Here is a 115,343-nt window from a genome sequence, read left to right on the forward strand (position 1 = left end):
GGCCAAATTTCCGCCGCTTCCCCGATTCCCCCCCGGGCCCCCCCACCCCCCCCGGGTGGGGGCGCCCGGGGGGAGCGTTCTCCCCAGTGCAGCCGCACGTGCGCTTCATGCGCAACTCGGAGAGGCCCTTGCGCCGGCTGTCGAGAGGGCTGTGCAACGGTCCATCCAGAAAAGCCCGCGCACGCTGACGGATATATTATACCCGGTGTTTCTGCCGGCTATTCGCAAGTCGATCGGCGAAAAGATCGACCAAACCTTTCAGTCGCTGAATGAAACTTTAAGACATATATTTACTTGGCATGGGCTCAAGTGGAGATTTGAAGCTTGGAGAACGGGGGCAAGCTTCTCAGAAGTTGTTCTCAGGCATTCTCTTGTCTATCGTGTAGAACACGCCTTTCTCATTCACCGCAATTCCGGGCTTTTGATCAAGCATGTAACTGCCGAAAACGCAACCAGCGAAGATCCTCAACTGATCTCTTCGATGCTTAGTGCAATTCAGGATTTTGTAAAAGACTCATTTAACGAGAAAGAACAGAGCGGCCTGGACACTATTCGTTTCGGGGAGCTTCGTCTCTGGTCGGAAGTTGGACCGTTTGCGACCCTGGTTGCGGTGATCCGGGGAAATCCGCCGGAGGAATTACATGAAATAATTCGCGATGTATTGCTTCGCATCCATGATGAATACTCACAGGCTCTAGAGCAGTTTGACGGCGACAGTTCGCAGTTGGCCGGCGTAGAGACGCAGTTGCAGACCTGCGTTGAACTGAAGCAGGAGGAATCAAACCAGGGATTTCCGTGGCTGGTAGTGGCTGCAGTCCTGCTGGTTTTGATTCCCGCAGGCGGTTGGTTCTTTCTTTCCTGGCAATCCGGGCAACGCTGGCAGGCGTATGTGTCGCGCCTGGGGACCCAGCCGGGCATCATCGTTGCCGAACAAAAGGTGCGCGATGGCCAATTCTATATTGCCGGCCTGAGAGACCCGCTTGCCGCCGACCCGCAGTCGCTGTTGGCCGGAACGCAGGTCGATCCAACCCGCGTTCATTCACGCTGGCAATTCTATCAGAGTCTTGATCCGGAGTTCGTGTTGAAGCGGCTAACGGCGTCGCTGGTTCCGCCGGATTCAGTACGACTTTCGATCGTCGATCATCGCATCGTTGCCGAGGGTGAGGCTCCCGACACCTGGATAGATCGCGCACGCGCAGCGGCCCGACAGCTTTCGGCAGGCGGACCGGAATTCGACATCTCCAGAGTTCGTGATGTGAGCCCCGAAGCACGCGCGGCGGAGCACTGGCAGACTTATGTGTCGCGACTGGAGGCCCAACCGGGAATCATCGTCGTCCAACAAACGGCGAGGGGCGGACATTTCTATATTTCCGGCCTGAGAGACCCGCTTGCCGCCGACCCGCAGGCTCTGCTGTCCGGAACGGAGGTCGATCCCGCCCGCGTTCATTCGCAGTGGCAATTCTATCAGAGCCTTGATCCGAAGTTCGTCCTGAAGCGGCTGATGGTGTCGCTGACCCCGCCGAAATCAGTTCGGCTTTCGATCGTCGAGGACCGCATCGTTGCCGAGGGTGAGGCTCCCGACACCTGGATAGATCGGGCGCGCGCAGCGGCCCGACAGCTTTCGGCAGGCGGACCGGAATTCGACATCTCCAAGGTTCGTGATGTGAGCCCCGAAGCACGCGCGGCGGAGCACTGGCAGACTTATGTGTCGCGACTGGAGGCCCAAGCGGGAATCATCGTCGCCCAACAAACGGCGAGGGGCGGACATTTCTATATTTCCGGCCTGAGAGACCCGCAGGCCGCCAACCCGCAGGCTCTGCTGTCCGGAACAGGGGTCGATCCTGCTCGCGTTCATTCACAGTGGCAATTCTATCAAAGCCTTGATCCGAAGTTCGTGCTGAAGCGGCTGATGGCGTCGCTGGCTCCGCCGAAATCGGTTCGGCTTATGATCATCAAGGATCGCATTGTTGCCCAGGGTGAGGCTCCTGCCGCATGGATAGATCGGGCGCGGGTCGCCGCCCAACAGCTGTCCGCGGACGGACTCTCTCTAGAAATCTCCGAGCTGCGTGAGTTGACCCCTCCGCAACTCACTCATTCGAGGGAGGCTATTCAAGCGGTCAACATTTTCTTCGATTCTGGCAAGGCTGTACCGGGACCAGAGCAACTGCCGGTTCTCGACAATTTGGCGAATCAGTTGAAGCAATTGGCCAAGGACGCCCGCAACGCAGGCGTGACAGCACAGTTCATGTTGACCGGCCATTCGGACGAGACGGGCCGTGAAACGGCCAAATTGTCGATCAGCGCCGCGCGCGCGGAAACAGTTCGTGCGCTTCTCAAGAAGCGCGGCGTCGATCCGGAGTTGCTCTTGGTTCGCGGCGCGGGCACCTTTGAGCCAGCGGAGATTGAAAATAGCCGAACGGGGAACTCCGCCAACCGCAGAGTTTCGGTTACGGTAAACTTCCACTAGGGCGGAGCCCAGGAAATTGCAAAAGAAGATCTGCATGTTGGGCGGGTTCGCTGTCGGAAAGACGAGTCTGGTTCGCAGGTTTGTGCAAAGCATCTTTTCAGAAACCTACTTGACCACGGTGGGAGTGAAAATCGACAAGAAGAGTGTCGCATTCCCGGACAAAACCGTGGATCTGATTTTGTGGGATTTGGCCGGCGAAGACGATATCGGCTCATTCCGCGTCAGCTATGTGCGAGGTGCGAGCGGGCTCGTGCTTGTCGTCGATGGAACCCGCGCCGCCACTCTCGCCGTGGCGCTCACGTTGCGCGAGCGGGCCGAGGCTGAATTCGGCGCTATGCCGTTTGTATTGCTGCTCAACAAATCCGATCTGGCCGATCGGTGGGCAATATCGGATAGTGAAATTAACGAACTGAGGCAACTTGGATGGCAAATCTATCTAACAAGTGCGCTTTCGGGTGAACATGTTGATGATGCGTTTCGTCAGCTTGCTTCGATGGTCGCAAAATAGACCATGCATGAATTGCCAAGAGAAGTCAGAAGCTGGATTTACGATTTCTTCTACAACGAGCGCTCCGTCGCATATCTGAAAATCGACGCCCAGCTTTGCATAGCTGCGAAGGGCGGCAACGTTAAACATTACGGACTCTCATCAGTTCGCATAGGTAAGCCTGTTGCCGAGCAGCTTGAATTCATGGAAGGTTTGCTGCCCTGCCCGGAGCTTCCATATCATATGGCCATGGTCGAACTGCCCAGCGGGCGTGTCGCGGACCTCCATCTTTTTGCTGACAATGCCTGCGTGTGGCTGCTCTTTCTTGACGCCACTGCCGAACGCGACAATAGGCAGCGACTTCAACAGAAGGCTTATGAAATGACGCTCCTGCAAGAGAGGGAGCGTCAACTCAACGAGAAATTACAATCGATGAACGAGGCGTTGAGGGCGAGCCAAGAGGGATTGTCGCGTGAATACCAGCGCGCCGAAGCCCTGCTCCTCAACATTCTTCCGGCGTCTATCGCGGAGCGGCTAAAAGCGCACGAAGAAATTGCAGACAACTACGCAGAGGTGAGTGTGCTTTTTGCCGACATCGTCGGTTTTACGGAAAGGGCGCGGAACGTCGGAGCCGTGACGACGCTCGCTATTTTAAATTACTTCTTCAAGGCGGCGGATCTGCTCTCGGAGCGATACGGCTGCGAAAAGATCAAGACAATCGGCGATTGTGTGATGGTGGTCGCTGGCCTGCCCGCCGCGCGATCCGATCATGCGGAAGCCCTTACGCACTATGCACTTGAACTGCGGAAGGCGGTTAAGCTCGAACGCTTCGCAGGAGAACCGATAAGACTCAGAATTGGAATTCACTCAGGACCAATCGTGGCGGGCGTTATAGGCAAAAGGCGGTTTGCCTATGACCTATGGGGCGACACCGTTAATCTCGCCGCACGTATCCAAACGTCCGCGGAGCCCGATGAAATCCGTATTTCGGATGCAACTCATCAACTGCTTGGACCAAATTTTGCTTGCGACCCACTCGCGGAAACGGAATTGCGTGGTACAGGTCGTGTGCGAATGTGGCGGCTCCCGGGGGAAATCGGATCCTGATATCTGACGTCGCCATCGTTCTTCCCTGCACGGTCATGCGCCCAGTTTCCATCACATAGCCTCGGTCGGCGATGCCCACCGCGGCATACGCGTTCTGGCCTGGGGGATCCTGGTGCCGGGTCTTTTACGCCCAGCATCACGGATGCGCAGTTCATATAACGGCTGGAGGCTGGGCCTAGGTCGGAATGCCCTCCCCCGGCGGCTAAGTAGACACCGCGAAGTACCCGGCGTAACGGTCTGGGTCGAAACGATGACGTCTTGCACCGCAACATCGGTTTCTTCAAGGTAGGGCAACAACGGACATAGATGTCGTTGCTAGCCGATCTGACCGGAAGGTTAACAGCACGATGCCACGCATCACTCGACGATTGGGGGCCAGGAACCTGGCGCGCCTGGCACGGCGTCTCGGAGACCTGACTGCGATGTTTGCCCTGATTGCCAGGCCGCTCGTCTTTGGGATCGCCCTTTTGTTGACAGGTCAGGCACAGGCGCAGGCGCCGGCGACCGCCCCGCCTGAAAGGGTCAAACAGCTGCTCGAGCTTCTCGACGATCCATCAGTGAAGGCCTGGGTGGCCGAACAGCGAAATCAGGACGCCGGGTCAACGGGAGCGCCTGCCGAGACAGGAGCTTCGCCGACCGACGCATCGTCCGGCGCCGTGGCCGCACCCGGCCAGATGAATACGATGGCATCCTCGACGCTTGATGGGATCAGGCATCATATCGAAAGAATCGTGCGAACTTTGCCCTTGCTGCCAGGCCAGTTCGCGCGCGTTCGGGCAGAGACGATGGAGGATATGTCCAGCAAGGGGTCAGCCGCCGTATTTGTGCTGATTGCGATGTTCATCGCTGCCGGCCTGGCACTCACTTGGGCAACGTTCAAGTTCACCCGTCCATTTCGTCTTTGGATTATCGCGCAACCGAAGGATACGCCGATTGGGCGAGCCAAGAAGATTGGTGGTCGCATGCTTTATTCCAGCATGCTGATCGTCTCTTTCGCACTGGGCAGCGCCGGCGCGTTCATGTTGTTCGACTGGCCAATGCTTATCCGCGAGATTGTACTGACATTTCTGATGGCGGCAGTCGTTACATGGGGTGTGCGCATGTACGTCATGGCCATGCTCGTCCCTTCCTTCATGAACGTCGAGAACGCCGTCGAGGTTCGTGCTTTGCCGATCACCAACGAAGCGGCTGACCATTGGTCCTATTGGCTACCCCGGATCGTCGGCGTCTTCGCTTTCTTCGGCGCCGCGTTTATCCTCTTGCCAGGTCTCGGCATCGATCAGGACGGAATGATGGTCCTGTCACTGGGCGCCGACTTCGTGCTGCTGGTGCTCCTGCTGCTCGCGATTTGGCGTCGGCCAAGAACGCAGCGAGACGGTGCGCGCCACATCGGTCACACGGAAGCGACATGGCTATTGACTGCTTATTTCGTCGTCCTGTTCCTGCAGCGCATCGCCGGCCTTTATACATACTTCTGGTTTACCTTCGCCGCATTCTTCCTGCCTTTTGCAATCGTGATGACGCAGCGCGGGGTTAAATTTCGTTCTGCGACCAGGTTCGGAAGATGTCGGCCGGCCTACGATCCCGGCGGTGACGATCGCTGTCATCGATCGCGCAATCCGAATGATTTTCATCTTGGCGGCGGCTTACTTTCTCGCACGTGTCTGGGGTCTGGACATGCAATCCATGCGGGACAGCGATACGACGACGACGTTCATATTGCGCGGCTTGGTCAATGTCGTGGTCATTGCCCTAGCAGCCGATTTCGGCTGGTCGATCATCAAAGCTTTGATCGAACGAAAGCTGGGCATCGAAACACCGCACCCTGTGATCAGCGACGAGGATGTCCCGGTCCTCGATCCGCAGCAGGCGCGGCTGCACACGCTCTTGCCGATCCTCCAGAACATTCTGCTCGCATCGATCATCGTGATGGCGGTGCTTATGATGCTCGCCTCGCTGGGTATCCAGATCGGCCCGCTGATCGCCGGCGCTGGCGTCGTCGGCGTCGCCGTGGGCTTTGGGGCACAAACCATCGTCAAGGACGTCATTTCAGGCGTGTTTTTCCTGCTCGATGATGCGTTCCGTGTCGGCGAATACATTTCATCGGGCAATTACAAGGGTACTGTGGAAAGCTTTTCGCTGCGCTCGGTGAAGCTGCGCCACCATCGTGGTCCGCTGTTCACGATACCTTTCGGTGAACTCGGGGCAGTCCAGAACCAGAGTCGTGACTGGGTTATCGACAAATTCAACATCACCGTTGGTTATGACACCGATATCGACTTCGCTCGCAAGCTGATCAAGCGGATCGGCCTCGAACTGGCGGAAGATCCCGAGTTCAAACACTGGGTGCTCGACCCGATCAAGATGCAGGGCGTACAGGAGTTCGGCGAATACGGCATCGTATTGAGGGTCAAGGCCACAACCAAACCGGGAGGCGCCTTCGGTATGAAACGCAAATTCTATGTACGCCTCCGCCAAGTCTTCAAAGAGCAGGGCATCGAACTCCCATTTCCGACCGTCCAGGTCCAGGGGCTACAGAACCCACATGGGGCAGAGAATGCGCCGTTGGAGATCACACCCGAGTTGAAAATGGCCGTTGCTCAGTCGCACACTATTCGGCGCAGAAAAAAAGCCAGCACACCGGAGTAGGAAAGCTGTGACACCTGCCGGTCACAGCGTCGCTTTCCGCGCATCGCCCGTGGCAGGGATACTCTTCTATCTTCAACCGTTAAGACGAAAAAGACGGTCTCGAGGCAGTCTACAACCAGAGTCCGTCCCGAGATTTACATCGGGCTGCGTAAGTTGATACAGCGGTACGCTCGAGACAGCGCCATCGGCTACCTGCCGCGCGTCAGTCACGCGATAAGGACCGTCCCGCGAGAAGCGGCGCGTACGCGGCGAGCCTGCGGGATACGAACTCGGTGAAGAGCCGCACGCGCTTTGTCTTGCGTGTCTCCCCCTGTGTGAGAAGCCAGAGCGTTCCGTACATGTGCAGGTCGGTGCCCGGCACCCTCACCAGTAGGGGGTCGGCATCTCCGACGAAGCACGGCAGTGTCGTCATCCCGAGCCCTTGCCGTACTGCAACGATCTGCGCCTCGCCGTCCGTGGTCCTGAACGGAACCCCCGTGGTACGAACCTCACCCTCGCTGGCCCAATCCGGGATGCCATGAATGCTTATGACGATCCACCGGATGGGATCAGGCGCGCCCGCACGCCACGCGGCTAGTCGATCGCGAGACATGTAGACGCCGCCGAACAGCTCCGGTCCCTTCAGGCCGTGAAGATTGAGCGGCAGGGTTTTGCGGTCGTAGACGACGCGGATCGCGACGTCGGCCTCTCGGTTGGTCAGATTTGCCAGCTCGCCGGACGACAAGATTTCCATCTCGATGTCCGGATGCAGACGCGCGAAATCGGCGAAGTCCGGCATGAGCAGGTGTGTCGCGAGGGGCGGTGCCAGCGTCACCCGCAGAAGCCCGCGCACGCTCTGGTCGCGCCCGAAGACGCGCGTCTCCAGCAGGTGCGACGACACTTCCATCTGGTCCGCGAACTCGAGGACCTCCTCGCCCGCAGCCGTCAGGCGGTAGCCCGAAGGCAGCTTTTCGAACATGTGCACCCCGAGGCGTTCCTCGAGCTGGGCGACGCGTCGCAGCACGGTCGAGTGGTTCACACCGAGGCGCTCGGCGGCAGCCCGCACGGAGCCTCCGCGCGCGACGGCAAGAAAGTAGCGAACGTCATCCCAGTCGATCATGGTGCAATCCGGCACCGCGCGGTGCGCCTTCCAAAGCCCGTATCTAACACATCGAACAGCAGTACGGGCGGTCATCATAGCTTATGTCGACGAGCGCGGCCCAATTTCGAACGGCGGACGCCGATCGTCGCGGCTGGCCTCAGTCGTCCAGCCGGATCGATTTCGCACCACCGATGTGCGCGCTTCCGCACTCAACACCTGACGCCGGCGGACCCATTTCGAGGTTCTCGGAGGCAGATGCTGTCCCGACACCACGAAAGGAGAAGTCATGGGAAAGCTTGAGGGTAAGGTTGCAGTCATCACGGGTGGATCGAGCGGCATGGCGCTGGCGAGCGCCAAGCGGTTCGTTGAAGAAGGCGCCTATGTTTTCATCACGGGCCGGAGACAGGAGGCGCTGGACGAGGCCGTCAAGCTGATCGGCCGGAACGTGACCGGCGTGCGCGGCGATGCGGCCAATCTCGACGACCTCGACCGCCTGTTCGATACAGTCAAGCGGGAAAAGGGCAAGATCGACGTCCTGTATGCGAGCGCCGGCACGGGCGAAGCCGTCCCACTGGGCGAGATTACCGAGCAGCATTTCGATGCGACCTTCGGCCTGAATACGCGCGGCACGCTGTTCACGGTGCAAAAGGCATTGCCGCTGTTCAACGATGGCGGATCGATCTTCATGACCGGATCAGTTGCTTCGGTGAAAGGTTTTCCTGGTTACAGCGTGTATGCGGCGAGCAAGGCGGCGTTGCACGCATTCGCACGCGGGTGGCTCAACGAGCTGAAGGGCAGGAATATCCGGGTGAACGTGCTGCACCCGGGGCCGATCGCCACACCGATGCAGGACCAAGTTCTCGACGAGGAGGGGAAGCGGATGTTCGAATCCCTGATCCCGCGGGGAAAGATGGGGCGTCCTGAGGAAATTGCGACGGCCGCGCTGTTTCTTGCTTCAGACGATTCGAGCTTCGTGAATGGGCTGGAGTTGTCTGTCGACGGAGGCTTCTCGGCCATCTGAAATCGCGGCGGATCGCGGGAAGCGGCTGACCGGCGGGAACTAGCGTGTCCATGATGGAACGCCGGGACGTCTGCGCAAAGGACGCCACACAGTAGAACGGATAACCCAGCGCCGTTGAGGGCCGGGGAATCAAGACCAACACGGATCGGAGAAGTATTATGAGCTACGCTATTGTAGGATTCGGTAAGATAGGCCAGGCCCTCGCCCACGCCTTCGCCCGTAAAAACATCGACGTGACCGTCGCGAGCCGCCGGCCGCCCGAGGCGCTGGCGCCGCAGGCTCGGGCGATTGGACCCACGGTCGTCGCCAAGTCGCTGCGGGATGCACTCGAGGCCGACACAATCATCTTGGCGGTGCCGTTCGGGGAGCATCGCGAGGTTGCGAAGGTCCTGCCGAGTTGGAAAGGCAAGACTGTCATCGACGCGATGAACGCGTTTCCAGTCCCTGAAGAGCTGGACGGTCTCCCGTCCTCCGCCTTCGTCGCGAAGGCGTTCACCGGCGCCAAATTCGTGAAAGGGTTCAATCACCTGATTGCGGCCACCCTGGCTGCCGATCCGATCGTCGAGGGCGTGCACCGGGTCGTCTTTCTGTCGAGCGACGACGAGGACGCGACCGCTCCGGTGGCGGCCTTGGCCAAACAACTCGGGTTCGCACCCGTCAAGCTGGGAAAGCTCAACGAGGGTGGCGCGCTGGTGCACGCACGCGGCCGCACTTGGGGCCAGCTCATCTTCCAGGATTTGTTCAAGAAGGAGCAGTAATCGATGTGTGATTTGGCCCGAGCGATATGGTCCGAAAACGTCGGCCATCTACGCACTCAACGACATTGACGTGAAGGCGCCGGCTGAAGTGGTCTGGAAGCTGCTCGTCGATGCCGAGAATTGGTCGAGCTACTTTCCCGCCGAAGATCAGGTCAAGATCTTGACCGGCAAGCCGGAACTGGCGCTTCAAACCAGATACAGCCGGGTGACGGTTGGCTTTCCGATGAGTCTGGTCGTGACGGAGTGTGAACCCTTCCGCAGGCTCGCGTGGGCGACGACGGTCGATGGCGACGAGACCGGCTCGAGCGCGTACCACGGCTGGGTCATCACTCCTACGGTCGATGGCTGCCATGTGCTGACCGAAGAAACGCAGCAGGGCCCTTGGTTCCTTGAGGAACTCGGGCGCAAGCATCCCGGTGCACTCTACCGCTATCACCAGGAATGGGTCGAAAGCCTCGCCCGCGCTGCGGAGGCGGAAGTGGCAAGCAGGGCAAGTTGAATGGGCTTGTCTTGAGGCCTGGCCGGTTGCTTGGGCCGCAACGCTTTCGACCGAACAGTACTGGGCCTGCCTTCGTCCCGAATATTGTCGGTACTCAACAGACGACGGGCGCTTCCAGCCTGGATCGGCGGATGATCACCCACCTACCATTGGAGATAAATGACATGAATATTGAACTCATGGGCCGCAAGGCGATTGTCACCGGATCCACCGCCGGAATCGGCCGCGCGACGGCGGAGGGGTTTGCCCGTGCCGGTGCATCGGTCGTCGTCAACGGCCGTGGGAATACCCGGGTCGACGAGGCGGTGAGGCAGATGCGGCAGGCCTTTCCCGGAAGCGACATCTCGGGCATCGCCGCCGATCTTGCGACAGCGGAGGGTGCCCAGGCCTTGATCGCGCAGGCGCCGGACGCCGATATCCTTGTGAACAATGTTGGTACGGCTCACATCCGGAGCTACAGTGGCGTCGAGGACATCGCGAAGATCCCCGACGAGGACTGGCTTGGCCTCTTCCAGTTGAACGTAATGAGTGGCGTGCGCGTGACCCGTCATTATCTGCCGCGGATGGTGGCGAAAGGCTGGGGCCGCGTCGTGTTTGTAAGTAGCGAGTCCGCAGTCAACATCCCTAAGGAAATGCTCGACTACGGCATGACCAAGACCGCTCAACTCGCGGTGTCGCGCGGGCTCGCCGAGGCGGTCGCGGGCACGGGTGTCACAATCAACGCCGTCCTGCCGGGACCTACCCGCTCTGAGATCCTGGGCGACTTCATGGCGAAGCAGGCTGACGCAAACGGAATCACGCAGCAGGAGGCCGAACAGGGCTTCTTGAAGGCGATGCGTCCGACCACCCTCATCCAACGCTTCGCGACCACCGATGAGGTGGCCAACATGATCATCTACGCATGCTCGGAGCAGGCTTCGGCGACAACCGGCGCGGCTTTGCGGGTGGATGGCGGCGTAGTCCGCTTCGTCGCGTAGCTGCCGAGACGGTTATGGCGCTAATGGCGCCGACCAGCGGACGGTCGACACCTGCGGCTGAGTTTCCCCTGCCCGGTGTCTTCAGGCCAAATGCTGGCCGTGACCTTCACCTGTTTCTCGACACACCCTGCAACAGGTCGAGGAAGGCGCGCACAGCGGGATTGGCGCGCCGGCTTTCCGGCCAGACCGCCGTGATATTGTGCCGCTCGACCGCATGGTTGGAAAGCACCGGCTCCGAAGCATCGACCAGGATAAGCGGCAGATTATAGTGCTGGCGAAACATCTCCACGAACTGATCGCGCGCTAACTTCTTCGAGCAGCGCGCGACCGAAGATTTGAAGGCCACAAAGTCGCGAAGGTTGGGGTAGGCCCGACGGGGTATGGGCGCCGTTCGAAGAGCGGGGAGACGCCCGACAGAGCGGCAGATCTGTCGGTCGCCTAGAATCTATCGACTGCTATCGATGGCCTAGGATTCGCTCGAGTGTCCTCTGCTATCCGATATTACTCCACAGCACTCCCCTCCGTTCGCGCAGCCAGAGTGGGCGTTTGTGTTCACTCCATCGCTTTCGTTCGCCGACATAGAGCTGCCCGCTTCCGCAGCGTCAGAGCCGATTCTCTACATGTAAAAGCTGTACCTTGGAGCGATCTCCTGCCCGTCTCGGAGGTACTTCAGCACCTGCCCCACCTGTCTTGCCGTCGCAATAGTAATCGGCATTCCGTTGTCGAACTGAGTGTTGTTCCAATTCATCTTGGTCAAAGCCAGGGTCTCGTACGCGATATGCTGCAGTGGTTGACCGAGGACCTGACATCGCAGTATCAGCGGCCGCGGCACATACATTCCGGGATATGTGCGGAAGAAGTCGACGCTGCCGCGCGTGTAAAGGTGCGGAAATCGACGCCTCAGTTCGACTTTCTTCTGACCGCTTACAATCTTGGTAGCGTACTCTGGCTTGACGCTCAGAACGAAGTCGTGGCGGAAAGGTCAAGGTTGTTCATTCAGTGACGATCGCAAAATTTCCCACGATCGGGCATTATCCTACGCGAAACAAATTGTGAACCGCTGATTGATCCAAATCGGCGACGGAGGTCACCGAGCGATCTGCTTCCGATATTGCGGTTCGCAAGCCCGCAGGAAACGCCGAAGCAACAGGCGTCACACTCGCCTGTCTGTAACCCAAAGGCCGTAGTGTGGCAGAGCAATGGCTCTTGGGATCATCACAAAAGAAAGGACGCTTGGCTGCCGCTGTTGCAGTTGTGGGAACAACCGCTTTCAAGTCGAGGCAGAGTTTGGGTTAACGACTGAGATGAGGCGCAAAGCAGCCATGCCGCCGTCGCGTGTGAGACTCTGCTTCGGGTCACAAGCAAAACAGCAGCCCTATGGCTCGTCCCTCACATCGCGCAAATTAGACACAACCCGGCGGTTCTGCGACCTGCAGGCGTTGTCGGGGCACTCGCGGACGAGCCTGTCCTTGCCGTAGCCCTTGGCCCACATGCGGTTGCGGTCTATGCCGCCGGCGGCGAGGTAGTCCATCACCGCATCGGCGCGCTGCTGCGACAGCGCCGTTTCACTTGCGCCGGGATCGTCGGCGAAACCCTGCAGCTTGAGCAGCCAGCGCGGATGCTTTGCTAACCAGGCGATCTGGGTGTCGAGGGTGGCCTTGGCGACAGAATCGAGCGCGGCCGAACCTTGCGTGAAATAGGTGCGGCGGCCGACATTGAGGATAAAATCCTCCTCGCTGCCCGGCTGCACGTTCTGGAAGCCGGCAACCTCGGTGTTGGTGACGTCGGGCGTGGAAGGGGCCAGCGTGTTGCTGGTCGAGCAGGATGCGACCAGCACCAGCAGGCCGGCGGCGAGCAGCCGGCGCGTGTTTTCAATCGTGCGGTTCATGAGGCGCCAATCATTCGACAGTGGTGGAAGCGGGCGCCTGGTCGGCGATGTGCGGCAGGACCTGCACCGCGGTGCCGATCGGGCAGCGCTGGTAGAGGTCGATGATGTCTTCCGGGAACATACGGATGCAGCCGCTGGAAGCGTCGGTGCCGATGCTCCATGGCTCCAGCGTGCCATGCAGGCGGTAGCCGGTGTCGGCGCCGTCGCGGTGCAAATAGAGCGCGCGCGGCCCGAGCGGATTGTTGGACGCGCCGCCTGCGACCATGGGTGGTAGGTCCGGCTTGCGCTTACGCATTTCGGGGGGCGGGACCCATTGCGGCCACAGCGCGCGGCGGTCGATCGTCGCGCGGCCGTACCATTTGAAGCCGTCCTTGCCGACGCCGACGCCGTAGCGGATGGCGGTCTTGTTTTCCATGATGACGTAGAGGAAGTGGTGGCGGGTATCGACCACGACGGTGCCGACCGGCTCGCTGCTGAAATACTTGACGATCTGGCGATGCCATCTCTTGTCGATCTTGGCGAAGTTGGTCTTGCGATAGACAAAATTGTTGTCGCTGGCGGTACCGGCGAAAAAGGATTTTGCCGCCGCGGCTTGAGCAATATTGCTGGTTGCACCCACCGCGACCAGCGCCAGGCCACCGAGCACGACACCCCTGCGTGATAAAACCATCGGCAATATTCCCCCATGCCTAAAGCCTGGCGGACCATAGTTGAGAATTATTTCGCCTCAAAGTGGAAAATGCTGCGTTGCTTAAGTCGGCCGTGTCCGGACATTCGGCAATTTGGCGGCGAGTGACCGAATTGTGACTATCTTGCCGAGGACGAACGTCTAACCTAAACCCCCTCCAGGACCTTACCAAATTGGCGCGACTGTTTGGGACCGGGCGTAGTTGCGACATTTGCCCTATCCGGAAGTGTGAGCGATGCCGTGGGCATGATGCATGCTTTTCGTTCGGTTGCTGCGATGATCGTGATGTCCGGCGTGGCAGGTTGCACCAGCATTTCCTACTACGCACAATCCTTGAAGGGTCACGTGGAGATCATGGCGGCGCGCCAGGATGTCGGAGAGCTGATCGACAATCCTTCGACCCCTGGGACATTGCGCGCTCGAATGGCATCGGCGAGCGCCATCCGACAGTTTGCGATAGATGAACTAGCGCTGCCGGACAACAACAGCTACCGCAGCTATGTTGACGTTGGTCGAGACGCGGTGACATGGGCCATCTTTGCAGCGCCGGAATTCTCGCTGACGCCACGAACATGGTGCTTTCCGGTGTTCGGATGCGTACCGTACCGAGGGTACTTCTCCAAAAGGTCTGCGATTGAAACCGCTGTCGAACTTCAGAGACAGGGCCTGGACATCTATGTGACGGGCATCACTGCATATTCCACGCTCGGCTGGTCAAGTGACCCGCTGCTAAGCACCATGCTCAGCCAAGATGAAACGTATCTTGCAGGGCTGGTATTCCACGAACTCGCTCACCAGCGCGTCTACGTGCATGACGATTCCTCGTTCAACGAAGCGTTCGCTGTCGCTGTTGAAACAACGGGTGTGAGAAAATGGCTGCGCGCGACCGGCGATACTGCCGGATTGCGCCGTTACGAAGCAGACCGGAGGCGCAGAGCTGAATTTCTTGTGCTGGTGTCGCAGACCCGGGACGAGCTAAGGCAAGTCTATGACGACGATGTTACTTCTGAGCAGAAGTGGGCCGCGAAGAAGGCCGCGATCGAACGGCTGAGGACGCGATACCGACAGATGCGCGACAGGCGCTGGGGTGGATACCGTGGATATGACGCCTGGTTCGATGCTCCGATCAACAACGCAAAGCTCGCCGCGACTTCCGTCTACAGCGATCGGGTGACTGCGTTTCTCCGCTTATTCGATTTGTGTTCGGGCGACTATCCACGGTTCTTCGCGTCGGTTCGACGGATAGGAGCGTTAGACAAATCTGACCGCGCCGAAGCGCTCGAGGCGGCAGATACATGCGATTGGGCCGGTCAAATCCGAAGGCCAGAAGCGGCGAATCGGTCGCTGATGTACTCGGCAGCCAGCGCAGGTGATTGAATTGACCATTTGTCGGCCGATTTCCTAGGTACTTTGACGTCGGCGGGGCCAGAAGACGCATGTCGGCCTACAGAAGCCAAAAGCGGACTTGCCTGAACTCCCCGAGGGGTCCTGGACCACAATGATTGCCGGCGGGCTGTGGCGCCTCAGTGTGCGCCCCTACGAGGCCGAAAACCTCACGCTCACGCCGCGCTGCCGAAAATAAGCCTGCATCAGCTTGCGGCCCGAACGGTTGTTCTGTGCCAGCCTTGCCGGATCGAACACCGCCTGTTCTATCCCCTCTCGCGTCAGCGCTGCTTTGAGCGCCGCGATATGTGCGTCGATGTCGGCATTGTTCGCCCGGAGCGATGCATAGATGCTGTCGGTCGCCTCGGCCACGGTCGGCTCGCTCACGGGTGTACTCCTTTGGCTATTCGGGCGGCGGCTTAGCACAGATCAGCGGCTTCGCCGATACCGATAAGACGGCTAGATGGGCGGCAACAGTGTTCCTTGGGGTCGGTTGTGAGTCATAGGTTCCGCCTGAGTCGGAGATCGCAAGCCATGTCGACATGAACGAGTGAGGAGGATTGGACGCACACGTTCGAGTATCCGGGCTTGCCTGCCGCGCGGCTGACCGTCCGGCCGCGCGGAAGTCGTTCACGGCAGCACGTCTACGCGTCAATTCAGGAATTCGAACCGATGACGCGCATCGCTTGGGGTGGCAGTCCGAAGATCTCGCGAAGGTCGCCATGCAGCGAAACGGATAACCCAGCGCCGTTGAGGGCCGGGGAATCAAGACCAACACGGATCGGAGAAGTATTATGAGCTATGCGATTGTAGGATTCGGTGCGGTAGGCCAGGCCCTCGCCCACGCCTTCGCCCGTAAAAACATCGACGTGACCGTCGCGAGCCGCCGGCCGCTCGAGGCGCTGGCGCCGCAGGCTCGGGCGATTGGACCCACGGTCGTCGCCAAGTCGCTGCGGGATGCACTCGAGGCCGACACAATCATCTTGGCGGTCCCGTTCGGGGAGCATCGCGAGGTTGCGAAGGTCCTGCCGAGTTGGAAAGGCAAGACGGTCATCGACGCGATGAACGCGTTTCCAGTCCCTGAAGAGCTGGACGGTCTCCCGTCCTCCGCCTTCGTCGCGAAGGCGTTCACCGGCGCCAAATTCGTGAAAGGGTTCAATCACCTGATTGCGGCCACCCTGGCTGCCGATCCGATCGTCGAGGGCGTGCACCGGGTCGTCTTTCTGTCGAGCGACGACGAGGACGCGACCGCTCCGGTGGCGGCCTTGGCCAAACAACTCGGGTTCGCACCCGTCAAGCTGGGAAAGCTCAGCGAGGGTGGCGCGCTGGTTCACGCACGCGGCCGCACGTGGGGCCAGCTCATCTTCCAGGACCTGTTCAAGAAGGAGCAGTAATCGATCTACGACCGTGTGGTCGACGCCGAGAACTGGTCGCGCGCTAACTTCTTCGAGCAGCGCGCGACCGAATATTTGAAGGCCACAAAGTCGCGAAGGTTGGGGTGGGCCCGACGGGGTATGGGCGCCGTTCGAAGAGCGGGGAGACGCCCGACACAGCGGCAGATCTGCCGGTCGCCTAGAACCTATCGGCTGCTATCGATGGCCTAGGATTCGCTCGAGTGTCCTCTGCTATCCGATCCTACTCCACCGCACTCCCTCCTCACTCCCACTCGATCGTGCCTGGCGGTTTGCTCGTCACGTCGTAGACGACGCGGTTAATGCCGCGCACCTCGTTGATGATGCGGGTGGCGGCGGCGCCCAGGAATGCCATGTCGTAGTGGTAGAAATCCGCAGTCATGCCATCTACCGAGGTGACGGCGCGCAGCGCGCAGACGAATTCGTAGGTGCGGCCGTCACCCATCACGCCGACGGTCTGCACCGGCAGCAGCACGGCGAAGGCCTGCCAGATGGCGTCGTAGAGGCCGGCCTTGCGGATCTCATCCAGATAGATGGCATCGGCCTCACGCAGGATCTCCAGCTTTTCGCGGGTGATGCCGCCCGGGCAGCGGATGGCGAGACCGGGGCCGGGGAACGGATGCCGGCCGATGAAGCTGTCGGGCAGGCTGAGCTCCTTGCCGAGCGCCCTCACCTCGTCCTTGAACAATTCGCGCAGCGGCTCGACCAGCTGCATGTTCATGCGCGCGGGTAGGCCTCCGACATTGTGGTGCGACTTGATCGTCACCGACGGTCCGCCGGTGAAAGAGACGCTTTCGATGACGTCGGGATAGAGCGTGCCTTGCGCCAGGAAGTCGGCGCCGCCGAGCTTCTCGGCCTCCTCCTCGAACACTTCAATGAACAGCCGGCCGATGGTCTTGCGCTTCTTCTCCGGATCCGACTCGCCCTCGAGCGCGCCGATAAAACGGTCCGAAGCATCGACCAGGATCAGCGGCAGATTGTAGTGCTGGCGAAACATCTCCACCACGCCGGCCGCCTCGTCCTTGCGCATCAGCCCGTGGTCGACGAGGATGCAGGTCAGCTGATCGCCGACCGCCTCGTGGATCAGCAGGGCCGCGACCGAGGAATCGACGCCGCCCGAAAGCGCGCAGATCACCTTGCCCTTGCCGACCTGCTTGCGGATCGTCTCGACCGCGTGCTCACGGTAGGCCCGCATCGTCCAGTCGCCTTCGATGCCGGCGATGTTGTGGACGAAGTTTTGGAGCAGCCTGGCGCCGTCCGGCGTGTGCACCACTTCGGGGTGGAACATGAGGCCGTACATCTTGCGCTCGACATTGCCGAAGATGGCGAAGGGCGAGCCCTCCGATTTTCCGAGCACCTCGAATCCCTTCGGCAGGGAGATGACACGGTCGCCATGGCTCATCCACACCTGGTGGCGCTGGCCGGGCGCCCACAGGCCCTCGAACAACGGGCTGTCCTTGGCGATCTCGACGAAGGCGCGGCCGAACTCGCGATGGTCGGAGCTTTCGGCGACGCCGCCCATCTGCACGCACATCGCCATCTGGCCATAGCAGATGCCGAGCACCGGCACGCCGGCGTCGAAGACGATCTGTGGCGCGCGCGGACTGCCGATGTCGCTGGTCGAGGCCGGACCGCCGGACAGGATCACCGCCTTTGGATTGATGCGCTTGAACGCCGCCTCAGCCGACTGGAAGGGCACGATCTCGGAAAAGACGCCGGCCTCGCGAATGCGGCGGGCAATCAGCTGAGTGAACTGGCTGCCGAAATCGACAATCAGGACGGTGTCGGGATGATTGGCTGTTTTCATGGCGAGCGTTTAAAGAAAGAAACGAGTCGGCGCAATGGGTTGCGGGCCGTCTCTCTCACTCCGAATCCGCATCTTCATGCGACAGGTCAAAACTGCAGCGTGTCAGACGCGATCGCCTGTTCCAGCAGTTGCACCGCCCCGGCCAGCTTCTCGTCGATGACATGCAGGTATTCCGTCCAGTCGCCGACGTGCCTCAGATCGGCCGCCCCGTCGGAAATGCCGCGCAGGCCGATAAGCGGCACGTCGAACAGCTGACAGGCGCGCAGGCAGGCGAAGGTCTCCATGTCGACCATATCAGCGGCGACCGCGTCGTAGGCGGCGCCGGAGACGATTGCCGCGCCGGTGGACAGCGTCGCCGGCCTGATGCCCGGTATCCTGAACGGTAGCGGCACACCGACAGGCAGGTCGAGAAACGGCGTGGCGCCCTTCTCGAAACCCAAGGGCGAAGCGTCCATGTCGCGGTAGGCGACCGAAACGGCCTGGTAGATTTCCGTCTGCTCCAGCATCCGGCTGCCCGCCGAACCGAGCGACACGACCAGATCCGGCAGCGCCTTCCCGGCGTGCAGCCGGGACAGTTCGGCGCTGAGCCCGACGCCGGCCTCGACCGGCCCGACGCCGGTCATCAGCGGCGTGAACAGTCGCTGCAAGTGTGGGCCGTATTCGGCTTCGGCCGCCATGACGAAGAGAACGGACTTGCCGGAAATCAGGGTGAGCTCACCAGGTGTCTTGCCGGCCATGATCGTCTGTCCTCCCCTGCCCGTTCCTCAGCCCTCGATATCGTCGCGGCCGAGCACCGTCATCATCGTTCCGGTCATCGTGGCGATCAACTTGGCCTCGCCGTCGGTGGCGAACGCATAGGCCTGGCCATCGGCGACGATAATGGTGCGACCGGGCTTGGTCACCGAGCCGCGGAACAGGAAGCGCTCGCCCCGGCCGGGCGCCAGCAGATTGACCTTGAACTCGATGGTCAGCACGCCGGAATTTTCCGGCATCAGCGAGAATGCCGCATAGCCACAGGCCGAATCGAGAGCCGTCGAAATGACGCCGGCATGAAGAAAGCCGTGCTGCTGGGTCAGTGCCGACGAATAGGGCATTTCGATCTCGATGATACCGGGCGTCACCAGCGTCAGCTCGGCGCCAATCGTCATCATCGCGTTCTGGCGCGCGAAGGACGTCCTGACGCGGTCCTCATAATCGGGAGCAGGAACGATCTTTGCTGCCATGGCCGTCGCCCTTCGTTTCTCGACAGATCTTATTGCAGAGGCATTTATCGCAGAGGGGTGGGCGGCAGGCAATCGCAAATGCTGCACTGCAGCAATTGGCTAAACCTGCTGATAAGAAGCGAGATCTGAGACATCCGGCAACCGTTCAGCCAGCCCGCCGCAGCGCGCAGAAATAGAAGCCGTCGGTGCCGCTCAGCAACGGCGACAGCGAAATGCCGCCCGCGGCGCCAATACGCACTGCCGCTTCGTGGCCCGCAAAACGGCTGTCCCAAAGCTGGCGGTGATCGACCGGGACAAAGCCGGGATGGCGGTCCCGGAAGGCCGAAACCTGGTCGCCATTCTCCTCGTCGAACACCGAACAGGTGATGTAGACCAGCAGGCCGCCGGGTTTGACGAAGTCCTTGGCGGCATCGAGTATCGTCTCCTGCTCGCCCTTGCGGGCGTCGAGCTGCCTTTGCGTCAGCCGCCATTTGGCATCCGGCCGGCGCCGCCACGTGCCGCTGCCGGTGCAGGGCGCATCGATCAGGACGATATCCATGTGCTTGCCGAGCGGCGCAAGCTCGGCCGGCTTGGTGACGATCTGCACATTGCGGTTTTCCGAGCGGCGGATGCGGTCGAATATCGGCGCCAGCCTTGCCTTCTCGGCATCGTGGGCGAAGATCTGGCCGCGATTGTCCATTGCCGCGGACAGCGCCAGCGTCTTGCCGCCGGCGCCGGCACAAAAGTCGAGCACCTGCATGCCAGGCTCGGCGCCGGCCAGTTCGGCTGCAATCTGCGAACCTTCGTCCTGAACCTCGAACCAGCCTTTCTGGAAGGCCGGTTCGGCCTGCACGTTCGGGTGCCTGCCGTCGCCGTCGATCGGCGGGATGCGGATGCCGTGCGGCGCGATCCGCGCAGGCTTGGCGCCGGTCTCCGCCAATTCCGCCAGCACCTTGCCACGATCGGCCTTGAGCGTGTTGACCCTGAGGTCGAGCGACGGGCGAGTGCCAAGCGCGGCACCCTCTTCCACCCAGGCCGTGCCGAACGCCCGCTCGAACAGCGGCATGCACCAGTCGGGGATGTCTGCCCTGACAGCCGGCGGCGCGTCGGTGAGCCGGCGAGCGGCGAGGGTTTTCAATTCGTCGGCGCTCAGCAGCGGCGGCGCGAACTTGTCGCCCTCGAGCGCCTCGTTCAGCGACTGCGCCGTCTGGCCCCATTCGAGCAGCAGCGCGCCGAAGCCGATGGCGCGCGGCGTCTCCTCGCCGAGCAGCCAGCCGGCGGAGCGTTTGCGGCGCAGCGCGTCGTAGACGATGTTGCCGATCGCGGCGCGGTCGCCGCCACCGGCGAAGCGGTGCGACAGGCCCCAGTCCTTCAGCGCATCGGCCACCGGCCGGTGGCGCCGGCCAATGTCGTCAAGCACTTCGATGGCTGCCGCCAGCCGCCCGCCCAGTCTCATTGTCGTCTTCCATTACTCAGCAAAATAAAATCCGGCCCTGCTCTTAGAGCTTTTCGTGTCCTGATTGAAACAGTTCTGTTTCCCCGACGGCGAGACAATCCATGCAAGGCGGGTGACGAATGTGGGTTCGTGCATCGCGAGCCGCCGCCACCAAGCGGGCGTCGGCATGCGGAACCAAATAATTCGATCAATATATTACAAGCTTCTAATGTTCTTGTCTGGTGGGCGCAAGCACGCCGGCTGGTGCAACTGCTCTGCTTTGCAACTTTTGCGGTTGCGAATACTCTTTGCGCGGTGATTCGCGTCGCAGAAAAAGGCGGAGCCGCGGGTCGACACGAGGAGAGGGCAATGAAAGCTTATCTGGCGGAAGTTCTAGGCACGTTTCTATTGGTGTTCATCGGCACGGCTTCGGTGGTGACGGGCGGCTTCGGCGGCGCGCTGCCGCTTGGCCAGGAAGGTATCGGTCTGGCATTCGGCATCGGCCTGATTGCGGCGGCCTATGCGATCGGCCCGATTTCCGGCGCGCACCTCAATCCGGCGGTGACGCTCGGTGTGTTCCTCGCCGGGCGGATGCCGGCCAGGGACGTCATTCCCTACTGGATCGCGCAGGTCATCGGCGCCATCATCGCATCGCTGGCACTGTGGATCATCGTCTCCGGACAGGTCGGCGGCCACACCGGCGGCTTCGGCGCCAATGGCTGGGACGTGACGAAATGGGGCGTCAGCTCGGCCTTCCTGTGGGAGCTGATCGGAACCTTCACCTTCGTCACGGTGATCCTCGGCGTCACCAACGCCAAGCACACCACGGCCTTCGCCGGCCTCGTAATCGGCCTGACGCTGGCCGGCCTGCATTTCGCCATCATCCCGGTGACCGGCACATCGCTCAACCCGGCCCGTTCGATCGGACCGGCGCTGTTTTCGGGAACTGCGGCGATCGGCCAGCTGTGGCTGTTCATCGTCGCGCCGCTGATCGGCGGCGCCATTGCCGGCGTGGTTGCCAAGGCCGGTATCTTCGAGAAGGACTGACTTTTCGGAGGCCCAACGAAAAGGCGCGGGTCGAGGCCCGCGCCTTTTTTGTTGCGTCGAGAACTTCGTGTGCTGGATCAGGCCGCGAGGTCAAAACGGTCGGCGTTCATCACCTTGGTCCAGGCCGCGGCGAAATCCCTGACGAACTTCTGCCCGGCGTCGGCCGAGCCGTAAACCTCGGCAAGTGCACGCAACTGCGCGTGCGAGCCGAAGATCAGGTCGGCGCGGGTGCCGGTCCACTTGACCGCCTTGGTCTTGCGGTCGCGCGCTTGGTAGACTTCATCGGAGCCGGCGGCCGGATCCCAGACCGTATTCATGCTGAGCAGGTTGACGAAGAAATCATTGGTCAACGTGCCCGGCCTGTCGGTGAACACCCCGTGCTTCGACTGGCCGGTGTTGGCGCCGAGCACCCGCAGCCCGCCGACAAGCACCGTCATCTCCGGCGCCGTCAAGGTCAGCAGCTGCGCCCGGTCGACCAGCATCGCTTCGACCGACATCGGCGGCTTGCCCGTGACGTAGTTGCGGAAGCCATCGACTTTCGGCTCGAGCGCGGCGAAGGACTGGACGTCGGTCTGTTCCTGCGAGGCGTCCATGCGGCCTGGCGTGAACGGCACCTTGACGTCATGGCCGCCGTCCTTGGCCGCCTTCTCGACCGCGGCGACGCCGCCGAGAACGATGAGGTCGGCAAGCGAGACCTTCTTGTCGCCTGCCTGCGAGGCGTTGAACTCGCTCTGGATGCTTTCAAGCTTTTCGAGCACCTTGGCCAGCTGCGCCGGCTGGTTGACCTCCCAATCCTTCTGCGGCGCCAGCCGGACGCGTGCGCCGTTGGCGCCGCCGCGCTTGTCGGAGCCGCGGAAAGTCGAGGCTGAGGCCCAGGCGGTCGAGACCAGTTCGGAAACGGACAGGCCGGAGGCCAGGATCTTCGCCTTCAGCGAGGCGATATCCTGTTCGCCGACCAGTTCGTGGTCGACTGCCGGTATCGGATCCTGCCAGATCAGCTCTTCCTTCGGCACGAGCGGGCCGAGATAGCGGACGACGGGACCCATGTCGCGATGGGTCAGCTTGAACCAGGCGCGCGCGAAGGCATCGGCGAACTGATCCGGATTCTGGTGGAACCGCCGCGAGATCTTCTCGTAGGCCGGGTCGACGCGTAGCGCGAGGTCGGTGGTCAGCATCGCCGGGGCGCGGCGCTTCGAGGCATCGTGCGCATCCGGCACGGTGCCTGCACCGGCGCCGCCCTTCGGTGTCCACTGATGGGCGCCGGCCGGGCTCTTGGTCAGTTCCCATTCGTAGTTGAACAGATTGTCGAAGAAGTTGTTGCTCCATTTGGTCGGCGTCGTGGTCCACGTCACCTCGAGGCCCGAGGTGATGGCATCGCCGGCAATGCCGGTGGCATGCTTGCTCGACCACCCGAGGCCCTGCGCTTCGATGCCTGCGCCTTCCGGCTCCGCCCCGACCAGCGACGCATCGCCGGCGCCGTGGGTCTTGCCGAAGGTGTGACCGCCGGCGATGAGCGCCACGGTTTCCTCATCGTTCATGGCCATGCGGGCGAAGGTTTCGCGGATGTCGCGTGCCGAGGCCAATGGATCGGGCGTGCCGTTCGGTCCTTCCGGGTTGACGTAGATCAGCCCCATCTGCACGGCGCCGAGATGGCCCTGAAGTTCGCGGTCGCCGGAATAGCGCTCGTCGTCGAGCCACTTGGTTTCCGACCCCCAGTCGACGTCCTGCTCGGGCTCCCAGACATCGGCGCGGCCGCCGGCGAAGCCGAAGGTCTTGAAGCCCATCGATTCCAGCGCGACGTTGCCGGTGAGGATCAACAGGTCGGCCCAGGAGATTTTCCTGCCATATTTCTGCTTGATCGGCCACAGCAGCCGGCGCGCCTTGTCGAGATTGGCGTTGTCCGGCCAGCTGTTGAGCGGCGCGAAACGCTGCTGGCCGGCGCCGGCGCCGCCACGGCCATCGCCGATGCGATAGGTGCCGGCGCTGTGCCAGGCCATGCGGATGAAGAGCGGGCCGTAATGGCCAAAATCGGCCGGCCACCAATCCTGCGAATCGGTCATCACCTGGTGCAGATCCCTGATCACCGTATCGAGATCGAGGCTCTTGAATTCCTTGGCGTAGTCGAAGTCCTCGTCCATCGGGTCCGAGAGGCTGGACTGCTGGTGGAGGACGGCAAGGTCAAGCTGGTTCGGCCACCAGTCACGATTGCTCCTCCTGGCCGATCCATGTGGGACCGGGCATTTGCCGGCGCTGTTGTCGTCGGTTTTCGCGTCCATCTTTGCCTCCGATTTTGTTGATTTTCCGGGATTTTGTTGATTTTCCGGGCAGGGCCAGCAGCCGCGCCATTCTGGAATGGTTCCAGACTAGCCTGCCCAGCCGATAAAGACAAATTGCCTTTGCTGTTTATTCTGATAGGTTTTCCTTATGATTGGCTTGACCGTCCGGCAGATGCATTATTTCGAAGCGCTGGCGCAAACGCTGCATTTCGGCCGTGCGGCAAAACTCGCCGGCGTCAGCCAGCCGGCGCTTTCTTCGCAGATCGCCGAGATGGAGCTGCGGCTCAATTGCCGGTTGTTCGAGCGCGGCGGCAAGGCGGTGCGGATGACCGACGAGGCGCAGGCCCTGCTGCCGCGCATCGAGCGCATTCTTGCCGACGTCCGCGACGTCGAGGCGACGGCCCGGCGCGGCCGCCCGGCGATGGAAGGCCGCTTCCGGCTCGGCATCATCCCGACGGTGGCGCCCTATCTCTTGCCGCATGTGCTGCCGGAACTGAAACGGCATTTCCCGGCATTGCAGCTCGAATTGCGCGAGGCGGTGACCGCCTCTCTGGTCGAGGACACGGCTTCGGGAAAGCTCGACGCCTTCGTCGCGGCACTACCCCTCGATTACCCAGGCCTGGTCACCGAGGCGCTGTTCGCCGACCGGTTCTTCCTGGCCGTGCCGGCCGGCGATCCCGCCTTCGCCTCACCGCCGGTGCCGCCGGAAAGCCCGGCGCTGGAGCGGCTGATGCTGCTGGAGGAAGGCCACTGCCTGCGCGAACAGGCGCTCGCCGTCTGCGGCAGCGTGCGGCCGGTGGCAATGGCAAGCTACGGCGCGACCAGCCTGACGACGCTGCTGCAAATGGTGGCGCACGGGCTCGGCGTCACGCTCATCCCGGAAATGGCGGCAGGACCGGCCAGCACTATCCCCGATCTGAAGATCGTGCCGTTCCAGGAACCGATGCCGCAACGCACGATCTGCCTCGCCTGGCGGCGCAACAAGGTCCGCCACGACGAATGCGTCGAACTGGCCAAGATCATCCGCGGGCTGGATGCGGCGGTGCTGGCGGCTTGAGCGGCGGGGGGTGTCGGTCAATGGTCTGGTTTAGGCCGAAGCGGACCGCAAGCCCCTTCTAAAGGAACGACTTCAACCTTTTTAGTCTGGTGTTGACCCGAAGTCGACCTTCGCACCTGAATGGCTGCTTTGCGCCGCATCACAGCCGTTGGGTAGGGAAGATGGTCATCCCGAAAGCCGAAAGTCCCGTTTGTTCGAATGATGACAACTAAGGAAATAGGAAACAGCCTTGCGCGCAATTCCGTGCTTTGGCGGTGCCGAGGGTGCTTGACTAGCATTGATCTTTTTGGTGCGGCATCCGCGGCGTGCAGTAAGTGGAGAATACAATAGCGGTGAGGGCCGCGATCGGTGAGGTTCAGTGATGAATCATGCGCAGAGTACCAGGTCAAAATGTCTCCGCTGTGACTTCACCTTTATTAAACGACGGCCCTTGATTTTACTTCACGAGATACGCGGCAGGGGGTGCAACGCCATACCATCCCTCATTCCGTTATGCCTCGTTCTGCTGTTGGGATCTCCGGCAAATGGTCAGTTGGCGCCCGAAGCGTCAGCGGTTGCCACAGCTAACGACAGCTCGTCGGTCGTGGTTTCCGAACACACCAAGGTCGGCAAAGAACCGGGCAAGCCACAACCGAGCGCGCTGGGATCCCGTATATCTAGAGAGCTGGTGCTCAGCGAAGCGCAGGCACTCAAAACACGGGCACTCAAGGAGGGCGCGCAAACGCCGCTCGGCGAGCATGAGGAGGCTTTACGCCGCGAATTGGCCGCAGCACGAGCGGAGCTGGACGCTATGCAGCGCGGCGCACGTGAGCTAAGCGCCCAGGCACACGTACTGGCAGACACGGTGGCTCAGCAAGCACAAGCCCTAAATGAGCAGCAGCGAACAGACGAAGCGCTCGCGCTCGATCTGGAGGCCGCGCAGCGCGTTATCGAAAGCTACAGGGCCGAAGCCAGTCTCTGGAACAGCGAGAAGGCTGCCGCGCTTGGAGCGCACCCCTCTATGGACGCATCCCAGCTTGCTGCGAAGCGAACGCTTGATGACGAGCGGCACAAGGTTGAGCTCTTGGAACAAGAACTTACCACGGCTCGCCAAACTATCGATGCTCTTAAGAAAGGCGCAAATCTGGCAGCCGTCGAGCAGGCCAACGCCATAAGGGACCGACAGGTGGCCGAGGCCGCTCTAAAGCAGGCTCGAGAAACACTCGAACGGGGACACGAACGAGCAGATTCAGCTGTACGTGACCTCGATATTGTTCGCCAGGAACGCGATGCTTTAAAGCAGAACTCGGTAGAATTGAGTGCCGCTCTGGACCAGGAGCGTGAAAGGGCTATCGGTCTAGCCCGCAGCCTCAGTGCCGCGCGTCAGGCAATTGATATTGTCAAGGGTAAGCGTCGCACTGCGGCTGTGGAGCGCGCGCCGAAAGCACGTACCCCCGCGAGTGCACTTGCAAGCAGGTTATCGCATTCGGGCGCCCAACCAGCCCGTAAACCGGGCTTGCCGAAAAAACAGAAAGTGAAGGTCCAAAAGTCGCCACAAACTGCTCTGCTGGCAACCATACCTCTTCCCGCCGCATTGCTTCCAACACGGCCATCCAAAAGCGGCGAGCCGCGCCAGTGAAGACTAGGGAGCGAAAGCCGCAGGGGAGATGACAATGAACAAGTATGTCGCAGCCGCGTTGACGATCGGGATCACAATTGGGCCTGCCTCGGCTCTTGAAGCAGGTGTGGGCGGTAGGGCCGGCGGTGTCGGGGTCAGTGCTGGAGTGAGCGCCGGTTCGCAAGGCGTATCTGTGGGGGCGAGCACGAGCGTCGACGGCGTAGGCGGAGCAAATGTTGGAGCTTCGGTCGGTGCAGATGACGGATCAGTCGACGCAGGCGTTAGTGCCAGCGGCAACATTGGTGACACAAGCACAAGTGCCAGTGTGGGCGACGATCCGTCCGCCGAAAATGAAGCGGCTACCGCACCCGACAGTTCGACTGCAGTGACAGCCCCTTCCTCTGCCAAGACCGCCAGGCAATCCATCGTCCTGCCACCCGTCCTCAGGCCTTCCAAAGCCGGTGGGGGTGACTCCACCAAGGGGTATCCCTTTGGATCTCTGGGACCACTGACAGCGAAACCCGGTACGCCGGTTGCGGTGGTGCGAGCCTGCCGCGCGGCGATCATGGCCGCTGCGACGCCGCTTGGCGCCGTCCGTGTCCACGCGGTAAGCGCAGGCGCCTTGCGTCAACTTCGGGGTGCACTCACGGCGCCGATCGAGGTGCGAATAGACTACGCAAGAAAGGGTGGCATCGAAGTCCGACAGGCGCAAGTCAGTTGTCGCCTCGATGGGTCGGGCAGGGTCATTGCAATAATATAGTACCAAGCCTGATTGCCGGCGCTGCCGCACGCCGACAGCGGCACGATCCGCTTCGCCATCTACAAGGCGGCCTTCTTCGTCGGTGGCGCCGGAGGTGTTGGTCAAAGGTTCGGTTTGAGCCCCGAAGCGAACCCGCAAGCCCCTTCGAAAGGAACGACTTCAGTCGCTTTCCCAGGCTGCGAGCAACGGGCCTTTGCTTCCATAGACAGGGTCCTTGCGCGGCCGGCCAACCTTGGGGATCGTTACGACCGCCTTGGCATGGTAGGCGGCAGTCGTGCACAGGTCATAGGTGCCGGATTGAGGATAGGCGCCGACGACTAGAAAATCGTCGGATGCGGAAAGACGCTGGTGCCCGGTGCCGGCCGGAAGCACCGCGACGTCGCCGGCCTTCAGCGACAGCGTTCGTCCCATCTTGCCGCCAAAGCGAACCTTGGCCGTGCCGCGCGCGACGCCCAGCACCTCATGTATGCGCGAATGGTAGTGAACGTAGTTGTAGATGCCGTTGCGCCAGCTATCGCCCCAGCCATTGGCTTCAAAAAGCGCCTCCATGACAGCCGCCGGATCGAAGTCTTCGGGCAGCGTCACGGCGCCGCGATAGACGACCAGCGGCCAGAACGGATGGTTGGGCACCAGCCCGTCATCCCTGAACCGAAATGCATTCGCTTTGCGCGGCCTCAGGAGGTCGGCGACCTCTCGCCTGTCTGGCCTGGCGATGCCGGTGACCTGCTCGACGGCCTTCTTCGTGGTTTGCAGAATGCTCATGGGGTGGCCCTTGGGTGGTTTGGAGCTCCATGCCGGTTAATCGGCTGCGTGGCGGTTGGTTCCGCTAGGGTTAGAGTTCCGCGATCTGCACCATGGCGGCTCCGCAACAAGGTCCGGCAAATCCTGAATGGCTGCTTTGCGCCGCATTTTTGCCGTTCAGACCACCATTGCAGCTTCCCGAAAGCTGACGGTCTGCTAAGCCGGCACTAAGGCCTCGAATGGGGTGGTAGCGGTTACTCCGCCGGTCAGCCCGCTGCCCAACGATAATAGTCGCGTTGATGTCAATGCGAGCATCCCAAATATCATGCAAGTACTCCTAGGCTATCCGCCCGGGTGGTCGTTGCCACCGTGCGCGGCGATGAACATGGCGACGGCCGACCGGCAATAGGATTCGATTTCGTTGTCGTCCTCTGCTCTCGCCTCATCGAAGCGTGCGATAATCAGGAGATCGGATCCTTTGATAAGCGCGGCAAACAAGCGGGCGGACCGGAGAGGGTCGGTCACGTTCAGAACCGCCTTCGCGTGCAACTGACGCAACAGGGCCTCGATTTGGGCGATGACATGGGCGGGGCCGGCTTCGTAATGGAGCTTGCTTAACGACTTTTGATTCGTCTTGTCGGCCATGATCATGGCTTCGACACTGCGGACGTCCGGGTTCAACAGCGTGCGAAGCAGGGATGATCCCACCGCCATGAGCTGATCTTCGGCCGAACCGTCGACGCCTTCAAAAAGGGCCTGTGGTGCAAACTGATGGCAGCGGGCCGCGATGGCCGCGCTGAACAGCGCCTCCTTGTTCTCGAAGTGCCGATAGATGCTGAGCTTGGATATCTTCGCTCGCTGGGCGACCTTGTCCAATGTCGTCGCATGAAAACCCAATTCCTCAAAGAGTTCGCACGCGGCGTCGACTATCGTTTGGCCAAGCGCCTCATTGGCGGGCCGGCCGCGCCGGCCCTGGCTGTTTTCGGTCACGACAATTCCAGTCCTTGACAGTATCATAATTCTTGAATTACGATACCACGCAGTGTCAAAAATGTGCAAGCCAGGCCCAAACCAACCCCTCATCCACATACGGAGCCCATCACCATGGATGACGTCATCATCATCGGCGGCAGCTTTGCCGGTCTCGCCGCCGCCCTGCAGCTCGGCCGTGCCCGCCGCAAGGTCACCGTTCTCGATACCGGCCTGCCGCGCAACCGCTTCGCCGGCCACTCGCATGGTCTGCTCGGCCACGATCACAAGCCACCGCTGGACATCCTGGCCGAAGCGCGGCAGCAGCTGGCGCGCTATCCCACGATCAGGCTGGTCAATGCCCGGGCCGACAGGGTCTCCGGCGCCATCGACGATTTCTCTGTCCTCACTGGCGCTGGCGAAAGCCTTGGGGCGCTGCGACTGATCCTGAGCTATGGCGTTGCCGACCAGATGCCTGATGTTCCGGGCTTTGCCGAAGGCTGGGGCACGTCCATCGTACCCTGCCCCTATTGCGATGGCTTTGAAGTCGCCGGCCAGCATTGGGGCCTCGTCTGGTCCGGCCCGCCGTCGCACAATTATGTCAGGCTGTACCACGACTGGACCGACACGTTGACGGTCTTCGCCGATGGTCACGACATTGCACCCGATATCCGGGCCGATCTGGCGCGCCGCAACATACCTGTCGTTGATGGCCGGATCACCGAAATCGCCCGCCACAGGGGCCACAATGCCACCGTCAAGCTCGATACCGCCCCCGATGTCGCAGTCGATATCTTGTTCGCGCATCCGCGCAACAAGCCGTCCGCAAGCCTGCATGAATCACTGGGACTCGCCACGGTCAATACGCCCCTCGGCATCGCCCTGAAGGCCGACGAGCGCCGCGAAACCAGCATACCCGGCATGTACGCCGCCGGCGATCTTGCAAACCCAGCCATGGCTTCGGTCACCACAGCAATATCGCAGGGCGCGACGGCGGGTATCTCAGCCCAGCAGTCGATGCTTGTTTGAGAGCACAGATTGGAGATGAGCATGGCCGTCGAACCGGACAGCGCGGGTGTGCGCTTCCCTCCGCCCTTCGTCTATCTAGGAGCGCTGCTGTTGGGGCTGGCGGCGGAGCGGTTCGTCACCCTGCGCTCTTTCGGCATCGACTGGCGGTTGCTGGTCGCGACGGGCGCGCTGCTGTTCGTTGCCGGCGCGGCGATGATGCTTGCGGCGGCGGGGCTGTTCCGGCGGCTGGGCACCAACGTTCCGCCGTCGCAGCCAACGACCCTCATCGCAACGACCGGTCCTTATCGGTGGACCCGCAATCCCATGTATCTCGGCATGGCGCTTATCTATTCCGGCCTTGCGATCGGCTTCGACGGGCCGATCGCCTTCGCCTTGCTCCCGTTGGTGCTGATCGCGATCCAGACGCAGGTGATCGCCCGCGAGGAGCGCTATCTCGAAGCGAAGTTCGGCGACGACTACCGCCGCTACAAGGCCGAGGTTCGCCGCTGGCTCTGACTATTCCGCCGCTGCCGCCTGCGGGGCCTTCTGATAAACCAGCACCGGCTTCCTTGCCGCGAGCTATCATATTCTGAAGGTTGCGGGCCGGTGTCACGGAAACCGACTGCCGGCTGACGCAGTACACCCGGCGCCTGAGGAGACGCACATGTCCAAAACCAGAGACACCGAGGCCAGCATCAGGATCGCTCGTCCGACCGCTCTTGGAGAAGCCTGACACACATGGAGTTCGAACACGTCACCTTCGACCTGCCACACTGCACCTTTCACGCGCTGCAGGGTGGTGATCCCGATGGTCAACCGACGCTCGTCTTGCACGGCTTGCCGCCACAAATGAGCCGTCGACGCACCGCACACCGATGTCTGCTTTCGAGAAGCGGTGACCAAGAGCGGACAGACCGCCACCGGCCCATATTGAGACGTTCAAGCAGTTTTCCTAACCTATCCGCCTCCGACCGCCCACCTCCCCCCACCCTCACGGCACAAATATCAAAAACACATACGTGCAAAACACCACCAGATGCACCAGCCCGGTCAGGAACGTCGTCCTCTCGGTGCTAAAGCTCACATTGCAGATGAAGAGCGCCAGGACCAAAAGCACCACGTCGGTCGCCGGCAGGCCCAGGGTCAGGCCTCTTCCGGTCAGCAGGCTGGCGGCGGCGATGCCCGGTATTGTCAGGCCGATTGTGGCGCAGGCCGAACCCATGGCGACGTTCAGGCCGCGCTGCAGCTCGTTGTTGAGGGCGGCGCGAACCGCCGAGATCGCCTCCGGCATCAAGACCAGCCCGGCGATCATCGCGCCGACAATGGCGTCGGCCTGGGGCACCTGATAGGCGACGAGCGCATCCTCGACGCTGGCGGCGACCTGCTCGGCCAGCATGACGATGCCGATCAGCCCGATCAGCAGGAGCAGAGCACTAGCGGCAATGCTTTCGTGGGCGTCGGCTGGCACTGCGGCGCCATGCGCTTGTCCGTCGATGAAATCATCCCGGTGGCGGACAGTCTGCGCGAACAGAAAACCCGCATAGAGCAGCACTGAAAGCACGCTGACGAAGCCGAGTTGGGCGGCCGAGAAGGTGCCGGGATCGGTGGTTCGCGTGTAGGTCGGCAGAATGAGCGTCGTGACGCTCAGTGCGACCAGCACCGCCAGATAGGCGCTGGTCCCTTGGCGGACGATTGCCTGCTTGCGATGACGCCAGCCGCCAAATGTCAGACACATGCCGACAACGCCGGTCGACGTGATCATCACCGTCGAGAAGACGGATTCGCGTGCAAGCGTCGGGTTGTTGGCTCCGTGCAGCATGATGGAAACGATGATCGACACTTCGATTGCCGTCACGGCGATGGTCAGCACCAACGTGCCGTACGGCTCGCCTACCCGCCGGGCCACCGCCTCGGCGTGGTCGAGCACGACGAAAATGGTGGTGAACATGATCGCGCTCGAAAGCGCGCCGATAAATATCCTGGTGCCAAGCGACCCTTCGTCCACCGACACCCCGCTGGCCCTGACCGCGACAGCCATCGCCAGGGCGGCCAACGGCATGCCGTAGGAAACCGCCGATCTTGCGAAACCACTCATTCCAAGCCCCTTCCGCAAGCCGTGTTGCAGGTCCCTTCTGGGCAAGCCCCTTCTGCGAACCCTGCGAAAGCCTGAAGCGCGCGCTCAAGCCGTCTTCTGCGTCACCAATCCCAGTTCGTCGATCATCGCCTGGCGCATCAGGTATTTCTGCGGCTTGCCGGTCACCGTCATCGGTAATTCGGTGCGGAAGCGGATGTAGCGCGGGATCTTGAAATGGGCGATCTGCCCGGCGCAGAAGGCCTTGATCTCCTGCTCCGTTGTGATCTGGCCGGGCTTCAGCACGATCCAGGCGCACAGCTCCTCGCCATATTTCGGGTCGGGAATGCCGAATACCTGCACCTCCTTGATCTTGGGGTGGCGATAGAGGAATTCCTCGACCTCGCGCGGATAGACGTTCTCGCCGCCGCGGATGACCATGTCCTTGACCCGGCCGACGATGTTGCAATAGCCCTCGGCATCGATTGTGGCGAGGTCGCCGGTGTGCATCCAGCCGTCGGCGTCGACCGCCTCGCGGGTCTTCTGCTCGTCGTCCCAATAGCCCTTCATCACGGAATAGCCGCGCGTGCAGAGCTCGCCCGGCGCGCCAACGGCGACGGTGGCGCCTTCGGCGTCGATGGCCTTGACCTCGACATGCGGATGGACGCGGCCGACGGTCGAGACGCGCTTTTCCAGGGGGTCGTCGACGCTGCTCTGGAACGACACCGGGCTGGTCTCGGTCATGCCGTAGGCGATGGTCACCTCGGCCATGTGCATCAGCGACACCACCTTCTTCATCACCTCGATCGGGCATGGCGAGCCGGCCATGATGCCGGTGCGCAGGCTGGTGAGATCGAAGGAGGCGAACTCCGGATGGTCGAGCAGACCGACGAACATGGTCGGCACGCCGTAGAGCGCGGTGCAGCGTTCCGTTGCCACCGCCTTCAGCGTGGCGCCGGCATCGAACCCCTCGCTCGGGAAAACCATGGTCGCGCCCTTGGTGACGCAGCCAATCGTGCCCATCGACATGCCGAAGCAGTGATAGAGCGGCACCGGGATGCACAGCAGGTCGTCGACCGTAAGCCTGATCGCCGCGGTGACGAAATTGCCGTTGTTGACGATGTTGTTGTGGGTCAGCGTCGCGCCCTTGGGCGCACCGGTCGTGCCGCTGGTGAACTGGATGTTGATGGCGTCGTCCGGCTTCAGCCCGTCGGAGATGCGGTCGAGCTTATCATGTTCGTCGCGCCCGGCCATCGCCAGCACGTCGGCGAAATTGAACATGCCCGGCGAATTCTCCTCGTCCATGCGGATGACGATCTTCAGCGCCGGCAGTCTGTTGGCGTCGAGCTTGCCCGGCGCTGCCTTGGCGATCTCCGGCGCCAGCGTCTCGATCATGCCGAGATAGTCGGAGCTCTTGAACTTGGCGGCGGTGACCAGCGCTCGGCAACCGACCTTGTTCAAGGCATATTCCAGCTCGACCAGCCGGTAGGCCGGGTTGATGTTGACCAGGATCAGGCCGATGCGGGCGGTGGCGAATTGCGTCACCAGCCATTCCCAGCGGTTCGGCGACCAGATGCCGACGCGGTCGCCTTTCTCGAGGCCGAGCACCAGGAAGCCGGCGGCGAGCGCATCGACGGTGTCCGACAGTTCCTCCCAGGTAAAGCGCTTGTCCTGCTCGACGAAGACGGCGGCATCGAGCGTGCCGTATCTGCCGACCGTATCGGCAAACAGCGCCGGGATCGTCAGGTTGAGCAGCGGCACGCTGCGCTCGCCCGAGACATGCGCCGTGCCGTCGACCGGCGCAATGAACGAACCGCCATCGCGCTTGCCGCGCAGGCTGGTGGCATTCTTCAGCTCGTCGAGATTGATCGGCATCGCCGTGTCCTCCGCAGACAGGCCGAGCCTATCAGCCCGGCGGGGTGGTGGAAATCCCGTCGATGATAGGGCTGGGGTTGGAACTCGCCCTGTCAGGGCCGAAAACAAAAAAACCGCCTCGACGGGCGGGTCTTCGGGGCCAATTGGCACCATAGGGAGATTAGTAGCATAGCTGCCGGCACAAAGCAAGAACAAAATTGCTGTACATCAGGAAAATCGCTTCAGGTCGGTGCCGCGGCTAGACCGCTGGATCCAACGTTAGTGGTTGGCAAAGGCCGAGGCGATATCCGATCTCCCCCCTTGCGGGTGAGATGCCCGGCAGGGCAGAGGGGGGCGAAGGATCGCCAAGTTCGACTTCAGCACCCCCAACCGGGAACGGATGAGGCTCCGATTGGCTGACAGGTCGGCGGGACAGCACCCCCCTCTGGCCTGCCGGCCATCTCCCCCGCAAGGAGGGAGATTGGCAGCTTGGCCGACGGCGCCTGCTCCGCAATCGTCAACTCGAGTTCACCAACGCCATCCTGGCCGCAATATCGCGCAAGATCGCCTCGTCGGCCGGAGCGCGCATCTTCCGCGACGCCACGAGACAGGCCTGCGAGCGCAGGATCACGCCGTCGGCGAGCACCTTGAGATGGTTGGCGCGCAGCGTCGCGCCTGACGTGGTGATGTCGACGACGATGTCGGCCAATCCGGCCGCCGGCGCGCCTTCGGTGGCGCCGAGGCTTTCGACGATGCGGTAGACCTGGATGCCGTGCTTTTGCGAAAAGAATTGCTGGGTCAGGCGCCAGTATTTGGTGGCGATCCTGAGCCGCCGGCCATGGCGCTGGCGAAAATCGGCGGCGACGTCGTCGAGGTCGGCCATGGTGTCGACGTCGAGCCAGATGTCGGGCACGGCGACGACGACGTCGGCATTGCCGAAACCGAGGCGGGCGATGATTTCGGCGCGTGCCTCGCAGTCGGCGAGGTTTTCGCGCAGCAGGTCCTCGCCGGTGATGCCGAGATCGACCGAGCCCTGGCCGATTTCGCCTGCGATCTCGGAAGCCGACAGGAAGGCTATCTCGACGCTGTCCAGGCCATCGATGCGGGCGCGGTATTTGCGCTCGTCGCCGGGCAGGCTGACGGCAAGCCCGGCCTTGGCCAGCACCTCCAGCGCCTGCTCCTTGAGCCGGCCCTTCGATGGGATCGCCAGCGTGATCATGGCGCTGTCTCCCGCAGCGCCTCGATGCGGTCGAGCCAGACAGAAAAACCGACGCCGGGGATCGGCGTCTTGGCGCCGAGCAGCGTCAGCAGCCGGTCGTAGCGGCCACCACCGGCCAGCGGCCGGTCGCCGCCTTGCGCCGCGACCTCGAAGACGAGGCCAGTGTAATAATCGAGCGGGCGGCCGAAGGCGGCATCGTAGCTGATTTCAGACATCGGCAGACCGAGGCTTTCGATGGCCGCGGCGCGGGCGGCAAAATTCTCCAGCGCAGTTCCCAGCGAAAGCCCGGCATCGGCGGCAAAACTTGCGAGCGCCCCGGCGGCGCTATCTAGCGGCACGTCGATCGCCAGGAAACCCTTCAAAGCCGCAAATGCCTCGTTCGACAGCCGGACGCTGCGCAGTTCGGCTTTCTCGATCAGCCGCCGCGCAATCTCGGACGGCGAACGCCCGGCCGTTGCCGACAGGCCGGCCTCTTCCATGCCGCCGGCGATATGCGCCGAAAGAGCCTCCAGATCGCCGTCGAGGACAAGCGCTGCCACCGCGCCGGCGATCTGGCTGTTGCGCGGCGGATTGGCGAGGTCGGCAAGCGCCGCTTCCAGCATTGGCGCCGAGCCGAAGGCGCGGGCCAGCCGCATGCGCCAGCCGCGCGGCAGGCCAAGCGCTGCCAGCACCGCCTCGAAGATGGTCTGGTCGCCAAGCGTCACCGCCAGCTCCCGTCCGGGCAGCACCAGCGAAAGCAGCGCATGCGCATCGGCCAGCGAACGCGCATCGGCGGCGGCCGTGTCGCGGTCGCCGAGGTCCTCGATGCCGGCCTGGAAGAATTCGTTGCCGCCCTCGCGGCGCTGGCGAAACACCTCGCCGAGATAGGAATAGCGGCGCGGCGTGCCGGCCTGGCTGGCAATGTGGTCGAGGCAGACCGGAATCGTGAATTCCGGCCGCAGGCAAAGCGTCTGCCCGGTCTCGCTTTCGGTGAGGAAAATCCGCCGGCGCAAATCCTCGCCCGCCATGTCGAGGAACGGATCGGCCGGCTGCAGCACGGCGACCTCGACCGCATGGGTGTTGCGCGCGGCGAAGAGCGTCGCGATGTCGGATGCGATGGCGGGGGAGGTCATGGGGATGTGGGGCGCGAGGCACCCCCCTCTGGCCTGCCGGCCATCTCCCCCGCAAGGGGGGAGATTGGATATCGCGCCTGCTTTCGCCAATCTCCAGCGTTGGAAAGAAGACGGTGAGGCTGAAGCTGCCAATCTCCCCCCTTGAGGGGGAGATGGCCGGCAGGCCAGAGGGGGGTGCTCACGCGCCACCTTTCGCCCGGTCGGCCGCCTGCGCCGCCAGTATCTTCTTCACCTCGGCGACCAGATCGCCTTCCGCCACGGTCACCTGCGCCGGCCGTGCGGCGCGCCATTCGGCGTTGTCGGCGATCTCGGCCGACATCTTCGCGCCTTCGATCAGGTCCTTGATCTGCAGCTCGCCCTTGGCGCGCTCGTCGCCGCCCTGGATGACGGCGACCGGGCTGCCGCGGCGGTCGGCATATTTGAGCTGCGCCTTCATGCCGGCGCCGCCGAGATACATTTCCGAGCGGATGCCGGAGGCGCGCAGCTCGGCGACCATCTTCTGGTAGCGGCCGAGACTTTCCGTATCCTTGTCCATCACCAGCACGACGACCGGCGCGATCACATCCGAAATGTCGAGCTTGCCGAGGTTCTTCAGCGCCGTCATCAAGCGGGAGACGCCGATCGAAAAACCGGTCGCCGGCACCGGCTCGCCGCGGAAGCGCGAGACGAGGCCGTCATAGCGGCCGCCACCGCCGACCGAGCCGAAGCGCACGATCTGGCCGTCCTCATTGGGGATCTCGGCCAGCAGCTCGGCCTCGTAGACCGGGCCGGTGTAATATTCGAGGCCGCGGACGACGGAGGGGTCGATGCGGATGCGATCCTCACCGTAGCCGCTTTGTGCGACCATGGTTCTTATCTGTTCCAGCTCTGCAAGGCCCTCGACAAACGACGCATTCGTTATGCCCAGATGTTCGAGTTTCCTTTCCTCGACAAGATTGCTGAGTCCGGGGTTGATGGATCCCAGTGTCTGGACAATTTTTTCGGGATCGTGCTGCGCCATGACTGTGAAATAGCTGATCACAACGTCGATTTGCGCATTATCCAGCCCGGCACCTTTGGTGAAATCACCGCTCTCGTCCTTGCGCCCTGCACCCAAAAGCAGGCGCACGCCCTCGACGCCCAACTTGTCCAGCTTGTCGATCGCGCGCAGCACCTGCAGGCGGCGGCCAGCGTTCTCCTCGCCGCCGAGGCCGATCGCCTCGAGCACGCCGTCGAGCACCTTGCGGTTGTTGACGCGGATGACGTAGTCGCCGCGCTTGATGCCGAGCGCCTCCATCACATCGGCCATCATCATCGCCATCTCGGCGTCGGCGGCGACGCCCGGCGTGCCAACCGTGTCGGCATCGAACTGCATGAACTGGCGGAATCGGCCGGGACCGGGCTTCTCGTTGCGAAACACCCAGCCGGAGCGATAGCTGCGATAGGGCTTCGGCAGGCGTTCGAAATTTTCGGCGACAAAGCGCGCCATCGGCGCGGTCAGGTCGTAGCGCAGCGACAGCCACTGGTCGTCATCGTCCTGGAACGAGAACACGCCCTCGTTCGGCCGGTCCTGGTCGGGCAAAAATTTGCCGAGCGCATCGGTGTATTCGATCAGCGGCTGGTCGACCGGCTCGAAACCGTAAAGCTCGAAGACCGAGCGGATCGTCGCCATCATCTTCTCGACGGCGCGCAGATCGTCGGCGCCGCGGTCGACAAAGCCGCGCGGAAGCCGCGCTTTCATCTTTTCGGATTTGTCGGCCATGGGATGGGTACTCGGTGGTTTCGTGGCGCTCCGGGGATCGGTTAAATAACCGATTTCCACGGCGCGGGTGTCCTAACCGATGCAGCCGGGAGCGGCAAGGGTTTGCGCTTCTTCCTTCTCTCCTTGTGGGAGAAGGTGGCCGAGCGAAGCTCGGTCGGATGAGAGGTGTTCCAGGGAACGCCTGCGCCTCATTTCTTCCAACACCCCTCAACCGTCTCGGCGCTGCGCGCCGATCCACCTTCTCCCACAAGGGGAGAAGGCAAGAAAAAGAAGCTGAAACAATTGCGCCATGCGCGCGGCATCGTGCCGACACAATCCGGGCCGATAAGCGCGCCGAAACAAGGGGTTCGGGGCCATGGCCACGCTACAGAAGTTCGACATCATCGATAGCGGCGCACGCGACGCCCCGGTCCGGCTGCGGCCGGCCGATGGTTATGGGCCAAAAACGACGAAGCAAATCGCCGGACTGTTCGAGATCGCGGCGCAACAGCGCAGCGGGCCGACCATGCGCGACGTGCTGATGACCGGCCTGCTGGTGATCTATCCGGTGTTCGCCGCGCTGGCGGCCATCCTGGCCGGGTTTTTCCTGGCCGGCGCCGGCGGCGCCTGAGCCGCTATTTCGGCCGCCTGAACGCTTTCCGCTCCGCCTCGACCGGTTCCCGGCAGACGCAGCCCTCGAGATGGTCGTTGACCAGCCCCATCGCCTGCATGAAAGCGTAGACGGTGGTCGGGCCGACAAAGCTCCAGCCGCGCTTCTTCAGCTCCTTCGAAATGCGGACCGAAACGGCCGTCGTCGGATTGGCGCGCAGATGGGCGAGGTCGACGATCTCGGGCCGCTCGTCCGGGCCGGGCTCGAACTTCCAGAACCAGGCGGCCAGCGAGCCGGCCTCGTCGATGAGTTCGCGGGCGCGTTTGGCGTTGTTGATGGTCGAAACGATCTTGCCGCGGTGACGGATGATGCCGGCATTGCCGAGCAGGCGCTCGACATCGGCGTCGGTGAAGGCGGCGATCTTGTCGACATCGAAGCCGGCGAAGGCCTCGCGGAAATTGTCGCGCTTGCGCAATATGGTCAGCCAGGACAGGCCCGACTGAAAGCCTTCGAGGCAGATCTTTTCGAACAGCCGGCGATCGTCGGCGACCGGCCGGCCCCATTCGTGGTCGTGGTAGTGCAGATAATCCGGCAGGTTGCCGTGCCAGAAGCAGCGGGCGATGCCGTCGGGACCAGCAAGCAGACCTGTCTTTTCGTCCATGGCGGAATTCCGTTCGTGTCTTGGCGTTAACGCGTTTTGAAGCGGCCTTTACCGCGGCTTTACCAGATTCCTGAACCGGGCGGTAACCACACCAAAAGGTTTACTGACAGACAGGCATTTTACGCATTCCGATTCATGTTTCGGTTGCCGCTTCGCGCCCAATGTCGCGGAAATCGGGGAGGCTTTGCGCCCCGGCATGTTCGACGATCAAGGTGCGATCCGATGAAGATATTCTTGTTCCCACTGTTCGGCGCCGCGGCCGTGCTTGCCGTCGGCGCCGCCAATGCCAACGACCGCTATGCCGAGAGGCCGCCGGTGGTGGTCAGCCCCGACCTTTCGGCGCCCTGGGTGCTGCAGCTCGGCCATGCGCCGGGCATCGTGCGGCAGAGCCGGCAGGAAGCGCAGCCGCTACGGCGCTACCGGCGGCAAGCTGAACCCGATCAGTTGCGCACCGCAGCGGTGCAGGCGCCGGCCAAACGCATGGTGATGCGGCCGCAGATCGATCCCGTCTATTTGCCGCAGGAAGTCGCCTATGACGGCCCGCAGAAGCCGGGCACGATCGTCATCGATACGAGAGAGAATTTCCTCTATCTGGTCGAGAAGAACGGCAAGGCGCGGCGCTACGGCGTCGGCACCGGCAAGCCGGGCTTCGAATGGTCCGGCACTCACAAGATCACCAACAAGCGCGTCTGGCCGGACTGGCGGCCGCCGGCGGTGATGATCGCCCGCGAAGCCGCAAAGGGCCGTTATCTGCCAACCTATCTCGCCGGCGGCATGGAAAACCCGCTCGGCGCACGCGCGCTCTATCTCGGCTCGACCGAATACCGCATCCACGGCACCAACCAGCCCTGGACCATCGGCGGCGCGGTGTCGTCGGGCTGCATCCGCATGCGCAACGAGGATGTGGTCGATCTTTACGAACGCGTGAATATCGGAACAACGGTGGTGGTGATATAGTTGCCGCGACGAATCATCTGGTCTAGAAAGACATTAGCTTTGGCTTTCTGAGGCCAGATGAATAAACAACGGGGGACGGGCCGTGTGGGGATGCGGCCAGTCACGAAAGGGCAGCGCGGCAAGCCGTGCTGCCCTTTTTGTTTCCGCCAGCGAGAATTGACGAAGATTTCGCCGGCACGTCGCGCGACAGGCATAGCGGTTCGCTTTTCGCGCTGCCTTTTCGCCGTCCCTTTGCTATGTGGCAGCCAAAATTCCAGACAAAGGCCCTATCTCGATGTCCCTCTCCGATGACAGCCGCTATCTCAAGGGCGGCCCGGTTGCCCAACGCATCATCGCCAGCGTGCGCGAGGACGCGGCGATCGCCACCGCCGAAGGCTTTCCGCCCAAGCTGGTGTCGATCACCGTCGGCGACACAGCGGCGGTCGACATCTATGTCCGCAACCAGCGCGCCAAGGCGGGGCTGGCCGGAATCGGCTTCGAGGAGAGGCGCTTTCGCGCCGACATCACTGCCGGCGAACTCGAAGCTGCGATCCACGGCCTCAACGCCGACCCGCGCGTCACCGGCATCATCATCCAGCGACCGGTGCCGGTGCATATCCCGATCAAGACGCTGCAGGCGGCGGTGCATCCACTCAAGGACGTCGAGGGCATGCATCCGGCGTCGATCGGCAACATCGTCTACAACCAGCTCGACCTGGCGCCCTGCACTGCCGCTGCCTCGGTCGAACTGCTCAGGGAAACCGGCCTCGACCTCAAGGGGCTCGAAGTGGTGGTCGTCGGCCACTCCGAGATTGTCGGCAAGCCGATCGCCTTCCTTTTGATGAGCGAAGGCGCGACGGTAACCGTCTGCCATCACATGACACGCTCGGTGGCGGCACACGCACGCCGCGCCGACGCGCTGTTCGTGGCCGTCGGCAAGCCGCGGCTGATCAAGGCCGACATGGTCAAGCCGGGCGCCGCCGTGATTGATATCGGCATCAATTCGGAAATCGGACCGGACGGCGAAAGCCGCATCGTCGGCGACGTCGATGCCGAGAGCGTCAGGCACGTCGCGTCGTGGATCACGCCGGTGCCGGGCGGCGTCGGCCCGATCACCGTGGCGATCCTGCTGCGCAACACCATGGTGGCGCTCAGCCGCCAGCGCGCCCGCTACCAGGCAACCTACGGCACGGCGGACAGACTGGCGGCGGAGTAGGCGCTTTCGTCACGTGCATTGCGGCACATGGCAGGTGATCCGGGACTCGTCATCCCAGAAGACGTAGAGCATGCCGCCGCTGCCCCAGAAGAAACCGGCGAGTGAATCGAACTGGAGAAGAAATTTCATTTGCCGGTCCGTCCCGGGAACGACTGGAAACTGCGGCCCCTGAATCCATGACGGCAGCCCACCAAGCCGAAACAGGTTTTGCCTTGAATTGCTTATCCCGTACGACTGCCTGAGCCACGGTTTAGGGGTCGGTGCCAACCGAACAGTTTTTTTCTCGGCGGCTTTTGCAGGCCTCTCAATGTAGGGCGAATGCAGAGGCGCGATCGGCGTCGGCACACCGGCAGCGTCGTGGGAATAGTAGGTCGGTTCGAGAGAATTCGCACAGGTCTCGATACGGAGTCTGGGAAGAGGCATCGTCAGCTCAAGATCGTCCAGCGTAACCAGATGTATCAGTCGCTCTCGACAGGTCGGGCACACTGCCGATCCTTCGCCGCCGACCGTAAGTGGCCTGCCAGTCGCCGGCAGATGCCAGGTAGGATGATTGCGGTGCGTCGGAAAAGACATGTCGCTCGGAGCGCCCTCCTCAAAGCTGAAATGATGACATGCCGGCGGCGAACGAGGATCATCATGCGTCAGCCAGTCTGCGAAATCGGGAATGTCGCCCAAGGTACTGTCTGGAAACAATTCCGGCGCCTGCAAGGCGACGTGAGCCAGCAGATCCTCCACGTCTATTCCGCGTTTCACTTCCTCTTGCAGGAAAAATGCCAGACGAGCCAAATGCGCGTCGTCGAGAAACGAAACGGCGTCGATAATCAGATTGTCTTGCTGGACGTCGGCTTCTACCGCTGCCTTTATGAGCGCAAACAGGAATTCGGACCCATCCTTGAGATGACGAACGATGATTGTCTGGCATTCGCCATAGCTGGCCTGGAACGTCGCCGGCGATCTGTCCGACAGCAGCCGAACGACGGTTCCAATCTCTTCGGATTTTGGGTTGGGCATCTCGGCAGTCTCATTGGCGGGTACGCAGCAATCAAACCAATTTTGGCGGCTCGCCGCCATAGGCCCAGTCGAGCAGCTTTATCGTATGCACCACCGGCAGCGTCGCGGCGGAGGCGATCTGGGTGATGCAGCCGATGTTGCCGGTGGCGACGATTTCAGCGCCGGTCGCCTCGATATTCCTGACCTTGCGGTCGCGCAGCGTCGCCGAAATCCCGGGCTGCAGGATGTTGTAGGTGCCGGCAGAACCGCAGCAGAGATGCCCTTCGCGCGGCTCGCGCACGACGAACCCGGCCCGGACCAGAAGCTCCTTCGGCTGGCGGGTGATCTTCTGGCCATGCTGCATCGAGCAGGCCGAGTGATAGGCGACGATAGTGCCCGGTCTACGCACCGGTTCCGGCAGGTCGAGACTCCCGAGATATTCGGTGATGTCCTTGGCCAGCGCCGACACGCGCGCCGCCTTGTCGGCGTAGGCAGGATCGAGGCGCAGCATGAAGCCATAATCCTTGATGGTGGTGCCGCAGCCGGATGCGGTGATGACGATGCCATCGAGCCCACCCTGCTCAATGGCGCGCGTCCAGGCGTCGACGTTCCGTCGGGCCGACGCCAAGGCAGCGTCCTCGCGTCCCATGTGATGCACCAGCGCGCCGCAGCAGCCCTCGCCCTGCGGGACGACGACCTCGACACCAAGCCGGGTCAGCAGCGAAATCGCCGTGTCGTTGATGCCGGGATCGAGCACTGATTGCGCGCAGCCGGTGAGGATGGCGACGCGGCCATTTTTCTTGCCGCCCTGCCCCGCATGGACGCCCGGCGAAGCCATCGGCGAGACTGCCGGGACCGACGCCGGTGCAAGCTTGAGCATGGCGCCCAGCGGCCTCAAGGCCTGGATTTTCTCGAACAGGCCGGCGAATGGCTGGCCGAGCTTCGCCAGCTTGAGCGCCGCGCGAAAGCGCGAGGGATAAGGCAGCACGAACGCCAGCATGGCGCGTGTCAGGCGATCGGCCAGCGGACGCTTGTAGGTCTGCTCGATATGGGCGCGGGCATGGTCGACCAGATGCATATAGTTGACGCCCGACGGGCAGGTGGTCATGCAGGCGAGGCAGGACAGGCAGCGGTCGATATGGGTGACGATCTCCTTGTCTGCGGGACGGCCGTTCTCCAGCATGTCCTTGATCAGGTAAATCCGGCCGCGCGGCGAATCCAGTTCGTTGCCGAGCGTCACATAAGTCGGGCAGGTGGCGGTGCAGAAGCCGCAATGCACGCATTTGCGCAGGATCTTTTCCGATTCCGCGACATGCGGATCGGCAAGCTGGGCAAGCGAGAAGGAGGTCTGCACGTAAACGAATCCTTACCGTTTGAGCATGATCTTTTCCCAAAACCGGTATCCGCTTTTTGGGATCATGCTCATAGTCCGAGGAACCAGCTTTCCGGGTTCTTGACCGCCTCGCCGCGCTGCAGCGCCTGCAGGCCGAGAATGCAGCGGGCAATGAACCAGACGGCGACAGCGACCATCAGCACGACGCCGACGACCACGACCATCAGCAGCGCCGAGATCAGTGCATAGAGCAGGCCGATCCAGAAGGTGCGGATCAGGAATGCGTAATGGCTTTCGACGAAGCCGCCGGCCTTGCCGCGGTTGATATAGGCCAGGACGATGCCGACAATGCCGCTGACGCCGATAACGAGGCCGGCGAGATAGAGGATATAGATGACCAGCGCGTTGGTCGGACCGGGCTCCAGCCAGCGGTCGGTCTGGCGTGACGTACCGTTTTGGCCTGCATCGCTCATTGCGCTCCTCCCTCGGTTGCTGGGGCGAGAGTAGCAGAGCCTGCGCCCGGCGCCATACGCCCGGGATTGAGGATATTCTTCGGGTCGAATTCGGCCTTCAGCCGCGCCGACAGTGCTGCAAGAGGCGGCGCTTGCGGTTCGAACACGGGTATCGCCGCGCGATGCGCAGGGGTTGCGCGAGCCAGCGTGGCATGGCCGCCGCCATGCTTTGTGATCAGCCCGCGCAACAGGCCGGCCTCTGGATCGTCCTGCTGCATGCGCAGCCAGATCAGCCCGCCCTGCCAATCGTAGAAGGCATCGACCGCGGCCTGCATGCGCAGCGCCAGCACCATAAGGTGGCCCTGCGACGGCGCCATCGAGACGCGCCACACCGGCCTTTCGCTGCCATCGGCGAACGGCGCGCAATCGCGGATGTCACGCCAGACAGAATACGAGACCGAACCGGAAATCTCCTGCAGCGGACCGGCGTTTTTCAGCAGGTCTTTCAGCGCCGCGATGCGGTAGGCGACCGACGGGCCGAAACCCTCGATGCGCAGCAGCGTCGCCGCATCGCTGCCGAGACTGCCGCCGGCGACCCGCGCGGCGACCCGTTCAGGGAGATGGGCCGCACTCGACACCTCCGCGCTGGAACCCAGTGCCAGCGCCATGGCGGCGGTGGCATGATCGTCGAGCAGGCCACGGATGGCGAGCGTGACTTCGGTCTCGGCAGCGGGAAGCACCTTGAAGGTGACGTCGGTGAACACCGCCAGCGTGCCCCAGCTGTTGGCCATCAGCTTGGACAGATCATAGCCGGTGACATTCTTGACCACACGGCCGCCCGACTTGAAGGCCTCGCCACGGCCGGAAACGGCCGCGATGCCAAGGATGTGATCGCGCGCAGCCCCGGCCTTCAGCCGCCGCGGGCCGGAAAGGTTCGCGGCCAGCACGCCGCCGATCGTGCCTCGTCCTGGTTCACCGCCGAGCAGCGGGCCGTAGTCCATCGGCTCGAAGGCCAGTTGCTGGCCGTTTTCGGCAAGCAGGCTTTCGATCGCGGCCAGCGGCGTGCCGGCTTTCGCCGACAGCACCAGTTCGGCCGGCTCATAGAGCGTGACGCCGGACAGGTTCGACAGGTCGAGCGTATGCTCGCTCTGCTGCGGCCGGCCGATGCCGCGCTTGGAACCATGGCCGAGGATCTCGAGCGGCGAGTCTTCCGCTGCGGCCCAGGCGATGGTGGAGAGGGTTTCCGCTGATGTGGTCGGGGTGAAGGTGGTCATGCGGCAGAACCACCAGTCGTAAATGACGAGAAGCCGCGATCCTTCCCACCCCCCTCTGTCCTGCCGGACATCTCCCCCGCAAGGGGGGAGATCGGATGTCGCTTAGGCTTTCGCCAACCATCAACGCTTGAAGGCGAGCAGGACGTTGAAGCAGCCAATCTCCCCCCTTGCGGGGGAGATGTCCGGCAGGACAGAGGGGGGTGTCCAAGCGCCAACATACCCCTCAAAACCTCGGAATGTCCGGAAACGCCGTCTGCCCGCGATGCACGTGCATCCTTCCGAGTTCGGCGCATCGCCTCAGCTGCGGAAACACCTTGCCTGGGTTGAGCAGGTGATTGGGGTCGAAGGCGCATTTGACGCGCATCTGCTGGTCGAGATCGATCTGGTTGAACATTTCCGGCATCAGGTCGCGCTTCTCGACGCCGACCCCGTGCTCACCGGTCAGCACGCCGCCGACCTTGACGCAGAGCCGCAATATGTCGGCGCCGAAACTCTCCGCCTTGTCGAGCTCGCCGGGCACGTTGGCGTCGTAGAGGATCAGCGGATGCAGATTGCCGTCGCCGGCGTGGAAGACATTTGCGACGCCGAGCCCGTATTTCTCCGACAGTTCGCGCATGCCGGCGAGGACGCGCGGCAATTCCTTGCGCGGGATGGTGCCGTCCATGCAGTAATAGTCGGGCGAGATGCGGCCGACCGCCGGGAAGGCTGCCTTGCGGCCGGCCCAGAAACTCAGCCGCTCCTGCTCCGATTGCGAAATGCGGCATGTGGTCGAGCCGTTCCTATAGGCAATGGCTTCGACCAGGCCGATCAGATGGTCGACCTCGACACCCGGCCCGTCCAGCTCGACGATCAGCAGCGCCTCGACATCCAGGGGATAGCCGGCCTGGACGAAATCCTCGGCGGCGTGGATGGCCGGGCGGTCCATCATCTCCATGCCGCCCGGGATGATGCCGGCGCCGATGATGTCGGCGACACATTGGCCGGCTTGCTCGCTGGTCGGGAAGCCGATCAGCAGGGCACGCGCCGTCTCGGGCTTCTTCAAAATGCGGACGGTGACCTCGGTAACGACACCGAGCAATCCTTCGGAGCCGGTCATCACGCCGAGCAGGTCGTAGCCTTCCGCGTCGAGATGGCTGCCGCCGAGGCGCACCACCTCGCCATTCATCAGCACCATCTCGATACCAAGCACATTATTGGCGGTGAGACCGTATTTTAGGCAGTGCACGCCGCCGGAATTTTCCGCGACATTGCCGCCGATCGAGCAGGCGATCTGGGAGGATGGATCGGGGGCGTAATAGAAGCCCTCCTGCTCGACGGCGGTGGTGATGCCGAGATTGGTGACGCCGGGCTGAGCGACGACGATGCGGTTCTGGAAATCGATCTCGAGGATGCGGTTGAAGCGGCTCATCACCAGCAGCACCGCGTCTTCCAGCGGCAGCGCGCCGCCGGAGAGCGAGGTGCCGGAGCCGCGCGGCACGACGCGGATATTGCGGTCACTGCAATATTTCAGCACGCGCGAGACCTGCGCCACGGTTTGCGGCAGCACCACGACCAGCGGCAATTGCCGGTAGGCGGTGAGCCCATCGCTCTCGAAGGCGCGCATCGCATTGGCTGCGTCGACGACGCCCTCGCCCGGCACGATGATGCGCATATCGGCGACGATCTCATCGCGCCGGCGCAGCGTGGCGTCGTCTGGTTTCGGCATCGCAAGACCGGACATCGACAGCCTCCTTCGACCGACTGGTAAAAATCTTTTACCAGCGACGGCTATCGGTTGCAAATGCCGCTTTGGCCGGGATCGCGGGCCTATGGCCGGGACAGCCTTTCGCAGCGGCAATCTGCCGCTGCGCGCCCCACACTACTCGCCCGGCTGCTTGCCCGGTTCGGAGTGCATGCGGCGGACACGGCGCACGCCCCACCAGACGAGCAGGACGGCGAGCGGCACCGAGGCGGCGGTGACCATTTCCGGCGCAAAGGCATGGCCGAAGATCGAGGCGCCCTTGGCGACGTAGCCGATGAGGCCGACGACATAGTAGGAAACGGCGGCGACCGAGAGTCCCTCCACCGTCTGCTGCAGGCGCAATTGCAGGCGGGCGCGATTGTTCATCGATGCCAAGAGATCGCGGTTCTGCTTCTCGACCTCGACGTCGACCCAGGTGCGCAGCAGCGTGGTGGCACGGGTCAGCTTGCGCGACAGATTGGCCTGGCGCTCCTCGACCGAACGGCAGGTGCGCATGGCCGGCGCGACGCGCCGCTGCAGGAACCCGCCCCAGGTGTCGTAGCCGGGCACGGCTTCTTCCTCGAGCGCCTCCAGCCGCTCGCCGACGATGCCGTCATAGGCACGGCTGGCGCCGAACCGGTAGAGGCTGGAGGCGGCATCCGCCTCCAGTTCGGCGGCAAGTTCGGTCAGGTCGGCCAGCAAGGTCTGGCTGTCGCGGGTTTCGGCGACCTTCATTTCCAGCGTGGTCTGGGCCAGCCTGTCCTCGATGCGGCGGGCACGCCCCGAAAGCATCAGCGCCAGCGGCAGCCCAAGCATGGCCAGCGTGCGGTAGGTCTCGATATCGATCAGCCGCTGCGACAGCGCCCCGGTGCGCGCCGGTGTCAGCCCGCGATCGAGCACCAGCATGCGGGTCAAGCCGTCGCCATCCTGGCGGAAATCGGTGACGATGGCCGCGTTGCCGCGCTCGACCAGCGAATAGCACAGGCTGGTCGGGTCGAAGCCGGCGATCAGCCGCTCGTTCGCCGGTGTCCATTTGCGGATTTCGAGCCTGATGCCGGAAATCACCGTGCCCGGCGGCGAAAACCCGTTGCCGAAGGGGGTATCTTCTTGCCCCCTGCCGTTTTCGGCGAGCGGCCCTTCCCAGAGATAGGTCGAGAACTCCGTGTGCCGTTCCCAGCGCAGCGAGCCCTTGCCCCACTTCATCGCGTGATGGCGGGCATGGCGGTCGGGCGCGGCAATACCAAGGCGCTGCGACAGTTCCGAAAGCACTGCCAGATCGACGCTCGATCCGCCTTCGGTCATGAAGGAAAGCTGCACCAGCACGCGCGGCTTTTCGACCAGCGGATGCGGTCGGGCGTGGACCTCGCCGAGCGCGCCGGGCCGACCTTCGTGCGCCGGAAAGCCCATGACGCTGCCGCCCATGGCTTTGGCGCGCAGCTGGAATTCGAGATTGGACGGGTCGGCGTCTGGCACGGCTGGTCCCCCGGGCTTCTCTGAGCCCTTTGGCAATGATGTCCCTCTAGAGCGGTTTTATCGTTTCACGGAAACGCCGAACCGCTCTATCCCTTTGATTCTGCGCAATTCCGGACGGAAAACCGTTTCACACTTTTCCTGGAATTGCTCTAGAGGCAATCGCCAGGGGACGCAAACAGCCAGTTTAGCAGAAGGTGATATGAAGCCGCGGCTGTGAAACCGACCCGGCCGGGCGAATTGGATAAATAATTTGACCAGTTGGCGACGCTGGCTTTATCTTGCGCGACATCGGTTCAACCCCCAGGCACCCCGTTTGAGCGACATTTTCTCCCGGATCGAGCATTCGCGCACCGCCGACGAGGTGGTGCAGCAGATCGAGAGCCTGATCCTCGAAGGCGTGCTGCGCACCGGCGACCGGCTGCCGGGCGAGCGCGAGCTGGCGCGCCAGTTCGAGGTGTCGCGGCCGATCCTGCGCGATGCCTTGAAAGCCTTGGAAGGGCGCGGGCTATTGACGACACGGCCAGGCGGCGGCACCCATGTCGCCGACGTCATCGGCCAGCTGTTCACGAAGCCGGTGGCCGACCTGATCTCGATGCATCGCAAGGCGGTGACCGACTATCTGGAGTACCGCCGCGAGATCGAGGCGGTGGCGGCGGAATATGCGGCGCGGCGCGCCACATCGGACGATCTGGCGCTGCTCGACCGCATCATGGCACGGATGGACGAGGCGCACCGGACCGGCAATTTCGACGACGAGGCGGAAATCGACGTTGAGTTCCATCACGCGATCTGCGAATGCGCGCACAACATCATCCTGCTGCACACGCTGCGCGCCTGTTACCGGCTGCTGTCGGAAGGCGTGTTCCAGAACCGGCGGCTGGTGTTCAGCGTGCCGGGTGCGCGCGAGGCGCTGCTTTCGCAGCACCGGGCAATCTACACCGCGGTCAAGGCCGGCGATCCGGCCGCGGCGCGGCAGGCGGCGATGGACCACATCTCCTATGTCGAACGGTCGATGGCCGAGGCCGAGCGCAGCGGCGACTGGCAGCGCGTGTCGCGGCTGAGGCTCAGGCAGCGCTCCGAGCCCGGTGATGGCGAGCCGGCAAGAAAACAGCCGTAGGCCGCGGCCAGAAAATTCAACGAAGAACCAGCGAAGAACCAGCGGAAAAAGATCCATGAGCAGCATCCTCACCATCGCCGACCTCAAGGACCTGGCGCGCCGCCGTGTGCCGAAGATGTTCTTCGACTACGCCGATTCCGGCGCCTGGACCGAAAGCACCTACCGAGCCAACGAAGAGGATTTCCAAAAGATCAAGTTCCGCCAGCGCGTGCTGGTCGACATGGACAACCGCTCGCTGGAATCGACCATGATCGGCGAGAAGGTGGCGATGCCGGTGGCGCTGGCGCCGACCGGCATGACCGGCATGCAGCATCCGGACGGCGAGATGCTGGCGGCGCAGGCGGCGGAAGAATTCGGCGTGCCGTTCACGCTGTCTACGATGAGCATCTGCTCGATCGAGGATGTCGCGTCGGTGACCAGGAAGCCGTTCTGGTTCCAGCTCTATGTGCTGCGCGACAAGGATTTCGTCTTCGATTTGATCGACCGGGCAAAGGCGGCGAAATGTTCGGCGCTGGTGCTGACGCTCGACCTGCAGATCCTGGGCCAGCGCCACAAGGATATCCGCAACGGGCTTTCGGCGCCGCCGCGGATGACGCCGAAGCACCTCTGGCAGATGGCGACAAGGCCGCGCTGGTGCGTCGGCATGGCCGGGACCAAGCGCCGGAGCTTCCGCAACATCGTCGGCCATGCCAAGGGCGTCGGCGACCTCGCCTCGCTTTCGTCGTGGACGAAGGAGCAGTTCGATCCGCATCTGTCGTGGAAGGACGTCGCCTGGATCAAGGAGCGCTGGGGCGGCAAGCTGATCCTGAAAGGCATTCTCGACAAGGAAGATGCGATGATGGCGGCCAGGTCGGGTGCCGATGCGATCATCGTTTCCAACCATGGCGGCCGCCAGCTCGACGGCGCCTCGTCATCGATCATGGCGCTCGAAGAGATCGCCGATGCCGTCGGCGACACGATCGAGGTGCATATGGACGGCGGCATCCGTTCCGGCCAGGACGTGCTCAAAGCACTGTGCCTCGGCGCCAAGGGCACCTATATCGGCCGGCCTTTCCTGTACGGCCTCGGCGCACTCGGCAAGGAAGGGGTTACCAAGGCGCTGGAAATCATCCGCAAGGAGATGGACATAACGCTGGCACTGTGCGGAAAGCGTCTGGTCACCGACATGGGCAAGGATCAGCTTCGGCGCTAAAGTCCCGTGACGGCATGACCACGGAGGCGACGCAGGCATTGACGGAGCCCGGCATCAATTTTTACGAGGCGCGCGGACCGCAAGGCATGCGCCTTTTTGCGATCGGCGATGTGCACGGCCGGCTCGACCTGCTGGCCGCCATGCACCGGCGGATCGAGGCGGAGCTCGGTCAAAGGCCGTCGGCCGATTGGCGCGTGATCCATCTCGGCGACTATGTCGACCGCGGCCCGGACTCCAAAGGCGTCATCGATTTCCTGATCGACGCGCAAAAACGCGATCCGCGTCACCTGATGCTGGCCGGGAATCATGATCTCGGCTTTCTCGATTTTCTCGATGTCCCCGATCAGGACGGGCTGTTCATGCGCTATGGCGGCATCCAGACGGCGCTGTCGTATGGTGTGTCACTTGGTGGGAGCAGCGCCTGGTTTGGCCGCGCCGATGCGGCATTGCGGCAAGGGCACGCCGCACTGGTCGAGGCGGTGCCGCAGAACCATGTCGAATTCCTGCGCTCGCTGCCCTTTTCAGTGACGTTCGGCGATTTCTTCTTCTGCCATGCCGGCATCCGGCCCGGCATTGCGCTGGAAAGCCAGAGCCCGCAGGACCTGATCTGGATCCGCGAGGTCTTCCACGATCACACCGGTCTTCATCCCAAGATCGTGGTGCACGGCCATACGCCGGTGCCCAAGCCCGAGATCACAGGCAACCGCGTCAATGTCGACACCCTCGCCTGGCAGTCGGGAAACCTCACCGCGCTCGTCGTGGACGGCGCGGACAAGCATATCCTGACAGTCACGGGTGAGCGGGCTTAGGGAAGGCGTGGGGTTATGAGCAGAGGGTCTAGCGAAGCGCGGCGGTGACGCCGTAGCCGTCGACGGCATTGTGGTTGTTGGCTGCGTCGGCGGAATAAATGCCGAGGCCGCACAAGACAATGGCCGACAACATGGCAAAGGACAAAAAGGCTGCTTTCACGGACGTCATCTCTTGTTGAGCTTCCTGCATCTATGCACGAGCGGGTTACCAATGCGTTGAAACGCAAAATTCGTCGCAAATGTCTGACGGTTTCGCGCTTCTAGGCATGTTCTGTATCGGCGGTGTGTCGCGCGGGTCACAGGATAGGTTCATCGCGGTTGCACGGAAGATGCAGAGCGGCGCCTTTTAGGCTAGCGGATTGACACAGGCCAAGGATGAAACGCGTTATCCCCGGCGGATTTGGCGCCGCGTGCCAAATATGCAACGTCGCCAAATAGGCAACGTTGGCTGTATGAGTCGTCAGATCGTCGCCACCCAGGCGCGGGCGATGGCCAGGCCGGCGGCATCGGCTTGCGGTCCGTTGCGGGCCATTTCATCGTCGAGCCGACCTGCCCATTCAGGATGCCGCTCGGCAATCAGCGGTGCGAAGGAGGTGCTCCAGTCGCGAACCATCGGCCGGTCGGCCTCGAAATGGAACTGGAAGCCATAGACGGCGCGGCCGATGCGGAACGCCTGGTTCTCGGCGACGGCGTTGCCGGCCAGCCGCACGGCCCTCTCAGGCAAGACAAAGGTGTCGTCGTGCCATTCGAAGATCGGGAATTTTTCGGGCAAGGCGGCGAGCACCGGATCGGCGTTCGCGGCCGCGGTGAGCGCGACCTCGTGCCAGCCGAACTCCGAAGCACCGCCGATCTGGTTCTCGCCGCCAAAGGCGCGCGCGACCAACTGGCCGCCAAGGCAGATGCCGAGCACCGCGCGATCCCTCTCGGCAAAATCGCGCGTCAGGTCGAGCAGGCCCGGAAAATAAGGACAGAGCTCGTCGTCCAGTGCATTCTGGGCGCCGCCGAGCACCACCATGGCGTCATGCCCGCCGCTATCTTGCGGCAGCGCGTCGCCGCGATAGGGCCGGCGCAGGTCGATATCGGCGCCGGCCTCGACAAGCGCCGCGCCGATCTGGCCAAGGCCCTCATTGTCGAAGTTCTGGACGACCAAGACCCGCATCGAAACCTGCTGACATGAAATAGATGCAGCGAGCGATATCATGGCGCCAGCATCGCAGCCAACAAGGAACGCCTATGCCACTGCAAAACCGGGTCGATCCGTTCGGCGCCATCCATGCCGTGCCGGAGCGCGGCCTGTTCATGGGCAATCGCGGCATCATTCACGACGCCGAGACGAGAACGCTGTTGAAGAAGCGCTGGGCGCTGCAAGCCTGGATCATCTGCGTCTGCGAATTCCGCAATGTGCGGCGCGAGCCGATGGGGCGCAACCGGCAAAGCGACGACCAATTGGGCGGCAAGGCCGGCTGGACCGAACTGTTTTTCCTCGACGAGGTGACGGCGCTGGCGGCCGGGCACCGGCCGTGCTTTTTCTGCCGGCGCGAGCGAGCCAGGGATTTTGTCCAGCGCTTCGGCGACGCCTTCGGGATTGCCGAGCCGCGCGCGCCGCAACTCGACAAGCGCCTGCACAAGGAGCGCCTGGCATCGGGCGGACCGGCGCCGAGACTGGAACCGGAGGCGCTTGCGGACTTGCCGGACGGCACGATGATCTCGTCAGGAAACAGGGCGTACGCCCTGTTTGACGGCGCCGCGCTGTCCTGGAGTTTCGGCGGCTATCGCGAACCGGTGGGGTTCGGCGGTTTTACCGACGGTCCAATCCACATGCTCACGCCGGCGACAACTGTTTCGGTGCTGCAGCAAGGCTACGAGCCTGTCTGGCATCCTTCGGCCGAGGCTTGACGCCGAGGGTGACGTTGCCGCATTCCTCCGCGATGCGCGCCAATTACAAGATGCAGCGGCTGTTCGTACCGGACGAGCTTGGACCGGATACCGAGTTCGACGTCGGCCCGCAGCAGAGCCATTATCTCTCGCATGTGCTGCGGCTCGGCGAAGGCGCCGAAATTCTGGTGTTCAACGGCCGCGACGGCGAATGGTCGGCGGCGATCGCCGCGAAATCGAAGAAGGCGTTGCGCCTGAAGGTGCTGGAATTGCAGCGGCCGCAGCCGCCGCTGCCCGATCTCGTCTATTGCTTCGCGCCGCTGAAGCAAGGACGCCTCGACTACCTCGTGCAGAAGGTGGTGGAGATGGGCGCCGGCATCCTGCAGCCGGTCATCACCCAGCACACGCAAGTGGCAAGACCCGGCATCGAGCGCCTGCGCGCCAATGTCGTCGAGGCGGCCGAACAATGCGGCATACTGGCGGTGCCGGAGGTGCGCGAAGCGGAAAGGTTCGAGCGTCTGCTGGCAGGCTGGGACAAGGGGCGGCGGTTGATCTTCTGCGACGAGGATGCCGCCACCAACAATCCGCTGCCGGCATTGCAGGCGGTGCGGGAGAACAAGCTCGCGCTGCTGGTCGGGCCGGAGGGCGGCTTTTCCGACGAGGAACGCAGGATGCTGAGAGCGCTGCCCTTCGTTACCGCCATTCCGCTCGGGCCGCGCATCCTGCGAGCGGATACGGCGGCGGTGGCGGCACTGGCGCTGATCCAGGCGACAATCGGCGATTGGTGATCAATTCCCGTTACCCTCTGGCTCAGGATTTTTCGCTTGATCGGCTACTGACATTTCGTCCATCTAGCGCCGGCGGTCGTGCGACTGCTCTGCAGCGCAGCGCGTCCTTTCGGGCGCGCAAAGGACGCTGTAGCATATTGATTGGGCACATGATCCTTTCCGAAAATCGAAGCCGATTTTCGGGGTCGTGTGCGGAGGGCTATTATGGCGCGCGATACTACCGATTTCCGGCCGATAGAAAGCGTCGACGAACTCGTCGAGCATCTGGCCGAAGGCAACAAGCCGCGCGACAAATGGCGGATCGGCACCGAGCACGAGAAATTCCCGTTCTATATCGACGGCAATGCGCCGGTGCCCTATGGCGGCGAGCGCGGCATCCGCGCCATCCTCGAAGGCATGCAGGACAAACTCGGCTGGGACCCGATCATGGATGCCGGCCGCATCATCGGCCTGGTCGAGCCGACCGGCCAGGGCGCGATCTCGCTGGAGCCCGGCGGCCAGTTCGAACTGTCCGGCGCCCCACTGGAGACGATCCACCAGACCTGCCGCGAAGGCAATGCGCATCTGGCGCAGGTACGCGAGATCGCCGAACCCATGGGCATTCGCTTCCTCGGCCTTGGCGGCAGCCCGAAATGGTCGCTGGCCGAGACGCCGAAAATGCCGAAATCGCGCTACGAGATCATGACCCGCTACATGCCCAAGGTCGGCACCAAGGGTCTCGACATGATGTACCGGACCTGCACCATCCAGGTGAATCTCGACTTCGAGAGCGAAGCCGATATGCGCCGCAAGATGCAGGTGTCACTGAAGCTGCAGCCACTGTCGACGGCGCTGTTTGCCAACTCGCCCTTCACCGAAAGCCGGCCGAACGGCCTGCAGAGCTGGCGCGGCGAGATCTGGCGCGACACCGACAACCAGCGCTCCGGGCTGCTCGAATTCTGCTTCTCGCCCGATTTTGGCTTTGCCGATTATGTCGAATGGGCGCTCGACGTGCCGATGTATTTCGTCATCCGCGACGGCCAGTACCACGACATGACGCACGTCACCTTCCGCCAGTTCATGGCGGGTGCTGCCGGTAACGAACTGCCGGACGGGCTGCCGACGATGGGCGACTGGGCGAACCATCTGTCGACGCTGTTCCCTGACGTGCGGCTGAAGCGCTTTCTCGAAATGCGCGGCGCCGATGGCGGGCCGTGGCGGCGCATCTGCGCGCTGCCGGCCTTCTGGGTCGGGCTGCTCTACGATGCGGCGGCGCTCGACGCGGCCGAGGCGCTGACCTCGAGCTGGAGCTATGACGAAGTGCTGGCAATGCGCAACGCAGTGCCAGAACAGGGCATTTCGGCGCCCTTCCGCAACACGACGTTGCGCGAGATCGCACGCGACGTGCTCGTCATCTCGCGCATGGGACTGAAGAACCGGGGCCGCAAGAACCGCGACGGCTATGACGAGACCTCGTTTCTCAACACGCTGGACGAGGTCGTCGCGCGCGGCACGACCAGCGCCGAAGAGATGCTGTCGGCCTACCACACACGCTGGGGCGGCTCGATCGAGCCGGTGTTCATGGAATACGCGTATTAACGCTTCGCTATCCGCATGAGCCACGGTCCGGCAAATTCGCTTCAATCAGTGATGGAAACGAACTAGGCTTCTCCAAACGAGGATTTTCCCGGAGGAGAAAACAATGCCTTCCTTGTTCGATATTCTGGCACAGGCCCAGAACGGCAACGGCATGCAGGCGCTGGCCCAGCAGTTCGGGCTTTCGCAGCAGCAGACGCAGGCGGCGGTCGCGGCGCTGCTGCCGGCCTTTTCGCAGGGGCTGAAGCGCAACACAGCGGACCCTTACGGGCTCGGCTCCTTCATGACGGCGATGGCCAGCGGCCAGCACGCCAAATATTTCGAGGATGCAAGCCGGGCCTTCTCACCGCAGGGTCTCGATGAAGGCAACGGAATTCTGGGGCATTTGTTCGGCTCGAAGGATCTGTCACGCGCCGTCGCCAGCCAGGCCGCGCAAGCGAGCGGTGTCAGCCAGCAGGTCCTGCAGCAGATGCTGCCGGCAATCGCCTCGATGATGATGGGCGGGCTGTTCAAGCAGACCACCAACCAGCTAGGCGGACAGATGCATGCGGCAGGGGGTGGGCCCGGCGGCGGCAATCCGCTCGGCGAACTCATCGAGCAGATGATGCGGCAAGCGGGCGGCGGCAGCCAGGCGCCGGCCCCTCAGCCTGCAGGCCCAGCGGACAATCCGCTCGGCAAGGTGCTGCAGGATATGTTCGGCGGCGCACAGCAGCCGCAACAGACGCAGAGCCCTTACGGCGACAACCCGCTCGGCAAGGTATTGCAGGACATGTTCGGCGGCGGGCAGCAGCCGCAAAGCCAGCCGCAGCAGACACAGAACCCTTATGGTGACAATCCGCTCGGCAAGGTGCTGCAGGACATGTTCGGCGGCGGCGCGCAACAGCCGCAGCAGCCGCAGAACCAGCCCCAGCAGACACAGAACCCTTATGGTGACAATCCGCTCGGCAAAGTACTGCAGGACATGTTCGGCGGTGGTGCGCAACAACCGCAGCCGCAGGCGCGTCAGGCGCCCCAGCAGCCCCAGGCGCCGCAGCCGCAGGCCAATCCGAGCGGCAGGCCGAGAAATCCGTTCGACGACCTGTTCGGCAAGATGTTCGAGACGGGTGCCCAGCAGCGCGACGACTACCAGAAAGGCATGGAGTCGATCTTCGACCAGTTCAAGCAGGGTATGGGCCGGCGGTAGACTAGACACCGGCATCCAATCATCAGTGCCGCCCAAAAAAGAAAGCCCGGTCCTGGGAGGACCGGGCAGCGCGCAGGCTGGCCGGGGGGATCCGGCAGGGAGTGGGGAGCCTGCGTAACTTGGTGGCTTCGTGCCTCAAAAAGGTTCAATGCGACCAAAATCGCGAATTTGTGCGATCAGGCCACCTTGCGGGCAATATCCTCGATCGTTTCGGCGCGCTCGACCGCGATGACGCGAAGCCTCTCGGTCGGATCGCGGCCAAAGGGCACACCGACAGCGACGTGCAGGTCGGCGCGGGTCAGACCGATGTCGGCGAGCTCGGCATCCGACATCTCGCCGAGGCGATAAAAGGCGCGACGGTTTTTCCAGGCGCGGTAAACATTGGCAGCGGCATTGGCCACGCGCGTCGCAACGGCCGGACGCGAGGTGATGCGCGAGGTCTCGGTAGCGAAATCAAACGTAGCCATGTCGGTCTCCTTCACATTCGAACGAGCGAAACCAGTCGATCGGGCGCTGGCGACAGCGGCCGTTCCGGCTTCGATTCACATGCCTTCATGTGGACAGTCGGAATTTGCCACGGCGCGATTGATTAATCCAACGAATGTTTCTAATCTTTAGCATCAACATCAATGATGGATTAGACCGATGAAAGCGCCGCTCGATCTCGATCAGTTGCAGACCTTCATCTCGATTGTCGACACCGGCAGCTTTACCCGCGCGGCGGAAGCCGTGCATCGCACCCAGTCTGCGGTGTCGATGCAGATGCGGCGGCTCGAAGAGCGGATCGGCAAGCCGCTGTTCGAAAAAGACGGCCGCACCAACCGGCTGACCGAGGAAGGCGACAGACTGCTCTCCTACGCAAGGCGGCTGCTCTATCTCAACAAGGAAACACTGGCCGCCTTCGACGACCGCCGGCTCGAAGGCACCATCCGCATCGGCACGCCGGACGACTATGCCGATCGCTTCCTGCCCGAGATCATGGCGCGGTTTGCCCGTTCCAACCCGCATGTCGAACTGACCGTTATCTGCGAACCGACGCCGGGACTGGTCGAACACATCAAGCGCGGCAATCTCGACCTGGCGCTGGTGACGCACAATGACGCGCGCGGCCAATCGGAAGTGGTGCGGCGCGAACCGCTGCTGTGGGTTACCTCGGCCAATCATGCGACGCATGAGCAGCCGATCCTGCCGATGGCCTTCGGCCGGCCGAACTGCATCTGGCGGCGGGCCGCCGCCGATGTGCTCGACCAGCAGAACCGCGACTACCGCATCCTGTTCACCAGCTTCTCGGCCACCGTTATCGCCGCGGCGGTGCTTTCCGGCCTGGCGATCTCGGTGCTGCCGGAATGCGCGCTGCGGCCCGGCATGCGGGTGCTGGGCGAGGCCGACGGTTTCGGCGCCCTGCCCGATTGCCGCATCGGCATCATGCGCGGCCAGACCTCGCGGCCGGAGATCGTCGACGCGCTCGCCCGCCATATTTCGGAAAGCCTCGACAATATTTCCGTGCCGCTCGGCGAGGAGACCGGCACGTTCGATTTCGCCGCCCTCGCCTTCGCGAAGATGAAGCGGACCAAGCCGAACCAGATCCTGCCGGGCTGGTAGGGCTTCGTGTCTCATAGCGCCATGGGGCCCGCCACCGCGGAGCCGAAGCAAGTTCGGGCTCAATGACGACGGAAATTCAGTGCGACGAGGATCATCACCGCGGTACCGGCAGCGGCGAGATAGACGGCCATCCGCACACCCTCAGCGGTAGCGACGCGCAGCGCTTCTCCTGTCAAACCGCCGGTGCCGGCGTTTGCAACGGCAACCAGGATAGCCAGCCCCACCGCGCTACCGACCTGCTGACCCGTGGATGCAATGCCTGAGGCGATGCCTTGCTCATGCGCGGCAACGCCCTTGGCTGCGGCTGCGAACATTGTTGGGAAGGTGATGCCGCCGCCGAGGCTGAAGACAATCAGTCCGGGGACCAAGTTGGCATAAGTGCTGTCCGCCGACATGGCCATGCCCAGGGCCGCCGTACCAATCGCGCCGATCGCAAGGCTGACGACGAGCGTGTTTCGTGTACCCAGGCGGGTCGCCATCCGACCGCTCAGCGCATTGCCCGACAAGACGGCCAACATCGGGACCATGAAGGCGAAACCAGTCTGCAGAACGCCGAAGCCCTGCACTGTCTGGAAGTAGAAAGACAGGAAATAGAGCAAAGAACCGAACGTGGCGGTGAACAGGAATGTGGTGACGACGCCGGTGCTGAGGTTGCGGTTGGCCAGCAGCCGCAGCGGCAGCAACGGGTCGCGGCTGTGCGCCTCTATGGCCACGAAGAGCGCCAGCAACAGGATCCCAACGGCAGCGCTGACCAGAATACCCTGTGAGGCCCAGCCGTACTCTGGACCCTGGACGAGCGTGAAAACGAGCAGGGTGGTACCGACCGTCGCCGTCAATGCGCCCGGCAGATCGAACTTGCGGCCTGACTGGTACCCGCTGTCTGCTGGAATCACCGGAAAGGCCGCCACGATCGCGATGCCGGCCACAGGCACGTTGACGAAGAACACCGCCTCCCAGCCGAATGCCTGGGTCAGCACGCCGCCAAGCAACGAGCCCAGAACCATGCCCCCGGCACCAGAGCCGGCCCATACGGACAAAGCGATATTGCGTTCGCGACCTTCGCTGAAGGTGGTGTTGACCAGCGACAGGGTGGCCGGGAAAAGAAAGGCGCCGCCCAAGCCCTGCACGGCGCGCGCGGCAATCAGGATCTGAGGCGTCGTGGCGAAACCGCCGACCAGCGAAGACACTGCGTAGAGGACAAGCCCGAAAACGAACATTCGCCGCCGCCCAAGCAGGTCGGATGCCCTGCCTCCAAGCAAGAGGAAGCCGCCAAACGCAACCGCATACGCACTCACGACCCATTGCAGGGTCTGCGCCGAGAAGCCGAGGCCCAGGCCGACCTCGGGCAAAGCGACAAAAACGATATTGTAGTCGATCGAAATAACAAGCTGGGCAAAAGCCAGCAATGTCAAAACCAGACCAAACCGTGGTCGGGCCGATACGTCAGCCACGCTCGAGTGGTGGCTCATATTCAACTGGTCGGTCATGCCTATTCCTTTTCCAAATGGAGCCCAGCACCTGCTGATCAGCGCGGCAACTGGCAAGGTAATATCTGGACGAAACAGCCAAAATGGTATAGAATTGAAAGTATCGTCCTCTATTGGCAACGATGTGCGACTGTGCTGGATCTGAACGATCTTTATTATTTTGCGAAGGTGGTCGAGAAACAGAGCTTCACTGCCGCAAGCCACGCGCTTGGACGATCAAAGTCCAACATCAGCCGGCGCATCATCGAGCTCGAGAAGCAGCTGGGCGTCTGTCTTATCCAGCGAACCTCCCGCAGCTTCGCCGTCACTGATATCGGCCAGGAGGTCTATCAGTTTGCTGTGGGAATGCTGGTCGAGGCGGAATCGGCCGAAGGCGCCGCGGCGCGACGACTGGCCGAGCCCAGCGGTACGGTCCGCTTCACCTGCTCGATCGGCATGGCGCAGTCGTTCCTGGCGGAATTGCTACCCCGGTTCCTTTTAAAGTTTCCCAAGGTAAACATCATCCAGCACGCGACCAACAGGTATGTGGATCTTGTCGACGACGGGTTTGACCTTGCACTTCGCGGCCATGTCGAGCCGCTGCCCGATTCCAGCCTGATCCAGCGTCGGTTCGCGCCGACGCCCTGGCACCTTTTCGCCGCACCCATCTATCTTGCCGGCGCAGGCATACTGACAAGCCCACAGGACCTTGCCGGCCATGGCGGCCTGGCATTGAACGGGCCGACCGGCGGGGCGGTCTGGAATCTGCGCAACACCGGCGGCGAGACTGTGCTGATGCCGTTCACGGCGCGCTTGCGCAGCGACGATCTGGGAACACTGAAACAGGCTGCCATCGCGGGCCTGGGGATCGTGGCGCTGCCGGCCTATTTCTGCCAGGCCGAAACAGGCAATGGCACATTGCAACGCATCCTGCCGCAATGGACGGCGGGAGAAGCTGGGATCACTTTGCTGTCGCCTTCGGGGCGCAGCCTGTTGCCGGCGGTTCGAGCGTTCAGCGATTATCTGGCTGCCGAATTTTTGGCCGTAGCGAGATGATGGGATCGCGTTATGACACCCGGCCGGATACAGGCGCCTTGACGCCGGCCAACAACCGTCCCCCAATCGGCCGATGAGCGACGCAGCATCCGAATCACGCACCAACGCCACCGAATATACGGTGAGCGAGATTTCCGGCGCGCTGAAGCGCACGGTCGAGGACGTCTTCGGCAATGTACGGGTGCGCGGCGAGATTTCCGGCTATCGCGGGCCGCATTCCTCCGGCCATGCCTATTTCTGCCTGAAGGACGATCGCGCGCGGCTCGACGCCGTGGTGTGGAAGACCACGATGAGCCGGCTGAAATTCCGTCCAGAGGAAGGCATGGAGGTGATCGCCACCGGCAGGCTGACCACCTATCCCGGAAAGTCCAACTACCAGATCGTCATCGATAATCTCGAGCCGGCCGGTGCCGGTGCGCTGATGGCGCTGCTTGAAGAGCGCAAGCGCCGGCTGCAGGCCGAAGGCCTGTTCGACGCCGGCCGCAAGCGCCGGCTGCCCTTCATGCCGGGCGTCATCGGCGTCGTCACCTCGCCGACAGGCGCCGTCATCCGCGACATCATCCACCGCATCAAGGACCGCTTTCCGCTGCATGTGCTCGTCTGGCCGGTTCGGGTGCAGGGCGAAACGGCGGGAGCGGAAGTGACCGCTGCCGTCAACGGCTTCAACGCACTGCCATCGGACGGCGCCATCCCGCGGCCCGACCTGTTGATCGTGGCACGCGGCGGCGGCAGCCTGGAGGATCTGTGGGGCTTCAACGACGAAGCGCTCGCCCGGGCCGTCGCCGCTTCGGGCATTCCGTTGATTTCCGCCGTCGGCCACGAGACCGACTGGACGCTGGTCGATCTGGCGGCGGATGTGCGGGCGCCGACGCCGACGGGCGCCGCCGAAATCGCCGTGCCGGTCAAGGTCGACCTCGAAGCGACGCTTGCCGGTCTCAGCGCACGGTTGAAGATCGCGGTGTCGCGCAATTTCGAACGCAAGCGGCAAGCGGCGCGCGCGGCCGCCCGTGCGCTGCCCTCGCCCGACCAGTTGCTGGCGCTGCCGCGGCGGCGCTTCGACGAGGCGACGAGCCGGCTTGGCCGGGCGCTGTCGGTCAGCGTCGAGCGCAAGCGGGCCAGGCTTCTGGGGCAGCGGCTGACGCCGGCCACCTTGTCGCGGCGCATGAACGAAGCCCGCACGCTGACCCGCCGCGATCTCGCCCGTGCGCAAGCGGCGTTCCTTGCCATCGTGCGCGAGCGTCGGGCGCGGTTTTCGCGCACGGCGGCCAGACTGTCACCGGCGCCGATCGCGAGGCGGCAGAAACTGCAAGGCGATGCCCTGCTGGCCCTGACGCGACGGCAGGACCACGCGATTTCGAGACGACTGGACCGTCTGCGTGGAAAACTGACGCAGGCCGATCGGTTGCTGGCGACGCTCTCGCACAAGGCCGTGCTGGCGCGGGGCTTCGCACTGGTCAAGGATGTGGACGGCGCGGTGGTCAAGCATGCGGCGGACGTGGTGTCGGGAATGGCGCTTTCGCTGGAGTTCGCCGACGGCACCGCGGATGCAGTCGCCATCAGTGGCACGGCGCGGCCGAAGACGGTTGCCAAGCCCGCGGCCAAGCTCAAGGCGCCGGGCGGCCAAGGTTCGCTTTTCTGAGGAAGAAATGACCGACCCTCATCTTGCGACGCCCTCGGGCAAACCGCGCGCCCGCGCCTTCGCGATCCCATTCGATGGCACGCCGGGCCGCTTCAACGCCATCACCGATGTGCCTGGCGTGACGGTCGGCTATACCACGCTGATCTCAGGGGACGGGCCGCTCGTTGTCGGCAAGGGTCCAGTACGCACCGGCGTGACCGCGATCCTGCCACGGCCCAGGGGCGAACTGGCCGTACCGGCGTTCGCCGGCGTGTTCAGCGCCAATGGCAATGGCGAACTGACCGGCTCGCATCTGATAGAGGAACTCGGAGCGCTCAATCTTCCCATCACCATCACCAACACGCATTCCTGCGGCGTCAGCCGCGACGCAACGCTGCGCTGGATGCAGAAGGTGCTGCCGCAATCGCTCGACAGCGCCTGGGCACTGCCGGTAGCGGGCGAGACTTATGACGGCTTTCTAAACGACATCAACGGCCACCATGTGAGCTTCGAGCATGTATTTTCGGCGCTCGAGACGGCTGAAAGCGGGCCGATCGAAGAGGGCAGCGTCGGCGGCGGCACCGGCATGATCACCTTTGGCTTCAAGGCGGGATCGGGCACATCCTCGCGCAGCGTCGACTGGAACGGAGAGCGTTTCACGATCGGCTGCTTCGTCCAGTCGAATTTCGGTGCGCGGCGGAACCTTGTCGTGCGTGGCGTCAGGGCCGGAGCGGAACTCGCCGAACCGGCGATCCGGGACAACACGCCGCGAGCGGAAAAGAGCTCGATCATCGCGATCGTCGCCACCGATGCGCCATTCATGCCGCATCAGTTGAAAAGACTGGCGAAACGCGTGCCGCTCGGCGTCGCGCTGACCGGCGGCTATGGATACAATTCATCCGGCGATATTTTTCTCGCCGTCAGCACGGCCAATGCCGATGCGGCGCGCGGCGCGGCCGGCAAGCTGGTCAGCGCCGGCTACATACCGGATGCCGACATCAACCCGTTCTTCGACGCCGTCGTTCAGAGCGTGGAGGAAGCCATCCTCAACGCGCTGGTCGCCAATGATGACATGACCGGGCGCGACGGCAATTTCGTGCCGGCGTTGCCGAAAGCATGGCTCGAGGAGAGATTTGGCAAGGCTGCGCGGCGATAAGACCGCGCAACTGCATCAGACAGGCAATAATCGCCCGGCAGGTTTTGCCGGGGCGATCCGTCAGCCGGCAGGCTTGTTGGAATTCTGCTCGTCCTGATCGGCCTCGGCCGCCTCTTCGAGCCTCGAAGCAATGAGCTCCTGAATGTCGCCGACCTCTTCCTGGATATCCTCCAGGGGTATGCCGGCTTCGGCAGCTTTGGCCGCACATTCCCTCGCGAGGGTCTCGGCCTGCTTCTCGATTCTGGCTGGCGAGGGCTGGCAATGGACTTTTTCGCCAATCCACCCGCGCAAGAACTCGATCGCGTGTTCACTCATACTGCTGTTTCCCTAGCGGCTATGCCGATTGGTAATCATAAACGTCGGCATCTTCGAAAAGATGCGTGCTGCCATTCGAGCCGAGTCGGCTTCGCCCGGCAAGCCGAACTTGTCCGAGGTCCACAGAGCTGAAGGGAATGGTGGGTTCAAGGAGCACGTTCTGGTTCTTGAGGACTGATTCTCTCGACGAAACTCGTTTGACCCGCGCTATTGTTTCTATTTGCTTTTTTTCGGTTTTCAAGCCGTTTTAGATCACAATAGATAACACAATAGCTAGCACATTTACCGCGCACTCGCCGGCACCACGTAAAAGGCGAGCCGTCAAAGCCGCCGCTATATAGTGACAACCATTTGCAATGTCGACTCTGCCCGCGATCCTGCTTCTTTCCGCCGCGCTTGCTGGGAGATATGTCGTGTGGCGGGCCTTGTGGTGCAAACTGCCGAGCGCCTCATGCAAGGCATGCAATAGCGCCTTGTGGAACCCTGAATTGCTTGTCTCAGGGTGGCTCTCTACCGCTGGCGATAAAGGATCATGCCGGCATGATAGAGAACGCCTTCGACGAACTCACCGTCCGCGGTGAAGCCCGTATCGTCCCAGTATTCTATGTGGTTGCCCTGCACTTCATAGCGTCCCCGATAGGCGCTCTCGCGGTCACCGCGCGCTTCGTCATAACGGCCGTTCGGCAGGAGTTCGTGCCTGATATGGCGATCCTCGGTGACCCACATTCCGACATAGGGGTGATCTTGGCGCGTCATTGATTCCTCCGCAAGGATTGGAGTTGAAGGAAGGGTCAGGCCGGTTGGGGCTACAGCAACGGCAATACCCGTAAGCACTGCGGCCAAAGTGGATCGCATCAATGCGCCGCCTTCGTCGGACGCACGACGATCTCGTTGACATCGACATCGTCGGGCTGTTCGATTGCGTAGCGCACTGCCCTGGCGATGGCATCGGGTTGCAGGGCAATAGCACGCCAGGTTTTCATGGCGGCGGCAGCGGCTTCGTCCGTGATCGTGTTCGCCAGTTCGCTTTCCACCACACCGGGATGAATGCAGGTTACGCGGATATCGTCGCACTCCTGGCGGAGCCCATCAGAAATCGCGCGGACGGCGTATTTCGTTGCGCAATAAACGGCAGCCGTAGGCGAGACGGCCAGTGCGCCGATGGAACCGATATTGATGATATGCCCGGAGCCACGTGCCGTCATCTCGGGCAGGACCGCCGCGATGCCGTACAGAACACCTTTGATGTTGACGTCCACCATCAGCTCCCACTCGTCGACCTTCATGGCTGCCATGGCCGACAGCGGCATGACGCCCGCATTGTTGACGATGACATCGACCTGGCCCCATTCGGCCCGCGCAGCATCGGCGAATGCTGCGACATCCGCCCTTTTGGTGACGTCGAGCGCTCGTACGCGAACGATTCCACCAGCTGCCTCGATTTCGGCTGCGAGGACTTCAAGGCGGTCGGTGCGCCGTGCGCCAAGTATCAGCTTTGCACCTGCCGCGCCAAGTTCGCGGGCGATGCCAGCACCGATGCCGCTGGAGGCACCGGTGATCAGAACAACTTTGTTCATGGTCATCGAGATAATCCTTTTGGTTCAGCGGTTATTTTCACGATGTGAAGGATGGCGTGCGGGTGAGCTCCCGCAGTGCGCCAGCCTTATTTGGGGTCACTGGGCGGTGTAGCCGCCATCGACCAGAAGCAGGGACCCGGTGATGAAGCTGGACGCCGGCGAGGTAAGAAAGGCGATGGCCTCGGCAACTTCTTGCGGCTGGCCGATCCGGCCGATCGGATGCGCATCGCCAAAGCTGCGCAGCATCTCCCGGCCATTCTCCACCACACCTTCCATGATGTCGGTTTCGATCACGCCAGGGGCAACGGCGTTGCAGCGAATGCCCATGCGCCCGTATTCGATCGCGATCACCTTGGTCAGCTGTGCGACAGCCGCCTTGGAGGAGGCATAGGCCGCCTGCGTCTCGAAGGCCGCGACGGCCGAGATCGACGAGACGTTGACGATCGCGCCGCCACCGCCGGCGGCCATCAATTCCACCGCGGCACGGGCGGTGACGAAGCTGCCGCGCGCGTTGATCTGCAGGATGCGGTCATAGTCGTCGACCGAGGTCTCCGTCAGACGTTTGTTGAGCGTGCGACCGGCATTGTTCACGACGATGTCCAGTCGTCCGAAGCGCTTCGCCGCGAGTTCGACCGAGCGTCTGGCCAGAGCCTCGTCAGCGACATCACCGACCAGGGTTGCCACATCCTCGGCTTCCAATTCACGTACAGTGTCGCTGAGATCGCTTGCCACGATCCGGGCACCCCTGGCACGCAGCAGCTCCGCCGTGCAGCGGCCGATGCCGCGTGCCGCGCCCGTCACGAGGGCGACTTTTCCATCCAGGTTCCAGGAGGAAGGCAGTGATGTCATGGGTTATCTCCTTGGTCATCCGGCATCGGCTTGATCGGGAGGATCAAGCCTTTCTTGCCATTGCGACAGAGATAGAGCCATGGCATTGTCGCGATAACCCGCCCGCTGGTAACCTCGATGGTAAGTTTAGCTAACCAATGGACATCGATCTCAATGCAATTGCCGTCTTCGTCACAGTGGCCGAGGAACGCAATTTCCGCGCTGCGGCAGACCGCCTGGGCGTGACGCGCTCGGCGGTCAGCCAGAGCGTCCTCAGGCTTGAACAGCGCCTGGGGATCGCATTGCTGCAGCGCACGACACGTAGCGTAAATCTGACCGAGGCGGGCGAGCGCCTGCTGGCGAGCGTCGCACCGGCGATCGCCGACGTGAACGCGGCAATCGAAGCCACCACGGAGTTTCTGGACCGCCCACGCGGCCGGCTGCGGATCGCGGTTTCGTCGATCGCGGAGACGTTTCTGTCAGGGCCGTTGCTGGCGTCCTTTGCAGAAAGATTTCCCGAGGTGCATCTGGATATCGTGGTCACCGACGAGGAATTCGACATCGTTGCCGAAGGTTATGATGCGGGCGTGAGGCTCGGCGAAGTCATCGAGCAGGACATGATTGCCGTGCCGGTATCGGGCGATCAGCGACAGATGGCCGTCTGCGCCCCGCGCTATCTCGAAAAGTTCGGAGCACCCGCCCATCCGCGCGAGCTTGTGGCTCATCGTTGTATCGGCTGGCGGCCGGCGCCGGGAGTTTCGCCCTATCGGTGGGAGTTTGGCGAGGACGGGCGCGAGTTCGACGTGGCGGTTGCGCCCGAGATCACCACTAACGACATGTGGCTGATGATCCGGCTGGCCGTTGCAGGCGCCGGAATCACGTTCGGCATGGCGGACACATTCCGCCCCTGGATCGACCGCGGCGAGCTTGTGCCAATCCTCGACGACTATTTTCCGCCGTTTGCGGGCTTCTATCTTTATTTTCCCAGCCGACGGAATATCGCGCCGAAGCTGAGAGCCCTTGTGGATCACCTGCGCGGTGCGCGTCAGGCGGGATCGCAGGTGACCGCGCCAGGGTCGTAGAGATCGCTTGGCGCTATTGGTCAGAAACCTGGCTGAGAGCTGAATGGTACCGTTGGCTGGGATCGAACCAGCGACCTCCGGATCCACAATCCGGCGCTCTAACCATCTGAGCTACAACGGCACGCTTGCCCGAGCGATATCCAGACGGAACGTTCATTCTCCGGGACCCGCTCTGTCGTTCGGCGATGCGTCCATACGGGCTATCGGAGTTTAATTCAAGGCTTTTGGCAAAGCAAAAGATCGCTCCGGCATCGCGTCATTTTTCGCCGGACAAAGAAAAGGCCGGCGGGAGGAGGTGCCGGCCTTTTCCTGTTACGAGCCAGCGGGAGGAGGTGCTGGCTGGTCACCCCGGTAGGCAGAGGGAGGAGGTTCCACCCGCCGGGTATTCACTTAAACCACTATATCGCACATCTATTTGTCTGACGAAATGCGACCTTTTGATGCATCGCCAAATTGTGTTCAAATATTAGGCGATCTTAATTTCTTTCACGGCCTTCTCGAAGGCGGTTTTGATCGGCTTGGATACGTCCTCGGCCGCCTTGGCAGCAACCGCCTGGAAGTCCTTGGCCTGCTCAACGGTCATTTCGACGCGCTTGCGCAGGAACGCAGTCTGCAGCTCGACGACTTCCGACAGCGACTTGGCGCCAATCAGGGCTTCGAAATGCGAGAAGCCGGCCTCGGCATTGGCGCGCAGGGCGGCGATGGTCTTGAGCGACAGGTCGCTGGAAACGGTCTTGGCGGTCTCGTAGGTCGACTCCAGAGCCTTCTGGGTCTCCTCGGCGCCGGTCTTCAGCTTGGCATAGGCCTCTTTCGACTGCTCGACGCCCTTTTCGGCGAAGGCGCGGATCTGATCGGTGGCCTTGGAAGCGTCGAAGCTTGGGAATTCAACGTTTTCGATCGTGTCGGCGGTCTTGGTCCTGGACATTTTCCATCCTTTTCAGCGGCAGCGGCTTTGACAGAAAGCCGTCTCGTTCATCTATCGTGGCAATATAAAGGCAAATTTTGTGCATTGCAACATGTTTGTTGCATCGCACCATTGATTATTTGTTTCGCGACGTTAACCACGCGCCTAGAGATTCCGCTGGTTGCACGCTATGACTTGTGGACCTTCGCGCCGTCGGCTTTTATTAACAAAGCGTTAACCGCAAATTGCCCGCTCTGTGAGGGTCGCCAAGCGCATGCCGGCTGAAAACTACTCCTTCCTCGATGTTGCCGTGCTCGACGCGGTCCGCCTGCGGTTCGCCGCCGGCGACGCGATCGCCATTCTGTCGGCAGATCTCGAGCAGGTGATATGGGCCAACGGCCCCGGCGCGGCGGTATTCGGCTATCCGGACATCGGAGCCATCATCGGCGCTTCGGCAGGATTGCCGCTGATCGCCAGGCGCCAGATCATGGCAACCAGCGGTTTTCCGCGGATCGGCCGCGACCGTGCCATCACGGTCCGCCTGGCTACCGGGCTGACCAGCCGCGCGGTTGGTTTCCTGGCCAGCGCGGTGACCATGCCCGATGGCGAGGAAGCAATCATGCTGGCGTTGCCGGCGGCGCAGACCGGCTCGCGCAGCGCGGCCGAGATCGCCGATCGCGCCATCAGCGGCTTTACCGAAGACGGCCACTACATCGCCTTTGTCGATGCCAAGGGCAATATCGACGCCGCGTCGGACGGCTTTTCGTCGCTCGGCATCCGGCCTGAGACGCTGGCCGCGCTTGTCGCCGACGTGGCGAACGACAGCGACCGCATCGTCAAGCGCCTGGTTCCGGGCGGATCCAGCTCCTATCCGGCAGGCCTTGCCCGTCTGACAGACGAGCGGCACCTGCTGGTGGTGATCGACGAGGACCGGCTTGACGGCGGGGCCCCTGTTGGCGAGCGCGCCGTCGCGGAACCCGGCAGCGAGGCAGCAGCGGCGCCGAGCGGTCTTCCCCAGCCAACGGACCAGGACAACAAGCAGCCAATCGCCGAGCCGCCAATCACCAACACCGGCGCGGCGGAGATCGACCTTGCCGCGATCGAAGGCAGCTCCGCATCGACGGAGCACGAGCCTGCCGACACAGCCAAGCAGGTTTCGGGGGCCGACAATCAGCACACGGCTGGCGAAACGCCGACGCAGCATGACCATTGGTACTTCAATGCGGGCGACGACACGCAGGTCCCGCCCGGGGCAGGTGTGCCCGGCGAAGTCGAGACACCAGCCAGCCCCGCCGCTTCGCAGGCCGGTCTGGACGCCCCGCAGGAAAGCGCCACGCAAGCGATCAAAGCCGCTTCCCCGCCCCAGGGCCGCGGCCGCGTGATCGATCGTACGGCCGCGCCCATGCGTTTCGTCTGGCGTACCGACGCAGAGGGCCGGTTCAGTGCCCTGTCGCCGGAATTTGCCGAACTCGTCGGCAAGCCCGCCGCCGACGTGATCGGCCGCCGCTTCGGCGACGTTTCGGCCGCCTACGGCCTCGATGCTTCAGGCGAGATCGCCGGCCTGCTCGAACGGCGCGACACCTGGTCCGGCCGCTCCGTGCTGTGGCCGGTCGCCGGCACCGATCTGAAGATACCCGTCGATCTGGCGGCACTCCCGGTCTACAGCCGCAGCCGCGTTTTCGAAGGTTTTCGCGGTTTCGGCGTCGCCCGCAGCAGCGATGCGGTGATCGATCCCGACGCGGCCGGCATGGCCCTTGTCGCCGAGGAGAAGCCTGCCGCGGTCGGGCCCGAAGCCGTTGAACCTGCCCCCGAGACACCGAAAGCCGCCGATCCGTTCCGGGGCGAAGTGCCGGCGTTGACCATCGTGCCAAAGCCCGAGCGGCGCTTTGCCGACAAGGTGATCCGGCTGGCCGAGCACCGGCAGCCGGCCAACGACAAGGGCCTGTCGACGCTGGAACGCAGCGCGTTTCGCGAGATTGGCGAGCGTCTCAAGAAGGACAGCACCCCGGCCGAAAAGCCGGTAGACGAACAGCCCAGCGCCGAGAAGCCAAAGCCGGCTGCGGAGACCGCGACCAAAGTTGAGGCAGCCGGCAAGGCCGACGAACCAAAGCTGAAAAAAGCCGGTCCGACGGACAAGGGTGAAATGCCGGCGCCAAGTCCGGAAAGCGAGGCGGCCGAACCGCCCGAGGCCGATGCCGAGGACCAGAAGGACCTCGCCCGGCTCGACGGCGAGCAACCCGACGAGACGGCAGCAGAGGCGCAAGCCGGCGAACCCATCACACGCCCTGTTTCCGGATCGCTGCTCGACTATGCCGACCGCGAACCCAGCGATGAAGCGCAGGAAGGCGTTGAGCCCAGCACGAACCGTCGAACGATCGTCGCCGAAGCGCCGCAGGATGGCGACGACGACGACAGCATGACGGCGGAAGACTTCCGCGACGCCGAGGAGAGCGAAGATTGGTCCGATGACAACGAAGCCGCAGCCGGCGATGCCGGCTCGGCGCCGCCCGTCGGGCGGCCGCTGGCACCACCGCTCAAACTCGACGGCTTCGTGCCGTCGGCGTTTGCCGGAGAGGACAACAAGGGGCCGGATACCTCGATCCTCGGCAAGCTGCCAGTGCCGGTGCTTATCCATTCCGGCGACCAGCTGCACTACGCGAACGACGAATTCCTCGGCCTGACCGGCTATGCGACGCTCAATGCCTTGGACGAGGCCGGCGGGCTCGGCGCGCTGTTTGCCGACCCTTATGCCGACGACGGCAGTTCCGACGGCAGCGACCGCGCTCTACGGCTGAAGACGCGCGACGGTCAGGAGTTTCCGATCGACGCGATTTTACGCTCCGTCCCCTGGGGAAACGGCAAGGCGCTGATGCTGGTCGTACGCCGTTCCGGCGACGAAGCAGTAGCCATTCCACATGGCGCCGCCGACGACCAAACGCAGCCGGATGTTTCCGAGCTCAAGGCACGCATTGCCGAAATGCGCACCATCATCGACACCGCCACCGACGGCGTCGTGCTGATCGGCCGTGACGGAACGATCCGTTCAATTAGCCGTCCGGCGGAAGCGCTGTTCGGCTTCGACAGCGACGAGGTGACCGGCAAACCGTTCGTCTCGCTGTTTGCGATCGAAAGCCAGCGCGCGGCGCGTGACTATCTCGAGGGGTTGTCGGAGCCCGGCGTTGCGAGTGTGATGAACGATGGCCGCGAGGTGATCGGACGCGAGGCACAGGGGCGCTTCATTCCGCTGTTCATGACCATCGGCAGGCTGCCCAACGACAGCGGCTTCTGCGCGGTGGTGCGCGACATTACCCAGTGGAAGCGCGCCGAAGAGGACCTGACCCAGGCGCGCGCGGTCGCCGAACGCGCCTCGTCGCAGAAGACCGATTTTCTGGCCCGCATCAGCCACGAGATCCGCACGCCGCTCAACGCCATCATCGGCTTTTCCGAGCTGATGGTGGACGAGAAATTCGGGCCGGTGGCCAATGATCGCTATCGCGACTATCTGCGCGACATCAACCGTTCGGGCAACCACGTGCTCGATCTGGTCAACGACCTGCTCGACATTTCGAAAATCGAGGCCGGCCAGCAGGAGATGGCCTACGAGGCGGTGTCGCTCAACGACACGCTGGCCGAAACCGTTGCGATGATGCAGCCGCAAGCCAACCGGGAACGCGTCATCATCCGCTCCAGCTTCGCCTCGCGGCTGCCGGAAGTGGTGGCCGATCTGCGCAGCGTGCGGCAGATCGCGCTCAATATCCTGTCGAACGCCGTCCGCTACACGCAGGCCGGCGGCCAGGTGATCGTGTCGACGGCCTATGAGCTTTCCGGCGACGTCGTCATGCGCGTGCGCGATACGGGCATCGGCATGAGCCAGTCCGAGATTGAGCAGGCGCTGAAGCCGTTCAAGCAGATCAACGCGCTGAAGCGCGGCCGCGGCGACGGCACCGGTCTCGGGCTGCCGCTGACGAAGGCGATGGTCGAAGCGAACCGTGCCCGGTTCACCATCAACTCGACGCCCGGCGAGGGAACCCTGGTCGAAGTCGCCTTCCCCTCGACCCGCGTGCTGGCCGGTTAGGTCTATGGCTGCGCAAAGAAAAAAGGCGTCCAATGGGACGCCTTGAATGATAGAATTGCTGTCACAACGGGGGCTTGAGCGAATCAGATCCTCTGGGGGCTAAGAGGAACGGGATTTCTCCCTCAAGTTACGCACGACTATCGATGCCGGGCCTTAACAAATCCTTACCGGCACGCCGGAAAATTTACCAATGTGTACCACTCATGAAATCTAGGTAAATTCCGCGGAGACATTTCGTTAACCATGACCCCGGTTCCCAGCCCGGGCTCCATGCTCAGTCGGCAAGCTGCGGCAGGTTGCGGAACAGCTCGAGCGCTTCGGGATTGGCGAGCGCTTCCTTGTTCTTGATGGCGCGGCCATGCACCATGTCGCGGACCGCGAGCTCGGTAATCTTGCCCGATTTGGTGCGCGGTATATCGCCGACGGCGACGATCTTGGCCGGCACGTGGCGCGGGCTCGCCCCGGTGCGGATTTTCGCGCGGATGCGTTTTTCCAGCTCGGCATCGAGTTCGACGCCGGCCGCCACCCGTACGAACAGCACGACACGCACGTCATTGTCGAAATCCTGGCCGATGCATAGCGCTTCGAGGATTTCCGGCATCTGCTCGACCTGATTGTAGATCTCCGCCGTGCCGATCCTAACACCGCCCGGATTGAGCGTGGCGTCGGAACGGCCATGGATGATCAGCCCGCCATGGGCGGTCCATTCGGCGAAATCGCCGTGGCACCAGACATTGTCGAAGCGCTCGAAATAGGCGGCCTCGTATTTCTTGCCGTCAGGGTCGTTCCAGAAGCCGATCGGCATTGCCGGAAACGGCTTGGTGCAGACGAGCTCCCCCTTCTCCTGGCGAAGCGGACGGCCATCATCGTCCCAGACGTCGACGGCAAGGCCGAGGCCGGGTCCCTGGATCTCGCCGGGCCATACCGGTTCGATCGGCACGCCGAGCACGAAGCAGGAGACGATATCGGTGCCGCCGGAGATCGAGGCGAGATGCACGTCCTTCTTGATGCCTTCATAGACGAAACGGAAATCTTCCGGCGACAGCGGCGAGCCGGTCGAGGAGATGGTGCGCACACTGGAAAGATCATGCGTGTGGATCGGCTTGAGGCCGGCCTTGCGCACGGAATCGATGAATTTGGCCGAGGTGCCGAAATAGGTCATCTTCTCGGCATCGGCGAAGTCGAACAGCGCATTGCCGTCCGGGTAGAAAGGCGAGCCGTCATAGAGCAGCAAGGTGGCGCCCGACGCCAGGCCCGACACCAGCCAGTTCCACATCATCCAGCCGCAGGTGGTGAAATAGAAGAAGCGATCGCCGTCGAGCAGGCCGGCATGCAGCCGCTCTTCCTTGACGTGCTGGATCAGCGTTCCGCCGGCTGAATGGACGATGCATTTGGGGATGCCGGTCGTGCCTGACGAAAACAGGATGTAGAGCGGATGCGAAAACGGCAGCCTTTCGTAACTGACAGGCCTGGCGGCAAAGGGTGACAGCGCCTCCTCCAGCGCAGCCGCCTTGCCGATGGTTGCCGCGACGTCGGTCGACGTGCCGAGATAATCGACGATCAGGACTTTGCGCACGGTGGCGAGCTTCGCCACCACAGCCGCGATCTTGTCGGCGACTTCGATCGCCTTGCCATTGTACCAGTAGCCGTCCGGCGCGATGAAGACGACAGGCTCGATCTGGCCGAACCGGTCGAGAACACCCTGCTCGCCGAAATCTGGGGAGCAGGACGACCAGACGGCGCCGATCGAGGCGGCAGCCAGCATCGCCGCAACGGTCTCCGGCATGTTCGGCATCATCGCGGCGATGCGGTCGCCCTTCTTCACCTTGAGCGACAGGAAGAGCTGTTGCAGGCGCGAGGTCAGCGCATGCAGCTCGTTCCAGGACAGCCGCCGCTCGACCTTGTCCTCGCCGCGAAAGACGACTGCGTCGCCAAGCCCGGTTTTCTTCAGAAGATTCTCGGCGAAGTTCAGCTTCGCGTCAGGGAAGAAGGTCGCGCCGGGCATCTTGTCGCCATCGACCAGCACGCGTTCGCCCTTGTCGCCGACGATGCCGCAAAAGTCCCAGACCAGGCTCCAGAAGGTCTCGCGGTCATCGATCGACCAGCGATGCAGGTCGGCATAGGAGGAGAAAGCCTTGCCGGCCCTGCTCGCCGCGGCGTTCATGAAGGCGGTCATCGGCGCTGCGTCGATCTGCTCTTGCGTCGGCATCCAGAGCGGTGCGTCGTCGGCCATCATTGTTCCTCCGCAGGCTGCATCGCTTATGCATATCGCGATGCAGCAGAGCAAGATTTTGTTGGACCGCGCCGGTCAGGGTGTGCGCAAATGCCATCGCCGGGCCATAAAGACTTGAAATGCGTCAGCCGTCGGTTACACCCGTCGGGCGATTTTGTCGGAATGGAAGCATACGGGGCGATATGCCATCACCTTTGATCCGACGCGGAATATGGGCGATCGGCGCAGCCGTCACCGTCGTCGCGCTGGTCGTTGCAGCCTTGCCGTTGATCGCCTCGACCCGTATCGTGCGTGACCGCATCGCGTGGGAAATGAGCGCCTGGAGCGGTTTCAGGGTCACCATCGACGGCGCGCCGCGCATCGAGGTCTGGCCGAATTTCCGGGCGATCCTGAGCGACGTGACGCTGTCGCAATGGACAGAGACGGATGCACCGCCTGTGATCGAGGCCGAACGGGTCGAGGTCGACCTCTCGGCCATGGCGGCGCTGCGTGGCGACGTGGTGTTTTCGACGGCGCGGCTGGTGCGACCGACGATCAGGGTTCAGCGTACCGCGAGCGGGTTTTTCCTGCCTGCGATTCCGAGCGGCGGGCGCATTACGCGTTCGATCGATGCTGCCCGCGCGGTGATCAACACAAATCCCGCCAAGCCGGATCTCGGCAAGCTGCCGGCAGATCCGTTCGGCACAGTCGAGTTCAGGGATGGCCGCGTGGTCGCCGCCATCGGCGGCAAGGACCAGGAGATATTGAGCAGCCTGAGCGGCCAGGCGAATTGGGCCGCGATGAACAGCAATGCGACGCTGTCGGCGACCGGGATATGGCGCGGCGAAAGCGTTTCCGTCGACGCCGCATCGCCGAACCCGCTTGTGCTGTTTGGCGGCGGCGCAGCACCGGTCACGCTTTCCTTCAAGGCGGCGCCGGCCAGCTTTTCCTTCGACGGGCTGGCCAGCATGTCGGAGAACGGCTATTTCGACGGCCAGGCAAAATTTGCCGCACCTTCGCTGCGACGCGTGCTCGAATGGTCGCAGGCCGGCATCGCGCCCGGTGCGGCAATCGGCTCGATCTCGGTTTCAAGCAAGATCACGGCGACGGCCGGGCGCATCAAATTCGAAAATACGGCCCTGACCCTCGACAACAACCCCGGAATGGGCGCGCTGGACTTCACCTACGGCGAGGCACTGCCGGTGATCTCCGGCACACTTGCCTTCGATACGCTCGACCTCAGATCGTTTCTCTCCGCCTTTACCCCCGTACCATCCGCCGGCGCCGCCGGCCCGGGCGAGATCGACACAAGCTTCGCCGACCGGATCAATCTCGATCTCAGGCTGTCCGCCGCGCATGCCACGGCAGGTGCAATCCAGCTTGCCGACGTCGCCGCCACCGCCCAGGTCAAGAACGGCCTCGCCGTCTTCGACATCTCCGATGCATCCGCCTTTGGCGGCAACGTCCAAAGCAGCGTCCGTTTCGACCGCAAGCCCGCCGGCACGGAAGTCGAGATCCGGCTGCTTGCTTCCGACATCGACGGCGGCGCTTTCGGCACCGCGGCCGGGATGACGCGGCTGGTGCCGATCGGCACCGGAACCGTTTCGGTCATCCTCAAGGGGCCGGGCAGAACCTGGGACTCCATTTTCGAAAACGCCAATGGCTCGCTGTCCGCGACCTTCGGCGCGGGTGCGCTGAGCCGGCTTAACCTGCCGGCGTTCCTCAAGCACACCGAACAGGGTGGATTCTTTGCGCTTGACGACGTCTCGGACGGAACGCTGCCGATCGACGGGGCCGAGCTCAAGGCGAGCGTTTCGAACGGCGTGGCGCGCATCGACAAGGCCGAGGTGAATTCCGCGCAATACAAGATCTGGCTTTCCGGCATCGCATCTTATGCCGGACGCGGGCTGGCGCTGTCCGGCGGCATCGTCCAGCCGAGCCAGGCTGCCACGCAGACGAACGGCCAAGCGCCCAAGCAGTCGTCGTTCTTCGTCGGCGGCACCTGGAGCACGCCGTTCATCTCGCCGATAAGTCGCGGTGTTTCAGGCGAGTAAGCAGCAGGAACTCAACCTCGCTGCGCCGCCTGCTCGTCGCGCTGGCGCTGCACCTCGCGGCGTTTGTTTGCGAGCGAAGCGATGATCACGCCAACTGCGACGATCGCGATCAGAATGGTGCACGCCGCGTTGATTTCCGGCGTCACGCCAAGGCGGACCTGGCTGTAGATCTTCATCGGCAGCGTCGTGGCGCCGGGCCCCGAGGTGAAGCTGGCAATAACCAGGTCGTCGAGCGAGAGCGTGAAGGCCAGCATCCAGCCAGAGACGATCGCCGGCATGATGACCGGCAGCGTGATCTGGAAGAAGGTCCTTACCGGCGGCGCACCGAGATCCATCGCGGCTTCTTCCAGCGAACGATCGAACGTGATCAGGCGCGATTGGACCACCACAGCGACGAAGCACATGGTCAGCGTGGTGTGGGCAAGCGTCACCGTGAGAAAGCCGCGGTCGAAGCCGACAGCGACGAAGAGCAGCAATAGCGACAGGCCGGTGATGACTTCCGGCATGACCAGCGGCGCAAACACCATGCCGGAAAACAGCAGCCGGCCGCGAAAGCGCGTGTAGCGCGTCAGGGTGAGCGCCGCCAGAGTGCCGAGCACGGTCGCCACGGTGGCCGAGATGACGCCGACGCGCGCCGTCACCCAGGTGGCGTCCATCAGACCCTGATTGTGGAACAGCGACACGTACCATTTCGTCGAGAAGCCGCCCCAGACGGTGACCAGCTTCGACTCGTTGAAAGAGAACACGACGAGCAGGACGATCGGCAGGTAGAGAAAGGCAAAGCCGAGCACGATCGAAACGATGTTGAAGCGGCTCCAGGTAGCGTTCATAGGTCCTGCTCCTGGGCACGCGCCTGGGCTCGCTGGAAGAGCATGATCGGCACGATCAGCAGCAGCAGCAAGATGACGGCAACGGCAGACGACACCGGCCAGTCGCGGTTGCCGAAGAATTCGCTCCACAGCGTCCTGCCGATCATCAGTGTCTGCGAGCCGCCGAGCAGATCGGGGATGACGAACTCGCCGACGGCGGGAATGAACACCAGCAGGCAGCCGGCGATGACGCCGGGCAGCGACAGCGGGAAGGTGATCTTCCAGAAGGCGCTGGTCGGCGGGCAGCCGAGATCCTTGGCGGCCTCGATCAGCGAATTGTCCATCTTCTCCAATGCCGAATAGAGCGGCAGGACCATGAACGGCAGATAGGAGTAGACGATGCCAGTGAAGATCGCCGTGTAGGTGTTGAGGATGATCAGCCGATGGCTGATGATGCCAGTGGCGAGCAGCAACTCGTTGAGCAGGCCCTCGGGCTTGAGAATGCCGATCCAGGCGTAGACACGGATCAGGAACGAGGTCCAGAACGGCAGGATCACCAGCATCAGCAAGGTCGGGCGGATCGTCGCCGGAGCGCGTGCCATGCCATAGGCGATGGGATAGCCGATCACCAACGTCAGGACCGTCGAGATGGCGGCGACGATGACGCTCGTCACATAGGCGTTGAAGTAGAGCGCGTCCTGCGTCAGCCAGATGTAGTTGTCAAAATTGAGCGCGCCAAACCACGCGACAACCCCGGAAACGCCGTCGCGGAAATCGAGCACCGGCGTGTAGGGCGGCATGGCTATCGCGGTCTGCGACAGCGAAATCTTAAAGACGATGATAAAGGGGACGAGAAAGAAGAACAGCAGCCAAAGGTAGGGGATGATGATGACGAGACGGCTAAGCAAAGCCGCTCCCAGCCTGGCCAAGGCGGATTTGCCGGCAGCGCTTGCCGAGGAGCTTGTTGCGGCGGTGACAGCGGACATGATCAGTCCCTACCGTGTCAGCACGACGCCGGCGTCGGGTCGGAAGGAAACCCAGGCGCGGTCGTTCCAGGTCAGCGGATCCTCGGTGATGCGTGCCGCGTTCATGGTACTCGCCCGCACCACCTGACCGTCATCCAGCCTGACGTGATAGATGGTCATGTCACCGAGATAGGCGATGTCGTAGACCTCGCCCTCGATGGCGTTGACGGCACCAGCCGGTTTCGTGGAGGAAACCTTGATCTTCTCCGGCCTGATAGCAAAGGTAACGGACGTTCCGGCGGCGGCACGGCCGGCATTTTCGGTGCGGATGGTGATGCCGTTGCCGGCGTCGATGCTTGCGCTGCCGGCCTCGCCAGCGGCGATCTTGCCGTCGAACATATTCACATTGCCGACGAAGCCGGCGACGAAGCGGGAACCCGGCGCCTCGTAGACCTCGGCCGGCGTCGCCACCTGCATCACCTCGCCCTTGTCGATGATGGCGATGCGGTCGGCCATCGTCATCGCCTCTTCCTGGTCATGGGTGACGACGACGAAGGTGAGGCCAAGGTTCTGCTGCAGGTCCATCAGCTCGAACTGCGTTTCCTCGCGCAGCTTCTTGTCCAGCGCGCCAAGCGGCTCATCGAGCAGCAGGACTTTCGGCCGCTTGGCCACCGAGCGGGCCAGTGCGACACGCTGGCGCTGGCCGCCCGACAATTGGTGCGGCTTGCGTTTGGCGAACTGCTCGAGCTTGACCAGCTTCAGCATGTCGGCGACGCGCTTGTCGATATCGGCCTTGGCCATGCCTTCCTGCTTGAGGCCGAACGCGATGTTGTTCTCGACCGTCATGTGCGGAAACAAGGCGTAGGACTGGAACATCATGTTGACCGGCCGCCGATATGGCGGGATGCCGCGCAGATCCTGGCCATCGAGCAGGATACGGCCGGCGGTCGGTTCCTCAAAGCCGGCAAGCATCCTGAGCAGCGTCGATTTCCCGCAGCCCGAGGCCCCGAGCAGGGCAAAGAATTCGCGTTCGAAGATGGTCAGCGACAGATTGTTGACGGCAGTGAAGTCGCCGAACTTCTTGGTGACGTTGTCGAACTGGATGTATGGCTTGGCATTCGGATCGTTCCATGGCGCGAAATCCCTGCGGATGCTGCCAAGCGATTTCATGTCCCACTCCGTGCCTGATTCTGCCCCTGAAAAACGACCCCGGCAGTCAGCCACCGGGGTCGCGTCAGATCACTATTGTCCCGTGATGACCTTGGTCCACGATCTGGTGACGAGACGTTGCGTCTTGGGGTCATATGGACCGACAGTGAACAGCTTGGCCAGCGTCGAGTCATCCGGATAAATGCCCGGGTCATCAAGGATCTCCTTGCTGACGAGCGGCTGAGAGGCCTTGTTGCCATTGGCGTAGAAGACAAAGTTGGTGGATTTGGCAATAACTTCTGGTCTCATCATGTAGTTCAGAAATTCGTGTGCCTCGGCGACATGCGGTGCATCGGCCGGGATCGCCATTTCGTCGAACCACATTTCCGCACCTTCCTTTGGAATCGTGTAGGCGATGTCGACCCCCTTTTTCGCTTCCGCCGCACGGTCGCGGGCCTGGAAGAGATCCCCCGAAAATCCGACAGCCACGCAGATGTCGCCATTGGCGAGCGCGTTGATGTATTCCGACGAATGGAATTTGCGGATAGAAGGCCGGATGCTCAGCATGAGTTCTGTGGCCTTGGCAAGGTCGTCAGGAGAGGTCGAGTCAGGCTTGAGGCCAAGATAGTTCAGCACAGTCGGAAAAATGTCTGTAGGCGAATCCAGGAAGTACACGCCACAATTGGCGAGCTTGGCGATATTCTCCGGCTTCAGGACCGCATCCCAGCTGTCGATCTTGTCGACGCCGAGGGCTTCCTTCACTTTCTCGGTGTTGTAGCCAATGCCTGTGGTCCCCCACATGTAGTTGACCGAGTATTCGTTGCCGGGGTCGAACTTCGCAACCCGCTCCATCACCACGTTCCACATATTGGAAAGGTTGGGCAGCTTCGACTTGTCCAGCTTCTGATATACCCCGGCCTGGATTTGACGGGCCAGGAACGGGCTTGCCGTCGGCACCACGACATCGTAGCCGCTACCACCGGCAAGCAGCTTGGTTTCGAGAATTTCGTTGGAATCATAGGTGTCGTAGACGACCTTGATGCCGGTTTCCTTGGTGAAGTCGTCGATGATCGAACTGTCGATATAGTCCGACCAGTTGAAGACATTGACGACACGGTCCTCGGCATGCGCGCCCAAGGTAAAAACTGCCAGAAACGCCGAAGTCGCCGAAAGCCAGAGCGCTTTGCGGGTCATGCTATTCTCCTTTGATGAGTGTTCCGTCGCCAGCTCGTCGCGGCGTGCGCCCGGCTGGGCATTTGCTTCAGGGTATTGAGCTTGCAGGCAGGCGACAAGCGCGAATTGCCGGCGCCATTATGGTTCGGCGACGAGGCGACAGTGAAGACTTGGCGTGGCGCTGGTGGTGTTGCGGCGCCGTCAGAAGCTTTCGCTACGGCGCGCGCAGGGAGACGACGATGTTGTCCGGCCTCGATGCAGCCGGCATGGAGACTTGGCAAGATACGCCTGTCTTGTTGTTGCCGTGATCGCAGCCTGCCCGCGCGGCTGCGACATTGTCAATGGTCCATCTCGCTTTGGCGCGCGCGCTGCATCAATTAGGCGAAGGCACACCGGTGACGCCCGCCCGCTGCGGCCGCGTCTGGCGCTTGAATTCGAGCCCGATATGGACGAGGAGCGCCGTGATGACGACCGCACCGCCGACGATGGTGCGCGCCGACGGCACCTCGGAATGAATGAGCCAAACCCAGATCGGGCCTAGGATCGGCTCGAACGTGCCGAGTAGCGCCGCCACGGCGGCCGGAACAAGCCGGGCGCCGGTGGCGAAGAAGGCGAGGCCGAGCCCCAGATTGACCACGCCGAAGGCAAAAAGGAAGCCCATGTCGTGGCTGGAAACGCCCAGTGCCGACGCCTGCGATGCCGCAAAGGCGGCCGCCAGCATCGTGCCGAGGCAGGTCGCCGGGGTCATACGCACATGGGCAAAGCGGCGCGTGATGACGGTGGCGATCGAGAACATGACGGCAATGAGCAGCGCCAGCCCGTCGCCGATCGGCGATACGGCGCCATCGAGCGATTCCGAGACCATGATGGCGACGCCAGCAATGACGGCGGCGATCGCCAGCCAGGTCGCCACGGCCACCCGCTCGCGAAACAGCGCCCAGGCAAACAACGCCGCCAGAAGCGGCACACCGGCCTGCATCAACAGGATGTTGGCGACGGTGGTATATGCAAGCGCCACGACGAAAGAGGTCGACGCCGTGGCGAAACAAAACGCCACCGCAAGGCCGGCCAGGCCCATGCCGCGAAACAGCTTCAGCGTGCCACGCCAGCCGTCGCGCCAGACCATGAAGCAGAGCAGGAAGGCGGCGGCCCAGACCGAGCGCCAGAACACCACCGTCCAGCTGTCGCCGGCATCGATGAAACGGGCAATGGTACCGCCGAGGCTCCACATCAGCGCCGACAGGAACACCAGCAGGAAACCGATACGCTCCTCATTTCGCGGAGGCGAAACAGCGATCTGCGGTGATGATATGTCGGTCATGAGTCGGACTGTCGGCGATTTCGAGGCGGCACGATGCACAGCGGACGACAGAAACGTGCCTTAATCGCGTAACGCAAAGACGGGGATGGGGAGTGATCCAGCATCGTGTTCCATTTGGCGCACCGACAGGTGCACAGAGATGCCCGATCATCGACAGACGCCCCATGCTCGACGTACGGTGCAAATGTATAGGGCGCCCCCATGGATGAGCCATTCTACAAAACGGCGGCGATTGGCTATGACGAGTTGTTCGCCCGTGCGACGAACTCGTTTATCCCGTCCTTGCTGAAGGCAGCACGGATTGCGCCTGGCCATCGCGTGCTCGACGTCGCAACGGGCACCGGAGCGGCAGCGCAAGCCGCTGCCATCATTGTAGGCCCTTCCGGCGCCGTGATTGGCGGCGACATCTCGCCGGCCATGCTCGAATCCGCCAAACGCAATTTGAAAGACCAGCCAATCACCCTCGCTACGTTCGACGCTCACGCGCTTCCTTATGAGGACCGTCGGTTCGACGCAGTGACCTGTCAGCTCGGGCTCATGTTCTTCTCGGACCAGCTTGGAGCGCTTTCGGAATTTCGCCGGGTTCTGCGCCCCAACGGCTGGACTGCAGTTAGCGTGACGACGACGCCAGAGCGTTCGTTGTTCGCCAGAATAGGTGCGGTAATCGCCCGCTATGCCCCTGAGAAAGCTGAAAAGCTAAATCGCTTCTTTTCCATCCCTGACGCGACGTGCTTGCACAGCTTGCTCCATCGCGCCGGGTTTCGAAAGATTGACGTCCAGCTCGAAACGTGGCCCATCAAGTTCTCGTCCTTCGACGACTATTTCAGCGGCATCGCCAAGGGCGCAACATTGAGCGGTCAGGAGTATGTCCAGCTTCCTCCGGATATGAAGCACATCGTGCGCGAGGAGGTCTGGCGCGGGCTAGCTTCGCCGAGCCCTGGAGAGCCGCTGACGATTGAAATGGACGTTCTGATAGGCAGCGGTAGCCGATAGAAGAATGCGCCCGCGGCACGATCCCCGGCAACTCTGTTTGCCGTCACTGAAAATCGAACGCCGACAGTCCCGTCACCATTTCGTCGAGGCCGAGCGGGCGTGTCACCGGTGGCTCGGCGCGGGCGAGGCAGCCGATGCGTTCACACAGCCGGCAGGCAGCGCCGACCGGCGTAGCCGACACAGCGGCGTTCTGTCCGGCCTTGCCGATGGCGGCCGGCCCCGGCAACGCTGCTCCATAGACGATCTCATCGCGAAAACCGATGTCGCAGCCGAGCAGCAGCGCTGTGCGGCGCGGTCGCTCGGCAAACGAGCCCTGCGGGCCTTCGAGCGTGCGGGCGATGCAGAGGAACGCCGCACCATCTGGCATTTCCACGGCCTCGACCAGGATCTGGCCGGGTTGGCCGAAGGTGGTATGGACCGGCAGCTTCGGACAGCCGCCGCCGAAGCGGCTTTGCGGAAAGCCGTGGCTGCCCGCCTTGCGGAAGCGATTGCCGGCACTGTCGACCTCGAGCATGAAGAATGGCACGCCCGACGCACCCGGCCGCTGCAGCGTGGTCAGCCGGTTCGCCGTTTGCTCGAAGGAAACGCCGAAGCGCGACCGCAACATGTCGATGTCATAGCGGGCGCGGACCGCAGCGGCGTGAAAAGGCTGATAGGGCATCATCAGCGCGTGCGCGGCATAGCGGCCGAGCTCGAAACGGGCGAGCCGGCGGGCTTCGTCCGTGGCCAGCTTCAGCGCCTGGATCTCGACAGCGACAGCAACGCTCATGCGGATCAGGCAGGCCTCCATAGCCACCTCGCGCAGCTGATCGAATGGCGACAGGCGCTCGGACAGGAACAGGCGCTGCGAGTGACGGTCATAGCGACGGCGCCAGTTGGGCATGGTGGCGACCGGCAGTACCTTGACGACGACGCCGAATTCACGCCGCAGCCAAGCCTTCAACGCACTGAACAGATCGTCGCCGGGATCGAGCACCGACGTGAATGCCTCGGCTTCCTCTTCGAGCGCGGTAAAATGGTTCGGCCGGCGTTCGAAAATCTCATGCACCTCGTCGATCGGCAGCCGGGCGCCGGAGAGTGCGGTGGCTTTGCCCTCACGCGCGAGCAGCTCGTTGAGATCGGATAGCCGCGCGGCCTGCTCGCGATAGGCGCGAAACAGCTTTATCACAGCGGCGGAAGCGTTGGGCGCCGCCTCGGCAAGCTCGATGAGTTCCTGGTCGCCTGGCAGTTCGCCGGCCAGCAACGGATCTGAAAACACTTCCTTCAAATCGGCGACCGAACCCCTCGCCTCGCCCTGCAATTCATGTGGGTCGACCTTGTAGACGGACGCCAGTCTCAGGATCAGTTGCACCGTCAACGGCCGTTGGTTGCGCTCGATGAGATTGAGATAGGACGGCGAGATGCCGAGCCCTTCGGCCATCGCCGTCTGGGTCAGGCCCTTGGCGTTGCGGATGCGACGAATGCGCGGCCCGGCAAAGATTTTATGGTCGGCCAATCGACTGTCCTTGACAAGAATTTTACATCCGCTGATGGCATGGCGGCGTTTACAATCATGACAAATTTACAGCTCTCATCAGTCAAACACAACACAGGTTTTCTCTTATTTCATGGCCAATTTCGGAGTTTGTCTCGCTTGCCTAGTGCCAACATGTAAATACATGTAAATGATGTCACGCACACGGCGCACATATTCCTTCTGTACGGCGTTTCCGAAACCGGCATTAAAGCCAGCCTGGAGTGACCAATGACCGATTTTTACAACCTTGTCCCGTCGGCGCCCCAAGGGCGCTTCGATGCCATCGAACGGCCGTATTCGCCAGAGGACGTGAGACGGCTGCGCGGCTCGGTGCAGATTCGGCAGAGCCTCGCCGAAATGGGGGCAAACCGGCTGTGGCAGCTCATCCATGAAGAGGATTTCGTCAACGCGCTCGGTGCCATGTCGGGCAACCAGGCAATGCAGCAGGTGCGGGCCGGGCTGAAAGCGATCTATCTGTCGGGATGGCAGGTCGCCGCCGATGCCAACACCGCTTCCGCCATGTACCCGGACCAGTCGCTTTATCCCGCAAATGCGGCGCCCGAACTGGTCAAGCGCATAAACCGCACCTTGCAGCGCGCCGACCAGATCGAGACTTCCGAAGGCAAGGGGCTGTCGGTCGACACCTGGTTCGCGCCGATCGTCGCCGATGCCGAAGCCGGCTTCGGCGGGCCGCTCAACGCCTTCGAGATCATGAAGGCATTCATCGAGGCGGGTGCGGCCGGCGTCCATTACGAGGACCAGCTGGCTTCGGAGAAGAAATGCGGCCACCTCGGCGGCAAGGTGCTGATACCGACCGCTGCACACATCCGCAACCTCAACGCTGCGCGGCTTGCCGCCGACGTCATGGGCACGCCGACGCTGGTCGTGGCCCGCACCGATGCGGAAGCGGCACAGCTCTTGACCTCCGACATCGATGAGCGCGACCAGCCCTTCGTCGATTATGGCGCCGGCCGCACCGCGGAGGGCTTCTATCGTGTCAGCAATGGCATCGAGCCCTGCATCGCCCGCGCCGTCGCCTACGCGCCCTATGCGGACCTGATCTGGTGCGAGACTTCCAAGCCCGATCTGGCGCAGGCCAGGACGTTTGCCGAGGGTGTGCGCAAGCACCATCCCGGCAAGCTGCTTGCCTACAATTGCTCGCCGTCTTTCAACTGGAAGAAGAATCTCGACGACGCGACGATTGCGAAGTTCCAGAAGGAACTCGGCGCCATGGGTTACAAGTTCCAGTTCATTACGCTGGCCGGTTTCCACCAGCTCAACTTCGGCATGTTCGAGCTCGCCCGCGGCTACAAGGAGCGGCAGATGGCGGCCTATTCGGAACTGCAGCAGGCGGAATTCGCCGCGGAAGCCAATGGCTACACTGCCACCAAGCACCAACGCGAGGTCGGCACCGGCTATTTCGACGCCGTCTCGATGGCGATCACCGGTGGCCAGTCTTCGACCACGGCCATGCATGGATCGACCGAGCACGCCCAATTCAGGCCGGCAGCGGAATAGCGGAATAGCAGACAAACAGAGGGAACGCCCAAACGGGCATGACAACACAAGGAGGAGACCAATGGCATCGATAAGCCGCGTCAAGGAACGGGCCGAAGAGCAAGCCACCAGCATGAATGTCGACCAGCAGGCGACCATTCGCATGTTGGCGAACGATCTGCACAGGCTCAATCAGTCGGTGATGAAGGCGGTCGAGGCCGGCGTCTCGGTCGAACTGGTGCGCTCGGCACGTCACCATGGCGGCGATGGCAACTGGGGCGATCTGCTGATCCCGGTCATCGTCACACAGCGGAGCCACGACTAATGAATTCTACCGCACCGCGCCTTTTTGAACGCATGCTATCGCACCTCGCAGGCTGCGGCTCTGCCTAGTCCGGCAGAGCTGCTAATGCAACGATTTCAATGACAAGATCAGACTGAGCAAGCGCTGCAACTCCAATAACTTCCGAGGGCGGCGGGTTGTTGTAGCTGCAGTGCTTCGGGCAGTGCACCGCAAAGAATTCGTCCAAGACGTCCAAGCGGAAATTGGGGGAGCTCAGAACGCCGCCATCGGGAAATGGCCCCTTAACAAAGAAGGTCAGCCGGATGAGATGCTCGAGCGCGCTGCCAAGCTCCTCCAGATCTGATTTGATGTTGGTGAGAACTGCGCGCCACTGTGCTGCCGCGTCGCCAATGGCGCCGCCGCCGCTTTTGCCGATCGGATCGTAGTCCTCGGCCGTCGCGGTGTTTCCGGAAAGGTAGACAAACCCCTTTGCGCCGGTAACGACCGTACCCTTTCCCCATGGCATCAACCGGCCGTTTTTAAATTTCTTATGAGTCACGAGTTCCATTGTCATCTCCCGTCGCTCAAAGAGACGTGCTTAGCCAACGAGGAAGGATAGTCCAGCGAGGCGATGCGACAAGCTCGCGACAGACTTGCCTCGCCTTCATCCAACCTGCTTCAATCCGGCTACGGCTGCGAGTTGATGCGTTCGCGCTGCACAGCCAAACTTCGCTGAAGCCTGCCCAGTTGTAATGGCGACTTCTCCTTTCGAGCGGCGGCAAAGAAAAGCACTTAATTTTAATTTTAATGTTTCTTGCGATATTCTCCTGATATGCCATTTCAGCTTGACATGAGCAGCGATCTCACGCCAATTACCTCTCAAGTTTCAACCCTGCATTGAAACACTGAACAACGGCCTGCCCCGCCATGTGCCCAGCGAATCGCGAAATCGAGACTGCAAAGCAGGCGGCGTTCGTTAGCCGGGGCGTGGAGACGCGGATGCTCCCAGATTTCTCGCGGGTGCTGGTGGTCGGAAAATCACCGATCAACCGGGTCGTGGTTTCAAAGATCGTTGAGCGGTCCGGCCTCAAACCGATCTCGGAAACTCCCGAAACCGCGGCAAAGGCCTTGCACGCGCTGATTCCCGGCACTGTCGTTCTCGACGGCGGAGCGGAGAACGGTGACTGCGACGCCTTGCTGTCGGGCATCGATGCGCTGCGAAGGGCGTCAGGCAAATCGCTTCCGTTGGTGATCCTGCTCTCAGTCAAGACCGGCACTCCGGAGACCCTGGGCCTGTCGAGCGTCATCGATGCGGTGGTCGTCAAGCCGATCACCACCGAACGGCTGCAGCCGGTGATCGACCGGCTGGTCGGGCTCGGCCGCAACTGACCTCTACCGCGACGCGTCGACTGCAGACCTGATCAATCAATCTCGCCGATACGCTCGATCAGGCCCGGCAGTTCACCGAGATTGGCTATCTGGCGAAAGCGCGGTGCTGAGACCGGCGGCTCGACATGCTCCAGCACCCAGGTCAGTTCATGCGGCACGTGGATACCCCAACTGCCGGCTTCGATTGCCGGCACGACGTCCGATTTGAGCGAGTTGCCGACCATCATGCCCTTTTCCGGGCCATCGCCGTAGCGGCTGAAGATCCGGCTATAGGTGGCAGCGCTCTTGTCGCTGACGATTTCGACCGCATGGAACAGCTCGCCCAGTCCGGATTGCGCGAGCTTGCGTTCCTGGTCGAAGAGGTCGCCCTTGGTGATCAGCACCAGGCGGTAGGCGCCGGCCAGCTTTTCCACGGTCTCGCGCGCATAGGGAAGCGGCTCGATCGGATGGCTGAGCATCTCGCGGCCCGCGGCGAGAATTTCGGCAATGGTTGAGGCAGGCACGTGGCCTTCGGTGACCTCGATCGCCGTCTCGATCATTGACAGCGTAAATCCCTTGATGCCGAAGCCGTAGACCGCGAGGTTGCGCTTCTCGACCTCCAGCAATCTTGCCGAAATCCAGTCCTCCTCGGCGTGGTCGGCGAGCAGCGCGGCAAAGCGCTTCTCGGTCATGCGGAAGAACTGTTCGTTCTGCCACAGCGTGTCGTCGGCGTCGAAGCCGATCGTCGTCAGTTTGCGGCTGTGTTGCATTCGGCGTCTTCAATTGCGGCGTTGCGGGACGCCGACCCTAGACCAGGATGTTTTTATCCGGAAGTCGTTGTGTTCCCCCGGTAATCGAGGCGCACGCCAGCCGGCTCCCCTTCCCTTTCGTCGCCGGCAACGGCTATACTCCACAATCTGCAACAAATCTGGTGATTGATGCCGCCTGCAAAAAAGGAAGTCCGTCCGTCGAGCCGCGGAGGACGCGCCCGCATGCCTGCCTTCGTGAAAAACCAACGTGGCGTCAAGAACTGGAAGGAAGTCAGCGCCTGGCTGGAATGGCGCGGCATCGAAGACATCGAATGCATCACGCCCGACCAGGCCGGGGTTGCGCGCGGCAAAATGATGCCGTCGAAGAAGTTCACCTCCAACACCTCGCTTGCCCTGCCTTCGGCGGTGTTCATGACGACGATCTCGGGTGGTTATCCGGAGGACGGCAACGGCTTCCACTATCCGGAGGACGATGGCGACCTCAAGCTGATGCCTGACCTCTCGACGCTGACGGTGGTGCCGTGGGAGGAGGACCCGACGGCGGCGGTCATCTGCGACCTCGTCCACCAGGACGGCCGCTCGGTCGAGTTCACACCGCGCAACGTTCTGAAGCGCGTGCTTGCCGCCTATGACAGACGCGGGCTGAGACCTGTGGTGGCGCCCGAGATCGAGTTCTACCTGGTGCGCAAGAACCCCGATCCGGACTACCCGCTGACCCCGCCAGTCGGGCGCTCCGGACGGCCGATCGGCGGCGGCGCCGGCTATTCGATCGCCGGGGTCAACGAATTCGACGAACTGATCGACGACATCTATCATTTCTCCGAAAGCCAGGGCCTGGAGATCGACACGCTGATCCACGAAGAGGGCGCCGGCCAACTCGAAATCAATCTGCGTCACGGCGATCCGATCGAGCTCGCCGACCAGGTGTTCATGTTCAAGCGAACCATCCGCGAGGCGGCGCTGAAGCACGAGATCTATGCCACGTTCATGGCCAAGCCGATCCAGGGGCAGCCCGGTTCGGCCATGCATATCCATCAGTCGATCATCGACAAGAAGACCGGCAAGAACGTCTTTTCCGCGGAGGACGGCTCGGAGACCGAGGCCTTCTTCCACTTCATCGGCGGCATGCAGAAACATGTGCCGAACGCGCTGGTGATGTTTGCGCCCTACGTCAATTCCTACCGGCGGCTGACGCAGGCGGCCTCGGCGCCGGTCAACAACAAATGGGGCTACGACAACCGCACCACGGCCTTTCGCGTGCCACGCTCCGACCCGGCAGCGCGGCGCGTCGAAAACCGCATTCCTTCCTCCGACGCCAATCCCTATCTGGCGCTGGCCGCATCGCTCGCTTGCGGGCTGATCGGCATGACCAATAAGATCAAGGCCGATCCGCCGGTACTGACGACCGCCAATGAGGATGAGATCGACCTGCCGCGCGGCCTGCTCGAAGCCGTCGACCTGTTCGAGGCCGACGAGGAACTCTGCGCCCTACTCGGCAAATCCTTCGCAGCGACTTATGCGGCGATCAAGCGGGCGGAATTCGAGACCTTCATGGAAGTGATCAGCCCATGGGAGCGGGAGTATTTGCTGCTGAATGTGTAGTAGGGGAGTAGGGCAATATGGCAGTAGGGCAGTTAGGGCAGTAGGGCAGTAGGGCAAGGATGACGGACAAGATCGCATCGTACAGGGATCTGATCGTCTGGCAGCAAGCCATGGACCTAACGGTTGCAATCTCCCAAGTCACAAGGACCTGGCCGAAGGACGAGCTCTACGGGCTGACGGGTCAGGGGCGTCGGGCAGCAACGTCTGTGCCAGCCAACATCGCCGAGGGTTACGGCCGAGAAAGCCGAGCTTCCTACCAGCAGTTTCTCAGGATCGCCCAGGGATCACTCAAGGAACTGGAGACACACCTTCTAATCGCGCAACGGGTTGGAATTACCTCTCGCGAGGCAGTCGAATCATTGATGCCTCACAGCGAGAGCGTAGGAAAGCTCTTGCGGCTTCTCATCCGCAAGCTGTCGGCTGAATAGACACCTACTGCCCTACTGCCCTACTCCCCTAGCCGAGCATCATGACTTACCAATCCCCAATCTCCCCCGGCCGCTCCTGGTACGAGGACACGGCCGGACCAAGGCCCGAATATCCGGCGCTCGACGGCGACCGGACATGCGACGTGGTGATCGTCGGCGGCGGCTTTACCGGCCTGTCGGCTGCGGCTCATCTCGCCAAGTCAGGCGCGGATGTCGTGCTTATCGAAACGCATCGTTTCGGTGACGGCGCATCGGGCCGCAATGGCGGCCAGCTCGGCACCGGACAGCGGGCCTGGGCAGAGGAGCTGGAAGCGGAATACGGCTTTTCCTGCGCCAAGGCGCTGTTCGACCTGGCCGAAGAGGCCAAGGCGCATCTCCTCGACTTCGCCGCGGTGCACCAGATCGAGATCGACTATATGCCCGGCCAAATGTCGGTGGCGCACAAAAAGCGCTATGTCGACGACTACAAGGCGCATGCCGAGATCATGGCAAGCCGGTTCGGCTATCCGCACATCTCATTCATGGATGCCGCGGAGACAGCCGAGCGGCTCGGCTCGACGCATTATTTCGGCGGCACCCGCGACACGGGCACCGGCCACATCCATCCGCTGAAGCTGGTGATCGGCACCGCAAAAGTCGCGGCACAGGCCGGCGCAAAGCTTTTCGAGCAGACACCGTCGACCGGCATCACCTCCGGCGGCGGCAAAGTGAGGGTGACGACGCCGAAGGGCACGATCATCGCCGGGAAGTGCTTGATCGGGGTCAACGCCTATGGCGGCACGCTCGAGCCGGTGAGTGCTTCGCATATCATGCCGATCGGCTCATTCATCGGCGCAACGGTACCGCTGGGCGCCGATTCCAAAGTGTTGCCGGGTGGCGAGGCGGTCGACGATTCGCGCTTCGTCGTGCGCTATTTCCGCAAATCGAAGGATGGGCGGCTGCTGTTTGGCGGGCGCGAGATCTACGCAGTCAACGATCCCAAGGACATTCACATCCACATCCGCCGGCAGATCGCCGAGATCTATCCGGCACTGAAGGACATTGAGATCACCCATGGCTGGGGCGGCTATGTCGGCATCACCGTACCGAGAAAGCCGTTCGTGCGCGAAGTCATGCCCAATGTGATCTCGGTCGGTGGTTATTCCGGCCACGGCGTCATGCTGTCCAATTTTTTCGGCAAGCTTTATGCCGAGACGGTCGCCGGCAACCGCGACCGGCTGAAGCTGATCGAGGATCTGAAGATTCCGCCTTTCCCCGGCGGCCGGCGTTTCCGCGCGCCACTGCTCTTTCTTGCGCTCAACTGGTACGCGTTGCGGGACAGGATTTAACCAGGCGTTGCAGAATCCTTAACCAGGGCGCAGAATCCCCGCCAAGGGCGCAGTGATGCCACAATCGCGGGCGAAAGATGATGCTCGTGGGCAGCTGAACGGGGAATTTTTGCGGGCCTGCCCGCTTTTGGTTTGGGAACGATGCCGATCGAAATGCCGGCTCTCCGGCATCGGTCGTCAGAACATCGGCCCGCAAATGGAGGTGGCAAGTGTGAGAGAGCCCTTCAGTTTCGGTGCGCCGGAACGACGGCGCCTTGCGATGCAATTCGGTTACGATATGCGGCCGACGTTCTGGCACGGGGTCCGGTCGAACGCGCATCTCGTGATCGCTGCGCTTGGCACGGCAGCACTGCTCGGCGTTGCCGCAGTGGCGCTGTGGCTGGCCTTGCCGGCCAATGAACGACAGGCGGCGGCGAGCCCTGAGCAGACCGTTCCGACCATTCCGGTCAAGACGACGAAGATCATGCCTTCCAAGGTCGCTGCGGCGCCGCGGACGACGGGCAAGGCCGACGCGGTTTCCCCGGCGGTGGCCGCGGCGGAAGCCGACATACCGGCGCTGGCTCCCAACGATCCCCGCTGGACGGGACCAAAGACGGCATCGGCCGCCGCCACAGCAGCATCCGACCAACTGGCAAGCCAGACCGATCAGGCGGCCGATAAATCGTCTGCTTCGGTGGCATTCGCCGATCCGGCAGCGAAACCCGACGCTGCGGCATTGTTTGCCAAGGTGGCGGCTCCCGGCAGCTCGACGAAAAACACAGGGCCCGACGGTGCGCAGACCGCTGCCATCCCCACACCCAAGCCGCAACTGCCGACGCAGTCCGCGAGCGAAGACGACAACAGCACCAAGGCAAAATCCGGAAAAACCAATACTGCCGGTACCGGACGCATCCTGAGATCCGTCACCATGCGCACCGGCCCAAAGAAGAATGCGGCCGCCATTCTCACCGTGCCGGCCAAGACCTCGGTGCAAGTGATGAGTTGCAAGCAGTGGTGCCAGATCGTCTACAACGGCAAGCGCGGCTGGGTCTACAAGAGCTACGTCAAAACCGGGGCGTAGGACAGACAGAGCGATCGCGGCTCGGATCGCTCGCCATCAGCCGCCTGTCGCCGGATGGCCTAGGGGTTCAAATGCAACGGCCGCCGTCGACTTCCAGCGCCACGCCGGTGATGAAAGCTGCTTCATCCGATGCGAGCCAAAGCGCGGCATTGGCCACGTCAAGCGGCGTCGAAAGCCGGCCGAGCGGGATCGATGCGCGGAACTTCTCGCGGATCTCGGGTGTGTCGGCGCCCATGAATTTCTCAAGCATGCCGGTCTCGCCGGCGACCGGGCACAGGCAGTTGACACGGATGTTCTTTGGCGCGAGTTCCACCGCCATCGATTTGGTCGCGGTGATCGCCCAGCCCTTCGATGCGTTGTACCAGGTGAGACCAGGCCGCGGCCTGATACCGGCCGTGGAAGCCGTCGTCAGGATGACGCCGCCGCCTTGCCGCTCCATGGCCGGCACCACGGCAAGTGCTGCGTTGTAGATTGCCTTCATGTTGACTGACGTGATCAGGTCGAAGGTCGCTTCGTCGACTTCCAGCATGTCACCGTTGCGATGGGTGTAACCGGCATTGTTGACCATGATGTCGATGCGACCGAAAGCACTCATTGCAGCATGGACCATGTCGTCGAATTCGGACCGCAGCGAGACGTCGGTCTGGGTCCAGATCGCCTTTTCGCCGATCTCGCCGGCGACGCGCTCTGCGTCCTTGGCGTTCAGATCGGCGACAACGACCCGCGCGCCCTCCTCGGCAAAGCGCCTGGCCATGCCCTCGCCAAAGCCCGAGGCAGCGCCGGTGATGATGGCGACCTTGTTTTGGAGGCGCATGCCTTTCTCACTCATCGTTGAAGACGATCGACGACGCGTTTGGCCATGGCCATCGAAAGATGTGTGTCCATTGCCGATTTCTCCTTTGGCTTTCGCCTTGATCCCGCTCTATGCTGCACCTGCGAACGCTCCCGGAAGCATCGCTTGCCGACAAGCCTCCGGCCAGAGCCGGTGTCAAGAGCACACGCGGATGTGACGCAATGACACTGGCAAGTTTAAATCGATTAGATTATATCAGCCGCGTTATCGCGACCGGCGTCAGAGCGGACAGACCATGACCAGCCAGATCATCCCCGTCGACCCTTTCGACTTTATCATTTTCGGCGGCACCGGCGATCTGTCGGAACGCAAGCTTCTGCCGTCACTGTACCACCGGCAGCGCGACCACCAGTTTTCCGAGCCGACGCGCATAATCGGCACATCACGTTCGAAGATGACCGATGAGGAATTCCAGTCTTTCGCCAGGCAGGCGATTGCCGATCATGTGAAACCGGAAGATATCGACGCCACGGAACTGAAAACGTTCCTCGCACGGCTCTCCTATGTCCCGGCCGACGCAACCACAGGTGCCGGCTTCGACAGGCTGAAGAAGGCGATCGGCGACAGCGAACACATCCGCGCTTTCTATCTGGCGGTGGCGCCGGCGCTGTTCGGCGACATCTCGCACAAGCTGAAGGAGCACGGGCTGATCACGCCGAATTCGCGGATCGTGCTGGAAAAGCCGATCGGCCGCGATCTCGCTTCGGCGCGCGCGCTCAACGACCTGGTCGGCGACGATTTCCATGAAAGCCAGATTTTCCGCATCGACCACTATCTCGGCAAGGAGACGGTGCAGAATTTGATGGCGCTGCGCTTCGCCAACGCGCTCTACGAGCCGTTGTGGAATTCCGCCAATGTCGATCATGTGCAGATCACCGTGGCCGAGACGGTCGGCCTGGAAGACCGCGTCACCTATTACGACAAGGCTGGCGCGTTGCGCGACATGGTACAGAACCACATGCTGCAGCTGCTCTGCCTCGTCGCCATGGAGGCGCCGTCGTCGATGGACGCCGATGCCGTCCGTGACGAAAAACTGAAAGTGCTGCGGGCGCTGAAACGCATCAACGGCAACGAAGCGCCCAAGCACACGGTGCGTGGGCAATACCGTGCCGGCGCCTCGGCCGGCGGGCCGGTGAAGGGCTATGTCGAGGAACTCGGCAAGAACAGCAACACCGAGACCTTCGTTGCGCTCAAGGCCGAGATCGGCAACTGGCGCTGGGCCAGCGTGCCGTTCTACCTCCGCACCGGCAAGCGGCTGGCGACCCGCGTTTCGGAGATCGTTATCGAATTCAAGCCAATCCCGCATTCGATCTTCGGCGAGAGCGCCGGGCCGATCTCCGCCAACCAACTGGTCATCAGGCTGCAGCCCGACGAAGGCGTCAAGCAGTTCATCATGATCAAGGATCCGGGCCCGGGCGGCATGCGGCTGCGCCAGATCCCGCTCGACATGAGTTTTGCGCAATCCTTCGACGGCCGCGCGCCCGATGCCTATGAGCGGCTGATCATGGACGTCATCCGTGGCAACCAGACGCTGTTCATGCGCCGCGACGAGGTCGAGGCTGCGTGGAAATGGATCGACCCGATCCAGGACGCCTGGGAAAGCGGAAGGCAAGAGGCGCAAGGCTACACCGCAGGCACATGGGGCCCCTCGGCCTCGATTGCGCTGATCGAACGCGATGGGCGGACATGGCACGAGAGCAATTAGGCGGCGCCTACAACTGGCACGAATTTGCCGGACGCCAGGAGTTGGCGACAGCGCTTGCCGGCCACGTCGCCGGCCGCCTGTCAAAGGCGATCGCCGAGCGCGGCACGGCACTGCTTGCAGTCTCGGGCGGCACGACGCCGGCGAAATTCTTCGCGGCGCTTTCGACCGTTCCTATCGCCTGGGAAAAGGTGACGATAACATTGGTCGACGAGCGCTTCGTGCCGCCCTCGTCGCCGCGCTCCAATGCCGGTCTGGTTGCCGCCAACCTGCTGCAGAACGCGGCCGCCGCCGCGAATTTCGTGCCGCTCTACCACGCTGCGGCAACTATCGCGGGCGCAGCGGTCTCCGACAGTGAGGCGCTGCAAGTGCTGCCCTGGCCCCTCGATGTTGTTGTGCTCGGCATGGGAACTGATGGCCACACCGCCTCGTTCTTTCCGGATGCCGACAACCTGGCAAGATTGCTCGATCCGTCGTCGCAAAGGATCGTGCTTCCGGTTCACGCGGCAAGCGCCGGCGAGCCGCGGCTGACGCTGTCACTGGCGCGGATCATCAATGCCGGCTTCATCGCGCTGCATATCGAGGGCGCGGAAAAACGCACCGCATTCGAGGCCGCGCTTGGAGTTGGAACACGAAAGCCCATTCGCGCCGTGCTCGATGCAACTCAAAAGCCCGTAGAGGTTTTCTGGGCACCCTGATCTCAACTTGGCTGCAGGTCCCGGCAACAGCCGGAAGGTGTTTGCGGGACCTCGCCTGAAAGGACCGACCGCCATGACCGCAAGACGCGACATCGAAGCCATCACCCAGCGCATCCGTGAGCGCTCCAGGCCCGGTCGCGAGGCTTATCTCGGCCGCATCGCCGAAGCCTCGAACCGCACCGCCAACCGGGCCGTGCTGTCCTGCGGCAACCTGGCCCATGGCTTTGCCGTGTGCAGTCCTTCCGAAAAGGTGGCGCTTGGCGGCGACCGGGTGCCGAACCTCGGCATTATCACCTCCTATAACGACATGCTGTCGGCGCATCAGCCTTTCGAGACGTTTCCGGCACTGATCAAGGACGCGGCCCGCGAGGCCGGCGGCATCGCCCAGGTGGCCGGCGGCGTGCCCGCGATGTGCGACGGCGTAACCCAGGGCCAGCCCGGAATGGAGCTGTCGCTGTTCTCGCGCGACGTGATCGCCATGGCCGCGGCGATCGGCCTGTCGCACAACATGTTCGATGCCGCCGTCTATCTCGGCGTCTGCGACAAGATCGTGCCGGGGCTGGTGATCGCGGCGCTGACCTTCGGTCATCTGCCGGCGGTCTTCATCCCGGCCGGGCCGATGACGACCGGCATTCCGAACGACGAAAAGGCCAAGATCCGCCAGCTCTATGCCGAGGGCAAGGCGGGGCGGGCCGAACTGCTCGAAGCCGAATCCAAATCCTATCACGGGCCGGGAACCTGCACTTTCTACGGCACCGCCAATTCCAACCAGATGCTGATGGAGATCATGGGCCTGCACACGCCTGGCGCCTCGTTCGTCAATCCGGGCACGCCGCTGCGCGACGCACTGACCAGGGAAGCGACCAAGCGGGCGCTGGCGATCACAGCGCTCGGCAACGCCTACACGCCAGCCGGGCGGATGATCGATGAGCGCTCGATCGTCAACGGTATCGTCGGCCTGCACGCCACCGGCGGTTCGACCAACCACACCATCCATTTGATCGCCATGGCGGCGGCGGCCGGCATCGCCATTACCTGGCAGGATATTTCCGACATCTCGGAAGCCGTGCCGCTGCTGGCGCGGGTCTATCCGAACGGCCTTGCCGACGTGAACCACTTCCACGCCGCCGGCGGGCTCGGCTTCCTGATCCGCGAACTGCTCGACGCAGGCATTTTACATGAGGATGTGCAGACGGTGTGGGGCGAAGGGCTGCGCCCCTACGGGGTCGAGGCCAAGCTCGGCGCCGATGGCGGCGTCGTGCGCGAGGCCTCGCCGCGCCAGAGCGGCGACGAGAAGGTGCTGGCGCCGTTCAAGAAGGCGTTCCAGCCGAGCGGCGGGCTGAAAGTGCTTTCAGGCAATCTCGGCCACGCCGTCATCAAGACATCGGCGGTCAAGCCGGAGCGGCGCATCATCGAGGCACCGGCCAAGGTGTTCGACAGCCAGCAAGGGCTGAACGAGGCGTTCAAGGCGGGGTCGCTGACCGGCGACTTCATCGCCGTCATTCGGTTCCAGGGCCCGAAGGCCAACGGCATGCCGGAATTGCACCGGCTGACCACCGTGCTCGGCATCCTGCAGGACCGCGGCCAGCATGTGGCGCTGGTTACCGACGGGCGCATGTCGGGTGCCTCCGGCAAGGTGCCGGCGGCGATCCACGTGACGCCGGAAGCGGCGGAGGACGGGCCGATCGCCAGGATCCATGACGGCGATATTATCAGGCTCGACGCCGAGGCCGGAACGCTCGAGGTGCTGGTGCCGGCCGGCGATTTCGCACTGCGCCGGCCCGCGGACAGCGACCTCATAGGCAATGAATTCGGCTTCGGCCGGGAGCTCTTCGCCGGGTTCCGGCAGATGGTGGGCCGCGCCGACCATGGCGCGAGCGCCTTCGGCGTGGCGTGACTTTTTCGGCCATGAGGAAGAGCGGCTGGTGGCCGCTCTCCCTCGGATCTATTGAACCGTCAGCTCGGCTCGCGCGCCGGCCCTGACCGTTACCGCGCCTTCCTTCGAGCTGCTGTCCGACTTCTCCGAAACCACCGCGTAGTCGCCAACCGACAAGGTGGCCTGATACTTCTGGTCATAGGCGTAGCCGACCGACTTGCGGGTTCCATCGATGTTCTTCTTGGCCTCGAATATCTCGATCTTCGAGGCCCCTGGCGCGGTGATCGCCAGCACGCCGGCGTTCATGGCGATCTTCAGATCCTGATGTTCGCCAATTTTGACACTGAACGGCTGCTCGGCCACCGCGAGATCGACGGTCGCGACCATTACATAATCGTCGGGCGGCAGATCGAACTTGCTGTCGGGGCCGTAGGCATAGGTCACCTCCTGCCTGGTCCCGCCGATGTCCTTTTTCGCCTGGAACACCTTGAAGCCGACGCCAGAACCCTCGGCCTTGTCGCCACCGGCAGCATAGTAGGCGTTGGCGACGACATGCCCGACGCCGACGATGATATCCTTGTCGATGACCCTGCCGGCGGCAAGCGGGACCGTCTCGGTAACCACGCCCTGGCCGATCGTGACGGTCACCTTCTCGTCGCCGGCCGGCAGCACGACTTTCGTGTCGCCATAATAGGTCGGCGGGGTGTCGACGCCCGGATAGGCGATCACGACAGCCGCGCCGCCGTCAACGTCCGCCCCTTCGCTTGGCCGCGGGTGGATAACCAGCGTACCGGCATTCAACGTGAAGAGCGGCTTGGTGACCTGGCCAGGCTCGATCTTGATCTTCTGTTCGGCCTTGGCCTCGCCGGCGCGCGCGACGACGATATAGTCGCCCGCCTCCAGATTGCCCTTGTAGGCGCCGTATTCGGTGGCGACGGGATCGCCGCGCGTGCCGTCGGAATTCGCCTTATAGATCTCCCAGGCATTGCCGTCGGTGACGGGATCGCCACCTTCGGCAAGCACGACGGTGGGCACGAAATTGGACTCCGCCGGCTGGGCAGGCGCCGGCTGGGGAGGAGGCTCCGGGGCGGCAGCCGGTTCAGGAGCGGATGGCGGCGGCGCAACGGTCTCGACGAGGGCGTCCTGCAATGCCTTTTCATCCGATGCTTCGATATATTTGCCGCCGGTGTTATCGGCCAGGCAGGCGACCTGCTTGCCTTCGGCAGCCGTCAGGCCAAAGCCGACGACATCGACGGTGAAGTCGATGCCGGCAGCCTCAAGCTCTTTGCCGAGCGCACAGGGATCGCCGCTGCATGTCTCGATGCCATCGGTGATGAGAACGACCGTCGCCTTGTCCTCGGTGTATTTCAATGCTTCCGCCGCTTGCTTGACAGCGGCGGTCAGCGGCGTCTTGCCCTGAAATTTCAAGCTGTCGGCCGCGGCTGAGATCGCACTTGCCGAGCCTGCCTGCGGCGGCACGATGAGTTCGATGTCGTCGCAACTGGCCTTCTCGCGATGGCCATAGGCCATGAGGCCGATTTCCTCATCGGCCGGGACCGATTGCAGCACGTTCCGCAGCGATTGACGGGCGATTTCGAGCTTGGGCTTGCCGTCGATCTGCGCCCACATCGAGCCGGAGGCATCGAGAATGACGATGACGCGATCGGCGGCGAAACCGAACCCCGTCGTCCAGAGCAACAGGGCCGCCGCAGCGACGCTCCGCACAAATCCCGCCATCGAAAATCTCCCCCGTCAGTCGCCGCCGCTCGCCGCCGGAACGCTATTTGACGCCGCGTCGCGACACAAGCCCGGACGGAGTACGAAGCTGCGTCGCCTCTCTGCCAAACCCTCAATAGGTCGTGCGGCGTTCCTCGGAAGGCGGCCGGCCGAATTGCAGCCGGTAGCTCTGGGCAAAATAGGAATGCGAGGTGAAGCCGGTGGCGATTGCCACGTCGAGGATCGGCATGTTGGTCTGGCGCAGCAATTCGCGCGCCCGCTCGAGCCTGAGCCGCATGTAATAGCGCCCGGGCGTCACACTGAGATGGCGCAGGAACAGGCGCTCGACCTGGCGCACCGACAGACCCGCCGACTTGGCGAGCTGCACCGCCGACAGCGGCTCGTCGAGATGGTCGGCCATCAGCTCGACGATGCGGCGCAGCTTCTCCGACTTGCCGGTCAGGTCGCGTTCCGGGCCGACGCGCTGGCGGTCCCCGGCCGAGCGGATGCGCTCATGCTGGAACTGGTTGGCGACGCCATTGGCGAGACTCGAGCCGAAATCGCCGCGCACGATTTCCAGCATCAGGTCGATCGAGGTGGTGCCGCCGGCGCAGGTGTAGCGCTTGCGGTCGATCTCGAAGACGTTGCCGGTGCAGTTGATGTCCGGAAAGCGTTCGAGGAACCCGGCGCGGTTTTCCCAATGGATGGTGCAGCGATAGCCATCGAGCTGGCCTGCTTCGGCAAGCAAATAGGAGCCGACCGAAAGCGCGCCGAGCGCATTGCCGCGCCGGCCCCAGCTGCGCAGCGCCGCCAGCACCTTGCTCTTGCCGGGAAATTCCGTCGTCAGCCCGACCGAGACGAAAAGGATATCGACCGGCGGCAGATCGACAACGGCGTAGTCGATCTTGAGCGGCAGGCCGTTGGAAGCCATGACGGCATCGCCGTCGGCCGACACCGTCGTCCAGCCATAGAAATCGCGGCCGAGCAGCCGGTTCGCCGACCGGAACGTGTCGATTGCCGCGGCCAGCGAGAACATGGAGAACTTGTCGACCAGCAGAAACCCGAACTGCCGGCCGCCCTGAACGGGATCATTGGTGACCGGCCGTTCTAACGGAACAGTGAGGTTCGGCAAGGACGCTGCTCTCTGGTCAGAAGGAAGGCCGTTTCAACCCGGCTGCGAGGTAGGCGGAAGCTAGCGTGTTGGTCATCAGCATGGCAATGGTCATCGGCCCGACGCCGCCAGGCACCGGCGTGATGGCGCCGGCCGCCTTCGCTGCTTCGGCAAACTCGACATCGCCGACGAGGCGGGCCTTGCCTTCACCCTTTTCAGGTGCGGCGATGCGGTTAATGCCGACGTCGATGACGGTGGCGCCAGGCTTGACCCAGTCGCCGCGGACCATTTCAGGCCGGCCGACGGCTGCGACCAGAATATCGGCGGTGCGGGCAAGCGCCGGCAGGTCCCTGGTGCGGCTGTGTGCGATGGTGACCGTGCAGTTGGCGGCAAGCAGTAGATTCGCCATCGGTTTGCCGACGATGTTCGAGCGCCCGACGACGACCGCATTGAGGCCGGACAGATCCTTGCCGCGCACCCGTTCGATCAGCAGCATCGAGCCGGCCGGCGTGCAAGGCACGAAGGCGGTCTCGAGCTCGCCGGTGCCGAGCTTGCCGACATTGATGAAGTGGAAGCCGTCGACATCCTTCTCCGGCGCGATGGTCTGGATGACTTTGCCGGCATCGATATGGCCGGGAAGCGGAAGCTGCACCAGGATGCCGTTGATGGCCGGATCGGCGTTGAGCTGGCCGATGATCTTCAACAGGTCCGGCTCGGAGGTCTCGACCGGCAGCGTGTGCTGAACCGAATGGAAGCCGCATTCCTTGGCGGTACGGGATTTGGAGGCGACATAGACCTGGCTCGCCGGATCCTCGCCGACGATGACCACCGCGAGGCCGGGCTGCCGTCCGCCCTTTTCCGTCAGTTCGGCGACCAGAGCCTTGACCTGCCGCACCACGTCTTCGGCGACGCTTTTTCCGTCAATCAACTCAGCCATGAACCACCCTCGACGCCGATCGCCTAAGCCTGCCGCGTTAAAGCATCCCCGCGGCGTGCTCCAGATACCTTTTATGCATGTCGTTGCCCAGAACCATGCGCTGCCGGGCGGACATGCAGCGCGGCATTTTCACGAAAATCGAGCCGGGCAATCCCGTCAATGCGCCGTCCCATGCCGCTAACTCGAAACCGGCATGTTTTATTCGACGCTTAGAAATAGCGGCGCGTGCGGTTTTCGGTGAGCTCGCGAACCGCTTCGCGGAATTCACGCAGGCTGGCACGGATTTCCTCGATCTGGCTTTGCTGATCGGCGGCTTCCGAAACCTGATTTGCCTCCTTCGACCAGGCCTGAGTATAGGCCGAATGCTGCGGCGTGGGTTGCTGCGGATAAGGTGTCTGTCCGGCATAGAGCGGCTGTGGATGGAAGGCAGGCGGCATCGCTGCGCTGGAATTTGTCGCGGCGGAAGTCTCGCCGGACGCCATCTCCTCCGGCGCTCTGCCGGGCATGAGCCTGCGCAGCGCCGACAATACGGTACCGATCGGACCCCGATGCGCTGCCCGGTACGCTTTGTCCTCAGCGGGACCGGCATCGCGGCCGCCAAGGGAGCCAGCGGGGTCGAACAATACATCGGCAGCTGCAGGCTCTTCCGTCAGTATGGTGCCGGCCTCCGGCCCATCAGGACGGAGCTGGCTTGTACCGGCGGCTGCCAACAGGATCGGACTGGCACGCGCCTCGCGGCGCGACCGGGCGAGACGATGGCGTGTGGCGGCATCCTCGCGCCATGACGGGCCTGCACGGTCCTCTAGCGAAACCAGCGATGCTTCGTCCTCGTCGCGCACTGCCTCGACGAGCGACAGCAAAGACCGCTCGTTCCTCCGGTGTTGACGATTATCCCTGTAAGCCATGGTTCCTGGAGCTTTCCCCTAGGGCTGGGACGGAGCGACCGTCCACTGGTTAAGCGATGCTAAACAGGCATAGGAAATAAAAGGTTAATTTGGTCGGCTGAGAGACCTCGTTTCCCGCCTTAAGACAATGCCATCGAGTTCGTCGCCCACGATTGGTCGATCACTCGAAAAATGCCGGGATGTCGGTTAAGGGTTGGAGGCAGACGTTCCGTTGTTCATGAAGTCGGCATCTTGAACACCGTCAGAATTCTGAGGAGGCTATCCGAATGATAACGCCAGACACTCCGTTTGCGCTGATGATGGAGATGCACGCTGTGCTCTTCGGAGTTCCGGTGCTTAGTCTGCTGGCAGGGACCGCAATCCTTGCTTTGATACGCCCATGGCGCTTTTCTTCAGGGGCCGTGGCGGCTTGCAAGATGGCTATGGGAGTCGGCGTCGTGGCCGTGGCAGTTGTGCTTGGTTGGGGAGGATTTCTTGTCGGCTTTGGTGCGCTGTTGGAGAATCCAGGCTATCGCTCCCACCTCGTCTGCAATCCCTGTTTTTAGTCTGGCATGGGCCGAACCTGGCCGTCCAGAGTGATCGGGTCAGGACTGACCGAGCCCGATCAGGCGGCGGAAGCGGCGACATAACCCAGCCCCTGATCAAGGTCCGAGAGGGGCTTCCCCGTCCGTCCATGAACGTCTATGGCAAAGCCAACCTTTCGAATGGAGAGCTTCGATGACGATCAGGCTTGTTCTCGCCGGTTGCGGCAATATGGGCTACGCCATGCTCTCCGGCTGGCTGAAAGCCGGCAAGCTGGCTCCGGCTGCGGTGTTCGTGGTCGAGCCCAATGCCGAGTTGCGCAAGCGTGCCGAAGCACTGGGCTGCGCTGCTGCCGCGGATATCGGCGCCATACCGGCCAACGCCGTTCCGGCTCTCGTCGTCATTGCGGTCAAGCCGCAGGTGATCCGCGACGTGACGGCTGGCTACATCCGCTTCAACGATGGCCGAACCACTTTCCTCAGCATCGCCGCGGGGACGCCGGTCGCCACGTTCGAAGGCATTCTCGGCGACCGCGCGCCGATCGTGCGCTGCATGCCCAACACGCCGGCGGCTATCGGCAAAGGCATGATGGTGGTGTTTTCCAACAGGCTGGTTTCCGAGGACACCAAACGCCTTGTCGCCGACCTGCTTTCGGCAAGCGGGCAAGTGGCCGATATCGATGACGAGGGCCTGATGGATGCGGTGACGGCAGTCTCCGGATCCGGTCCAGCCTATATCTTCCATTTCATCGAAGCGCTGACCGTGGCGGCCGAGAAGGCTGGCCTGCCGACCGGGACTGCCAAGCTCTTGGCCATGCAGACGGTCTACGGCGCCGCATCGCTGGCCGCCGAAAGCGGCGAGGAGCCCGGCGTGCTCAGGCAGCAGGTGACCAGCCCCAACGGCACCACGGCTGCGGCTCTTGCAGTACTGATGGGCGAGGACCGGCTGACACGCCTGCTCACCGAGGCGGTGGAAGCGGCGCGGCTGCGGTCGATAGAGCTGGGGAAGTAGGGCTTTCAGGGGAAGCCGGTCGGCGGCGATGATCTGCCGTGCATTTCAGGGGCAATAGCAAACGCTCTGTAGCGATCCCTCGCGCCCCCCTCTGTCCTGCCGGACATCTCCCCCACAAGGGGGGAGATTGGCAGTTTGGGCGCTCCGCTCACGAACTGCGATGTTGGAGATTGGCGAAAGCCGGCGTGACGTCCGATCTCCCCCATGTGGGGGAGATGTCCGGCAGGACAGAGAGGGGCGCTGTCCCGCCGACGTCAAAGTTTCTGCACCGCACCTAACCCGCCCCATACAGCATCTCGTCCTGCAGCCGGCGCAAGGCGAATAGCCTGGTCGTCGGGTCGGGCGCGGCATTGTCGGCGGTGAGCAATTCGCCTTTCCTCACCGGTTTCAGCACCTTGCCGCCTTCGAGCAGGCCGACGGGCACGGCGTGGTGGGCGCGAGCCTCCTCGACGGTCATGGTCCAGGAGCGGTAGCAGGTCTCGCCGATCGCGTCGAACGTCTCGCCTGCCGCCAGATCGCGCTTGGCCACGGCGCAGACCTCGGCCACCGGCCTCGGCAGCGGCACCATGTCGGGCTTGCCGTAAAGCGCGATACGGGCGGCCGTCAGCGGCACTTCCAGCGAGGTCAGATGGTAGGGCCTGAAGAAGCTGTAATAGGGGCCGTGGCCGATATGCAGATCGTCCATGCGCTCGATGATCCGCGGATGAGTCGCCTCGACGATGACGAAGACACCGGGCGCCACGCCCTTGCCGACGGTATAGTCGACAACGCCCTTCTTCGACAGGATGCCGCCCTGCTCGCGCGGGATCAGCACCTTGACCAACTCGTCGCGGTCGGCCTTGGGGCCGTGCATGCCGGGAACGTCGGGTACCAGCCCAGTGGCGTTGGCGATGGCGCACATCTCGACCATGGTTTTCGAGCCGTCGACGAACTCGACCAGCATGCGCGGATTCATGTTGCGGCGCAGCGCTTCCTCGCGGTAGTCGTCGGGAACAGCGTCGTGGTTGAGAGGGTTGTTCTTGCCCTTGCCGGCGGAGACGATGGTGTAGCCGAGCGCCGAGGCGAACTCGATCAGCTCCATGCAGCTCGACGGTTCGTCTCCGGCACCGACCGAATAGACGACGCCGAGCCGGTCGGCCTGCTGCTTGAGGTAGCAGCCAATAGTGACGTCGGCCTCGACATTCATCATCACCAGATGCTTGCCGTGCTGCATCGCCATCAGGTCGAAATCGGCGGCGACGCCGGGCTTGCCGGTGGCATCGATGACAACATCGATGAGCGGATTGGTGACCAGCATCTCGTTCGAGGTGATTGCGATCTTGCCGCTCTCGATCGCTTGGCTGACCTTCGAAGCGCTGTCCGCTTCGGCTGCCATTGCCTCGTCGCCATAGGCGATGCGGATGGCGTCACGCGCTGTATGCGGCCGGCGGGTCGAAATCGCGCAAACCGAAATGCCCGGCATCAGCATGCCTTGTGTCACCAGGTCGGTGCCCATCTCGCCCGACCCGATGACACCGATGCGCACCGGGCGGCCTTCCGCCGCGCGCTTGGCAAGATCCCGGGCAAGCCCGGTCAAGGCGACATTGGTCATGCTGGAAACGTCCACTGCTTTTTTGATTTGAAGCGGGAATAGCAGGGAACGGCAACCCTTTGCCAATCGAAACCGGCCGCGGCCACCTTTTCCTGTGCGCTATTGCAATTCGGCCAGCAAGGCTTGTGCCTCGGCAAGGTTCTTTGCGGAGCCGGCGGCAAGGTCGTCCATCTTGCCATCCCGAAAGATGACGAGCGCATGCTGGCAGGCGGCTATCGCTTCCTCGGCCATTGCCTTCTGCTTGCGAGCAGCACCCAGATCGGTAAGCACGTCGCACAGGCTGTCCTCGGTGAAAGCGATGCCCGGCACCGAACCGATCTTCTTCTGCACGGCGATAGCCTCGCGCAGGATCGGCACCGCCTCCTCGAATTTGGCGACGTTGTTTCCGGCGCGGCCGGCGAGCGTCAGCTGATAGCCGATCTCGTTTTGCAAGCTCGCCCAGCGCTCGGGGTCGCGGTCGCGGTCGACCTGGTCTGCCAATGCTCGGTTGGCGGCGACCGCCTCGTGGAACAAAGCCGGCGAAGGCTCTTTCGCGCCGATCATGCCAAGCACATTGGCCAGGCTTGCCTGCGTGCTGGCCCAACGTTCGGGGGCGCGGTCGCGCGTGCGCACGCTCTGGATCGAACGATAGATGCCGGCCGAACGCTTCAGCAGGGCAACGTCGTCGCGCCAGTAGCCCAGCGTCGAAAGCGCGCTGGCCAGATTGGTCTGGTTGCGCAGCCATTCGTCGGCATCCCTGTCGCGGCTTATCACCGTCAGTGCCGCCTCATAGGCCTGGACAGACTTGGCCATGGCGTCCGGGTCGGAACTGGCGTTTGCCTGCATCATGCGGGCATTGCCGAGGTCGCCTTCGACCGAAGCCCAGAGCGAGCGGTCGGGCAGCGTGGCATAGACGGCCAGTGCCTTTTCATGCGCGGCCGCCGCCTTCTGGTAGAGCGACGGGTCATTGGCGCTGCCGGCAAGGCAGTAATAGGCGCTGCCGAGTTCGTTCTGCAGCTGGGCGTGATCTTCCGGCACCGTGGCGAGGTCGTAGAAGGGCAGCGCCGCTTCAAGCGCCGTCGCCGACTGGTTGAACGCTTCGCCGTCCTGCGTGCGGTCGCCCAGAACCAGGAGCACATGGCCGAGACCCCATTGCGTTGCCGCCCAAGCGTCGGGGTCGCTGTCACGGCTCTGCATTTCGAGCGCCGCGCGATAGGCCACCGCCGAGCGCTGGAGCGCCTCGTCCGAACCGCCATCGGCCTTGCCGAGCATGGAAAGGGCTGCGCCCAGCCGGTACTGCGTCTTCGCCCAGTCCTTCGGGGCGCTCTCCTTGGTTCGCACGGTGAGCGCTGCATCATAGGCGGCGACCGCTTCTTCAAGGACCGCTTTGTCGCGAGCACGGTCGCCCCAGGTCGACAGCGTGTTGCCGAGACTGTGCTCTATTGAGGCGAATTCGAGCGGCGCGGCGGCGACGGTATAGACCTGCGAGGCCTCGCGATAGGCGGACGCCGACTTCCGGAGATAGTCGATGCCGGTGTCCCGATCGCCAAGCGTCGCATAGACCGAGCCCAGATTCTGGTTCAACGAAGCCCAGTCGAGCGGCAGCTTTTCGCGCGGATATTCAGAAAGTGCGGCCTCATAGGCAGCGACCGCCTTGAGCAGTGCGTCATCGCCGTCCTGCCTGGCGCCGAGGCGCTGCAAGGCATTGCCAAGCGTCAACTGGCCGTTTGCCCAGCTCGCCGGCGCGTGCTCGCGCGTCCACACCGTCAGTGCGGCCTCTGCCGCCTTCCGAGCGCGTTGCAGCATAGCAATGTCGCCATTGATCTGGCCGATCGATTCCAGCGCCGAACTCAAATTGTTCTGGATCGTCGCCCATTGCGCCGGCGCGCGCTCGCGCGTCATTTCCTCAGTCGCCGCCTGATAGGCGGCAACGGCCTGCTCAAGCGTCGGTACGTCTTGTTCACGCTCGCCGAGGCGGAACAAGGCCGCGCCGAGATTGACCTGGCTCAACGCCCAGTCGAGCGGCACGCGCTCCCTGCGGTATTCGGTCAGCGCGGCGCGATGCGCTTCGATGGCGGCGCGAAAGCTGTCGCTGGTGGCTTGGCGCTCACCCAGTTCGGAGAGCACGATGCCGAGATTATTCTCAGTCGCCGCCCATTCGAGCGGCAGCTTTTTCGACACTTGCACCTCGAGCGCCGCGCGGAACGAGGCAACGGCATTGTCGAGCAACGTCGTGCCGTTCTCGCGCTGGCCGAGCCGCCAATAGACGGTGCCGAGATTGCCTAGCGTCGAGGCCCAGTCGTCCGGATTGGCGTCGCGCGTGTAGACGCTCAGCGCCTGATCGAAGGCGGCTGCCGCTTTGTCGAGGTCTTCGCGGCCGGCCTCGCGCTCGCCCAGCGTCGACAGTGTGGTGGCGAGATTGTTTTGCGTGGCCGCCCATTGCCGCGGGCTGTTTTCGCGCGACACATAGGTCAGCGCCTTTTCATAGGCAGCGACCGCCTGCACCAGAAAGGCGTTGTCGCCCGAGAAAGAACCATGCGCGGAGAGCGCCTGGGCCTCGGCTGCCTTGTAGAACCAGGCTTCATGGTCGTCCCATTTCTCGACCTGCTCATAGGCCTTGGCATAGTCCTGGGCTGCCGCCTGATAGCTGAAGGAGATTTCGTAGGTTTTGGCGCTGTCGCCGAAAACCTCGGCAAACTCGAAACGACGCGCCTTGACGTCGGCTTCAGCCTGGTCGACGGTCTTCGACAGTTCGCCAACGCGGGCCTTGGCCTGTTCATGGATTTTCTGCGCTGCTTCCAGCGCGCCTTCCTGCACCGCTTGTTCGGCCAGTTTTGAAAGCCGGACGATTTCCGGATCCTGGCTCTTCAGCGTCGCCTGCTCGGCCAGTACCTGTTTCAGCCGCTCGGTCTGGCCGCGCAGCAATGTGTCGAGTTCGGCTGCATCCCTGGGTGTCTCGGTGCCCAGCGTCTTCAGCATGGCGTAGAGCGCGTCCATCGGTACGCCGCCGTCGCGGGCGATCGTCTCGATCTGGCGGCGTTGCGGGTCGGGCAGCGTCGAGATCGTCAGCAGCAACCGGCGGCGCTCTGTGAGGATCTCGCCCTCCTCGCCTTTCGGCACCTCGGCGGGCGTGCCGAAATAGAGCAGCCGGCGCAGGCTCTCATTGACCCAGGGCCGCTGCCGGCCGCCGGTCTTGAGATAGACCTCCTCGCCGACCATGCGCAGCACAGTGCCGAATTCCTCGCCGCCCATCGTGTCGATGTGACGCAATATGGCTGCCGCGTAGGGGCTGTTGCCGTCGGCGGGACCGTCGAGCGCCACCTTGCCGGGCTCGGCGGCAAAGCCGATGACTTGGCCCAAGCTGTCGTTGCCAGAACCGCTGTCGTCGGCCGAACCCTTGGCCGGCGCGCTGTCTTTTAACGCCACGACGCTGCGGGTTTCGCCGAGGCCGCCGGCGCCGATCGGCTTGCCCGCTTCACCCGGCTTGAGTTTCAAAAGCGTGCCCGGCGGAAACGGGTCGTTGCGGCAGGCATCGAGCAGCACGATGGTGACCGGCACCTTGGCCTTCAGTTCGGCCACGATCGACGACAGCGGGACCAGCTTCTCGCCGGCATCCTCGAGCGCCGCAATGTCGGCATCGACGGGCACCAGGAAATTCTCGCCACCGGCTTCGATGCCGTGGCCGGAATAGTAGATAATGGCGACGTCGGCACCCTCGGCATCGTCGACGAAGCCTTCGAGGTCGCGCCGCAATTTGCGTGCGTCGCGATTGGTCGCGACATCGGTTTCGAAGCCGAGCCTGTCGAACATCTCCTCGATGGCGCGGGCGTCGTTTTCCGCATTGGGCAGCTTGCCGACATGCTCATAGTCGGACTGCCCGATGACGAGCGCGACGCCTTTTAGCGCCTTCGGCTCCTCGCCCCGAGCAGGAACCAGCGCGCACAAAAGCAGCGCGGCAAACGTCACGCCTATGCGCCCTGTTGCACCTGGAAACAACATCGCCCACCCCAACCCAGCGTGCAATCTTCCACAGCGCCATGGCATCATGATGGCCGGCGCTTGGCAAGTGTTCGGGCAAGAGGTGTTCTTGTCGTGGCCTGTCGTGCCGCTCCGTTGCGATCTTCGCGCCCCTCCCTCGCCCAGCGCTGCGCCGCCGCTACTTGTTTGTTGACAGCATGCGAGGCCCACATGTGGAATTTGGCAGCAGAGAGCTGGAGGCTCCTCAAGCAGAGCGTCCTCGGCTTCATCGATGACAATGCGCTGAGCCATGGGGCGGCGATAGCTTTTTATGCCACGACCTCGCTTGCGCCGATCCTGCTGATCGTCGTCGCTATCGCCGGCATGGCCTTCGGGCACGAGGCGGCACAACTCGCCCTTTCGGCACAGATCGCCGGCCTGATGGGACCGCAAAGTGCCGAGCTGCTGCAGGCGACGATCGAAAACGCTTCGCAGAAGGAAGCGGGAACCCTTGCCAGCATTCTGGGGCTGGTCACGCTGTTCGTCGCCGCATCCGGCGTGTTCGGCGAAATGCAGCTGGCGCTGAACGAAATCTGGAAAGTCAAACCGAGGGCAGCAACGATCTCACGGCTGGTGCGGGCACGCATTGCAAGCCTGGGCCTGGTCGCCGCTCTCGGTTTCCTGCTCCTGGTGTCCTTGGTTGTAAGCGCCGCGATTTCGGCGCTCGGAGACGTCATCAACGCCTATCTGCCGTTCGGCACCATCATCCTGAGCGCGGTCAACGGGATTGTCTCGTTTGCCCTGATCGCGCTGCTGTTTGCCGCGATCTACAAGGTGCTGCCCGACCGCAGTCTGCAATGGCGCGATGTCGGCCTTGGCGCCGTCGTCACCGGGTTTCTGTTCACCATCGGCAAGTCGCTGATTGGCTGGTATATCGGAACCAGCGCTTTCGCATCGTCGTACGGCGCGGCCGGCGCCCTGCTCGTCGTGCTGTTGTGGGTCTATTATTCGGCCGAGATATTTCTGCTGGGCGCCGAATTCACGCGAGCCTATTCGGTTCGACACGGCAGCCGGTCCGATTTGAAGAACAAGGTGGAATCGCATGACAAATGAGTTCACGCCGAAATTCGACTTGGCCGGCAAGGTGGTGCCTGTCACCGGCGCCTCGCGCGGCATCGGCCGCGCCGGCAGGCGAACTGCATCGGTCAAACCTGGTGTCCAGCTTTCTCATTCATTGCCGGCGAGCCAACGGACCATGTTCGCCATCAGTTTTCCGTAGAACGGCCATCCGAGGAAATTCTGCGAGAGCCAATGCGGGCCGATATCTGTTGCCCAGGCAATCGTGCGGCCGCGGCCGTGGCTGCCGACGGCAAGGAGCGGCCAGTCGGTGCCGCGGTGGTGGCAGGTCGCCAGAAGCCGGGACGAACCGTCGTGCCTGAATTCCAGCTTGTTCATGCCGAGGATCGGCGGCAACGGCCCCTCCACCCCGGAAAAAATCGGGTGGGATGACTGCAGGATGGAGGTCTGCAGGCCTTGCGGGACCTCCATGCCGTCGCTGTAGGGTAGGCAACGGACCGGCAGAACGTCCTCGACCGGGGTGTCGTGGAAACGCGCCGTCCCGAACATGCCCTGAAAGCCCATATAGCCGCCGGCTAGCATCAGCCCGCCGCCACCTTCGACATAGGCCTTGAGCAGATCGAGGCGGTTGACGCCGACACGCCCGGCGCGGGCATCCGGCGTCACCAGCAATGTGAGGGCGCCGACGTCGGAGATCACCACCGCCTGATATTGGGCGAGCCCATCGAGGTCATAGGGAAACTCCGCGCTGCAACGCTCACCGCCGATCTGCGTGACGGCGATGCCCTCAGTGGCCAGCGCGGCATTGAAGGCCGTCGCGCCATTTGTCGAGGTCGCACTTGTAAGCACATCGCTACCGACGGCGACCGACGTCGTCGCCGCAAAGGTTTCGCCCGCAAGCAATATCTTCATTGCCGCCCCCGCACTGTTTTCATTCGAGAGGTTTAGGAAGGGCGCCGGTTGGACCGGCGCCCCCGCGGAGTTCGAACTCCAAAGGATCAGAACTTGAACTCGGCCAGATTTTCGGGGGTCACGATCTTGGCTGGACCAAGGATCAGTTCGCCGCCGGCGCCAATCGTGTATTCGCCGAGCCTGCCTGCCGTGAACTTCTCACCCTCCTTTCCGGTGATCTTGCACTGCGCAAGCGCCTGGGCCGTCTGGTAGGTAAGATAGCCAAGATCGGTGACGTTCCACCAGATATCCTGGGCCGCCCCGTCCTTGATGTATTTCGAGATCAGAGTAGCCGGCGCGAGGCCGGTCAGCTTGACCTTGCCGATCATGCCCGCCTCCTCGAGCGCACGCGCGGCCGCCGGAAGGCCGATGCCTGCCGGGACGATGATCACCTTGAGATCGGGAAACGCCTGGACCAGCGCCAACGCCTGCTGCTGGTTGATCTGTTCACTTTCTTCGCCATAGGCCACCTGCACCAGCTTCATTTTGGAGAACTTCGGCTCGGCAGCCATCTTCGCCTTCATGAAGTCGATCCAGGCGTTCTGGTTGGTCGCCGTCGGCGTCGACGACAGGATCGCGAATTCGCCTTCACCGCCGCTGAGGGCGAATGCACTTTCCAGCATCATCTCGGCGAGACTGTCGCCCTTCACCTGATTTACAAACACCGCGCGGGCATCGGCGGCCACATCGGAGTCATACGAAATCACCCTGACGCCCTGCTGAACGGCGCGCTTCAGCGCAGGCGCGACGGCATTGGCGTCGTTGCCAGCAATTGCGATGACCCCAACCTTCTGCGACACGAGGCTGTTGATGAATTCGATCTGCGCCTCGGCAGTCGCCTGCGATGGGGCGACCTGCGTAGCGGTGCCGCCAATTTCCTTGGCTGCCTCTTGTGCGCCTCCAAAGGCCACTTTGAAGTAGGGGTCGGTGTCGAGCTTGGGCAGGAAACCGACCGTTACGGGTTCCTTGGCGCATTCCTGGCTGAACGCCAGCGAGGTTGGCGCGAGCAGAACCGCGGATGCGAGCAGGGCTAATCTAAACGCTTTCATTGTGACTCCTCCGTCAAAATTCGGGCTTAAAGGAAGGGGCCCGAGATCACCCCTTTGTCTCGCGCATTGCGCGGGATCTGCTGAGCAGCTCCTGTGTGGAGCGCCAGTAATTGCCGACCAGCAGCGAGCCGATCAGAAGCAGGCCAATGATCATGCCCTGCGCGTCGCCGCCGATCTGGTTCAGCGCCAGCACGTTACGGATGATGGCGATCAGGACCAACGCCAGCATGACGCCGGTCAGGCGGCCCTTGCCGCCAAAGACGCTGACGCCGCCGAGCAGCACGATGGTGATGACGTCGAGCTCCATGCCGAGCGCATTGTTGGCGCGGGCATTGGAAAGGCGCGCAGTATAGACGATGCCGGCTATCGCCGCGACGACGCCCGAGACGACGAACAGGTTCAGCACCATCCGGCGCGTGTTTATGCCGGAATAGCGCGCCACCTCGGGGCTGCCGCCGAGCGCGTAGATGCGCTTGCCGGTCGGCGTCTTCTGCAGCACGACCGCAAACACCGGCGCCAGCGCCAGGAAGGGGACGATGGTCCACGGTATCTCGGTGCCCGGCAGATTGTTGATGCCGAAATCCACGACCGCGGGCGGCAGGATGTTGACCGAACCGGTGCCGAGCAGGATGTAGCCAATACCTCGATAGAGCGCCATCGTGCCGAGCGTCACCACCAGCGACTGCAGTCCAAGGCCCGAGACCAGGTAGCCGTTGAAAGCGCCGAGCAGGCCGCCGGCGACGAGCGTCAGCGGGATTGCGGCAAGCGTTGGCACGCCGGCCTGTACCAGCAAGCCAAAGACGACGGACGTCAGCGCCAGCACCGAGGCGATCGACAGGTCGATTTCGCGGGTGATGATGAGCAGCGTCATCGGCAGGATCAGCAGCGCCTTTTCCGAGGCGCTGGCGGCCAGTTGCGAGAGATTGAAGCCGGAGACGAAATTCGGCACGACGATCGCCGCGTAGAGGAAGATGGCCACGCAGGAGGTCGCCAGCAGCAGATCCCAGAAGTCGATCGAACGGAGGAACTTTCTCACCGCGCCCTCGCCTGTCTTGCCTGCTCGGCACGCCGCACGATGAAGGTGTCGATGCCGATGGCGACCAGGATCACCAGGCCGTAGACGCCCTGCAGCCACAGCGGGTCGACGCGCACCAGCGTCAGCCCGTTCTTGATGACGAGCAGCGTGAGCGCGCCGAGGATGATGCCGAGCAGCGTGCCCGAACCACCGCGGATGGCGACGCCGCCGACCACCGCCGACGCGATCACGGTGAGTTCGAAACCGAGCGCGACGCGGGCATCGATGGTCGCATAGCGGGATGCCCACAGCGCACCGCACAGGCCGCCGAGCAGGCCGGCCATGCCAAAGGCCAGCAGAATCCGCCGGTCGACGGGGATGCCGATAAGACGTGCGCCGTCGGGATTGGAGCCGGCGGCAAACAGTTCGCGCCCGATGGCGGTGCGATAGAGCAGCACATAACCCAGGCACAGGATGACGATCGCGATAATGACGATCAGCGGCACGCCGGCGATCTTCAGGCCGGTCATGTCGAGCCAGGCTTGCGTGACTTCGTCGGCGCTGATCTGGTCGCCGGCTGCCCAGATCGAGTTGAAGCCGCGGAAGATCGACATCGAGGCCAGCGTGACGACGATCGCCGGGATCTTTCCCCTGGTAACGACAAGGCCGTTGATCAGGCCAGCGACACCA

101 protein-coding genes, 1 tRNA gene and 1 pseudogene (1 of these 103 running past the window's edge) are annotated in these 115,343 nt (G+C 62.8%); 48 read left to right on the plus strand and 55 right to left on the minus strand.

Annotated features, from left to right (window positions below):
• The first annotated feature begins 151 nt into the window (after positions 1–151).
• The 5 genes from NKI50_RS13710 to NKI50_RS13730 all read left to right on the plus strand — a co-directional run bounded on the left by NKI50_RS13710 (position 152) and on the right by NKI50_RS13730 (position 6,710).
• Positions 152–2,467, plus strand: coding sequence for an OmpA family protein (locus NKI50_RS13710; RefSeq protein WP_352716848.1), 2,316 nt, complete (start codon positions 152–154; stop codon positions 2,465–2,467).
• Between the two features lie 16 nt (positions 2,468–2,483).
• Entirely contained in the window at positions 2,484–2,975 is a 492-nt protein-coding gene (locus NKI50_RS13715) for a Rab family GTPase (RefSeq protein ID WP_023716509.1), read from the plus strand.
• A gap of 3 nt (positions 2,976–2,978) precedes the next feature.
• Positions 2,979–4,061 (plus strand): adenylate/guanylate cyclase domain-containing protein, encoded by a 1,083-nt coding sequence (locus NKI50_RS13720; protein WP_352716850.1) that lies wholly within the window; start codon positions 2,979–2,981, stop codon positions 4,059–4,061.
• Between the two features lie 422 nt (positions 4,062–4,483).
• Positions 4,484–6,136, plus strand: coding sequence for a hypothetical protein (locus NKI50_RS13725; RefSeq protein WP_352716852.1), 1,653 nt, complete (start codon positions 4,484–4,486; stop codon positions 6,134–6,136).
• The gene (locus tag NKI50_RS13730) at positions 6,024–6,710 is read left to right on the plus strand and encodes a mechanosensitive ion channel family protein (protein ID WP_352716979.1); all 687 of its coding nucleotides are present in this window, start codon (positions 6,024–6,026) and stop codon (positions 6,708–6,710) included. The genes NKI50_RS13725 and NKI50_RS13730 overlap by 113 nt, the downstream gene beginning before the upstream one ends.
• 202 nt (positions 6,711–6,912) lie before the next feature.
• On the opposite strand, the gene NKI50_RS13735 is transcribed toward NKI50_RS13730, so the two are convergent.
• Positions 6,913–7,809: a LysR family transcriptional regulator gene (locus NKI50_RS13735; protein WP_352716854.1), complete on the minus strand. Its 897-nt coding sequence runs from the start codon at positions 7,807–7,809 to the stop codon at positions 6,913–6,915.
• Positions 7,810–8,077: 268 nt separating this feature from the next.
• Here NKI50_RS13735 and NKI50_RS13740 point away from each other — a divergent pair, with 268 nt between their 5' ends.
• The 4 genes from NKI50_RS13740 (at position 8,078) to NKI50_RS13755 (ending at position 11,046) form a co-directional block, all read left to right on the plus strand.
• Positions 8,078–8,812, plus strand: a complete 735-nt coding sequence (locus NKI50_RS13740) for an SDR family NAD(P)-dependent oxidoreductase (RefSeq protein ID WP_292208972.1) — start codon at positions 8,078–8,080, stop codon at positions 8,810–8,812.
• 158 nt (positions 8,813–8,970) lie between these two features.
• Positions 8,971–9,570: an NADPH-dependent F420 reductase gene (locus tag NKI50_RS13745; RefSeq protein ID WP_352641547.1), complete on the plus strand. Its 600-nt coding sequence runs from the start codon at positions 8,971–8,973 to the stop codon at positions 9,568–9,570.
• A gap of 70 nt (positions 9,571–9,640) precedes the next feature.
• Entirely contained in the window at positions 9,641–10,069 is a 429-nt protein-coding gene (locus NKI50_RS13750; protein ID WP_352716856.1) for an SRPBCC domain-containing protein, read from the plus strand.
• A gap of 164 nt (positions 10,070–10,233) precedes the next feature.
• Complete coding sequence (locus tag NKI50_RS13755) at positions 10,234–11,046, plus strand: SDR family NAD(P)-dependent oxidoreductase (protein WP_352716858.1); 813 nt, start codon at positions 10,234–10,236, stop codon at positions 11,044–11,046.
• A gap of 106 nt (positions 11,047–11,152) precedes the next feature.
• On the opposite strand, the pseudogene NKI50_RS13760 reads toward NKI50_RS13755, so the two are convergent.
• The 4 genes and pseudogenes from NKI50_RS13760 to NKI50_RS13770 all read right to left on the minus strand — a co-directional run.
• Positions 11,153–11,278 (minus strand): annotated as a pseudogene (locus NKI50_RS13760) (LysR family transcriptional regulator); the annotation flags it as partial.
• Positions 11,279–11,662: 384 nt separating this feature from the next.
• On the minus strand, positions 11,663–12,007 hold the full coding sequence (locus tag NKI50_RS30565) for an ASCH domain-containing protein (protein ID WP_502897243.1): 345 nt from the start codon (positions 12,005–12,007) through the stop codon (positions 11,663–11,665).
• A 414-nt stretch (positions 12,008–12,421) separates the two neighbouring features.
• A complete protein-coding gene (locus NKI50_RS13765) occupies positions 12,422–12,934 on the minus strand; it encodes an OmpA family protein (RefSeq protein ID WP_352482338.1) in 513 nt (170 codons plus the stop codon).
• A gap of 10 nt (positions 12,935–12,944) precedes the next feature.
• Positions 12,945–13,604, minus strand: a complete 660-nt coding sequence (locus NKI50_RS13770) for a L,D-transpeptidase (protein ID WP_352482339.1) — start codon at positions 13,602–13,604, stop codon at positions 12,945–12,947.
• A gap of 264 nt (positions 13,605–13,868) precedes the next feature.
• Here NKI50_RS13770 and NKI50_RS13775 point away from each other — a divergent pair, with 264 nt between their 5' ends.
• On the plus strand, positions 13,869–14,999 hold the full coding sequence (locus NKI50_RS13775; RefSeq protein ID WP_352716981.1) for an aminopeptidase: 1,131 nt from the start codon (positions 13,869–13,871) through the stop codon (positions 14,997–14,999).
• 159 nt (positions 15,000–15,158) lie between these two features.
• Here NKI50_RS13775 and NKI50_RS13780 read toward each other — a convergent pair whose 3' ends face one another.
• Positions 15,159–15,392, minus strand: a complete 234-nt coding sequence (locus NKI50_RS13780; protein ID WP_023716496.1) for a hypothetical protein — start codon at positions 15,390–15,392, stop codon at positions 15,159–15,161.
• Between the two features lie 407 nt (positions 15,393–15,799).
• Between NKI50_RS13780 and NKI50_RS13785 the strand changes: the two genes are divergently transcribed.
• Positions 15,800–16,399 (plus strand): NADPH-dependent F420 reductase, encoded by a 600-nt coding sequence (locus tag NKI50_RS13785; protein ID WP_352716861.1) that lies wholly within the window; start codon positions 15,800–15,802, stop codon positions 16,397–16,399.
• Between the two features lie 262 nt (positions 16,400–16,661).
• Here NKI50_RS13785 and guaA read toward each other — a convergent pair whose 3' ends face one another.
• From guaA to NKI50_RS13805, 4 genes are all read right to left on the minus strand, one after another.
• Positions 16,662–18,224: a glutamine-hydrolyzing GMP synthase gene (gene guaA / locus NKI50_RS13790; RefSeq protein ID WP_023716495.1), complete on the minus strand. Its 1,563-nt coding sequence runs from the start codon at positions 18,222–18,224 to the stop codon at positions 16,662–16,664.
• Positions 18,225–18,310: 86 nt separating this feature from the next.
• Positions 18,311–18,961, minus strand: a complete 651-nt coding sequence (locus tag NKI50_RS13795; RefSeq protein ID WP_023716494.1) for a 5'-methylthioadenosine/S-adenosylhomocysteine nucleosidase — start codon at positions 18,959–18,961, stop codon at positions 18,311–18,313.
• A 27-nt stretch (positions 18,962–18,988) separates the two neighbouring features.
• Positions 18,989–19,447 carry a PaaI family thioesterase gene (locus tag NKI50_RS13800; protein ID WP_023716493.1) on the minus strand — a complete coding sequence of 153 codons (459 nt, stop codon included), beginning with the start codon at positions 19,445–19,447 and terminating at the stop codon, positions 18,989–18,991.
• A gap of 145 nt (positions 19,448–19,592) precedes the next feature.
• Positions 19,593–20,882, minus strand: a complete 1,290-nt coding sequence (locus NKI50_RS13805; RefSeq protein ID WP_352716863.1) for an RsmB/NOP family class I SAM-dependent RNA methyltransferase — start codon at positions 20,880–20,882, stop codon at positions 19,593–19,595.
• A gap of 348 nt (positions 20,883–21,230) precedes the next feature.
• Here NKI50_RS13805 and NKI50_RS13810 point away from each other — a divergent pair, with 348 nt between their 5' ends.
• Positions 21,231–21,908, plus strand: a complete 678-nt coding sequence (locus NKI50_RS13810) for an MIP/aquaporin family protein (protein WP_023716491.1) — start codon at positions 21,231–21,233, stop codon at positions 21,906–21,908.
• A 77-nt stretch (positions 21,909–21,985) separates the two neighbouring features.
• Here NKI50_RS13810 and katG read toward each other — a convergent pair whose 3' ends face one another.
• Complete coding sequence (gene katG, locus NKI50_RS13815) at positions 21,986–24,184, minus strand: catalase/peroxidase HPI (protein ID WP_352716866.1); 2,199 nt, start codon at positions 24,182–24,184, stop codon at positions 21,986–21,988.
• A 148-nt stretch (positions 24,185–24,332) separates the two neighbouring features.
• On the opposite strand from katG, the gene NKI50_RS13820 reads away from it, so the two are divergent.
• The 3 genes from NKI50_RS13820 to NKI50_RS13830 all read left to right on the plus strand — a co-directional run bounded on the left by NKI50_RS13820 (position 24,333) and on the right by NKI50_RS13830 (position 27,598).
• Complete coding sequence (locus NKI50_RS13820; RefSeq protein WP_352716868.1) at positions 24,333–25,241, plus strand: hydrogen peroxide-inducible genes activator; 909 nt, start codon at positions 24,333–24,335, stop codon at positions 25,239–25,241.
• A gap of 361 nt (positions 25,242–25,602) precedes the next feature.
• A complete protein-coding gene (locus NKI50_RS13825; protein ID WP_352716870.1) occupies positions 25,603–26,859 on the plus strand; it encodes a coiled-coil domain-containing protein in 1,257 nt (418 codons plus the stop codon).
• A gap of 34 nt (positions 26,860–26,893) precedes the next feature.
• On the plus strand, positions 26,894–27,598 hold the full coding sequence (locus NKI50_RS13830) for a hypothetical protein (RefSeq protein ID WP_352493856.1): 705 nt from the start codon (positions 26,894–26,896) through the stop codon (positions 27,596–27,598).
• Between the two features lie 159 nt (positions 27,599–27,757).
• On the opposite strand, the gene NKI50_RS13835 is transcribed toward NKI50_RS13830, so the two are convergent.
• A complete protein-coding gene (locus NKI50_RS13835; RefSeq protein ID WP_352482348.1) occupies positions 27,758–28,360 on the minus strand; it encodes a cupin domain-containing protein in 603 nt (200 codons plus the stop codon).
• Positions 28,361–28,681: 321 nt separating this feature from the next.
• Complete coding sequence (locus NKI50_RS13840; protein WP_023716486.1) at positions 28,682–29,329, minus strand: TetR/AcrR family transcriptional regulator; 648 nt, start codon at positions 29,327–29,329, stop codon at positions 28,682–28,684.
• Positions 29,330–29,443: 114 nt separating this feature from the next.
• Here NKI50_RS13840 and NKI50_RS13845 point away from each other — a divergent pair, with 114 nt between their 5' ends.
• Together NKI50_RS13845 and NKI50_RS13850 are read left to right on the plus strand one after the other, a co-directional pair.
• Positions 29,444–30,337 (plus strand): NAD(P)/FAD-dependent oxidoreductase, encoded by an 894-nt coding sequence (locus NKI50_RS13845; RefSeq protein WP_023716485.1) that lies wholly within the window; start codon positions 29,444–29,446, stop codon positions 30,335–30,337.
• 21 nt (positions 30,338–30,358) lie between these two features.
• Positions 30,359–30,832: a methyltransferase family protein gene (locus NKI50_RS13850; RefSeq protein ID WP_023716484.1), complete on the plus strand. Its 474-nt coding sequence runs from the start codon at positions 30,359–30,361 to the stop codon at positions 30,830–30,832.
• A 475-nt stretch (positions 30,833–31,307) separates the two neighbouring features.
• On the opposite strand, the gene NKI50_RS13855 is transcribed toward NKI50_RS13850, so the two are convergent.
• The 5 genes from NKI50_RS13855 to hisS form a co-directional block, all read right to left on the minus strand.
• A complete protein-coding gene (locus NKI50_RS13855; protein ID WP_023716483.1) occupies positions 31,308–32,411 on the minus strand; it encodes a calcium:cation antiporter in 1,104 nt (367 codons plus the stop codon).
• Positions 32,412–32,495: 84 nt separating this feature from the next.
• Entirely contained in the window at positions 32,496–34,262 is a 1,767-nt protein-coding gene (locus tag NKI50_RS13860) for an AMP-binding protein (protein ID WP_352716872.1), read from the minus strand.
• 496 nt (positions 34,263–34,758) lie between these two features.
• Positions 34,759–35,460 (minus strand): ATP phosphoribosyltransferase, encoded by a 702-nt coding sequence (gene hisG, locus NKI50_RS13865; RefSeq protein WP_352592594.1) that lies wholly within the window; start codon positions 35,458–35,460, stop codon positions 34,759–34,761.
• Positions 35,457–36,572 (minus strand): ATP phosphoribosyltransferase regulatory subunit, encoded by a 1,116-nt coding sequence (locus NKI50_RS13870; RefSeq protein WP_023716480.1) that lies wholly within the window; start codon positions 36,570–36,572, stop codon positions 35,457–35,459. The genes hisG and NKI50_RS13870 overlap by 4 nt, the downstream gene beginning before the upstream one ends.
• A 178-nt stretch (positions 36,573–36,750) precedes the next feature.
• Positions 36,751–38,313, minus strand: coding sequence for a histidine--tRNA ligase (gene hisS, locus NKI50_RS13875; RefSeq protein WP_352592591.1), 1,563 nt, complete (start codon positions 38,311–38,313; stop codon positions 36,751–36,753).
• Positions 38,314–38,668: 355 nt separating this feature from the next.
• On the opposite strand from hisS, the gene NKI50_RS13880 reads away from it, so the two are divergent.
• Positions 38,669–38,923, plus strand: coding sequence for a hypothetical protein (locus NKI50_RS13880; protein ID WP_352482352.1), 255 nt, complete (start codon positions 38,669–38,671; stop codon positions 38,921–38,923).
• 4 nt (positions 38,924–38,927) lie between these two features.
• Here the strand turns inward: NKI50_RS13880 and NKI50_RS13885 are convergent, their stop codons facing one another.
• Entirely contained in the window at positions 38,928–39,563 is a 636-nt protein-coding gene (locus NKI50_RS13885) for a DNA-3-methyladenine glycosylase I (protein ID WP_352716875.1), read from the minus strand.
• A 222-nt stretch (positions 39,564–39,785) separates the two neighbouring features.
• Between NKI50_RS13885 and NKI50_RS13890 the strand changes: the two genes are divergently transcribed.
• Positions 39,786–40,520 (plus strand): L,D-transpeptidase, encoded by a 735-nt coding sequence (locus NKI50_RS13890; protein ID WP_352482354.1) that lies wholly within the window; start codon positions 39,786–39,788, stop codon positions 40,518–40,520.
• A gap of 274 nt (positions 40,521–40,794) precedes the next feature.
• On the plus strand, positions 40,795–41,715 hold the full coding sequence (locus tag NKI50_RS13895; protein ID WP_023716475.1) for a bifunctional 5,10-methylenetetrahydrofolate dehydrogenase/5,10-methenyltetrahydrofolate cyclohydrolase: 921 nt from the start codon (positions 40,795–40,797) through the stop codon (positions 41,713–41,715).
• Positions 41,716–41,724: 9 nt separating this feature from the next.
• On the opposite strand, the gene NKI50_RS13900 is transcribed toward NKI50_RS13895, so the two are convergent.
• The 6 genes from NKI50_RS13900 to NKI50_RS13925 all read right to left on the minus strand — a co-directional run bounded on the left by NKI50_RS13900 (position 41,725) and on the right by NKI50_RS13925 (position 48,906).
• Entirely contained in the window at positions 41,725–42,726 is a 1,002-nt protein-coding gene (locus NKI50_RS13900) for a hypothetical protein (protein WP_352716878.1), read from the minus strand.
• Between the two features lie 31 nt (positions 42,727–42,757).
• Positions 42,758–44,059, minus strand: coding sequence for a glycolate oxidase subunit GlcF (glcF, locus tag NKI50_RS13905; RefSeq protein ID WP_352482357.1), 1,302 nt, complete (start codon positions 44,057–44,059; stop codon positions 42,758–42,760).
• Positions 44,060–44,127: 68 nt separating this feature from the next.
• Positions 44,128–44,511: a DUF4870 family protein gene (locus NKI50_RS13910; protein WP_023716473.1), complete on the minus strand. Its 384-nt coding sequence runs from the start codon at positions 44,509–44,511 to the stop codon at positions 44,128–44,130.
• Positions 44,508–45,764 carry an FAD-binding protein gene (locus NKI50_RS13915; RefSeq protein ID WP_352482359.1) on the minus strand — a complete coding sequence of 419 codons (1,257 nt, stop codon included), beginning with the start codon at positions 45,762–45,764 and terminating at the stop codon, positions 44,508–44,510. Before NKI50_RS13915 ends, NKI50_RS13910 begins: the two co-directional genes overlap by 4 nt.
• A gap of 223 nt (positions 45,765–45,987) precedes the next feature.
• A complete protein-coding gene (locus tag NKI50_RS13920; RefSeq protein ID WP_352482360.1) occupies positions 45,988–47,484 on the minus strand; it encodes an FAD-linked oxidase C-terminal domain-containing protein in 1,497 nt (498 codons plus the stop codon).
• 138 nt (positions 47,485–47,622) lie between these two features.
• Positions 47,623–48,906, minus strand: coding sequence for a DUF3422 family protein (locus NKI50_RS13925; RefSeq protein WP_023716470.1), 1,284 nt, complete (start codon positions 48,904–48,906; stop codon positions 47,623–47,625).
• Positions 48,907–49,270: 364 nt separating this feature from the next.
• Here NKI50_RS13925 and NKI50_RS13930 point away from each other — a divergent pair, with 364 nt between their 5' ends.
• From NKI50_RS13930 to NKI50_RS13940, 3 genes are read left to right on the plus strand one after another with little or no spacing between them, the layout of a single operon-like run.
• Positions 49,271–50,074, plus strand: a complete 804-nt coding sequence (locus NKI50_RS13930) for a FadR/GntR family transcriptional regulator (RefSeq protein ID WP_352482361.1) — start codon at positions 49,271–49,273, stop codon at positions 50,072–50,074.
• Positions 50,075–50,129: 55 nt separating this feature from the next.
• Entirely contained in the window at positions 50,130–51,266 is a 1,137-nt protein-coding gene (locus NKI50_RS13935; RefSeq protein ID WP_023716468.1) for an alpha-hydroxy acid oxidase, read from the plus strand.
• Positions 51,267–51,304: 38 nt separating this feature from the next.
• Positions 51,305–52,075, plus strand: a complete 771-nt coding sequence (locus NKI50_RS13940) for a metallophosphoesterase family protein (RefSeq protein ID WP_352482498.1) — start codon at positions 51,305–51,307, stop codon at positions 52,073–52,075.
• Between the two features lie 28 nt (positions 52,076–52,103).
• Here the strand turns inward: NKI50_RS13940 and NKI50_RS13945 are convergent, their stop codons facing one another.
• Positions 52,104–52,244 carry a hypothetical protein gene (locus NKI50_RS13945; RefSeq protein ID WP_023716466.1) on the minus strand — a complete coding sequence of 47 codons (141 nt, stop codon included), beginning with the start codon at positions 52,242–52,244 and terminating at the stop codon, positions 52,104–52,106.
• Between the two features lie 291 nt (positions 52,245–52,535).
• The gene (locus NKI50_RS13950; RefSeq protein WP_023716464.1) at positions 52,536–53,234 is read right to left on the minus strand and encodes a type 1 glutamine amidotransferase; all 699 of its coding nucleotides are present in this window, start codon (positions 53,232–53,234) and stop codon (positions 52,536–52,538) included.
• Positions 53,235–53,308: 74 nt separating this feature from the next.
• Between NKI50_RS13950 and NKI50_RS13955 the strand changes: the two genes are divergently transcribed.
• From NKI50_RS13955 to NKI50_RS13970, 4 genes are all read left to right on the plus strand, one after another.
• A complete protein-coding gene (locus NKI50_RS13955; protein WP_352482363.1) occupies positions 53,309–53,971 on the plus strand; it encodes a hypothetical protein in 663 nt (220 codons plus the stop codon).
• A 32-nt stretch (positions 53,972–54,003) separates the two neighbouring features.
• Positions 54,004–54,738, plus strand: a complete 735-nt coding sequence (locus NKI50_RS13960; protein ID WP_352592621.1) for a 16S rRNA (uracil(1498)-N(3))-methyltransferase — start codon at positions 54,004–54,006, stop codon at positions 54,736–54,738.
• Positions 54,739–54,942: 204 nt separating this feature from the next.
• Complete coding sequence (locus NKI50_RS13965; RefSeq protein ID WP_352493847.1) at positions 54,943–56,316, plus strand: glutamate--cysteine ligase; 1,374 nt, start codon at positions 54,943–54,945, stop codon at positions 56,314–56,316.
• Between the two features lie 103 nt (positions 56,317–56,419).
• Entirely contained in the window at positions 56,420–57,496 is a 1,077-nt protein-coding gene (locus NKI50_RS13970; RefSeq protein ID WP_352482366.1) for a DUF937 domain-containing protein, read from the plus strand.
• A 176-nt stretch (positions 57,497–57,672) separates the two neighbouring features.
• Here the strand turns inward: NKI50_RS13970 and NKI50_RS13975 are convergent, their stop codons facing one another.
• Positions 57,673–57,963, minus strand: coding sequence for a DUF1127 domain-containing protein (locus NKI50_RS13975; RefSeq protein WP_023716459.1), 291 nt, complete (start codon positions 57,961–57,963; stop codon positions 57,673–57,675).
• Between the two features lie 178 nt (positions 57,964–58,141).
• Here NKI50_RS13975 and NKI50_RS13980 point away from each other — a divergent pair, with 178 nt between their 5' ends.
• Positions 58,142–59,098: a LysR substrate-binding domain-containing protein gene (locus NKI50_RS13980; protein ID WP_023716458.1), complete on the plus strand. Its 957-nt coding sequence runs from the start codon at positions 58,142–58,144 to the stop codon at positions 59,096–59,098.
• A gap of 59 nt (positions 59,099–59,157) precedes the next feature.
• Here the strand turns inward: NKI50_RS13980 and NKI50_RS13985 are convergent, their stop codons facing one another.
• The gene (locus NKI50_RS13985) at positions 59,158–60,516 is read right to left on the minus strand and encodes an MFS transporter (protein ID WP_502896951.1); all 1,359 of its coding nucleotides are present in this window, start codon (positions 60,514–60,516) and stop codon (positions 59,158–59,160) included.
• On the opposite strand from NKI50_RS13985, the gene NKI50_RS13990 reads away from it, so the two are divergent.
• The 3 genes from NKI50_RS13990 (at position 60,400) to NKI50_RS14000 (ending at position 64,394) form a co-directional block, all read left to right on the plus strand.
• Positions 60,400–61,620: a LysR substrate-binding domain-containing protein gene (locus NKI50_RS13990; RefSeq protein ID WP_352716882.1), complete on the plus strand. Its 1,221-nt coding sequence runs from the start codon at positions 60,400–60,402 to the stop codon at positions 61,618–61,620. The two genes, NKI50_RS13985 and NKI50_RS13990, sit on opposite strands and share 117 nt — an antisense overlap.
• A 73-nt stretch (positions 61,621–61,693) precedes the next feature.
• Positions 61,694–63,259, plus strand: coding sequence for an exodeoxyribonuclease VII large subunit (gene xseA, locus NKI50_RS13995; RefSeq protein WP_352716884.1), 1,566 nt, complete (start codon positions 61,694–61,696; stop codon positions 63,257–63,259).
• 7 nt (positions 63,260–63,266) lie between these two features.
• On the plus strand, positions 63,267–64,394 hold the full coding sequence (locus NKI50_RS14000; protein WP_352716886.1) for a DmpA family aminopeptidase: 1,128 nt from the start codon (positions 63,267–63,269) through the stop codon (positions 64,392–64,394).
• Between the two features lie 60 nt (positions 64,395–64,454).
• Here the strand turns inward: NKI50_RS14000 and NKI50_RS14005 are convergent, their stop codons facing one another.
• From NKI50_RS14005 to NKI50_RS14020, 4 genes are all read right to left on the minus strand, one after another.
• Positions 64,455–64,709 carry a DUF768 domain-containing protein gene (locus tag NKI50_RS14005; RefSeq protein ID WP_023719384.1) on the minus strand — a complete coding sequence of 85 codons (255 nt, stop codon included), beginning with the start codon at positions 64,707–64,709 and terminating at the stop codon, positions 64,455–64,457.
• Positions 64,710–65,219: 510 nt separating this feature from the next.
• Positions 65,220–65,564, minus strand: coding sequence for an Atu4866 domain-containing protein (locus NKI50_RS14010; RefSeq protein ID WP_084642712.1), 345 nt, complete (start codon positions 65,562–65,564; stop codon positions 65,220–65,222).
• On the minus strand, positions 65,564–66,292 hold the full coding sequence (locus tag NKI50_RS14015) for an SDR family oxidoreductase (protein ID WP_352716889.1): 729 nt from the start codon (positions 66,290–66,292) through the stop codon (positions 65,564–65,566). The genes NKI50_RS14010 and NKI50_RS14015 overlap by 1 nt, the downstream gene beginning before the upstream one ends.
• 90 nt (positions 66,293–66,382) lie before the next feature.
• On the minus strand, positions 66,383–67,135 hold the full coding sequence (locus NKI50_RS14020) for an SDR family NAD(P)-dependent oxidoreductase (protein WP_352716891.1): 753 nt from the start codon (positions 67,133–67,135) through the stop codon (positions 66,383–66,385).
• A gap of 137 nt (positions 67,136–67,272) precedes the next feature.
• Between NKI50_RS14020 and NKI50_RS14025 the strand changes: the two genes are divergently transcribed.
• Positions 67,273–68,196: a LysR family transcriptional regulator gene (locus NKI50_RS14025; RefSeq protein ID WP_352547841.1), complete on the plus strand. Its 924-nt coding sequence runs from the start codon at positions 67,273–67,275 to the stop codon at positions 68,194–68,196.
• Positions 68,197–68,240: 44 nt separating this feature from the next.
• Here the strand turns inward: NKI50_RS14025 and NKI50_RS14030 are convergent.
• Both NKI50_RS14030 and NKI50_RS14035 read right to left on the minus strand, forming a co-directional pair.
• A tRNA-His gene (locus NKI50_RS14030) sits at positions 68,241–68,317 on the minus strand.
• Positions 68,318–68,662: 345 nt separating this feature from the next.
• On the minus strand, positions 68,663–69,121 hold the full coding sequence (locus NKI50_RS14035) for a phasin (protein ID WP_352482378.1): 459 nt from the start codon (positions 69,119–69,121) through the stop codon (positions 68,663–68,665).
• 253 nt (positions 69,122–69,374) lie between these two features.
• Between NKI50_RS14035 and NKI50_RS14040 the strand changes: the two genes are divergently transcribed.
• A complete protein-coding gene (locus NKI50_RS14040) occupies positions 69,375–73,175 on the plus strand; it encodes a PAS domain S-box protein (RefSeq protein ID WP_352716894.1) in 3,801 nt (1,266 codons plus the stop codon).
• A 274-nt stretch (positions 73,176–73,449) separates the two neighbouring features.
• Here NKI50_RS14040 and NKI50_RS14045 read toward each other — a convergent pair whose 3' ends face one another.
• Positions 73,450–75,408 (minus strand): acetoacetate--CoA ligase, encoded by a 1,959-nt coding sequence (locus tag NKI50_RS14045; protein WP_352716984.1) that lies wholly within the window; start codon positions 75,406–75,408, stop codon positions 73,450–73,452.
• Positions 75,409–75,590: 182 nt separating this feature from the next.
• Between NKI50_RS14045 and NKI50_RS14050 the strand changes: the two genes are divergently transcribed.
• Complete coding sequence (locus tag NKI50_RS14050; RefSeq protein ID WP_023719392.1) at positions 75,591–77,441, plus strand: AsmA family protein; 1,851 nt, start codon at positions 75,591–75,593, stop codon at positions 77,439–77,441.
• Between the two features lie 11 nt (positions 77,442–77,452).
• Here NKI50_RS14050 and NKI50_RS14055 read toward each other — a convergent pair whose 3' ends face one another.
• From NKI50_RS14055 to NKI50_RS14075, 5 genes are all read right to left on the minus strand, one after another.
• A complete protein-coding gene (locus tag NKI50_RS14055) occupies positions 77,453–78,271 on the minus strand; it encodes an ABC transporter permease (RefSeq protein WP_023719393.1) in 819 nt (272 codons plus the stop codon).
• Positions 78,268–79,236, minus strand: a complete 969-nt coding sequence (locus NKI50_RS14060) for an ABC transporter permease subunit (RefSeq protein WP_352716896.1) — start codon at positions 79,234–79,236, stop codon at positions 78,268–78,270. Before NKI50_RS14060 ends, NKI50_RS14055 begins: the two co-directional genes overlap by 4 nt.
• 9 nt (positions 79,237–79,245) lie before the next feature.
• Positions 79,246–80,385, minus strand: a complete 1,140-nt coding sequence (locus tag NKI50_RS14065) for an ABC transporter ATP-binding protein (protein ID WP_023719395.1) — start codon at positions 80,383–80,385, stop codon at positions 79,246–79,248.
• Between the two features lie 72 nt (positions 80,386–80,457).
• Positions 80,458–81,558, minus strand: a complete 1,101-nt coding sequence (locus NKI50_RS14070; RefSeq protein WP_023719396.1) for a polyamine ABC transporter substrate-binding protein — start codon at positions 81,556–81,558, stop codon at positions 80,458–80,460.
• Positions 81,559–81,910: 352 nt separating this feature from the next.
• Complete coding sequence (locus tag NKI50_RS14075) at positions 81,911–82,858, minus strand: DMT family transporter (protein WP_023719397.1); 948 nt, start codon at positions 82,856–82,858, stop codon at positions 81,911–81,913.
• 201 nt (positions 82,859–83,059) lie between these two features.
• On the opposite strand from NKI50_RS14075, the gene NKI50_RS14080 reads away from it, so the two are divergent.
• Positions 83,060–83,851, plus strand: a complete 792-nt coding sequence (locus NKI50_RS14080; RefSeq protein WP_352716899.1) for a class I SAM-dependent methyltransferase — start codon at positions 83,060–83,062, stop codon at positions 83,849–83,851.
• 43 nt (positions 83,852–83,894) lie between these two features.
• Here the strand turns inward: NKI50_RS14080 and NKI50_RS14085 are convergent, their stop codons facing one another.
• Positions 83,895–85,346 (minus strand): helix-turn-helix domain-containing protein, encoded by a 1,452-nt coding sequence (locus NKI50_RS14085; protein WP_352716901.1) that lies wholly within the window; start codon positions 85,344–85,346, stop codon positions 83,895–83,897.
• Between the two features lie 249 nt (positions 85,347–85,595).
• On the opposite strand from NKI50_RS14085, the gene aceA reads away from it, so the two are divergent.
• Both aceA and NKI50_RS14095 read left to right on the plus strand, forming a co-directional pair.
• A complete protein-coding gene (gene aceA, locus NKI50_RS14090) occupies positions 85,596–86,885 on the plus strand; it encodes an isocitrate lyase (protein WP_352716903.1) in 1,290 nt (429 codons plus the stop codon).
• A gap of 61 nt (positions 86,886–86,946) precedes the next feature.
• Entirely contained in the window at positions 86,947–87,189 is a 243-nt protein-coding gene (locus tag NKI50_RS14095; protein ID WP_023719402.1) for an SMc00767 family acetate metabolism repressor, read from the plus strand.
• 64 nt (positions 87,190–87,253) lie between these two features.
• Here the strand turns inward: NKI50_RS14095 and NKI50_RS14100 are convergent, their stop codons facing one another.
• The gene (locus tag NKI50_RS14100; protein ID WP_023719403.1) at positions 87,254–87,715 is read right to left on the minus strand and encodes a RidA family protein; all 462 of its coding nucleotides are present in this window, start codon (positions 87,713–87,715) and stop codon (positions 87,254–87,256) included.
• A 431-nt stretch (positions 87,716–88,146) separates the two neighbouring features.
• Here NKI50_RS14100 and NKI50_RS14105 point away from each other — a divergent pair, with 431 nt between their 5' ends.
• Positions 88,147–88,536, plus strand: a complete 390-nt coding sequence (locus NKI50_RS14105) for an ANTAR domain-containing protein (protein ID WP_156948085.1) — start codon at positions 88,147–88,149, stop codon at positions 88,534–88,536.
• Between the two features lie 32 nt (positions 88,537–88,568).
• Here the strand turns inward: NKI50_RS14105 and NKI50_RS14110 are convergent, their stop codons facing one another.
• On the minus strand, positions 88,569–89,285 hold the full coding sequence (locus tag NKI50_RS14110; protein WP_352493833.1) for an HAD family hydrolase: 717 nt from the start codon (positions 89,283–89,285) through the stop codon (positions 88,569–88,571).
• 168 nt (positions 89,286–89,453) lie between these two features.
• Between NKI50_RS14110 and NKI50_RS14115 the strand changes: the two genes are divergently transcribed.
• From NKI50_RS14115 to NKI50_RS14130, 4 genes are all read left to right on the plus strand, one after another.
• On the plus strand, positions 89,454–90,887 hold the full coding sequence (locus NKI50_RS14115) for a glutamine synthetase family protein (protein ID WP_352493832.1): 1,434 nt from the start codon (positions 89,454–89,456) through the stop codon (positions 90,885–90,887).
• A 59-nt stretch (positions 90,888–90,946) separates the two neighbouring features.
• Complete coding sequence (locus NKI50_RS14120) at positions 90,947–91,315, plus strand: four helix bundle protein (RefSeq protein WP_352716905.1); 369 nt, start codon at positions 90,947–90,949, stop codon at positions 91,313–91,315.
• A gap of 41 nt (positions 91,316–91,356) precedes the next feature.
• Complete coding sequence (locus NKI50_RS14125; protein ID WP_352493830.1) at positions 91,357–92,643, plus strand: NAD(P)/FAD-dependent oxidoreductase; 1,287 nt, start codon at positions 91,357–91,359, stop codon at positions 92,641–92,643.
• A gap of 259 nt (positions 92,644–92,902) precedes the next feature.
• The gene (locus NKI50_RS14130) at positions 92,903–93,703 is read left to right on the plus strand and encodes an SH3 domain-containing protein (protein ID WP_245278604.1); all 801 of its coding nucleotides are present in this window, start codon (positions 92,903–92,905) and stop codon (positions 93,701–93,703) included.
• Between the two features lie 67 nt (positions 93,704–93,770).
• Here NKI50_RS14130 and NKI50_RS14135 read toward each other — a convergent pair whose 3' ends face one another.
• A complete protein-coding gene (locus tag NKI50_RS14135; RefSeq protein ID WP_023719410.1) occupies positions 93,771–94,517 on the minus strand; it encodes an SDR family oxidoreductase in 747 nt (248 codons plus the stop codon).
• 274 nt (positions 94,518–94,791) lie between these two features.
• On the opposite strand from NKI50_RS14135, the gene zwf reads away from it, so the two are divergent.
• The 3 genes from zwf to edd all read left to right on the plus strand — a co-directional run bounded on the left by zwf (position 94,792) and on the right by edd (position 98,853).
• Positions 94,792–96,261, plus strand: coding sequence for a glucose-6-phosphate dehydrogenase (gene zwf, locus NKI50_RS14140; protein ID WP_352482393.1), 1,470 nt, complete (start codon positions 94,792–94,794; stop codon positions 96,259–96,261).
• A complete protein-coding gene (gene pgl, locus NKI50_RS14145) occupies positions 96,243–96,956 on the plus strand; it encodes a 6-phosphogluconolactonase (RefSeq protein WP_352482394.1) in 714 nt (237 codons plus the stop codon). Before zwf ends, pgl begins: the two co-directional genes overlap by 19 nt.
• Positions 96,957–97,029: 73 nt before the next feature.
• Positions 97,030–98,853 carry a phosphogluconate dehydratase gene (edd, locus tag NKI50_RS14150; protein WP_352716908.1) on the plus strand — a complete coding sequence of 608 codons (1,824 nt, stop codon included), beginning with the start codon at positions 97,030–97,032 and terminating at the stop codon, positions 98,851–98,853.
• Positions 98,854–98,901: 48 nt separating this feature from the next.
• On the opposite strand, the gene NKI50_RS14155 is transcribed toward edd, so the two are convergent.
• The 4 genes from NKI50_RS14155 to NKI50_RS14170 form a co-directional block, all read right to left on the minus strand.
• A complete protein-coding gene (locus tag NKI50_RS14155) occupies positions 98,902–100,569 on the minus strand; it encodes a vWA domain-containing protein (RefSeq protein ID WP_352482396.1) in 1,668 nt (555 codons plus the stop codon).
• Between the two features lie 112 nt (positions 100,570–100,681).
• Positions 100,682–101,680: a GlxA family transcriptional regulator gene (locus NKI50_RS14160; RefSeq protein ID WP_023719415.1), complete on the minus strand. Its 999-nt coding sequence runs from the start codon at positions 101,678–101,680 to the stop codon at positions 100,682–100,684.
• 16 nt (positions 101,681–101,696) lie between these two features.
• Positions 101,697–102,596 carry a bifunctional methylenetetrahydrofolate dehydrogenase/methenyltetrahydrofolate cyclohydrolase FolD gene (folD, locus tag NKI50_RS14165; protein WP_352482397.1) on the minus strand — a complete coding sequence of 300 codons (900 nt, stop codon included), beginning with the start codon at positions 102,594–102,596 and terminating at the stop codon, positions 101,697–101,699.
• Between the two features lie 209 nt (positions 102,597–102,805).
• Positions 102,806–103,456 carry a hypothetical protein gene (locus NKI50_RS14170; RefSeq protein ID WP_352482398.1) on the minus strand — a complete coding sequence of 217 codons (651 nt, stop codon included), beginning with the start codon at positions 103,454–103,456 and terminating at the stop codon, positions 102,806–102,808.
• Positions 103,457–103,767: 311 nt separating this feature from the next.
• On the opposite strand from NKI50_RS14170, the gene NKI50_RS14175 reads away from it, so the two are divergent.
• On the plus strand, positions 103,768–104,046 hold the full coding sequence (locus NKI50_RS14175; RefSeq protein WP_352482399.1) for a hypothetical protein: 279 nt from the start codon (positions 103,768–103,770) through the stop codon (positions 104,044–104,046).
• Positions 104,047–104,218: 172 nt separating this feature from the next.
• Positions 104,219–105,034: a pyrroline-5-carboxylate reductase gene (gene proC, locus NKI50_RS14180; protein ID WP_352482401.1), complete on the plus strand. Its 816-nt coding sequence runs from the start codon at positions 104,219–104,221 to the stop codon at positions 105,032–105,034.
• A 274-nt stretch (positions 105,035–105,308) separates the two neighbouring features.
• Here proC and NKI50_RS14185 read toward each other — a convergent pair whose 3' ends face one another.
• Positions 105,309–106,625: an NAD(P)H-dependent oxidoreductase gene (locus NKI50_RS14185; protein ID WP_352493823.1), complete on the minus strand. Its 1,317-nt coding sequence runs from the start codon at positions 106,623–106,625 to the stop codon at positions 105,309–105,311.
• 99 nt (positions 106,626–106,724) lie between these two features.
• The gene (locus NKI50_RS14190; protein WP_352716911.1) at positions 106,725–110,570 is read right to left on the minus strand and encodes a caspase family protein; all 3,846 of its coding nucleotides are present in this window, start codon (positions 110,568–110,570) and stop codon (positions 106,725–106,727) included.
• Between the two features lie 222 nt (positions 110,571–110,792).
• Between NKI50_RS14190 and NKI50_RS14195 the strand changes: the two genes are divergently transcribed.
• Entirely contained in the window at positions 110,793–111,674 is an 882-nt protein-coding gene (locus NKI50_RS14195; protein ID WP_352493821.1) for a YihY/virulence factor BrkB family protein, read from the plus strand.
• 114 nt (positions 111,675–111,788) lie between these two features.
• Here NKI50_RS14195 and NKI50_RS14200 read toward each other — a convergent pair whose 3' ends face one another.
• The 4 genes from NKI50_RS14200 to NKI50_RS14215 all read right to left on the minus strand — a co-directional run.
• Complete coding sequence (locus NKI50_RS14200) at positions 111,789–112,550, minus strand: glutamine amidotransferase (RefSeq protein WP_352716913.1); 762 nt, start codon at positions 112,548–112,550, stop codon at positions 111,789–111,791.
• Between the two features lie 86 nt (positions 112,551–112,636).
• Positions 112,637–113,638, minus strand: a complete 1,002-nt coding sequence (locus NKI50_RS14205; RefSeq protein ID WP_352508640.1) for a rhamnose ABC transporter substrate-binding protein — start codon at positions 113,636–113,638, stop codon at positions 112,637–112,639.
• A 46-nt stretch (positions 113,639–113,684) separates the two neighbouring features.
• On the minus strand, positions 113,685–114,674 hold the full coding sequence (locus NKI50_RS14210) for an ABC transporter permease (protein WP_352716916.1): 990 nt from the start codon (positions 114,672–114,674) through the stop codon (positions 113,685–113,687).
• Positions 114,671–115,343, minus strand: partial view of an ATP-binding cassette domain-containing protein gene (locus tag NKI50_RS14215; protein ID WP_502900365.1) — the final stretch only. 1,886 nt of this gene lie beyond the right edge of the window; 673 of the gene's 2,559 nt are visible here — the last part of the coding sequence; its start codon lies beyond the right edge, outside the window; its stop codon occupies positions 114,671–114,673. The genes NKI50_RS14210 and NKI50_RS14215 overlap by 4 nt, the downstream gene beginning before the upstream one ends.

The organism is Mesorhizobium sp. M0563 (genome assembly GCF_040321065.1).
Lineage (GTDB): Bacteria > Pseudomonadota > Alphaproteobacteria > Rhizobiales > Rhizobiaceae > Mesorhizobium.

Excerpts from the sequence above, each read along its gene's own strand:
- NKI50_RS13720 (WP_352716850.1), top strand. The coding sequence starts at position 2,979 with ATGCATGAATTGCCAAGAGAAGTCAGAAGCTGGATTTACGATTTCTTC.
- NKI50_RS13725 (WP_352716852.1), top strand. The coding sequence starts at position 4,484 with ATGTTTGCCCTGATTGCCAGGCCGCTCGTCTTTGGGATCGCCCTTTTG.
- NKI50_RS13735 (WP_352716854.1), bottom strand. The coding sequence starts at position 7,809 with ATGATCGACTGGGATGACGTTCGCTACTTTCTTGCCGTCGCGCGCGGA.
- NKI50_RS13740 (WP_292208972.1), top strand. The coding sequence starts at position 8,078 with ATGGGAAAGCTTGAGGGTAAGGTTGCAGTCATCACGGGTGGATCGAGC.
- NKI50_RS13745 (WP_352641547.1), top strand. The coding sequence starts at position 8,971 with ATGAGCTACGCTATTGTAGGATTCGGTAAGATAGGCCAGGCCCTCGCC.
- NKI50_RS13755 (WP_352716858.1), top strand. The coding sequence starts at position 10,234 with ATGAATATTGAACTCATGGGCCGCAAGGCGATTGTCACCGGATCCACC.
- NKI50_RS13765 (WP_352482338.1), bottom strand. The coding sequence starts at position 12,934 with ATGAACCGCACGATTGAAAACACGCGCCGGCTGCTCGCCGCCGGCCTG.
- NKI50_RS13770 (WP_352482339.1), bottom strand. The coding sequence starts at position 13,604 with ATGGTTTTATCACGCAGGGGTGTCGTGCTCGGTGGCCTGGCGCTGGTC.
- NKI50_RS13775 (WP_352716981.1), top strand. The coding sequence starts at position 13,869 with ATGATGCATGCTTTTCGTTCGGTTGCTGCGATGATCGTGATGTCCGGC.
- NKI50_RS13785 (WP_352716861.1), top strand. The coding sequence starts at position 15,800 with ATGAGCTATGCGATTGTAGGATTCGGTGCGGTAGGCCAGGCCCTCGCC.
- guaA (WP_023716495.1), bottom strand. The coding sequence starts at position 18,224 with ATGAAAACAGCCAATCATCCCGACACCGTCCTGATTGTCGATTTCGGC.
- NKI50_RS13795 (WP_023716494.1), bottom strand. The coding sequence starts at position 18,961 with ATGGCCGGCAAGACACCTGGTGAGCTCACCCTGATTTCCGGCAAGTCC.
- NKI50_RS13800 (WP_023716493.1), bottom strand. The coding sequence starts at position 19,447 with ATGGCAGCAAAGATCGTTCCTGCTCCCGATTATGAGGACCGCGTCAGG.
- NKI50_RS13805 (WP_352716863.1), bottom strand. The coding sequence starts at position 20,882 with ATGAGACTGGGCGGGCGGCTGGCGGCAGCCATCGAAGTGCTTGACGAC.
- NKI50_RS13810 (WP_023716491.1), top strand. The coding sequence starts at position 21,231 with ATGAAAGCTTATCTGGCGGAAGTTCTAGGCACGTTTCTATTGGTGTTC.
- katG (WP_352716866.1), bottom strand. The coding sequence starts at position 24,184 with ATGGACGCGAAAACCGACGACAACAGCGCCGGCAAATGCCCGGTCCCA.
- NKI50_RS13820 (WP_352716868.1), top strand. The coding sequence starts at position 24,333 with ATGATTGGCTTGACCGTCCGGCAGATGCATTATTTCGAAGCGCTGGCG.
- NKI50_RS13825 (WP_352716870.1), top strand. The coding sequence starts at position 25,603 with ATGAATCATGCGCAGAGTACCAGGTCAAAATGTCTCCGCTGTGACTTC.
- NKI50_RS13830 (WP_352493856.1), top strand. The coding sequence starts at position 26,894 with ATGAACAAGTATGTCGCAGCCGCGTTGACGATCGGGATCACAATTGGG.
- NKI50_RS13835 (WP_352482348.1), bottom strand. The coding sequence starts at position 28,360 with ATGAGCATTCTGCAAACCACGAAGAAGGCCGTCGAGCAGGTCACCGGC.
- NKI50_RS13845 (WP_023716485.1), top strand. The coding sequence starts at position 29,444 with ATGGATGACGTCATCATCATCGGCGGCAGCTTTGCCGGTCTCGCCGCC.
- NKI50_RS13850 (WP_023716484.1), top strand. The coding sequence starts at position 30,359 with ATGGCCGTCGAACCGGACAGCGCGGGTGTGCGCTTCCCTCCGCCCTTC.
- NKI50_RS13855 (WP_023716483.1), bottom strand. The coding sequence starts at position 32,411 with ATGAGTGGTTTCGCAAGATCGGCGGTTTCCTACGGCATGCCGTTGGCC.
- NKI50_RS13860 (WP_352716872.1), bottom strand. The coding sequence starts at position 34,262 with ATGCCGATCAATCTCGACGAGCTGAAGAATGCCACCAGCCTGCGCGGC.
- hisG (WP_352592594.1), bottom strand. The coding sequence starts at position 35,460 with ATGATCACGCTGGCGATCCCATCGAAGGGCCGGCTCAAGGAGCAGGCG.
- NKI50_RS13870 (WP_023716480.1), bottom strand. The coding sequence starts at position 36,572 with ATGACCTCCCCCGCCATCGCATCCGACATCGCGACGCTCTTCGCCGCG.
- hisS (WP_352592591.1), bottom strand. The coding sequence starts at position 38,313 with ATGGCCGACAAATCCGAAAAGATGAAAGCGCGGCTTCCGCGCGGCTTT.
- NKI50_RS13880 (WP_352482352.1), top strand. The coding sequence starts at position 38,669 with ATGGCCACGCTACAGAAGTTCGACATCATCGATAGCGGCGCACGCGAC.
- NKI50_RS13885 (WP_352716875.1), bottom strand. The coding sequence starts at position 39,563 with ATGGACGAAAAGACAGGTCTGCTTGCTGGTCCCGACGGCATCGCCCGC.
- NKI50_RS13890 (WP_352482354.1), top strand. The coding sequence starts at position 39,786 with ATGAAGATATTCTTGTTCCCACTGTTCGGCGCCGCGGCCGTGCTTGCC.
- NKI50_RS13895 (WP_023716475.1), top strand. The coding sequence starts at position 40,795 with ATGTCCCTCTCCGATGACAGCCGCTATCTCAAGGGCGGCCCGGTTGCC.
- NKI50_RS13900 (WP_352716878.1), bottom strand. The coding sequence starts at position 42,726 with ATGCCCAACCCAAAATCCGAAGAGATTGGAACCGTCGTTCGGCTGCTG.
- NKI50_RS13910 (WP_023716473.1), bottom strand. The coding sequence starts at position 44,511 with ATGAGCGATGCAGGCCAAAACGGTACGTCACGCCAGACCGACCGCTGG.
- NKI50_RS13915 (WP_352482359.1), bottom strand. The coding sequence starts at position 45,764 with ATGACCACCTTCACCCCGACCACATCAGCGGAAACCCTCTCCACCATC.
- NKI50_RS13920 (WP_352482360.1), bottom strand. The coding sequence starts at position 47,484 with ATGTCCGGTCTTGCGATGCCGAAACCAGACGACGCCACGCTGCGCCGG.
- NKI50_RS13925 (WP_023716470.1), bottom strand. The coding sequence starts at position 48,906 with ATGGGCGGCAGCGTCATGGGCTTTCCGGCGCACGAAGGTCGGCCCGGC.
- NKI50_RS13935 (WP_023716468.1), top strand. The coding sequence starts at position 50,130 with ATGAGCAGCATCCTCACCATCGCCGACCTCAAGGACCTGGCGCGCCGC.
- NKI50_RS13945 (WP_023716466.1), bottom strand. The coding sequence starts at position 52,244 with ATGACGTCCGTGAAAGCAGCCTTTTTGTCCTTTGCCATGTTGTCGGCC.
- NKI50_RS13950 (WP_023716464.1), bottom strand. The coding sequence starts at position 53,234 with ATGCGGGTCTTGGTCGTCCAGAACTTCGACAATGAGGGCCTTGGCCAG.
- NKI50_RS13955 (WP_352482363.1), top strand. The coding sequence starts at position 53,309 with ATGCCACTGCAAAACCGGGTCGATCCGTTCGGCGCCATCCATGCCGTG.
- NKI50_RS13960 (WP_352592621.1), top strand. The coding sequence starts at position 54,004 with ATGCGCGCCAATTACAAGATGCAGCGGCTGTTCGTACCGGACGAGCTT.
- NKI50_RS13965 (WP_352493847.1), top strand. The coding sequence starts at position 54,943 with ATGGCGCGCGATACTACCGATTTCCGGCCGATAGAAAGCGTCGACGAA.
- NKI50_RS13970 (WP_352482366.1), top strand. The coding sequence starts at position 56,420 with ATGCCTTCCTTGTTCGATATTCTGGCACAGGCCCAGAACGGCAACGGC.
- NKI50_RS13975 (WP_023716459.1), bottom strand. The coding sequence starts at position 57,963 with ATGGCTACGTTTGATTTCGCTACCGAGACCTCGCGCATCACCTCGCGT.
- NKI50_RS13980 (WP_023716458.1), top strand. The coding sequence starts at position 58,142 with ATGAAAGCGCCGCTCGATCTCGATCAGTTGCAGACCTTCATCTCGATT.
- xseA (WP_352716884.1), top strand. The coding sequence starts at position 61,694 with ATGAGCGACGCAGCATCCGAATCACGCACCAACGCCACCGAATATACG.
- NKI50_RS14000 (WP_352716886.1), top strand. The coding sequence starts at position 63,267 with ATGACCGACCCTCATCTTGCGACGCCCTCGGGCAAACCGCGCGCCCGC.
- NKI50_RS14005 (WP_023719384.1), bottom strand. The coding sequence starts at position 64,709 with ATGAGTGAACACGCGATCGAGTTCTTGCGCGGGTGGATTGGCGAAAAA.
- NKI50_RS14010 (WP_084642712.1), bottom strand. The coding sequence starts at position 65,564 with ATGCGATCCACTTTGGCCGCAGTGCTTACGGGTATTGCCGTTGCTGTA.
- NKI50_RS14015 (WP_352716889.1), bottom strand. The coding sequence starts at position 66,292 with ATGACCATGAACAAAGTTGTTCTGATCACCGGTGCCTCCAGCGGCATC.
- NKI50_RS14020 (WP_352716891.1), bottom strand. The coding sequence starts at position 67,135 with ATGACATCACTGCCTTCCTCCTGGAACCTGGATGGAAAAGTCGCCCTC.
- NKI50_RS14025 (WP_352547841.1), top strand. The coding sequence starts at position 67,273 with ATGGACATCGATCTCAATGCAATTGCCGTCTTCGTCACAGTGGCCGAG.
- NKI50_RS14035 (WP_352482378.1), bottom strand. The coding sequence starts at position 69,121 with ATGTCCAGGACCAAGACCGCCGACACGATCGAAAACGTTGAATTCCCA.
- NKI50_RS14040 (WP_352716894.1), top strand. The coding sequence starts at position 69,375 with ATGCCGGCTGAAAACTACTCCTTCCTCGATGTTGCCGTGCTCGACGCG.
- NKI50_RS14045 (WP_352716984.1), bottom strand. The coding sequence starts at position 75,408 with ATGGCCGACGACGCACCGCTCTGGATGCCGACGCAAGAGCAGATCGAC.
- NKI50_RS14050 (WP_023719392.1), top strand. The coding sequence starts at position 75,591 with ATGCCATCACCTTTGATCCGACGCGGAATATGGGCGATCGGCGCAGCC.
- NKI50_RS14055 (WP_023719393.1), bottom strand. The coding sequence starts at position 78,271 with ATGAACGCTACCTGGAGCCGCTTCAACATCGTTTCGATCGTGCTCGGC.
- NKI50_RS14060 (WP_352716896.1), bottom strand. The coding sequence starts at position 79,236 with ATGTCCGCTGTCACCGCCGCAACAAGCTCCTCGGCAAGCGCTGCCGGC.
- NKI50_RS14065 (WP_023719395.1), bottom strand. The coding sequence starts at position 80,385 with ATGAAATCGCTTGGCAGCATCCGCAGGGATTTCGCGCCATGGAACGAT.
- NKI50_RS14070 (WP_023719396.1), bottom strand. The coding sequence starts at position 81,558 with ATGACCCGCAAAGCGCTCTGGCTTTCGGCGACTTCGGCGTTTCTGGCA.
- NKI50_RS14075 (WP_023719397.1), bottom strand. The coding sequence starts at position 82,858 with ATGACCGACATATCATCACCGCAGATCGCTGTTTCGCCTCCGCGAAAT.
- NKI50_RS14080 (WP_352716899.1), top strand. The coding sequence starts at position 83,060 with ATGGATGAGCCATTCTACAAAACGGCGGCGATTGGCTATGACGAGTTG.
- aceA (WP_352716903.1), top strand. The coding sequence starts at position 85,596 with ATGACCGATTTTTACAACCTTGTCCCGTCGGCGCCCCAAGGGCGCTTC.
- NKI50_RS14095 (WP_023719402.1), top strand. The coding sequence starts at position 86,947 with ATGGCATCGATAAGCCGCGTCAAGGAACGGGCCGAAGAGCAAGCCACC.
- NKI50_RS14100 (WP_023719403.1), bottom strand. The coding sequence starts at position 87,715 with ATGGAACTCGTGACTCATAAGAAATTTAAAAACGGCCGGTTGATGCCA.
- NKI50_RS14105 (WP_156948085.1), top strand. The coding sequence starts at position 88,147 with ATGCTCCCAGATTTCTCGCGGGTGCTGGTGGTCGGAAAATCACCGATC.
- NKI50_RS14110 (WP_352493833.1), bottom strand. The coding sequence starts at position 89,285 with ATGCAACACAGCCGCAAACTGACGACGATCGGCTTCGACGCCGACGAC.
- NKI50_RS14115 (WP_352493832.1), top strand. The coding sequence starts at position 89,454 with ATGCCGCCTGCAAAAAAGGAAGTCCGTCCGTCGAGCCGCGGAGGACGC.
- NKI50_RS14120 (WP_352716905.1), top strand. The coding sequence starts at position 90,947 with ATGACGGACAAGATCGCATCGTACAGGGATCTGATCGTCTGGCAGCAA.
- NKI50_RS14125 (WP_352493830.1), top strand. The coding sequence starts at position 91,357 with ATGACTTACCAATCCCCAATCTCCCCCGGCCGCTCCTGGTACGAGGAC.
- NKI50_RS14130 (WP_245278604.1), top strand. The coding sequence starts at position 92,903 with ATGCAATTCGGTTACGATATGCGGCCGACGTTCTGGCACGGGGTCCGG.
- NKI50_RS14135 (WP_023719410.1), bottom strand. The coding sequence starts at position 94,517 with ATGCGCCTCCAAAACAAGGTCGCCATCATCACCGGCGCTGCCTCGGGC.
- zwf (WP_352482393.1), top strand. The coding sequence starts at position 94,792 with ATGACCAGCCAGATCATCCCCGTCGACCCTTTCGACTTTATCATTTTC.
- pgl (WP_352482394.1), top strand. The coding sequence starts at position 96,243 with ATGGCACGAGAGCAATTAGGCGGCGCCTACAACTGGCACGAATTTGCC.
- edd (WP_352716908.1), top strand. The coding sequence starts at position 97,030 with ATGACCGCAAGACGCGACATCGAAGCCATCACCCAGCGCATCCGTGAG.
- NKI50_RS14155 (WP_352482396.1), bottom strand. The coding sequence starts at position 100,569 with ATGGCGGGATTTGTGCGGAGCGTCGCTGCGGCGGCCCTGTTGCTCTGG.
- folD (WP_352482397.1), bottom strand. The coding sequence starts at position 102,596 with ATGGCTGAGTTGATTGACGGAAAAAGCGTCGCCGAAGACGTGGTGCGG.
- NKI50_RS14175 (WP_352482399.1), top strand. The coding sequence starts at position 103,768 with ATGATAACGCCAGACACTCCGTTTGCGCTGATGATGGAGATGCACGCT.
- proC (WP_352482401.1), top strand. The coding sequence starts at position 104,219 with ATGACGATCAGGCTTGTTCTCGCCGGTTGCGGCAATATGGGCTACGCC.
- NKI50_RS14185 (WP_352493823.1), bottom strand. The coding sequence starts at position 106,625 with ATGACCAATGTCGCCTTGACCGGGCTTGCCCGGGATCTTGCCAAGCGC.
- NKI50_RS14195 (WP_352493821.1), top strand. The coding sequence starts at position 110,793 with ATGTGGAATTTGGCAGCAGAGAGCTGGAGGCTCCTCAAGCAGAGCGTC.
- NKI50_RS14200 (WP_352716913.1), bottom strand. The coding sequence starts at position 112,550 with ATGAAGATATTGCTTGCGGGCGAAACCTTTGCGGCGACGACGTCGGTC.
- NKI50_RS14205 (WP_352508640.1), bottom strand. The coding sequence starts at position 113,638 with ATGAAAGCGTTTAGATTAGCCCTGCTCGCATCCGCGGTTCTGCTCGCG.